Genomic DNA, 115,343 nt, shown 5'->3' with positions numbered 1-115,343 from the left:
CTGCGTGCCTCTTATTATTTAATGGGTGCAATGCTTGGAAGATTTAAAAAGGCAGTCATTGGACTGCCAGGTGGCTGTTATCTTGGACCGCGCCCGATTGATCAACATATCAAAGGATTTGAAGCATTAGGCGCGAAAGTAACGAATGAACAAGGGGCAATTTATTTGCGCGCAGATGAATTGCGCGGTGCTCGAATCTACTTAGATGTTGTCAGTGTTGGGGCAACGATTAATATTATGTTAGCTGCTGTGCGAGCAAAAGGGCGAACAATCATTGAAAACGCCGCAAAAGAGCCTGAAATTATCGATGTTTCTACACTGCTCACAAATATGGGAGCGAAAATTAAAGGGGCTGGCACAGATGTCATTAGAATTGATGGGGTGGAGACATTAACAGGCTGTCGACATACCATTATTCCTGATCGGATTGAAGCTGGAACATATATGATTTTGGGGGCGGCTGTCGGAGAAGGTGTGCTCATTGATAATGTGATCCCGTTCCACTTAGAATCACTGATTGCCAAGCTAAGGGAAATGGGTGTACCGATTGAAACTGGCGATGAACAAGTGTTTATTGGCAAAGGCAATCAATTAAATGCGGTTGATATAAAAACGCTCGTCTACCCGGGCTTTCCAACCGATTTACAGCAACCATTCACCGCGCTTTTATCACAGGCAAAAGGAACCTCGCTTGTTACCGATACGATCTATTCCGCCCGCTTTAAGCATATCGATGAACTGCGGAGAATGAATGCAGATATAAAAGTTGAAGGAAGCTCAGCTATTATTAATGGCCCTGCAAAGCTTCAAGGGGCGAAGGTAAAAGCTTCTGACTTGAGAGCAGGTGCTGCTCTCGTCATCGCTGGATTAATGGCTGAAGGAATCACGGAAGTATCCGGATTAGAACATATCGACCGCGGGTATAGCGGATTAGTTGAAAAATTAAACGGTCTTGGGGCAACGATTTGGCGTGAAAAAATGAGTGAAGAAGAAATGGAACAGCTAAAAAGTTCGTAATTTCGATACACATCTACGAAAATCACATCCATTGAATAGAATTAGACTTTCCTGTATTTTTTATAGAAACACAATCAGGGGGAAAGTCCAATGGAAAGAAGTTTATCAATGGAACTTGTCAGGGGACTGAGGCAGCCGCATTATCGTCTGCACGCTGGATGGGGCGTGGAAAAAAAGGAAGAGGCGGATGATGCGGCTACTTCTGCCATGCGCGCCGTATTTGATACGATTCCGATGAAAGGAACGGTCGTTATTGGTGAAGGTGAAATGGATGAAGCACCGATTTTGTACATCGGGGAGAAGCTTGGAACCGGCTATGGTCCGCGTGTTGATGTTGCTGTCAATCCACTAGAAGGAACGAATATTGTGGCATCAGGAGGCTGGAATGCGTTAACGGTTTTAGCAATTGCTGATCATGGAAACCTTTTGCATGCGTCTGATATGTATATGGATTAAAAGGTGTCCAATTTATTGGGACATACGCAACAACTCATTCGCTCGTTATGGGAGCAAAATCTGGAACGGTTCGATTTATTGAAGGAACACATAGCCTTCATAAAAAGCCCAATTTAGTAATCAAATAATGTTTGAGAGGACTACTTGATAAAATAAACCTTTAATCAGCTAGGGCTCTTAGATGTCTGTGTCGTATAGATGTGAACGGGCTGTTGGTTCTTTATCAAATTAATTGAGGTGGAGGATCAACGCCCCTCTTTACAAGTATCACCTTTTACATATAAACTAATATGGGGATGAAGCCCCTCAAAGATCTTCAACCGCTTCTTACTCTCCAAGTGAACGAATCCTCCTTTTAGAAAAAATAAATCAAAATAATGAAGTGTGGTGTCGTAATGGCTGATTTAACAATATCATTGCTGGAAGATATGAAACTAAAAGAACTGTATGAGCTTGCACGCGAATATAAAGTTTCCTATTACAGCAAACTAACAAAAAAAGAACTTATTTTTGCCATTTTAAAGGCAAGAGCTGAAAGAGAAGGCTTTTTCTTTATGGAAGGCGTTCTCGAAATCATCCAATCGGAAGGTTTCGGTTTTTTAAGACCGATCAATTATACGGCTAGCTCTGAAGATATATATATTTCAGCTTCACAAATTCGCCGCTTTGATTTGCGAAATGGCGATAAAGTATCTGGAAAGGTTCGTCCGCCAAAAGAAAACGAACGTTATTTTGGTCTTCTTCACGTAGAGGCTGTAAATGGCGATGATCCAGAAACAGCGAAAGAACGCGTTCATTTCCCAGCATTGACGCCGCTATATCCTGATCGTCAAATTACGCTTGAAACGACGACAACAAATGTTTCAACGAGAATTATTGACTTAGTATCCCCAGTCGGATTTGGTCAACGTGGACTCATTGTTGCTCCTCCAAAGGCGGGGAAAACGATGCTGCTAAAAGCAATTGCGAATTCCATCACGACGAATCACCCAGAGGCTGAACTGATTGTGCTGTTAATCGATGAACGCCCAGAAGAAGTGACGGATATTGAACGTTCTGTTAACGCCGAAGTCGTCAGCTCAACTTTCGATGAAGTACCTGAAAATCATATTAAAGTAGCGGAGCTTGTGTTGGAGCGTGCGATGCGTCTTGTTGAACATAAACGTGACGTTGTCATTTTAATGGACAGCATCACTCGTCTTGCGCGTGCATACAATTTAGTTATTCCGCCAAGTGGTCGAACACTCTCTGGAGGGATTGACCCGGCAGCCTTCCACCGTCCAAAACGCTTTTTCGGTGCAGCCCGAAATATTGAAGAAGGCGGTAGTTTAACGATTTTAGCAACGGCCCTCGTTGACACGGGTTCACGGATGGATGATGTCATTTATGAGGAATTTAAAGGAACTGGAAACTTGGAGCTTCACTTAGATCGTGCCCTCGCTGAAAGAAGAATATTCCCTGCCATTGATATTCGCCGCTCAGGAACACGTAAAGAAGAACTTCTCGTACCGAAAAAACAGCTTGAGAAATTGTGGAAAATTAGGAAAGTCATGTCTGACAACCCTGATTTTGCAGAAAAATTCATGCGTAAACTAAAGCAGACGAAGACAAATGAGGAATTTATTAATTCGCTCGAAACAGAAGCGACGAGAAAAAATTAATCGACAAGCATTGCATTTCCAACATGTACTTGCTATAATAAAAACTGTGTTTTTTGAAATGAATGCGCCTGTCGCATCGTTATATATAACTCTGTTTCAGCAAATGATTCAGGGCATAAGGAGATGAAAAGGAATGAAAGCAGGAATTCATCCAGAATATAAAAAAGTTACAGTGAAATGTGCATGCGGTAACGAATTTGAAACTGGTTCTGTAAAAGAAAACGTGCGCGTTGAGATTTGCTCAGAATGCCACCCGTTCTACACAGGTCGCCAAAAATTCGCAACTGCCGATGGTCGTGTGGACCGCTTTAATAAGAAATACGGTCTTAAGTAATCAAGTTAAAAAACAGGCAAACTCGCTTGCCTGTTTTTTTATTGCCAAAAAGCATAAAATCTGGGAATGCTAATGTCAATACCTCGATTTTTGAACTTGATTTTGAATTATTTGGGTAATTTTTATGATAATTGGGTAATGAATCAAATGGGAAGGGAGCGGGCCATCGTGATGGACATCGTGAAACATACAGGTTGGATTGAAGTGATTTGCGGGAGTATGTTCTCGGGAAAATCGGAGGAATTGATTCGTCGGGTAAGACGTACACAGTTTGCTAAACAAAGCATTATGGTTTTTAAACCTAAAATAGATGATCGTTATAGTGTAACGGAGGTTGTATCACATAATGGTACTTCCGTTCTTGCCCATCCGCTTGCTACTTCTGCGGAAATTTTACAAAACGTTCATGCAAACATTGATGTTGTTGCAATTGACGAAGCTCAATTTTTCGATGAAGGGATCATCGATGTCGCTCAACAATTGGCGGATAGTGGTCATCGGGTCATCATTGCTGGACTTGACCAAGACTTCAAAGGTGAGCCATTTGGTCCAATGCCAAATTTAATGTCAGTGGCAGAACAAGTAACGAAGCTTCATGCTGTTTGTGCTGTTTGTGGATCGCCAGCAAGCCGGACACAACGACTCATTAATGGAAAACCTGCATGCTATGATGATCCAATCATTTTAGTTGGAGCTGCAGAAGCTTATGAAGCGAGATGCCGTCATCATCATGAAGTGCCGGCAGGAGTGAATATTGAGCTATATCAGACAATAAAAAATTAGTTACATATCCCATCAGCCTCATTTATAAGTTGAGAGCTGATTTTTTTTATGATTTTTCTTTGCATTGATTTACGTGAACGTTATACTATATAAATATGCAAATAAGTAGAGGTGAATGGGCATGTTCGATAAATTACAATCAGTGGAGGAACGTTACGAAAAGCTAAATGAGCTTTTGAGCGATCCTGAAATTGTAAATGATCCAGCGAAACTGCGAGATTATTCAAAGGAACAATCTCAAATTGCGGAAACGGTAGAAGTATATCGAGAATATAAAGAAGTTCAATCTCAATATAATGATGCGAAAGAAATGCTTGACGATAAACTAGATGCAGATATGCGGGAAATGGTGAAGGAAGAAATCGGAGAGCTTGAAGAGCAAATTGAAAATCTAGAAGCGCGCTTGAAGATTTTGCTCGTGCCAAAAGATCCGAATGATGAGAAAAACGTCATTATGGAAATTCGCGGTGCAGCTGGCGGCGACGAAGCGGCGTTGTTTGCCGGCGATTTATACCGGATGTATAGTCGCTATGCCGAGACGCAAGGATGGAAAATAGACGTCATTGAAGCTCATTCAACAGGCATTGGCGGATATAAAGAAATTATTTTTATGATTAACGGAAATGGCGCGTTTTCTAAATTAAAATATGAAAATGGAGCCCATCGTGTTCAGCGCGTTCCAGAAACAGAATCTGGCGGGCGAATTCATACATCAACAGCAACGGTAGCAGTTCTTCCAGAAGCAGAGGAAGTCGAAATTGAATTACATGATAATGATATTCGTGTGGACACTTTCGCATCAAGTGGCCCAGGTGGTCAAAGTGTGAATACGACGATGTCAGCTGTTCGTCTTACCCATATTCCAACAGGTGTCGTTGTATCATGTCAGGATGAAAAATCGCAAATTAAAAATAAAGAAAAAGCGATGAAAGTATTGCGTGCCCGTGTATACGATAAATTTCAGCAAGAAGCACAAGCTGAATATGATGCGAACCGAAAGTCTGCCGTTGGTACAGGCGACCGTTCTGAACGTATTCGCACGTATAACTTTCCACAAAATCGGGTGACAGATCATCGAATCGGTCTAACGATCCAAAAGCTCGATCAAATTTTAGAAGGTAAGCTTGACGAATTTATTGATGCGTTAATTATTGAAGACCAATCAAGCAAGCTTGAGAGTGTGGAAGAATAACATGGTCGAACAAAAAATATTCGAGGCCCTGCGTTGGGCTTCTTCTTTTTTACAAGAGCGTGGACGGGAAGCGCATAGTGCAGAGTTGTTATTACGAGCGATCTTACAAATGAGTCGAGCACAGTTTTTTGCTGAGCAAAGAATGGTATTATCGAATGAACAGTGGATAGCTTTCCAACGATCAGTTAAAGAACATGCGGCAGGGAAACCGGTTCAGCATATTATCGGTTATGAAGAGTTTTTTGGGAGACGCTTTCTTGTTAATGAACATGTACTTATTCCGCGTCCGGAGACAGAGGAATTAATCGTTGCGATTGTCGAAAGAATAAACGAGCATTTTGGAACGGCTGTTGGTCTGAAGGCAGCAGATATTGGCACGGGCAGCGGGGCGATTGCTGTTACTTTAAAGCTGGAATGTCCGACGCTTGAAGTAGCTGCGTCCGATCTGTCGGAAAAGGCACTTAAAGTAGCAAAAGAAAATGCGAAGGCTTTGCAAGCTGATGTTGAATTTCGTTACGGTGATTTACTTGCACCTTTTCAAGGGGAGAGGCTCGATGTGATCATCTCAAATCCACCTTATATTCCTGATAATGAAGCGGAGCTATTATCAGATGTTGTCGTTGAGCATGAGCCGCATTCTGCTCTATTTGGTGGCGATGATGGGCTTGATTTTTATCGCCGTTTTGCAAATGAGCTTCCGCAGATGATTGCCAAAAAGGCGCTAATTGGATTTGAAATTGGAGCTGGGCAAGGAGACGCAGTTGCCGATTTAATGCGTGAAGCTTTTCCGGATGGGAAGACGGAAATTTTATATGATATAAATGGAAAAGATCGGGTCGTTATTACCCAAATATAACATTTGAATGTATAAGTTTTAAATATTCTGACCATAATGCCTCGTATAAGGGAGGCGTATGGAAATGGATTATATGAATAAACGATTCTATCAAAAAAATATCGCTTTGTTATATATTATCGTCTTAACGCTTGGAACGATTGTTAGCTTCGTCATTCCAAGGCAAGAAACGGTTGCAGCTGATGCAATCGTTACAATCCCTGAGGAAGCAATCCGCTTGCGAATTCTTGCGAATAGTGACAATGAAAAAGACCAGGCGGTAAAAAGAAAGATTCGTGACGCAGTCAATGAAGAAATTACGAATTGGGTGCAAAGTTTAACATCGCTCGATGATGCTCGGACGGTGATTACTTCTCATTTAGATGAAATTGAACAGATTACTCAACGTGAGCTAGAAGCAATGGGGTTGGACTATTCGTTTAAAGTGGAATTTGGTGATGTTCAATTTCCTACAAAATTGTACGGTGAATTTTTATACCCAGCTGGAACATATGAGGCAGTGTTAATTACACTTGGCGAAGGCGGCGGGGCAAACTGGTGGTGTGTCTTATTTCCGCCTCTTTGTTTTCTCGACTTTTCGAACGGTCTTGCGGTCGGTCCGGGATTTGAGGAAGACCTTGAGCAAGATGCCGAAAATGAAGAGATCGATCAATCCCAGTCTGACTCTTATTCATCAATGGATTCTGAACAAGTTGTTGAGAATGAAGAGATGGATGATGTTGTGAATAAATTGGGGAAAAGTGAACAAGTAGCAATACCTCATGAGCCTGAAATTGAAGGAAAAGACGAGCCGATTGCTTTTATTGCTGAAGAAGAGGATAAAGTAGAAGTAAAATGGTTCATAAGTGAAGTATTTAATTTTATGCGCTAACAATATTCACATTATCCACCGATGTTGTCCACAATATCAGATTACTTATCCACAAACTGTGCATAAGTGAGTGAATAATTCACATGCTTTGTGAAAAAGTAGAATGCGAAATTTGTAGAAATTAAGTGATAATCGGATTTTTATTTTGAAATAAGAAAGAGGCATGATCATGGAAACAATCTATTGGACTGTGGATAAGGGTGAGGATAACTTATCCACTTATCCACAGATTATCGAAGCAGCCGAACGATTACGAGAAAATGAAGTGGTTGCTTTTCCGACAGAAACCGTGTATGGATTGGGGGCGAACGCCCGATCGGATGAAGCGATTAAGAAAATTTATACCGCAAAGGGGAGGCCATCGGATAATCCATTAATTGTCCACATATCAACAACGGCTCAGTTGGAAGAATTAACTGAAAGCATTCCGCCAACTGCTAAACAATTAATGAAGGCGTTTTGGCCAGGACCACTTACAATTATTTTTCAAAAGAAAAAAGATTCGGTTTCAGAGCTCGTTACTGCGGGACTTGATACAGTAGCTGTACGTATGCCGGATCATCCAGTGGCACTTGCGTTGTTAACAGCGTGTGGACTGCCGATCGCTGCACCTTCCGCAAATGTATCGGGAAAGCCTAGTCCTACAATCGCAGAACATGTGAAGCATGATTTAGATGGAAAGATTGCTGGGATTGTCGATGGAGGGGCAACTGGGGTTGGTGTCGAATCGACGGTGATTGATTGTACACAACATATCCCCGTTATCCTCAGACCGGGAGGAGTTTCGATCGAGGAAATGGAAGCAGTTGTGGATAAAGTGACGATCGATCGCGCGCTTGTGGACAAAGAAGAAAAGCCGAAATCACCAGGGATGAAATATACGCATTATGCACCTGCTGCTCCACTTTATTTAGTGGATGGTGAACGGAAATGGATCCAACAACTCATCGATCAGAAACGAAAGGAAGGATTGAAGGTAGCGATTCTTGCGACAGAAGAATCAGCATCAACCTATACAGCTGACTTTATTGCAACGTGTGGGAGTCGCAAGGAGATCGAAACGATTGCACAGCAACTGTTCCAAACACTTCGAACATTTGATGAAAAGCATCCCGATCTTATATTTGCTGAAGTTTTTCCTAGAATAGGGATCGGTGCAGCTGTAATGAATCGTCTTGAAAAGGCGGCAGGCTATAAATGGTTAAAACAAGATCGTAAATAGGTACGTCTATCAACGGATCTTCTTGCATATATTTCCTAAAGGCATGTCCGAAGGGAAAGGGGGAAGATCCATTTTGCATCCAGAAATTATTACGTTGTTAATCATGGCCTTTGCAGTCGGAATGGACGCATTTTCGATTTCGCTTGGGATGGGTATTTATCAATTAAGGCTCCGGCAAATTTTCTACATAGGACTCATCGTTGGCTTTTTTCATGTGGTCATGCCTTTGTTAGGCATATTTGCTGGATACTTATTATCAGGTACATTCGGAAGAATTACCGACTATATTGGCGGTTGTTTGCTCATTATAATTGGTGTGCAGATGATCATTTCTGTTTTTCAGGCAAAGAAGGAAAGGGCATCTTTCACAGTCCCTGTCGGTAAAGGGTTAATCATCTTTTCATTTATCGTAAGCCTCGATAGTTTTTCAGCGGGGTTGAGCCTAGGGATTTTTGGAGTACGGGCTGCTGCTGCGGTCATCTGTTTTGGTCTCGTTGCCTCTATTTTAACGTGGGGGGCATTGATTATTGGGCGAAGAGTAGAAAACCTACTCGGGGCATATGGTGAATTGCTTGGCGGTATTATATTATTCTTGTTTGGGATAAAATTATTACTTCCACTATAAGAAAGGGGCGGGTGCTCGTACTTAGAACAGCTGCTGGAACCGAATGAAGGGCAAAACTAATTTTCTCACATTCTGTGGCAACGCAAATATCAACTGATTGGAAGGTGCCGCATGAAAATAGTCCTACTAAAAATCATTTTAAATACTTATTCGTGTAAAAAAAGGCAGCATTCCTTTGAAAGCTGTCTTTTTTTGTTGCTGAAGAAGTGATAGAATAAGCGCATGTGGATAACTTTAACAATAAAAAATCGAAATGCCCCCTTCGGACTTTTGACCTAGAGAGGGATGTATTATAATGAGTGAAAGGAGGGAATCCAACATTGAATATTCTTTTTATATGTACGGGTAATACATGTCGCAGCCCAATGGCTGAAGCGATATACAATCATCTTACATCCGACAGTGCGCAAGCAAAATCGGCTGGCGTATTTGCGATGGAAGGAGCCGATGCTGCAAGCCATTCGATTGCCGTATTAGAGGAAAATGGAATAGTGATCAATCATACATCAAAAAACGTAAATGAAACGGACTTAACGTGGGCAGATCTTATTTTAACGATGACAAATGCTCATAAAGATATGTTGATCGGTCAATTTCCGATAGCGGCTCATAAAGTGTTTACATTAAAAGAATATGCCAATCATACAAACGATGGAGATGTTGATGTTTTTGACCCTTATGGGGGCGACATTAATGTGTATAGGGAAACATTTCATGAGCTATATCAATTAATTAAGCGAATCGCAGAGGAGAAGGTTGGTTGACGATGAAAAAACGAAAATATAAATTCGGATTACAAAAAAAGCTCGTTTTATTTACTGTATTACTCGCTTTTATTACATACTCTACAAGTGCGTTTTTTCTATATTTCCTTTATCCATATGTTGAAGAGTTTATGAGTCAGCAAGTGTTTATGCTTGTAACACTTTTATTAGGCATTATGTGGTCGGGGATTTTGGCTTATTTTGCAGCGATCGTCATTACGAGACCGTTGCAGCGATTGGAAATGGCGGCAATAAGAGCAAGTGAAGGCGATATTGGGCAAGACGTAGACATCAAAAATGTGGATGATGAAATGAATTCACTTGGACGGGCGTTTAACCAAATGCTTGCCAATTTACGTGAAATGATCAGTCATATTGATGATAACTTTGATCAAACGAATGAAAAGGTTATTGCTATTTCTGAAAAGTCTAAGCGTGCAACGGAAGAATCGGAAAGCGCTTCATACACAATGGGCGAAATTTCTGCGGGCGCCGAAAGTTCGGCTGCGGCGATTCAAGCAACAGCGGAATCGGTAGAAGATATTAGTAAGATTGCAATGGATGTTCAAGAAAAAGCGAAAGTATCTGAAGATATTTCGGTTGCGATGGTCGATGAACTGGTGGAAAGCAAGAAAGTCGTTGAGTCACTCGTCGTTGGAATTGAACGATTGGCGGAGGAAAATCGTACATCATTAAAAACCGTACGAAAGCTAGAAGATCATGCACGAGAAGTGGAGAAGATTATTCAGCTTGTTGGAGATATTGCCAATCAAACCAATTTACTCGCATTAAATGCCTCAATTGAAGCGGCACGAGCGGGCGAACATGGGAAAGGGTTTGCTGTTGTTGCTGAAGAAGTAAGGAAGCTTGCGGATGAGAGTGCATCGGCTGTACAAGGTATTTCGGATTTGCTTCAAAACATTCAATCTGGTGTGACAAATGTAGTTGAACAAATTACTGAACAAGTTCATTCAGCGAATGAGGAAGCGTTAAAAGGGACAAAAACAAATGAGGTCATTGAAGAAATGACAACAACGATACATCAAGTTGCGGCATCTGTAAAAGACATATCGGCATTGGTTGATCGCCAAATGGAAAGTGTACATCACACTTCTATTCAATCACAAGAAGTAGCTGCGATTGCTGAAGAAACATCGGCAGGAGCAGAAGAAGTGGCGACGAAGGCAAAAGAGCAATCCGTCGATATGATGGAAATTGATGCACTTTGTGAACAATTACGAAAACAAGCCAGCATATTAAAAGACACAATCTCACGATTCCATATATAATGAACATAGATAATTAAGCAAGTTGATTTCGACTTGCTTCTTAAATTTATTGAGGAGGTAATAATGATGAGAGTAGCATTAGCTTCAGACCATGGAGGCATTCATATACGAGAGGAAATTAGAGCGTTGTTGGACGAGCTGAAAATTGAATACGTTGATTTTGGCTGTGATTGTGAAACATCTGTTGATTACCCTGACTACGCTCTTCCAGTAGCGGAAAAAGTGGCAAAAGGTGAATTTGATCGCGGGATTTTAATTTGTGGAACAGGAATTGGGATGAGTATTGCTGCGAATAAAGTAAAGGGAATTCGCTGTGCGCTTGTTCATGACACATTTAGTGCAAGAATGACGAGAATGCATAATGATACCAACGTCATTGCAATGGGAGAACGTGTTATCGGGGCAGGACTGGCACGTGACATTGTCCAATTATGGTTGGAAACAGAATTTGAAGGCGGCAGACATGCGACGAGAATTGGCAAAGTAGGTCAATATGAAGAGGCACAATCAGAATAATTTGCTGTAATTCATAAAAGGATGTGTAAATCCGGTGCAAATGGAGAAATGGCGTGAACAAATGCTGGAAATTGTTCATGGGTGTAAACAACAATTGCAACTGAAAGAGGGAAGTGTCCTTGTAGTCGGCTGTTCCACTTCAGAGGTAGCTGGGGAAAAAATAGGTACAGCAGGGACAGTTGAAATTGCAGAGATGATTTTTTCTGAGTTAAAAAAATATGCAGATGAATCTGCCATTCATCTTGCTTTTCAGGGCTGTGAACATATTAATCGGGCTCTTGTCGTTGAAAGATCCGTAGCTGAGCGCCGGAATTGGGAGGAAGTTTCGGTTATTCCCGCAAGAAATGCTGGTGGAGCAATGGCAACGTTCGCTTTTAGCCAATTTCAAGATCCGGTTGTTGTTGAATTTATTCAAGCGAATGCAGGCATTGATATTGGCGACACATTTATTGGGATGCATATTAAGCATGTCGCAGTTCCAGTGCGCATTGGCCAAAAACAGCTTGGTGGCGCACATGTAACGATTGCTGCTTCTCGTCCAAAGTTAATCGGAGGAGAAAGAGCGAGATACGCATAGTTAAAAGCAGAAACTGAACAATTTTATTGTATTTTAATGTTAATGTTCGATTTTTGACCAAATTTATGCCGAAAAGCGTTGGCAAAGGCGAATGAAAGTGGTAGAATGAAAAGGAAATTTTGATTCATATTAAAATCGAACGAACATAAATGAGGGGGAGCGCAATGAGTAAAATTGCACAACAAGATTCACAAGTGTATGAAGCGATTCAAAATGAATTGAAGCGTCAACGTACGAAAATTGAATTGATTGCATCTGAGAACTTTGTCAGCGAGGCTGTAATGGAAGCACAAGGCTCAGTATTGACAAATAAATATGCAGAGGGATATCCGGGAAGACGCTATTATGGTGGTTGTGAATATGTGGACGTTGCTGAAGATTTAGCACGTGACCGGGCGAAGGAAATTTTCGGTGCGGACCATGCAAATGTGCAGCCTCATTCCGGTGCCCAAGCAAATATGGCCGTTTACTTCACTGTTCTTGAACAAGGGGATACGGTATTAGGTATGAATTTATCACACGGTGGACATTTAACGCACGGAAGTCCTGTGAACTTTAGTGGAGTTCAATACAATTTTGTTGAATACGGTGTAGACAAGGAAACACATCGAATTAATTACGAAGATGTACGTGCAAAAGCAATTGAGCATAAGCCGAAATTAATCGTTGCTGGTGCAAGCGCGTATCCACGTGAAATTGATTTTAAAAAGTTCCGTGAAATCGCTGATGAAGTTGGCGCGTATTTAATGGTGGATATGGCTCATATTGCAGGTCTTGTTGCAGTTGGACTTCATCCAAATCCAGTTCCATACTCAGATTTCGTTACAACGACAACACATAAAACCTTACGCGGTCCACGTGGCGGAATGGTTTTATGTAAAGAAGAATTTGCGAAGAAAATTGATAGCGCCGTTTTCCCTGGATTACAAGGCGGTCCACTTATGCATGTAATCGCTGGAAAAGCTGTTGCATTTAAAGAAGCTTTAACAGATGAGTACAAAACATATATCGAAAACGTGATCAGCAATGCAAGACGTCTAGGTGAATCATTGAAAAAAGAAGGCCTTGACATCGTTTCTGATGGAACGGACAATCACTTATTACTACTAGATTTACGTCCGCTCGGTTTAACTGGAAAAGTAGCAGAAAAAGTTCTTGATGATGTTGGCGTAACGGTGAATAAAAATACGATCCCATACGATCCAGAAGGTCCTTTTACAACAAGCGGAATTCGTATCGGTACACCAGCTGTTACATCAAGAGGCTTCGGTCTAGAAGAAATGGATGAAATTGCATCGATTATTGGTTTTGTACTAAAAAATCACGAAGACGAAGCGAAATTGGAAGAAGCACGCAATCGCGTTGAATCATTAACAGCGAAATTCCCACTTTATGAATAATCGACATGATAAAAACCGTTCGCTCTTTATTAAGAGTTGGACGGTTTTCCTTTTGAAAGAATGGAAGTTGTGCAATTACGCAAAAAGATACGCAATTCATGACCAAACTTACGCAATTCACGCTCAAACTGACGCAATTGCGGAAAAAAACTCAAGCAATCCACTCCCGAAGTCGTGAATTATACAAAAAGCTCATACAACTTCAATCCAAAGTCGGTAATTACGAAATAAAATCATGTATCACACACTTGAAGTCGTGCAATTCATGTTCCTATCGAAGATCGTTGGATTTTCCTTGCTGAACGATTTACTTTTATGTAGAATAATCAAGACAAGCCGATGAGTCAGAAGTCGGCATGACCCATATAAAAGGAGCGATATCACATGGCTAAAGTATATGTGTTCGACCATCCTCTCATACAACATAAAATCACGTATATTCGGGATAAAAACACAGGAACAAAAGAATTCCGCGAACTTGTCGATGAAGTTGCCGCTTTAATGATGTTCGAAATTACACGGGAGATGCCACTGCAAGAAATTGAGGTGGAAACCCCTGTAAGTACGGCCAAGTCTAAAGTATTAGCAGGTAAAAAATTAGGAATTATTCCTATTCTGCGAGCGGGCATTGGCATGGTTGATGGGATTTTAAATTTGATTCCGGCCGCAAAAGTTGGTCATATCGGTTTATATCGAGACCCAGAAACATTACAGCCGGTGGAATATTACACAAAATTACCACCTGGAGTGGAAGAGAGGGAATTAATTGTCGTAGACCCGATGCTAGCAACAGGCGGATCAGCAGTTGCTGCGATCGATGCATTGAAAAAGCGCGGAGCTACACATATTAAATTCATGTGCCTGATCGCTGCTCCAGAAGGTGTGGAAGCAATGAAAGAAGCTCACCCTGATGTAGACATTTATATTGCTGGTCTTGATGAAAAACTAAATGAGCATGGCTACATCGTACCAGGACTTGGAGATGCGGGTGACCGTTTATTCGGAACGAAGTAATTTTTTAGAAAAAAGACGAGGGACAAACTTCGTCTTTTTTTTGTTGCGAAAAATCGACAGATACACCCGCGTTCGTTGTCTTCTGAATTTAAAATTTGATGATTTTGTGAACAAAGCGGTGAACCGTTAAAACCTTTACATTATTTAGTCCCGAAAGCAATTGACTTTAAATATGTGCTATTGTATGCTAACAAAGGGTATGGGTAACAAAAATTCTACTATATATTATTAGATGATCAGCTTGAGCGCTCACAGGCTTTTTATATACAAAATAGCTAGAAAACGTCTTTTATACCCATCATACTAACGAACTTCTTTCCGCAATACCACAAAGTTCGACATTTCTTTTCAGGAGATAAAGGACATGCCGGAGCTCCAACAACTATTCTACAAACATTGCAAATACATACTGTATTTATTATCGATTTATTTTTTAGGTTGGGGATTTACTGACCATAAAACGATTTTTATGGGATTAATCCTCGGTACATCTGTTAGTCTTTACAATCATTGGCTATTGATGAGAAAGACGCTTCGTTTTAGTGAAGCGGTTGCTACGGGGAAAAAGGTGTATTCCCTCGGCACATTGATGAGGATGGCCGCTGTAATCATAGCACTGTATGTGGCGATGAAATTTCCGGATGTTTTTCACCTGATAAGCGTAATTATTGGAGTAGTGACTGCGTACGTAGTCATTATGATAGATTTTGCAATACAATCAATATTCAAAAGCCGTAAATAGTCTGGAAGAGAGAGGTGAACTTACTTGGAACATGGAGCACCAATAGCGAAATTTGCAGGGCTATATTTCAACTTATCGAATGTCTTGATGATTACCGTTGCGGCGATTGTCGTATTCATCATAGCAGTCATTTCTACACGCAAATTGGCAATGAAACCTACCGGGATGCAAAACTTTATGGAGTGGGTTATGGACTTCGTCAAAGGCATCATTAAGAGTAATATGGACTGGAAAACTGGCGGTAATTTCCATTTGCTAGGAATCACGTTAATTATGTTTATTTTCGTATCCAATTTGCTCGGATTACCATTTGCACTCATTGTCCGCGATGAATTATGGTGGAAATCGCCAACAGCCGATCCGGTTGTTACATTGACTCTTTCAGTCATGGTTATCGTCTTATCCCACTACTATGGGGTGAAAATGAAAGGTGCAAAAGAATATACACGCGATTACGTGAGACCAGTAGCATTTATGCTCCCGTTTACCATTATTGGAGAACTTGCTAACGGACTTAGCCTTGGGCTACGTCTTTATGGAAACATTTATGCCGGTGAAGTTTTAATAGCACTATTGGCATCACTAGCAGCAACTGGCGCAATAGGCGCAATCGGTGGATTTATTCCGCTTATTGTATGGCAAGGATTTAGTATATTTATAGGTGCCCTTCAGGCATTTGTATTTACAATGTTAACGATGGTTTATATCTCCAATAAAGTGAGTACGGACCATTAATATATAACCGTTCGCGTTTGAGCGGAAATCATATCATTTATTTTAAAAACCAAGGAGGAAATTTATCATGTACGCACTCGCAGCAGCAATCGCTATCGGATTATCCGCTCTAGGAGCAGGTATTGGTAACGGAATGATCGTTTCAAAAACAGTTGAAGGTATGGCACGTCAGCCAGAAGCACGTGGTATGCTTCAAACAACAATGTTCATCGGTGTAGGTATCGTTGAGGCGATTCCTATCATGGGTGCGGTTATCGCGTTCATGCTTCAAGGTAGATAATAAGAATAGCGCAAGGAGCCCATTTAGCGACATACTTCCTTTCGGCATCTGACTTATCATAAGAAAGATATCTGAAGCGTGCAAGTCGTTGGGTGCCTAGAGCTAGACAATAATAAGATATTCGTACAGTTAAAGCCACTGACGAGAAAATGGCGAAGCTCACTTAGCTGAGAAACTTCGCCATTCCTTTATGTAATACAGGTTGTTGAATAAAGTTCGATGAAGGAAGTATAACAAACTCTTCTTCTTATTATCCATCTTTTTGATCTGATTAATACAGGTTAAGGAGCAACAGCTAACTTCGCCACACATGTGGTCATGCTGTTGTGAACCGCAAGCGCGCGGACCTGATTTTTGAAAGGAGTGAAGCAAACGTGCTTACAAAGGTATTTGTACTTGGAGCAACTGAGTCTGCCCCATTGTTTAACGGTGGCGATATTTTATACACAATTGCAGCATTTCTTGTGCTCATGTATTTATTGAAAAAAGTTGCATGGGGACCATTAATGGGAATCATGATTAAACGTGAAGAGCATATTGCAAATGAAATTGAAGCTGCGGAAAAAAGCCGCATTGAATCCAATAAATTGCTAGAAGAACAAAGAGCATTATTAAAAGAAGCACGTCAAGAAGCTCAAGCAATGATTGAAAGCTCGAAAGAACATGGTGAAGCACAGCGCGAGGAAATCATTCAAACAGCGCGTCAAGAAGCTGAGCGTATCAAGGAATCAGCACTACTTGAAATCAACCAACAAAAAGAGCAAGCAATTGGTGCATTACGTGAGCAGGTTGCTTCCTTATCTGTCTTGATTGCTTCCAAAGTAATTGAAAAAGAATTGAATGAGGAAGATCAACAACAATTGATCAATGAATACATTCAAAGGGCGGGAGAATAGCGATGAGCCAAAGTATAGTCGCAGAACGCTACGCTTTAGCCCTTTTTGAATTGGCTAAAGAGCAAAACACGATTTCAAACTTGGAAGATGAGCTGCGCGTTGTTAAAAAAGTCATTGTTGAAAATCCGTCTTTTATTACATTGCTAGCTTCTCCAAAGTTGTCAATCAACGAAAAAAAGAACGTGTTAAAAACGGTCTTTTCGAATGTTTCAACATCTGTTCTTCATACATTAGAGCTTCTGCTTGATCGTCATCGTCAAGATGAGATAGAAGCTGTTGCAGATGCATTTATGAACCTAGCCAATAAAGAGAGCGGGATCGCACTTGCGAAAGTATATTCAGCCCGTCCTTTAACAGCAGACGAAACGAATGAGATTTCCGCGTCTTTTGCGGCTAAAGTCGGTAGACGTTCTTTAAATATTGAAAACATCGTCGATTCAAACTTGCTTGGCGGATTAAAAATCCGTATTGGAAATCGAATTTTTGACGGTAGCTTGCGTGGCAAACTTGACCGTCTTGAACGTACATTAACTAACTAAGGAAGACTTGAAAAATGAGGGGTGAAATTCATGAGCATTAAAGCTGAAGAAATCAGTGCGCTGATAAAAAAGCAAATTGAAAATTACCAAGCTGAAATGGAAGTTAATGATGTTGGTACAGTTATTCAAGTTGGGGACGGAATTGCACGTGCCTATGGGCTGGACAATGTCATGGCTGGAGAGCTTCTCGAATTCTCCAACGGTGTAATGGGAATGGCGCAAAACCTTGAAGAAAGTAACGTAGGTATCGTTATTCTTGGACCGTATACTGATATTAAAGAAGGCGATGAAGTACGCCGTACTGGACGAATCATGGAAGTTCCAGTTGGTGAAGAATTGATTGGCCGTGTCGTGAATCCACTTGGGCAACCAGTTGATGGATTAGGTCCAATTAATACGACAAAATCACGTCCAATCGAAAGTCCAGCACCAGGTGTTATGGACCGTAAATCTGTTCATGAACCATTACAAACGGGAATGAAAGCGATCGACGCATTGATTCCGATTGGTCGTGGACAACGTGAATTAGTGATCGGTGACCGTCAAACAGGTAAAACGACTGTTGCTATTGATGCGATTTTGAACCAACGTGATCAAGACATGATTTGTGTGTATGTTGCGATTGGACAAAAAGAATCAACAGTTCGTGGTGTTGTTGAAACATTACGTAAACACGGTGCACTTGACTACACAATCGTTGTTACAGCATCTGCATCACAACCGGCACCACTCTTGTTCCTTGCACCATATACAGGTGTAACAATGGGTGAGGAGTTTATGTATAACGGCAAGCACGTACTCGTTGTTTATGATGACTTGTCAAAACAAGCAGCAGCATACCGTGAACTTTCCTTGCTACTTCGCCGTCCGCCAGGTCGTGAAGCATATCCAGGGGATGTTTTCTACTTACACTCACGTCTGTTAGAGCGTGCAGCCAAGCTAAGTGACGCAAAAGGTGGCGGATCACTAACTGCACTTCCATTCGTTGAAACACAAGCGGGAGATATTTCTGCTTACATTCCAACGAACGTTATCTCGATTACAGATGGACAAATTTTCTTGCAATCTGATCTATTCTTCTCTGGTGTGCGTCCGGCAATCAACGCGGGTCTTTCTGTATCACGTGTTGGTGGGTCTGCACAAATTAGTGCAATGAAGAAAGTTGCGGGTACATTGCGTCTAGACCTTGCTTCATATCGTGAGCTTGAGTCATTCGCTCAGTTCGGATCAGATCTTGATGAAGCTACACAAGCGAAATTAAATCGTGGTGCACGTACAGTTGAAGTGTTGAAACAAGATTTGAACAAACCGATTAAAGTCGAAAAACAAGTCATGATTTTATATGCATTAACGAGAGGATTCCTAGATGATATTCCAGTAAGTGACATCCTTCGTTTTGAAGAATCATTATACTCTTGGCTTGACCATAATCGTGCGGAGTTGCTTGAAGAAATTCGTTCAACAGGAAAACTACCAGCTGACGAAAAAATGGCTGACGCACTAAACACATTCAAACGTACTTTTGCGAAGTCTGAATAAACATAAATGGCGGAAACGGTAAGCGCCGTTTCCCGTTATATTCACTAATAGGAATGACGGGTAACACCGTTAAGGTGCAGCAGCTAAATCGATTGAAGGAGCAAAGGCTAAATTCGCCGCGTCATGGAGCAACGCCTTTGTGACTTGCATCGTGCAAACCTTCTGTTGCAATGCTGTTGTGACCTAAATCCTGTGGGCCTCAAAATAAAAGGTGGTGAAATAAGTGGCATCCTTACGTGAAATAGAAACGCGAATTAACTCGACAAAGAAAACGAGCCAAATTACAAAAGCAATGCAAATGGTTGCAGCAGCCAAATTGAACCGTGCTGAAACAAATGCAAAATCATTTGTTCCATATATGGAGAAAATTCATGAAGTCGCTGCAAGTATCGCTGCTGGCAGTACGGATGTACAGCATCCGATGCTCGTTTCACGACCAATAAAAAGAACGGGATATTTAGTCATTACTGGTGATCGAGGTTTATGTGGACCATATAACGCGAACGTCTTGCGTATGGTTTATAATAAAATTCGTGAAAGTCATCAGTCTAATGACGAATATGCAATCATTGCAATCGGAAAGATGGGACGTAACTTCTTCATTAAACGCAACATGAACGTCGTCCTTGAAATCAATGGATTGCCTGATCAGCCGTCATTTACGGATATTAAGGAAATTACGAGCAAGGCAGTCAGTATGTTCTCAGACGGAACGTTTGATCAATTGTATATGTATTATAATCACTTTGTCAGCGCAATGACTCAAGAGGTGACAGAGAAAAAGGTTCTACCACTATCAAATATTGAAAGCACGACGAAATTAATGTCGTATGAGTATGAGCCATCTGCACAAGAAATTCTTGAAGTGTTACTGCCGCAATACGCGGAAAGTTTAATTTATGGCGCTTTACTCGATGCAAAAGCAAGTGAGCATGCAGCGACAATGACTGCAATGAAGAGTGCCACAGATAATGCCAATGATTTGATTGATGGTTTAACATTATCATTTAACCGTGCGCGCCAGGCGATGATCACTCAGGAGATTACTGAGATTATCGGTGGAGTTGCTGCATTAGAATAGGAAAAGCAGAAACGCCTTGATCGGCCTCAACAAGCACAGTTGATAGGATCGTAAGTTAAGATCGCCACATCCTGTGGATTGAAGCAGTTCTTCAGCAACCATTGGGAATGGGCTAGTGAATTTGAGTGGCTAGGCGTTAAAGCTAGACAATAAACGAACGAACATAACCCAGCTAGGAGGGGAAATCATGAACAAAGGACAGGTTCTACAAGTAATGGGTCCGGTTGTTGACGTGAAATTTTCGAACGGCCAGCTCCCTGAAATTTATAACGCACTTAAAGTAACATCTGCTAATGGGCAGATCGACTTGACACTAGAAGTAGCTTTACACCTCGGTGACGATACTGTCCGTACAATCGCGATGGCGTCTACGGATGGCGTACAGCGTGGACTGGATGTTCTTGATACAGGTGCGCCAATTTCTGTACCTGTTGGTGACATCACACTTGGACGTGTATTTAACGTATTAGGTGAAAATATCGACCTTGATGAAAAGCTTGACGATAATGTACGCCGTGATTCAATTCACCGTGAGGCGCCAAAATTTGATCAGCTTTCCACAGAGGTTGAAATTTTGGAAACAGGAATTAAAGTTGTTGACTTACTAGCTCCTTATATTAAGGGTGGTAAGATCGGTCTCTTCGGTGGTGCCGGTGTTGGTAAAACGGTACTTATCCAAGAATTGATCAACAACATCGCTCAAGAGCACGGTGGTATCTCCGTTTTCGCCGGTGTTGGAGAGCGTACACGTGAAGGAAATGACCTTTACTATGAGATGAAAGATTCCGGAGTTATTAGCAAAACAGCGATGGTATTCGGACAAATGAACGAGCCGCCAGGTGCACGTATGCGTGTTGCTTTGACGGGATTAACAATGGCTGAATATTTCCGTGATGAGCAAGGACAGGACGTTCTGTTCTTTATCGATAATATTTTCCGCTTTACACAAGCAGGTTCTGAAGTATCTGCCCTACTTGGCCGTATGCCATCTGCGGTTGGTTATCAGCCAACACTCGCAACAGAAATGGGTCAGCTTCAAGAGCGAATTACATCAACAAACGTTGGTTCAGTAACATCAATCCAAGCGATTTATGTTCCTGCCGATGACTATACAGACCCGGCTCCAGCGACAACATTTGCTCACTTAGATGCAACGACAAACCTTGAGCGTAAGCTTTCAGAAATGGGAATTTACCCTGCGGTTGACCCACTTGCATCTACATCAAGAGCACTTTCACCAGAAATCGTTGGTCAAGAGCATTATGATGTAGCTCGTCGAGTGCAACAAACATTGCAACGTTACCGTGAATTACAAGATATCATTGCAATCCTAGGTATGGATGAGCTTTCTGATGAAGATAAACTTACGGTTCAACGTGCTCGTCGTATTCAGTTCTTCCTGTCACAAAACTTCCACGTTGCGGAACAGTTTACAGGTCAAGCTGGATCATACGTACCAGTACAAGAAACGGTTAAAGGCTTCAAAGAATTACTTGAAGGTAAATACGATCATTTACCTGAGGATGCTTTCCGTCTTGTTGGAACAATTGAAGATGCAATCAAAAAAGCACAAGACATGGGAGTAGAAGTATAATTAGGGACCAGGAGGGGTTAAGATGAAGACTTTGCATGTAAGTATTGTCACTCCCGATGGCCCGGTATTTGACTCTCATGTAGAGATGCTAAGCACAAAAGCTGAATCAGGCGAACTTGGCATACTGCCGGGCCACGTCCCGATGGTCGCACCATTGCAAATTGGTGCAGTCCGTCTTACTAAAGGCAGTGAAGTCGAATACGTTGCTGTCAGTGGTGGATTTTTAGAAGTCCAACCGGAAAAAGTAACCATTCTTGCCCAATCTGCTGAACGTGCTGAAAGCATTGATTTAGCTCGTGCTCAAGAAGCGAAAAAGCGAGCGGAAGCACATTTGCAGGGAAAACAGGATGACAGTGACTTTAAGCGAGCTGAACTTGCACTTAAACGTGCAATGAACCGTATTAACGTAGCTGAACATAGATAATGATTGACAGGAAGGCTGACTCACCATATTGTGCCTCGCTTCCTTTTATTGAAACAAGGCACAGGAGGTCAGCCTTTATCTTTGCAGAAAAATCGGAGGTCTGTTGCATGGCGGAAGAGCTAGGACAGCAAGCATTACTTAGCATCATCTCGCATTTGTTTTTTATTGCAATTTCCTTTTATGGATTGCAAGCTTTGCATTTTGACAAATTGCTTAGAAAAAACCGTGTTTTTCAAGCAAGACTCCTCTATATCCTTCTCACAATTGCACTAGGGACAACAATTAGTAATTTTTTTCTTGATTATTTAAACTGGGCACGTCAACTTACATTATTATTTTGACGAAAAATGACGAAAAATATAAAAATGTGACTTTCGTCCTGTTTTCAAGAAATTATCTTTTGTTTATGATGAAAGTTGCAGTGTGAAAAAATCGGCATACGAATAACGTCTAAAACTGACGAATTTCCTTTTGTATTACTTCCCTCAGGAGTGGAAACACTTTGAATAGGGGGAGAGAATATGATGAAAAAATACCGATTTACATGGGTACAGCTTCTACTTATCAGCAGTTTTGTTGTTATTTTTCTAGGGAATAGCAGTAGTAATGCTAAACATGAAAAGGATATAGATACATTAATTTCTCATATAGAACAGCAAAATGGTACGAAGATTGAATGGTCTCTATATGCAAGAGAACCTGTCTATCTCCGAACAACGCGAGAATGGTTGAGAAAAAAGGAGTGGCTGGAAAAGCAATTTCCACATATGAATTGGTTCATGTCGAATGATGCCGGAATAGATGTCTTCGTGGGGCAACAAAACCACGGACTTTTCAGCGAGACGATCAAATTCATTTCAACCGATCAAAATAGACAGAATTCCTCATACGTCGTGTATGAGGTCGGTGGAACGAGCTGGGATCAGACTGTGTCCAACCATACCGAAGATAAAGTGGGAAGACTTTTTGATAAAGAGCCCGTTATTTTCTCTTGTATTAAAGGCGAATTCAATGAGGATTTCGAGACATTTATCCATCATTCTCTTGATGGATTGCTTCAGGCCTTCCAAGCGGAGGAAATTGAAGCGTTGAAAGAGAGCGATTTTTACTCGATTTCTGCAAAATCCTCACAATTGAACGAACCGATATCTTTTACTGAAAATGGAATGAATATGCAAATTGGCTTACGAAAAACTGGATCGGGGTCGAGAACATCCTTTGTAATCGGCACACCCATCTTAACGATTGAATATTAATATTAAGAAAATGGACGCGGAGGGGAATACTTTTGGAAAAAATCATCGTCCGCGGCGGAAAAAGGCTTAGCGGCACTGTCAAGGTTGAAGGGGCAAAAAATGCCGTACTGCCTGTGATCGCTGCATCATTGTTGGCAAGTGAGGGAAAAAGCATCATTCGAGACGTACCAACGCTCTCAGATGTTTATACAATCGGTGAAGTGCTACGCCATTTAAACGCCGGCGTACAGTTTAATCATAAATCAATTACGATTGATGCATCAAATGAGTTAAATATTGAAGCGCCATTTGAATATGTGCGCAAAATGAGGGCCTCTGTTCTAGTGATGGGACCTTTACTTGCACGTCAAGGAAAAGCCCGTGTAGCATTGCCAGGAGGCTGTGCAATCGGCTCACGTCCGATTGATTTACACTTAAAAGGCTTTGAAGCAATGGGTGCAAAAGTAAAAGTAGAAAATGGATTTATTGAAGCAACAGCATCTCACTTAACGGGAGCAAAAATCTACTTGGATTTCCCAAGTGTTGGTGCTACACAAAATATTATGATGGCCGCTGTATTAGCGGACGGGTTAACCGTGATCGAAAACTGTGCGAAAGAACCTGAAATCGTCGACCTTGCTAATTATTTAAATGCGATGGGGGCAAAGGTAAAGGGTGCTGGTACGGGAACGATTCGCATTGAAGGTGTCAATAAATTATACGGAGCAGACCATACGATTATTCCAGATCGAATTGAAGCTGGAACATTTATGATTGCTGCGGCAATTACGCAAGGAAATGTTCTCGTTCAAGGAGCAGTTCCAGAGCATTTATCATCAGTCATTGCAAAATTAGAAGAAATGAACGTAACGATCATTGAAGAAGAGGACGGATTACGTGTTATTGGCCCGGAAAAACTAAAAGCGGCTGATATTAAAACGATGCCGCACCCGGGTTTCCCAACAGACATGCAGTCACAAATGATGGCTTTATTAGTCAACGCTGAAGGCACAAGTGTTATCACGGAAACGGTCTTTGAAAATCGCTACATGCATGCTGAAGAATTTCGTCGGATGAACTCAGATATTAAAATTGAAGGTCGCTCAGTCATCATTACAGGCCCATGTGATCTGCAAGGCGCTGAAGTCGCTGCAACGGATCTAAGGGCTGGAGCAGCATTAATCATCGCTGGCTTAAGAGCAGAAGGATATACACGTGTAACTGAATTAAAACATCTTGACCGTGGCTATCTTGACTTCCACCTAAAGCTGCAAGCATTGGGCGCAGATATCGAACGTGTAACAGAAGAAACAGAAGAAATCGCTATGGAAAAACTTGAATCGCAATAATATATACTTAAAAAGACCCGCATTTTTTTGCGGGTTTTTTTGATAAGGAAAAAAGAAATGAAGTGCATATTGTAGAATACTGTCGAAGTAGATACGACTTTATGATTTTAAAACGATACTTAATGTAGCTTTTTTTAATGAAATGAACTTTGAATAAATGCTTGTCCCAAACCATATAGTTGTATAAAGGCATTTGCCTTAAATTTAAAATGGAGGCATCAGGCATGAATCAACTGAAAACAATCGCAATTATATTCGCAGTTCTAATAATCCTCACTTTTACACTCCCATCCTTGGTCGTAATGCCTAATTCCGGTGAAAAGACGACGGGTAAACTAAAGGAACAAAAAGAGTCGATTCCTCAAACCGTTCAATTGGAGGATTCGGGAACGGAAGTAGCTGTTTTTAGAACAGCAACAAACGAGGTTGAAACTCTACCGTTAGAAGAATATGTCGTTGGCGTAGTCGCTTCTGAAATGCCGTCAAGCTTTGAACCGGAGGCATTGAAAGCACAAGCATTAACGGCAAGAACATTTATAATGAATCATCTCGTGAATGGAGATAAAACAAATATTCCTGAAGGTGCTGACGTAACCGATACACAAAATTATCAAGTTTATCGAAGTAAGGAAGACGCATTAAAGGAATGGGGAGCGGACTATAACTGGGATAAAATTGTTGAAGCGGTTAAAGCGACGGAAGGAGAAATTTTAACCTATAACGGAAAGCCGATCGCAGCCCAATTTTTTTCTACAAGCAATGGTTACACGGAGAATGCCGAAGATTATTGGCAAAATCAAATACCTTACTTAAAGAGTGTCGCTAGCCCTTGGGATAATCAGGCACCAAATTTCGAAGTGGAAAAAACGATAAGCACGAAGCAATTTGAAGAAAAATTAGGTGTGAAACTAGATGCTGATGGAGATATCGGAACAGTGATTGCCCGCACACCAGGAAAAAAAGTAGCCGAAGTAAAAATCGGTGATAAAACCTTCACAGGCAGAGAAATAAGAGAAAAATTAGAACTACGATCAACCGACTTTAGCTGGGTCCATAAAGGTGATAGTATTATCATCACAACGAAAGGATTTGGTCATGGCGTCGGAATGAGTCAATACGGAGCAAATGGGATGGCGAAAGAAGGAAAAGACTATCAAGAAATTGTAAGCCATTATTATCAAGATGTAGCAATCTCAAATGTAACTGACTTTATTGACAAAAAACTGGCTTCCAAATAAAAAAGATAAGCGCCGGATCTATGAATACATAGAATTTGGCGCTTTTTGTATTAATAACGCTGAATAGACACTGTTTAGTTTTCTGATTATCTAGCTATGCTAATCTTACGACCCATACGCCGGGATATACAAGCCGGTTGCCGAGATATACAAGCCAGTTGCTGAGATATAAACGCCGGTTGCCGAGATATACAAGCCGGTCGCCGGGATATACACGCCGGTTGCCAAGATATACAATCCAGACGCTGGGACGAGCCAGATGCAAAGTCCAATCCACCTACTTTGCTTGAAGAATCAAGATTTCTCTATTATTTATGAATAAAAAAGTTGGGTTTGTCGAAAACTAACAAGTAATTTTTTTATTACCGAGTATATTATTCTGGAAATCTGTTCAGAATGATGACAGAGGTGATGAAAATGAGAGAGGAAGAAAAGAATCAGTCTTCTCAAATCAACAAGTTTTTCAAAAAACGGTGGGTATTTCCGGCAATTTATTTAGTTAGTGCTGCGTTGCTTATCTCGCTGATTATGTGGTTTCAATCAAGCGGCAACGACACTGCTAAGCCAGATGCAGTAGATAAAGATCAAACAGCTGGTATCAATAAGGAAGAGCCTGTCATTGAGGTGAACAAAGCGTTTGAGAATTTTGAGATGCCGGTTCAAAACGCGGATGATGTTCGAATTGTCACATACTTTTTTGACCCAACAGCCTCAATGGAAGAGCAAGAACAAGCACTTATCGTCAATGACAATCAATACCGCCCAAGCTTGGGACTCGATATTGCTGACAAAGATGGTAAGGAATTCAAAGTAGTTGCTGCACTTAGTGGTAAGGTTGCTACGGTAAGACAAGATGCATTGCTTGGCAATGTCATTGAAATTGAACATGAAAAAGGCATTATGACTGTTTATCAATCTGTTAAGGACATGAAGGTAAAAGTTGGAGACACGGTGAAACAAGGGGATGAGCTTGCCACTTCAAGTACAAGCGAGTTTAACCAAGCGGCGGAAAATCATGTTCACTTTGAAATTCGTAAAGATCATGAAGCGGTCAATCCATTAGCATATTTTGGAGAGCCAGTTGCTGCATTATTTGAAGCCGACGAAAAGGCTGACGCAGATAGTCATGATCATGATGCGGAAGATGTATCCGAAAGCGAAACAAATGAGGAAATCCTACCAAACTAATTGGAAAATTTTGTGCTGACAGGACCGAAATGGCCTGTCTTTTTTCATGTAAATAATGAAAATCTCGACATATTTCTCGGGAAATAAATCCTTTATTGATCTTAATCAATCATTTCCCAATAACATAGAAAGAAAGTACGCATATATTGGGCTTTGTACAAATAAGTATATACAAACTGTATTAAAAAGAGAGTGTTTGAGGTGAGGAATCGTTTATCAAGACTCTATAATCAGTTGTGTATTTGTTCATACTTAAAATAGGTTAATATATGGTGCTTCACGTATCGATGCTAAGGACGTTGCCGATGAACAATGGGACCAACCATACAATGTTTATAAAAAAGACGAGTCTCATTTCACACTCCTCACATCCAATTTGAGGAGGGCGAGCGGTGTGCACGATTACATCAAAGAGCGAACAATCAAGATTGGTAGGTATATCGTGGAGACGAGGAAAACAGTTCGCGTCATAGCGAAGGAGTTTGGCGTATCCAAAAGTACGGTTCATAAAGATTTAACGGAGAGATTGCCGGAAATTAATCCAGATTTGGCGAACGAAGTGAAGAGCATTTTAGATTACCATAAATCAATCAGGCATTTGCGAGGAGGAGAGGCGACGAAACAAAAGTATAAACGAGAAGAAATGAAAAGCGGAATAGGGAAATAATCGATTAGAAGGGGAGCCAGATGGCTTTTCTTCTTTTTCGTATTCCATTTTATAACTCATATATGGTAAAATAAACAATTAGGGAAATTAAACAAACTAGAACTTTTTACATAGATAAATGAATAAGCTAAAGGAAGGGATTTTGTCATGTTTGCGAAAGATATAGGGATCGATTTAGGAACGGCGAATGTGTTAATTCATGTGAAAGGACAAGGGATTGTATTAAATGAGCCATCTGTTGTAGCGATTGATAAAAATACGAATCGAGTGCTTGCTGTTGGTGAAGAAGCTAGAAAAATGGTTGGGAGAACGCCGGGAAATATTGTTGCGATTCGGCCGTTAAAAGATGGCGTCATTGCCGATTTTGATGTGACAGAAGCGATGTTAAAGCATTTTATAAATAAATTGAACGTAAAAGGGTTTTTATCGAAACCACGCATTTTAATTTGCTGTCCAACGAACATTACAAGCGTTGAACAAAAAGCGATTCGAGAAGCAGCAGAAAAAAGTGGCGGGAAGAAAATTTACCTCGAAGAAGAACCGAAGGTCGCGGCAATTGGTGCAGGGATGGATATTTTCGAACCGAGCGGCAACATGGTCGTTGATATCGGTGGCGGAACAACAGATGTTGCTGTGTTATCAATGGGAGATATTGTAACATCGGCTTCCATTAAGATGGCTGGAGACAATTTTGATAATGAAATATTAAGCTATGTCAAAAAACAATATAAATTGTTAATTGGTGAAAGAACATCGGAAGATATTAAAATCAACATCGGAACAGTCTTCCCTAATGGCCGCAATGAAGAAATGGACATTCGTGGACGCGATATGGTATCTGGCTTGCCGCGGACGATTACGGTCAATTCGAAGGAAATTGAAGAGGCCCTACGTGAGTCGATTCATGTAATTGTACAAGCCGCGAAAAATGTTCTAGAAAAAACACCACCAGAGCTTTCGGCGGATATTATTGATCGTGGCGTCATTTTAACAGGCGGAGGAGCTCTTCTACATGGAATTGACCAACTACTAGCTGATGAGTTAAAAGTACCTGTCTTAGTAGCGGAGCATCCAATGGATGCCGTAGCAACTGGAACAGGAATTATGCTTGAAAATATGGATCGAATTGCAAGAAGGAATTTTGTCTAAACGGATCATAACAGTGGGGGAGCGATAGTATATGTTACGAGGCTTTTATACAGCTGCATCTGGAATGTACGCTCAACAGCGGAAAACGGATATGCTGACCAATAATTTAGCGAATGTAAATACTCCGGGATTTAAGGAAGATCAAGCAGCGATTCGAGCTTTTCCAGAAATGTTGCTGCAGAGAGTCGAAAAAGATCAACAAGGCAATCCTTCCTCAGAACAAATTGGAACGATTCATACTGGGGTGTATATGCAGGAAAGCATCCCTCGCTTTATTCAAGGAGATATGAGACAGACGGAAAAACAAACCGATCTGGCTTTAACTGATCTAGCTGGTGGCACTGTCTTTTTTGCAGTAGAAAATGGCGATCAAGTAAGATATACAAGAAATGGGAGCTTTACGATTGATGCGAATGGCTTACTAACAACCGATGCGGGTTGGCCAGTGCTTGATGTAAATGGCAATCGGATTACGTTAGCGAGTGAGCAGTTTACCGTTGATCATTATGGTAATATCGAAGAAAACGGAGCATTCGTTGCACAGTTGGGCATAGCGGCAACAGAAAATCCTCAAGCACTTATTCGCGAAGAAGATGGGCTATTTAGAACGGAGGATGGTGCTCCGTTGCCAAACGCTGATCAAGCGACTGATTTTCGCATCACGCAAGGATTTATTGAGGCATCAACGGTGGATGCAAGTAAAGCGATGACGGAACTGATGACCGCTTATCGAGCCTTTGAAGCGAATCAGAAAATTTTACAAGCATACGATCGAAGCATGGAAAAGGCCGTTAACGAAGTCGGAAGAGTGAACGGCTAATGATCAAAGTAAGGAGCTAAATCAATGACCAGAGCGATGACAACTGCGATGAATACGATGGGGCAGCTGCAAAAACAACTGGATATCATTAGCAATAATATTGCTAATGTGGACACGAATGGGTTTAAAAAAAGAGATGTGTCCTTTTCTGAGCTCGTTTATCAACATGTGAACAATCAGCCCGATCCAGAAAAAGAAACTGGCCGGCTTTCACCGCTTGGCATCCGTCAAGGGGTTGGAGCAAAAATAGCGAAGTCAGCAATGATTTTACAGCAAGGACCAATCAAAAGTACCGATCGACCGCTTGATATTGCTTTCACAGAAGAAAATCAATTTTTGAAAGTGCAAGTTCAGGAAAATAACGAAATAAAGCTTCGTTTTACACGTAATGGTTCCTTATACGTTACGCCGAGCGGAAACAATGAAGTGACGCTCGTGACAAGTGAAGGGTATCCTGTTCTTGATGAAAATGACGATCCGATTGTCTTTTCAAATGAGTATAACGAGTTTATCATTTCCAACCAAGGCACGCTTCAAGTACAAGGAGAAGGGATTCAGCCTGTCAGTTTTCAACTTGGAGTCGTTACCGTCCATAAGCCGCAATTTCTAGAGCAAAAAGGGGAAACATTGCTCGGTTTGCCAGAAAATATTGATGCGAACCCAGCGCTTATTTATACGAATATTGTTGGAACGAATCGAAATCAAATTGCGATGCAGCAAGGGGCATTAGAAGGTTCAAATGTGGATTTATCGAAAGAAATGAGCGATATGCTTGTTGTGCAGCGATCCATTCAATTTCAATCTAGGGCCATTTCTTTATCAGATCAGATGATGGGGCTTATTAACGGCATCCGGTAAATATGTTATGATAAGGTCATAGTTTTTACATCCTATTTTTAGGATCAAAGGAGTATATCGTATGATGGCTAAACAGATCAGCCAAGAACAAGTTCAAACGAGAAAAGAAATGAAGAAAAAGAAGCGTGAGAAGACAAGTCGTGAATCCAAAGCCCAAACAACGAAAAGGATTCGAATTCGTTTAATCCCGATTTGGCTTCGTGTGCTCATCGTTGGAATTCTCATTGCATTAAGCCTTGCTACTGGATTAATGGTCGGTTATGGTGTGATTGGCGATGGTAATCCAACAGATGTTTTTCAAAAATCGACATGGACACATATTATTGATTTAGTGATCAAAAACTAACAAGGGGTCATTGTACTCCTTATATACATATTATGGAAGGGTGTTATAATGCTAGATATACAACAAATTAAAGAAATTATCCCGCATCGCTATCCATTTTTACTTGTTGATAAAATCATCGAAGTTGAAGACGGTCAAAGAGCGGTCGGACTTAAAAATGTAACTGCGAATGAAGAATTTTTCAACGGACATTTTCCCGATTATCCTGTCATGCCAGGTGTTTTGATTGTAGAAGCTTTGGCGCAGGTTGGCGCTGTTGCTATGCTAAAACAAGAAGAAAACCGTGGTCGTTTAGCTTTTTTTGCAGGCATTGATAATTGCCGCTTTAAACGGCAAGTGAAGCCAGGAGATCAATTGAAACTCGAAGTGGAAATCATTCGGGTGAAAGGACCGATCGGTAAAGGAAAAGCTGTTGCAACCGTTGATGGAGAGCTTGTTTGTGAAACAGAAATTACATTCGCACTTAAATGAGGTACTGGATAAAAAAGTCCAGTATCTTTTTTTGCCTTCCTTTGGGACAAACTACTACTAATTGCGCGAGTTCTCGATGTAATTGCGCCAAATTTCCAATTAATTGCGCGAGTTTCCGCCGGAATTGCGTGCCTTCCTTAATAATTGCATAACTTTCCAAAATGCCGATACAAATGTAAATCCAAATAGTTCTGTTCTTGAAGTATTTTTTTCAAATTATGGGAAAGCTAACAGCAGACCGAGCAAGGTCCAGAAAAAGGAACATGAAAAAATTTGAAAGGAGCTAACAAAATGAACGGAAAACTTACGAAATTAATTGGAGCCGGTGCTCTAGCGTCCTTATTACTTGTTGGATGTGCAACGAATAAACAGGAGCCGCCTCCGCCAGCACCAACAACGCCAGCACCACCTGCAACAGAGAACAATGAGGTAATTGAAAAAGATGTCGATGTAAATGATCATAAAATAGAAGAAAAAACAGAAGTAAATGATCAAAACGGCGTTACACATGAAGAAACCGATGTTGATATGAATAAAAACCGCAATAAATAACTTTAGCAGATCAAGAACCCGTCAAAGATTAGACGGGTTTTTTCATACGCTTTTTAAATTCAATCATAAGTGCTTCGCCAGTAAATCCTTCGCTAATAAGTCCCTCGAGGATGTGCTCGGAATATTCATTTCGTAATTTGCTAAGCTTACCATCAAATAGCACACTAATCCGTTCACCGACTGGACGAATCTTATGTATTTTTGCGGTAAATGGTGCAGGATCATTCGCTGCGTGAGTAATCACGACGCGAATTTCAAAAGGACGATCTTCTTCCCACTTTTTTTGAAACAAAGGTGCGAGGGACTGGTCAATAAACGCTTCGATGATCCAGTCTCCATGATCATTTTCTTTATTAATGATTAATCCATCCGTTAGAGGAATATTGATCGGCTTCATATCTTCAAACGTTTGTAAGGCAACAATTTTAAATGTTTTCAAATCCTCACTCCTCCCACTCTCCCTAAAGTATAACATTTTTAAAAAAGAGTTGAAATTTAATTTCTCGAGGGCAAAAACGTCAGAAATTGAAAAAATGTTATAAAAAATGACGAAACCGCTCGAAGTTTCCTTAGTGAAAACGTATTTTGTCGATTTTACGCTTAAAACAACTTCCTATATGATGGGCATACACCTTTGAAAAGGAGTTGAAAAGATGATTAACCAGGTGACATTGGTCGGCAGAATGACGAAAAATCCTGAATTACGTTACACGATGGAAGGGAAAGCGGTATTAAATATTACGCTTGCCTTAAATCGCCACTATCGAAATGCAAAGGGGGAGATTGAAGCTGATTTTGTATTATGCACATTGTGGAATAAAATAGCTGAAAATACAGCGAAATATTGTAACAAAGGCTCCATTGTCGGTGTCACGGGGAAAATTCAAACGCGGAATTACGAGGATCAGGCTGGAAAAAAAGTATATATTACGGAAGTGATTGCTGACTCTGTCAAATTTATGGGTGGCCGGCCTGTGGATGGAACCTCAATACCCGTAACAACTGAAAGGAGGTGAAGGTTCATCGGTGATTCGATTGAAATTTTAATTGGCGACCTCATTTTCAAGCTTGGCAAGGCGAATCAACAAATCTTCGCATTGAGCCAACGAATCACAAAGCTTGAAGAACAGCTGCAAAATCAGCCTAACCATTCAATTTCTCAAACATACAGAAAAAAAAGAATCGCGCAGTAAACAACATTCCTCACACACTGCGCGTCCAAATACCATCCTCGCTTCACCCACCCCATAGGAAAAAGAGGCTTGTTAAACAACATAGCCTCTCTTTTTTACTTATTCAAACTCACTTTATTTACTTGCGAACTTCGTTTAATTGGCCAATGAAGGTTTTGACGGCAGGTAAATCAAAATGGTAATCGGTCACACCTGTAAAAAAGGAAATGCCTTCTGCTACAAGCTCCCCCAAACGTTCCTCATCTGCCTGACAAAGTGACTCCCAGCGTAAATGGCTAGGGAGCCAGCTGTTCGGGTAAAGCAATGCATCCTCAAGCAAGCCATCGACTTCCTTTTCACAAATGCCTCTAACGAGAAAATCGATCCGTATTTCGGCTTGCTCTTGAATGAATCGTTCATTCCTTTCTTTCCATAACCGAAGGAAATCAAAAACTTGCTCCACTATTACCAGCTCCGATCATCCGAGTGCGATCAAATCGCGTAAGTCTTGATTGGAAAGCTCCGTTACCCACTGGTCACTGCGAATAATTTCCTCATTAAGTGCTTGTTTTTTCTCAAGCATTAAATCAATTTTTTCTTCAAGGGTTCCCGTTGTAATCAGCTTATGGACATGGACAAATCGCTCTTGACCGATGCGATATGCACGGTCTGTCGCCTGATTTTCAACAGCAGGATTCCACCAGCGATCATAATGAATGACATGGTTGGCAGCAGTCAAATTTAGCCCTGTTCCCCCTGCTTTTAAGGAAAGGAGGAAAAACGGGAATTCTCCTGCCTGAAACCTTTCTACGTATTCATCACGCTGTTTTTTGGGCATGCTTCCGTTTAAAAAAGGAACAGAAACATCGTAGCGATTTTGCAGAACGGTACGGATCATTTCCCCCATCCCAATATATTGGGTAAAAATAATGCACCCTTCGCGATTGTCCATAATCGTATCAGCAAGCTCAACTAATGTCGCCATTTTATTTGAACGCTGCTCAACTTCCGAAGGGATTTCCTCCTTTAAATAGAGAGAGGGATGATTGCACAGCTGCTTTAATTTATTCAGCATTTGTAAAATTAATCCTTTGCGTTCAAAAAATGATAATGTTTCAATCTTGCTGAATGTATCTTGGACGAGATCTTCATATAAAGCTGCTTGCTCTGCTGTTAAAGAACAATATTCTTTTTGCTCAAGCTTATCAGGCAAGTTCAATTCTACATCCGGATCTTTTTTCGTTCTTCTTAATAAGAAAGGTTTAATCATTTGTTGGAGCTCACGAATTTTTCTTTCATCGCCATCTTTTTCAATCGGGGCGACAAAGCGTTTCTGGAACTGTCCGAACGCACCTAAGTAGCCATGATTGATAAAATCAAAAATCGACCATAATTCAGCAAGCCGATTTTCCATCGGGGTTCCGGTTAAGGCAATATGATGGCCGCCTTTTAATTTTCGGATCGCCCGTGATTGTTTCGTCTCTGCATTTTTAATATTTTGTGCTTCATCAAGGGCGATCGTACTCCATTCGATCGAGGAAAATTCATCGAAATCAAGATGTGAGAGTCCATAGCTCGTTAAAACGACATCCACATCCTTCATTTCCGTACTGAATGCCTCGCCTTTCACTCTCGTTGCTCCGTAATGAAGGGCGACTTGTAAATCAGGGGCAAAACGCTCCAATTCCCGCTGCCAGTTTCCTAATACAGATGTTGGACAAATGATGAGAGCAGGTGCCTTGTCAAGCTTAGCGTGCTTTACATGAAGTAAATAGGCAATTAATTGGATTGTTTTTCCCAATCCCATATCATCGGCCAAACAAGCCCCAAATCCGTATTGGCGTAAAAACGTTAACCAGTTAAGTCCGAGCTGCTGATAAGGACGTAAATCACCAAGTAATTGCTTCGGCGCTTTGGTTGCTGGGATTTCCGTAATGCCACGGAGTTGACGCATCATCTTTTTCAGTGACTGGTTCAATTCAATTTTCACCTGGGCAAATGCACGTGGGTCAAAGAGCTCTTGATCATTTGGAATCGGCTCTTCATCCGCTTCAAGCGAAAAAAGATCTTGAACACGCAAGCCTTCTTTTTTCGCTTGCTTCATTAATGCTTGAATATGGGCAATCATTTTTGGATCAAGCTTCACCCAACGCCCTTGGATTTTAACGAGGCGACGTTGTTCGTTGACGAGCGTCTGAAATTCTTCTTCCGATAATTCGGCTCCGTTCATCGATAAACGCCAGTCGAAATCTAACATCGCATTTAATCCAACGAAAGATGGGCGATAATTCGTCCCTGTTTGCTTCACTCTTGCCTTCATCACTAAATTCGCTTCTCGCATTGCTTCCCACCAGGAAGGAAGCAGGATCTCTATACCGAGTGCAATTAGCTTGCTGCTTGCATCCGTTAAAAACTCCCATGCCGATGCTTCGTCGAGTTCAGTTGATAACCATGGAAAGAGACGCTGCCAACGCTCCTGCTCCAGTTCAATCATTGAGAAATACGAAGACCAGCGTTTAGGCAAACGATCGAGTGAATAGATTTTCTCTTGCTTTTTGCGATCACGTAAAATGGTTTCCAATGTCCAATGCTCATCATCATCGTCTGGTTCAGTTAAACGTAGACCAATGGTGAATGGAAGGGGAGAATCAACCGTTTCCGTCCATTCACTCCACCGAGTTTCATCAAAATATTGTTCAAGCTCTGCCGCTGTAAGAGGGCTCTCCTTTAGTTGTTCTAGCTTGGTTGCAAGTGTTTCGCCTTCCATGCCTTGTTGCAAATGTTTCAATACAGCATGATGATAAAATTGGGCAACAAATTCATTCATCGGTGTTTGGAAAAAGCTTTGCTCCCAAAATGGTGGCGGAAACTCATCCCATACCATTTGTGGAACTTTCCAATAAAAAGCATCTTCAGAGTCATCTGTAAACTGCGGGAGCCATTTCCCCTCTTGAATCGCTTCAAGCATGATCGGCGCAACAGCTAGAATCGCATCACCAGGCTCACACCAATGCCAATCGATAAGTGAACTAAAGCGTTCATGCCCAAGTAGCGTTAATAATGAATAACTATCGATTTCAATCCCATCATCACCATTCACCTGTTTTGTTTCGATAAAAGAACCGTAAAAGCTTTCCTCATGCCAAACAAACAGCTGTTGTTTCCAATGAGCTGGGGAAATCGGATGTGACTCATCATCAAGAACAGAGATGAAAAACGCACCATGTTCTAAAGGTGCGATATGGATATGGACCGATTTAAGATTCATCATGAATTAACTTTCCTTTCTTGCATTCTTCCTGAAAGGCTCGCAAACGTTTTGTTCTTCTACATAGTTCAGAAAAATATCGCTCCCAATGTGGAAGCATTTTTTCCTTTTTATAGAGTTTTTGCAACCTTTTTAAATAACGTACCGCACGTTTATATGAATCGCGGCTTCGATTATTAATAAGGGAAGTAATCGTTTCATGATAGAGCGGGTGTAATGCACCGGGATCATGCTTAGCAACGATACTAACCGTATGGGAATCAATGTATTCAAGCGTATTTTCCGTGTACAGTTGAAGTTCTGCCCATTTTCGATAATCTTGCTTATCGAGCAAGTAGGCAATGTATTGAAAGCGACTATGCGGCAGCAGCTGGATATAAGCTTTTTCCAGCAAGTTCGAGTCTAGTTTCAAAGCCGTTTCATTGTCTAACACTTGAAAAAGTGCGCGCGTAAATTGTGCTTGCTCATAATTACGAGTTAACGTTGATATATACGTCGTAATCATCGTAAGAAAAACAGGCAAAAATCGAGCGAGCCGCTTTGTTTGTCGTTCAGCTTGCAATAATTTCAACCAATTTAATGCATAGGGAGCAGCATCAAAGTCTAATTCCTTTATCTTTTCAATCGCCCAATCATCTTCTTCAAGTAAAATAGCGATATGAATCGCAGCTGTCATACAGTTTTCATATTCAGCTCCGAATGATTGGAGCTTTTTTAATTCAGCGCTGCGATCTCGTTTTGTTTTAAAAAGAATCGTCCATATATTCATATACATTTCCATAAATTCAAATGGAAACAGCGTGTCGATTAATAATAAGTTCGTGCTTTCATTACGTAAATAATGAAAATATTTATCAAATGCAAAAGGAGAAGCGATTGTCGTTAATTTTGCCAATGCTTCATCTGCCTCTTCAATCATATATTGCATAAATGAAATGAGGTGACGGCGTTTATTTGGTTCATCACATACTTCATTCATTATTTGTAAAGATTCATACGCAGCAAATAATTGGAATAGAGGTTTCCATTCGCGTTCGACTGGGGCGAACCCAAGCAGACGCATATAACGGTTCCGAGCCCATTCATCAAGCTGATAGTAATTTTTCGCAGAAACATTCTGATACGCATCCCGGATTCTTTGCAACCATTGCTCAGGGCTAGATGGCGATTCCTGTACCGATGGCTGGATCAAATCTGATCCACGCTTTAATGTGGAAAGGACATCTGTTACTTGCCAGCGATTTTTCCATTCCTGCATCCAAGCAAACGTGCTTTTCATTTTGTTGAATACTGTGAAAAACAAAGCAATTTTATGCTTGCAAATTCCCTCAATCGGGCATGAACAGTTTCCCTCCGCAATATTCTCAAAATAAAGCTCGACCACAACAGGACTCACATCACGTACTCTTGCTTCAACTTTTCCAGTGGAAAAGGTCACATTGTACACGAGCTGCTGGCGAAAAAGAATCATCCCTTTTTGCACAAGTTTCTGATGCGCATCCGTCCGTGGATCAAGAATGCTCTGGAGTTCTTCGCTATATAATTGGATATGCTGCTGCAATTGTTTGTTATACATGTAAAAAACCTCCAAAACATTATTATACCCTTTTTTCCGAATGATTGTCACTATAACGAAAAAATGATGATATTAGGCGAATGGTGAATGAAGTGAAAGGGGAAATGACGAAATAATTGGGGAACGCAAGAGGGGCTGTTTAAAAGGTAATATAAGGGTTGGTAAACATCGTATGCTCGATTGACCGTATTAAAGATTTTTTGCAGACAGGGGCTAATCGTGTGAGTTCCAATTTTCCATGTTGAGGAAGTTTTGCTGGTAAGGGTCACTCGGACGAGTTTCGAATTCCCATGTTGGGGGGATCTTTTGCGGGGAAGGGTCATTCGAATGGGTTTCGATTCCCCTAGCTGGGGACCTTTTGCTGGTAAGGGACAATCGATCGTGTTTCGATTGTCCTTATTGAAGACTTTCCGCAGGAGAAGGTCAATCGAATGAAGTTCGATTGACCATAATGACATAATTATGCTAACAAGGGGAAATGGATAACAACATGAGCATAAAAAGAAGGGACCATATAAAAGTTTGACTTTTACATAGTCCCATTCTTCAAATCTATTAATCAATCATTTGATTAATAGAATTTTTTATATCCATCAAATTTGCTCTTCCAATAGGAATTGCTTAAGCTTGCGATTTCAACGCCATCTGATCCGGCATGGATGAATTGGCCATCGCCGACATAAATGCCCATATGAGAAATTCCGCTTTTATATGTATTAGCAAAGAATACGAGATCGCCAATTTCTGGCTTATTTACATAGTAAGAGCGACTATAATATCCTTCTGAGCTTAAGCGGCTAACTTTTTGTCCAGCTGTATTGAAGACATAATAAATAAATCCGCTGCAATCAAAGCCTGATAGAGTTGAACCACCCCAAGCATATGGTGTCCCAACTGCATTTTTAGCAATTTGGATGACTGAAGCCACATCTTGTGAAATAACTGGTGCTTCTGGTTTGGCTGCTTCCGGTTTCGGTGCGGTTACTGTTGGCGCCGTAACATTCGTATTTCCGTTCACTTTTAATGTTTGTCCAATTAAAATTAAATCAGAAGAAAGATTGTTCCAGCTCTTTAAGTTTGCTACGGTCGTGCCATACTTTTGGGCAATTCGACTTAATGTATCACCAGCCACGACTTTGTATGTACTTGTCGCTTCGTTATTTTGAGTTGGAGCAGTCGGAGCAGCTGGCGCATTTGCAACGGGTGGATTCGGTGCTGCAGTCGCGTTACCCGCAGAAACTTTTAATACGAGACCTGGGTGAATCAAATCGGATTTCAATCCATTCCACTCATAAAGCTGTGCAACGGTCACCTTATGTTTAGATGCAATTTTACTTAGGTTATCGCCAGATACTACGGTATATGTATTTGCAGCTGGAGTTGCTGATTGCTGAGAATTTTGCACCGGTGCTGGATCCGGTTTATTTTCAGTAGTCGATTGATTAACAAATAAAACTTGTTTTGGATAAATTAAATCGCTAGAAAGATTGTTTAATGATTTTAACTGAGCAACGCTCGTTTGATACTTTGTCGCAATTTTCCATAGGGAATCTCCGCTTTGGACTTCGTGTGTAGAAGCAGACGCTACCCCCGCAAAAGACGTGGCAATAATGACGGCCGATGCTGCTCCAACCAATTTTTTACGCATAAAAAAATACCCCCCTAAAAATTCCGCTCTTTTTAGCAAATTTTATCATAAACAATCAAGCTTGCATGAAAAATTTACAAAATGTAACACGAGTTTAATAATTAACCCTTATTTTACCAATTATTTGCAGAAAACTGCGAAAGAGGGAATGCGCTTTCTTTCCGAAGAGAAATCACCTAAAATAAAGATAACAAAGAGAAGGGGAGTGCGCGTGATGGGCAAATCTAAAAAACGTTTTGAAACCGAAGTGATTCATTCAGGGTATGAATCGATGAATCATCTGGGAAGCCTTGTTCCACCACTCTATCAAACCGCAACATATACCTTTCCATCCGCAGAGGAAGGTGAGCGGCGATTTTCCGGAGAAGCGGACGGATATATTTATTCAAGGCTTGGAAATCCAACGGTTGCCGTATTAGAGGAGAGGATGGCAAAGCTTGAAGATGGGGAAGCTGCGATCGCCTTCGGCTCAGGGATGGCGGCGGTTAATGCAACGCTTGTTCATTTGACGGAAGCAGGGGATCATCTTCTATGCTCGGAAGGAATTTACGGCTGCACATTTGGCTTACTGCAGCTGTTGGAAAAGAAATATGGAATTACTCATAGCCTGATTCAAATGGATGATGAAGAAGCGATTAGAAAAGCCATCCGTAAAAATACGAGTGCCATTTATGTGGAGACGCCAATTAATCCAACGATGAAGCTTGTTGATCTGGAAATGATTGTAACGGTCGCACGCGAATTCAATCTACCTGTCGTTGTTGATAATACTTTTTGTTCCCCTTATTTACAGCGCCCCCTTGCATTAGGTTGTGATTATGTCATTCATAGTGCAACGAAATACATTAGCGGCCACGGCGATGTCATTGCGGGGATGGTCATTGGCCGCGAAAATGAGCTAAATGAAATGAGAATGACGACGTTAAAAGACATCGGTGGCATTATTTCTCCGTTTGATGCATGGTTGCTTCTGCGCGGATTAAAAACATTGGCAGTGAGGCTTGATCGCCATTGCGATAATGCAGAAAAAATCGCTGAGAAATTAAAAGGTCATTCAAATGTCAGCAAAATATATTATCCCGGTGATCCAGGCTTTCCTCAATATGAGTTAGCAAGTCGACAAATGAAGCGGCCAGGTGGGATGATTAGTTTTGAAGTGAAAGGAACGAAAGAAACGGCGCAACAGCTATTAAATCGCTGCCGGTTTGTAAAAATAGCCGTAAGTTTAGGCGATTGTGAAACGCTTATACAGCATCCGGCGACAATGACCCACGCGGTTGTCCCGGAGGAAGAGCGGCAGAAAATGGGCATAACTGATACATTGATTCGTTTATCAATTGGTTTAGAAGCATGGGAAGATATTTGGGAGGATTTAGAACAGGCACTTGGTTGAAAAATATTTGTCATGAGCGGAACAGACAATTATAATAAAAAGGGAAATTCCTTAAGTTGGAAGAGGTGGCGCTTTGCAAAATAAAGTACTGATTCACGCGACAATTTATACAGGAGAGTCGGAAGAACCAATCCAAGATGGGTTTATCCGTTTTTCCGAACAGATTTCTGAAATTGGTGAAATGAAGAATTACAAAGCAGAAGCGAATGAAAAGATAATCGATGCAAAGGGGCAGATCGTAATTCCCGGAATGATCGATGTTCACATTCATGGGGGCTTCAGTGTTGACGCTATGGATGCCGATCCAGAGAAGCTCCTTTTCTTAAGTGAAAATCTATTAAGCGAAGGTGTTACTTCCTTTTTTGCGACAACGATGACACAGGAGCATCGGAAAATTGAGTCGGCACTTGCCGCTGCAAAAGTGGCAAAGGAGAGAGGGGCATCGATTGAGGGCGTGCATTTGGAAGGGCCGTTTATTTCAGAAAAGCGCGCAGGTGCACAGCCGCATGAGTACATTGTTGACCCGGATATCGATCAGTTTTTAAATTGGTATGAAGCTTCAGGCGAAATGATTAAGCTTGTTACATACGCGCCGGAGCGTCCCGGAGCAGAAGAGTTTGAACAAATCATGCTTGAACGTGGGATCGTTCCATCCGTCGGCCATTCGGATGCTGTGAGGGAAGAGCTTTTACGAAGTAAAGCATCGCATGCAACCCATTTATACAATGGCATGCGCGGACTTCATCATCGAGAAGCCGGTGTAGCTGGACATGTATTATTAACGGATGGCATTCAAGTAGAAATCATTGCAGATGGGATCCACATTGTACCGGATATGATTGATTTGGCCTATCGTTTAAAAGGAGCGCAAGGAATTACGCTCATTTCAGACGCAATGCGTGCAAAGGGCATGCCAGATGGGGAGTATGAACTTGGTGGGCAAAAGGTGTGGATGAAAGACAATCAAGCACGTCTTGAAAACGGCTCGCTCGCTGGCAGTGTGCTGAAAATGGATGAGGCATTCCGCAATATGATTGACTTTACAGGCTGCTCAATTAGTGAAGCCGTACAAATGACATCCGGCAACCAAGCGCGGGAATTCGGCCTTACTCATAAGGGGGCACTTGCTCCTGGAAAAGATGCCGATTTTGTTATTATGAATAAAAAATTAGAAGTAGAAGGAACATATCGACTAGGTGTCGATCATGTGAAAGGGGAGAAATAAAATGAAAGTAATCGTAGTGAAAAATAAGGAAGAAGCTGCGGAAAAGGCATTTGAAATCATACAAGTAGGTCTAGAAAACGGGAATATTAAAACACTAGGTCTTGCAACAGGAAGTACACCAGAAAAATTATACGAAAAAATGCGAGAAGAACGTTTATCTGCTCCAGAAGTAACGACGGTCAACTTAGATGAATATGTTGGACTTGAAGCTAGCGATCCACAAAGCTACGATTACTTCATGAAGAAACACCTTTTCAATGAAGTAAAGTTCAAGCAATCTTACTTACCGAACGGAATGGCAGAGGATTTGGATGCAGAATGTGAACGATACGAAGCGATTCTAACGAAACATCCGGTAGATTTACAAGTGTTAGGAATCGGCGTGAACGGTCATATTGGCTTCAATGAGCCTGGTACATCTTTTGATTCAACTACGTCTATTGTAAAACTAGCTGAATCGACGATTGAATCGAATAAAAGGTTCTTTGAAAAAGCCGAGGATGTACCGACACATGCCGTTTCAATGGGAATCGCGACGATCATGAAAGCGAAAGAAATCATTTTAATGGCATTTGGTGAAGAGAAAGCCGATGCGATGAAACAAATGATCGAGGGGCCTATTACAGAAGACTGCCCGGCATCTGTTTTACAAAACCATGCAAATACAACAATCATTATTGACGAAGCTGCTGCAAGTAAGCTCGCTTAATCAAAAACAACGCCTAGTCGAGATCGGTTAGGCGTTGTTTTTATTTGGTTAAAACGAAAAGGAAATCAATCCACGAAATATTCTTCTATGGATCTTCCGCGATAAAAACATTCCACTTACTATATTTAAGGACGATAAGAGATAGTGAACCTAAGCGAATGTTGTCGTTTAAAAAGCAGTTTGGAGATGTCCTTTAATCTGAATCGGCAAAAGCCTGCCACTTCTGCACGTGGAAGGATACATGCCATAATGTCTCCAGCGAATATTACAGTTTTTTGAGTGAGCTCGAATGAATCATCCCTCAATACTCTTCTACTTCCAAAACTTATTTATTTTGTATAAACTTTTTCAAGTGAGGGAGCAATTCTGCGAGATTTTCTTGCGTTTTTTCATCCGAATATGTAAGTGAAGAAAGAAATTTAAATAAGGACTCATGCCGGTTCAACATATCGATAATTCGTTGCATTTCCGTGTTATGCGAATGCTCGCGCAGCATCATCGGGGTATAATCCTCTCCATAGTCCGAGCCTAAGAGCATGTTCAGAAAGTAATCGGGTGGAATGGAATATGCCTTTTGAAAATGCGGCAACGCCTCTGTCGGAATTTGCCGTTTCCCGGATTCATATTGGGAAAGCGCGGGTTGGGTAATATGTAGTCGTTGACTTGCCTCTTCCTGACTTAAATGTAATACGTCACTACGGTACTCTCGAAGCTTCTTATAAAATGACATTGTACTTCCCTCGCACTCTTTTTCGTATAAGATAGCGGCAAATATCGAGGAAAGCTGTTAATTATAACATATTGTTATTACTAGTTCCATTAAAGTTAAAACGGGCTGGATTATTCATAAACAAACATTTACAAATTTAGGTATATTTAACTATAATAGCTTCATAGTTAGGAGGGGGAAAATGAGTGTTTCTATCGAAATAGAAAGAATAATGTCGTATGGTCGCTTAGGTAGTAAAGAATACTCCCTAATTTGTCACGGTATTTTACAAAAGGATCGGACGATTGCTCTACATCCTATTTTTAATTTTCATGACGCATTGAGGAAAAACCTTCCCTTTAGCCGTCTAACATCCGAAGTTTTATCAGCTCCATTGAGTGAAACGATGGAAATTATTATAAAGGTCAGATTTATGAATGTTACGTGGAGGCAATGCGTACGGGTAGATTTAATAAACTGGGAGTTTGTTGTTATTCCATATTCGGAAAACTCGTTACCCTTGCCAATCGAAATAATTATGATGCTGCTTGCATCATTTGCCATTAAAAAAGGAAGACGATCAAAGAATCTCGTCCTCCTTACATTAGAGAGTGGACAAACATCCTTTCCTTAATGATGTCTGTTCATCGCTGCAAGACGCCAATAAGGATGTAAGATGCAATTTTTTTAGGGTTTGTTTTTTTCCAAGAGTGCTTTGAAAATTCCTCTAACTTAAAAGGGGTAATAAAGGGAGCACCATCATCCATCTTATATGGATCACGCACGTAAAATTCGCCTGGCTCAGCACCAGCTTGCACCTCTTGCTGATTTCCGACCTCTAAGCCAGGAGTAATTTCTCGCTTGGCAACCTGCCCCTCTTGCAATACAAATAGAAATGCATCCTCACCATTTTTGAAAAGACTTTTGCGCTTAACGATCGGGACGTCAATCGCTTCATCCGTAATAATATTCGTATCAACATGGTAGCCAATGTATAGATCCTCTTCATGATCATCCAGCTCGGCGTAAAAACGATACTCGCTTGCTACGTCAACGGCCGGGGCAGCGATCGGTAGGTCATCCCGTTTGCTAATGACACCCGTAATCTGTTCAGTAAATAAATCTGAAGTGACATCAACGCGCATGCCTGTCTCAACATTTTTCATCTGTGACTCCGTTAATCTACCTTCTACGGCTGTTTGCTCCGAAGCAATCGTTATAAGAGGATTGCTTAACTCATGAGAGATCGTCTCGACGATTCCTTCATATGGGCTTAATATCGCTAAACCGCTCTGACCGTCTTCAATCACCTGTCGCTGTTCTGAATAGGAAGCAATTTCTAGCTCGACTCGATCCTTTTCAAGTTCCATTTCAGCACTCCGTTGCTCTAGTGAAAGGGTAAGCTCCCTCATCGATACAGTATCAAGCTGGTCCAAATAATCTTGTGCAAATGATTCGAGCTCTGTTTCGGCAAATGAGTTGCCCGTGTTTAACGTCGGTAAAGAATATTGTAATTCCTCGAGCTCTTCAATAAACTCTTCAATTCTTTGTACCTCATCTTCTAACCGGATGATTTCGGTATCAAGTAATACAAGCTGCTTATCCAGCTGTCCACCTGCATACTCAAATAAAGGAGTGCCTACTTCAACAAATGTGCCTTGCTCTACTAAAAAATGACTGAATTCCATATTCTTATCAATAAAAACAGCATTGGTTTCTGTCGAGACGATCACTCCCTCCGCAGCTAAAGACTCCACGACATCCCCATGAACGATGCGCTCCCATTTCGTAATATAATTAAGCCGATCAGCTTTACTATCTTTCTTTTCCAGTAAAAAGATATTGAGTGCGACCAAACTTATGATCATTACCCATCCAAGTCGTCGCATCCATTTTTTCGTCAAGAACATCCACCTCATTTTCTATCGTAGCAGGATATGAAATTGAATCGATGCAAGCGCAGTGATAAGCAACGATGAAATAATATGAAGCGATACAACCATCGCAATAACGACTGCACGCGGTTTTAAGGTCAAGACCCGCAATCCACGATATTGAATCAAGACGACCCAACCTTTTAAAAAAGACAAACATCCAAAAAAATAAATGATAAATGACTTGTCCGTCATAAATTGCGCAATGACTCCAAGTGATAATGGCGAAGAATACCAAGGAAGATGCATGATCGCCAGCGGCAAAAACGTCAATTGTTCCACAAATAAAATGGGCACAACAAACGCTTGCATAACAACGAGCTTCTTATAAGCCACATCAGACATCGTCCAAAACCAAAGTGCGGAAAAGAAAACAGCGAATCCCGTATAAACGAGTCCTAACAATAATCGTCCAACAATAAAATAAGCTTTTATCCCTGCGAATTCTGCCTCAGTAAGCTTTGTCAATTGCGGCGACAGCCCATGCGAGCCGATCCCGACCCAGCCATTCAAGCTAAAAACGAATCCGCCAAAAAGAAAAAGCCAACAAAGCCGCCAACGTAACCCGTAAATTTCTTCCGCTTTCGCTAATTGAAAAAAACTCCGCTCAGTATGTACTAACCCTTTTAAAATACTAGTTATGTAGATCAATATGTACTCACCTACTTTTTTGTTCGCAACTTTATTCTAACGTAACACCTCGTTAAATGTTACTTGATTACTCTACATATCGTTCGACACAATTCATTTAAATTCTACAAATCTAAGCCTATTAGACTAAAACTTTCGGAACTGGCTCGTCGTTAATGGACAATTTATGATGGAAATGTCAGACAATTAAGTATTCTTTTGCCGAGGAGGAAAATCATGTTGAAAAGAACCGCATTATTGTTATTGGTCTTTCTTTTGGCGTTTGGAAATTTAACGTTTGCTATGGGAGAAACAATGCCTAAAGAAGTCCAGAAAAAGAAACGATCCGTATCTGAACAAATGAAGGAAACGGAAGATCAAAACAAGGAGCAGCGGGTAATTGTCGAATTAAAAGAAGAGGCACCAATTGAATTTGCGACAAAGAAACGTGTAGCATTCAAAAAGCTCGCAAAAGAACAAAAAAAGCAATTGGAAAAGCAAGCGAAAGCACAGCAAAAGTCCGTTAAAGATAAAATTAATGGAAAGAAAATTAAAGCAAAATATCTAGAGGAATTTACGACCGTCATTAACGGATTCAGTCTTGAATTGAAACAAGCTGATATTGAATTGATTAAAAATATGCCTGAGGTTAAATCGGTACATATTGTCAATGAGTATGAACGACCAAAGGTTGAGCCGGAAATGAAATATAGCCATGAGCTTGTTCAAGCGCAAGAAGCATGGCGTGATTATGGATATAAAGGGGAAGGGATGGTTGTTGGCATAATCGATTCAGGCATCGATTATACCCATCGCGACATGATTTTAACAGATTCGTCCACCGCTACATTAACAGAAAATAGTGTGAATGAATCCATTCGGGACCATGGTTTACCAGGAAAGTTTTATACAGAAAAAGTTCCGTATGGCTATAACTATATGGATGAAAATGGGGAAGTACGAGACCTATTTGCGGGGGCTTCGATGCATGGCATGCATGTTGGGGGAACGGTCGGAGCCAATGGTGATGTTAATAATGGAGGGATTCAAGGAATCGCACCAGAAACCCAGCTTTTAGCATTAAAAGTATTCGGAAATGACCCGGAAATGCAATCGACGTTTGGAGATGTATATGTAAAGGCGATCGATGATGCGATCAAGCTTGGTGCCGATGTATTAAACTTGAGTCTCGGCTCACCAGCAAGTTTTGTTGATGCAAGTGCACCAGAGCAAGAGGCGGTAAAGCGTGCAGTTGATAACGGGGTACTCGTTTCAATTTCATCTGGAAATGCCGCAATGTTTGCTGATGGATATTATTATCCGTTAGCTTCGAATCCCGATTACGGAGTGAATGGGGCCCCTGGGGTTGCATACGATTCTTTACAAGTCGCTTCATTTGAAAATACGTATATGGAAGTGGACGCACTCCAATATACAATCGATGAGGTTATCGGGAGTGCACCATTTTTATCCGCTGGAAAAACGCATCCAAACGACTATGTGAAACAGACATTTGAAGTCGTTGATGCAGGATTAGGAAATCCCGCAGACTTTTCTGGGAAAGATGTGAAAGGAAAATATGCGCTCGTTCAGCGCGGGGAAATCGGCTTTGTTGATAAAGCATTAAATGCTCAAGCAGCTGGCGCTGATGGCGTCATTATTTACAATAATACGGACGGGATTGTTAATATGGCATCGGAAGAAGAAATTGAAATCCCACAATTATTTATGATGAAGAGTGATGGGGATCAGCTTGCTCAAGCGTTACAAAACGGACAAGCAGTTTCCCTTACATTCTCGGGAGAAAAAGCGACAATTGATAATCCAGATGCGGGAAAAATGAGTGCCTTCTCCTCTTGGGGATTGACACCAAATTTAGATTTTAAACCGGAAATTACTGCCCCAGGCGGACAAATTCTTTCTACTTTGAATAATAATGAATACGGCTTAATGAGCGGAACATCAATGGCCGCTCCACATGTATCTGGAGGCGGTGCACTCGTATTACAACGTGTTGATGAAGCGTTTAGTTTTGAACATGCAGATCGTGTGTTACAAGCGAAGAACATGATGATGAATACAGCGAAACGGATCGATTTTGATGGTGAAAACGTGTCACCAAGACGACAAGGTGCGGGGATCATGCAACTTCATGCGGCATTATCAACGCCGGTAATTGTGACGGAGGAAAAAACGAAGGAAGCGAAAGTGGCATTAAAGCAAATAATGGGTAATCAAGTTACATTTAAACTGATCGCAGAAAATATGTCAGATCAACCTGTTAACTATAATGTTGAAGTAAATGTACAAACAGATACATTCGTCCAAAACGGCTCAGATCTATTAGTTGCCCCAAATCTATTTGGTGCACTTGATTTAGCTGGCATGGCGGTTGCTAAAGTAAATGGCAAAGAAGTAAATACTGTGGAAGTTCCGGCAAACGGTAAGGCCACAATTGATGTAACGATTGATGTAAGCTCCATCGATGCAACACTATTGAACTATTTCACAAACGGATATTGGCTTGAAGGATTCGTAACATTGACGGATCCAATGGACACAAATCCGCCGCTATCGATTCCATATGTTGGCTTCAAAGGAGACTGGGACAAAGCGCCTATTTTTGATAAGCCGATGTGGGAGGCAGATTCATACTATGGATTAACTGGTGTTGTAACTAGTGCTGGAAATGATGATTACAGCTTCCTAGGTGAAGATCTAGCAACAGGTGCAATTGACCCTGAGAAAATTGCCTTTTCACCGAATGGAGATGGTGTACAGGATGACGCATTGATGATCTTATCCTTTTTACGAAATGCAAAGGAAGTAAAATTCAATGTGCTTGATGCCAATAAAAAACCAGTTCGCACATTAATCACCGAATCAGAGGTTAAAAAGAATTACTATGATAGCGGTCGTGCACCAATGTATTCTCTAAGCTCAACACGGGTATGGGATGGTAAAATCAATGGGAAAATCGCTCCACAAGGGCAATATTATTTGCAAGTAGAAGCAATCATTGACTATGCAGGGGCAAAATGGCAGTCGCTCTCCATTCCTGTGTTGTTGGATACGACGGCACCGGAAATAGAAGCAAGTTTTAATGCTGAGACACAAAAAGTAACGGTTCAAGCGGCAGACGAAGCGAACGGAAGCGGTCTTGCCTATTGGGACGTGCATATTGATGGCAAATCGATCTTAGACCAACCATATGCAGCTGGAGAAACAGAACACCAGCTTACAAAACGTTTAAGCCCAGAACAAACATTAACGGTGATTGCCGTTGACTACGCAGGAAACGTAGCAGAAGCGGAAGCAAATGAAGGGAAAGATACAACCGCCCCAGACCTTCACGTGCTCACACCTGAATTCCTTAGTGTGTCAGCAACGAAAAAGGTTACTTTCTCAGGCTATGTAAAGGATAAATCGGGTGTTAAGTCTGTTACTGTCGATGGGAAAAAAGCGAAGCTCAGCTATAATCCTGAAAAAGACCAATATGATTTTTCGATAACGATCAATCATAAAAAAGACGGCTATTACTTTTATCATATTAAAGCAACAGACAATGCCGGAAACGAAACAGAAATTGGGCGCCGATTCTTTATTGATACAGAAAAACCAAAGCTAAAAGTAAAAGCAAAAAATAATGTAGAAACCGATACGATCACCGTCTCCTCCGAAATTCGAGACAACTTTGATCAGATCCGTTTATATGTGAATGATAGCGAGGTATTTAAAAACGAACTATCCGAACCGTACGACATGAAGGGCTTTAAACAAACAGTAGAAGATATCGAACTACAATTGGAAGACGGCGACAACACTTTTATTTTTAAAGCGATTGACCTTGGTGGCAATGTGACTGAGGAGAAGGTGAAGATTAAGAAAAAGGGGAAAAAGAAGTAATAATAATTTTCGCACCATTCAGGTGCGAAAATTTTTTTGCTTTGTTATATATCATATTCATACAAACCCTTATAATTTGATTATGCTAATTGTAATAAATTACGATTATACAACTAATTAAGGATGAGAGAAAATGCCCTCATAATTATCTACATATGAATAGAATTCTTAGTTATTTATTTCTTCAATAAATTTTCCGCAGTAAAGAGAAACTAATTCATTTATTTTTCGTCTAACATTAAAAGATGCGACCATAGAGATAGTCCTACATTAATATCAAATCAACTAATAAAAAATATTTTTATCCACTAATAGGAAAAGAAGGGGTGTAATGGAATTTTATTTTTGCAGTTTCTACAAATACTATCATTAAGTATTTTTCCCGAATTCGACAATATTCATAAAAAAACCGTATATTTTATGACCGGAGTGCTGTGGATATGTTATAATATTTTCTGTACAAATTACAACAGTTACGCTCAACTGTCATTGTTGAGTTAGGAGGGGTAATATGAATTATAGGACAAGGATGTTTTCGCTTGTCTGTGTCGATTCAGCCATTGTTTTGGTATCGATATATATGTCCCATTTTTTATTAAATCCTTTTTCTTCATATATAGTAAATGATTTAATAATTACTACTTCAATCACGTTATTATTAACCCATCATCTCTTTTCTTATATTTTCGGGCTTTACCGGAGAGTATGGAGATATGCAAGCATGGAGGAGCTGGTTGGGGTTTTTTGTGTGGTAACATCGGCGATTATTATTACGGCGATTGTTCAAAAAATTGCTTTTGGTGAAATATATGCCCGTGGATTGGCATTGACCTTTATGCTTCATATTTTAATTTTAGGAAGTGTCCGGTTTTGGTGGCGTTTTTTACAAAGTGTCTTGATCGAAATTAAAAACATTAAAGTTCAACCAAAAGCCAAAAGGACATTAATTGTTGGTGCTGGTTCGACTGGTCGAATGCTTTTACGACAACTTAAAGAGCACCCGCTATCTGGATTGCGCCCAGTTGCATTTTTGGACGATAATTCTAGTGTTCAACAACTACAAATTGGAGGCTTGCCAGTTGCGGGGACAATTAAGGATATTTCAAAAGTAATAAAGCGATACAATGTCGAACATGTTGTAATAGCGATACCTTCCTTAAATAAGCAAAGATTGAATGAAATTATTACCGAGACAAAGAAAAAAGTGGACGATCTGCAAATTTTGCCAACGATTGGTGATTTGGCAAGTGGTAAAGTTTCAATTAGCGAAATCCGAGATGTATCTATCGAAGATTTATTAGGAAGAGAACCCGTTGAATTAGATGTTGAAGGTATTGCAACTAAAATTAAGGGGCAAACGATACTAGTTACTGGTGCAGGTGGATCAATAGGATCCGAATTGTGTAGGCAATTATGTCAATTTAATCCTAGACAAGTGATATTGCTTGGGCATGGAGAAAACAGTGTTTACAACATTGAGATGGAGCTAAAATCAAAATATAAAAATGAAATTGATTTCTTCACTGAAATTGCAGACGTACAAGACCGTGATAAAATGTTTAGCATCATGTTTCAATATAAACCAGCATTTGTTTTTCACGCTGCCGCACATAAACATGTTCCACTTATGGAAAGAAATCCTGAAGAGGCAGTTAAAAATAATATTTATGGCACGAAGAATGTTGCCGAGGCAGCAGATGCAGCACATGTAAATACATTTGTACTCGTTTCAACAGATAAAGCCGTGAACCCAACTAGCGTAATGGGAGCTACAAAACGGGTGGCCGAAATAATTGTACAGAACTTGGATAAAATTAGTAACACTAGGTTTGTCGCAGTTAGATTTGGAAATGTGCTAGGTAGTAGAGGAAGTGTTGTCCCATTATTTAGAAAACAAATTGCAAACGGCGGTCCGGTAACAGTAACAGATCCGGAGATGACGCGCTATTTTATGACGATCCCGGAAGCAGCTCGTTTGGTCATACAGGCGGGTGCTTTAGCAAGAGGTGGAGAAATCTTCGTCCTTGATATGGGAGAACCAGTGAAAATTGTCGATTTGGCGAAAAACTTAATCAAGCTGTCTGGATTTACTGAGGACGAAATAAAAATTGAATATACCGGGATGCGGCCAGGCGAAAAGATGTATGAAGAAATACTAAATGAAGATGAAGTAAATCCTGTTCAAGTATTTCCAAAAATATATATAGGGAAAGCGACTGAGGAAAAAACAGAAGATGTACTTCTTAGAATTGGTAACAGTATTCATAATCAAGAAGCACTCAGGGATACCCTGTTAAAATTAACGAATAAAAAAAACTCTACCGAGCCTAATTATCAAGAAATAAAAAAAATATTGACAGCTGCTCATTGATACGAAAGAACGTAAGGCTGGTTTTCCATCAGGGGTCAGCATTACGTTCTTTTCTTAATAAAGGAGCAATATTGTTTAGGAGTGATCAACAATGAAGAAAATCAACTTTGCAATCGTAGGTTGTGGGCATATAGCAAAAAAACATGCTGAAGGAATTAAACAAACATCAGGTGCGACATTATTAGCGGTATGTGACACAATTAAAGAAAATATGGAATACTATGTTGAAGAGTATGGTGCTACGCCTTATGAAAACTATGAAGAAATGTTAAAAAATCCCGAAATTGATGTAATAAATATTTGTACACCAAGCGGTTCACATGCCCCTTTAACTATCAAGGCTGCTAAAGCACGTAAACACGTGATCGTTGAAAAGCCAATAGCATTAACATTAAAGGACGCTAATGCAATGATCGATACATGCAAGGAAAATAATGTGAAACTATCTGTATTACATCCAAATAGATTCCGTCCTGCAATGATTGAGCTGAAGAAAGCAATGTCTGAGGAAAGGTTTGGCAAGTTAAGTCATGCAAATGCAACTGTTCGTTGGAATCGAAATCAAGCATATTTTGATCAAGCGCCATGGCGAGGAACGAAATCTTTAGATGGTGGAGTATTAATGAATCAAGCTATACATAATCTTGATTTACTAGTATGGTTAATGGGTGATATTGAAGAAATTTACAGTATGTCAGCTACAAGACTACGCAATATTGAAGCAGAGGATGTCTCGACAGGGCTAGTAAGATTTAAAAGTGGCGCATTAGGTGTGATCGAAGCTGCGACAACAATCTATCCTAAAAATTTCGAGGAATCGTTAAGTATATTTGGTGAGGAAGCCTCCGTGAAAATTGGGGGAGCAACTGCCAATTTTATCGAACATTGGGTTATGGAATCAATGTCTGAAGAAGACGTGAAGTCTTTGAAAGAATCAATTAAGGATAATCCCTACGGTAAGCCAGGACATCAATGTATAATTGAGGATATGATTCAAGCAATTATTAATGATCGCGATCCCGTTGTTACAGGTGAAGAAGGCATCAAAGCCCTTCAATTAGTTACGGGTCTGTATCAATCCGCTGAAAAAGGCACCCCTTTAAAAGTAGAGGAAATAGAATAAAAATGATTAAAGGATGAATAACAATGGATAAAATTGCGACTGGAAATAATGTGGTAATTGGAAGTGACGTAGTGTTTGGTGAAAATGTAAGCATTGGTCACAATGTAATTATTTATGATGGTGTTAATATTGGCAGCAACGTAATGATCCAAGATAATGTTGTCATCGGCAAACAACCAGCAAGAGCAAAAAATTCCATTTTACCAGAGGTGAAAAAATTACCACCTACTATTATTGGTAGTGGAGTAACAGTAGGAACAAATTCAATCATTTATGCTAATGCAGAAATTAGCGATGATGTGTTCGTTGCTGATTTAGCGACAATTAGAGAACGAGTTTCAATTGGCGAGAAAACAATTGTCGGACGGGGAGTAGCCGTTGAAAATGATTGTAAAGTCGGCAGTTATTGTAAGTTAGAAACAAACTGTTATATTACAGCGTATTCGATACTCGAGGACAATGTGTTTATTGCTCCTTATGTAGTAACGACAAATGATAATTATATGGCAAGATCCAAAGAACGTTTAAAACATTTTAAAGGTGTTACAGTTAAAAAAGGTGGTCGAATTGGTGCGAATGCTACAATTCTTCCTGGAAAGACAATTTACGAGGATGGAGCGGTAGCGGCGGCTAGTGTAGTCAGTAAAGATGTTCAAGCTGGTGAATTAGTAGTCGGTTCTCCTGCTCGGAAGCTGAGGGAAGTACCTGAAGAGCAATTGTTAAAAAATCAATAAATGGTGGTAAAAATGAATATATTATTAATTAATCACTATGCAGGGTCGAATATTCATGGAATGGAATATAGACCATATTATTTAGCGAAAGAATGGGTTAAGCAGGGGCATCAAGTGACAATTATAGGGGCATCACACTCACATATTAGAACTGTTCAACCGACTTTGAAGGAAAAGTGGACGGAAGAAATGTTGGATGGTATCCGTTACATCTGGATAAAGACTCCTAAATATGAAGGAAATGGTGTCAAAAGAGTTATTAATATGGTTTCTTTTGTTAAGGAATTACAGTTTAACTCCAATAAAATTGTAAAGAATATATCACCGGATATTGTTATTGCATCATCAACGTATCCATTAGATATATATCCAGCTGCTTCAATTGCTAAGAAGGCGAAAGCGAAGCTTATATTTGAAGTACATGATCTGTGGCCGTTATCCCCTATGTTACTTGGAAATATGTCACGTTACCATCCATTTATTATGTTAATGCAAAAAGGAGAAAATGATTCCTATCGTAAGGCAGATACAGTTATATCGTTTCTTCCAAAAGCATTGGATCATATGGTTGAACATGGTATGAAACCTGAGAAGTTTAATTATTTACCCAATGGCATTGATGTGTCACAGTGGGAGCGATCGAAGGAAAAAATTCCTGAGGCACACCAAAGTGTAATCGACAAATTAAAATCTGAGAATAAATTTCTTATCGGTTATGCGGGAACTCATGGTATTGCTAACGCCCTAGAGTATGTAATCGAAGCCTGTGAACTTTTAAGAGATGAGCCCATCACATTTGTATTCGTTGGGAAGGGTCCTGAGAAAGACAAATTAATTGAACAGGCAAAAGAAAAAAATATTACCAATCTAGAGTTCTTGCCCGTAATTAATAAAGAGGCAATACCTGATTTTTTAAGCAAAATGGATTGTCTTTATATAGGATGGAGAAGAAGTCCACTTTACCAATATGGAGTTAGTCCAAATAAATTACTTGATTACATGATGTCAGCTAAACCAATTCTTCACGGTATCGAAGCGGGGAATGATTTAGTTGCCGAAGCGAATTGTGGGATTTCTTTTCCCCCTCAAGATCCACAGGAACTTGCATTAGCAATTAAAAAAATGAGAAATACAACAAAAGAAGAAAGAGAACAGTTTGGTATTAACGGAAGAGATTTTGTAAAAGCTAACCACGATTATGAAGTACTCGCAAAAAAGTTTTTGAATATAATGAGTGAATAAACATTTACAACCTTTAGTGGATTACTTTTTCGAGGTGAACAAGGTGGAAAATATTCCATATGCAGTACCATATATTGATGATGAAGAAATAAAGGAATTAATTGATACAGTTCGTTCAGGTTGGCTTAGTAAAGGCCCTAAAACAGTAGAATTTGAAAATAAATTTAAAAAATATGTAGATGCAGAACATGCAATTGGATTAAATTCATGTACGGCAGGTCTTCATATTTCCTTGATTGCTGCTGGAATTGGGGAAGGAGATGAAGTAATTACAACTCCGTATACTTTTGTGGCAAGTTCAAACACAATTATTCATGCTGGTGCAACACCAGTATTCGTTGACATTGATCCTATTACTATGAATATCGATGTTAATAAAATAGAAGAAAAAATCACACAAAAAACGAAAGCGATCTTGCCTGTCCATTTTGCTGGATACCCTTGTGATATGGATCCGATTATGGAAATAGCGCAAAAATACAATCTAACTGTAATTGAGGATGCGGCACATGCCGTCTATACACAATATAAAGGAAAAATGATTGGAAGCATCGGTGATTATACATGCTTTAGTTTCTATGCCACTAAAAACTTAGTTACGGGTGAAGGTGGTATGGTTACAACTGGTAACGAAGAATCAGCAGATAAATTGAGGGTTATGAGTCTTCACGGTATGAGTAAAAATGCGTGGAATCGCTATGCCGAAAAAGGCTCCTGGTACTATGAAGTTGAGTACCCTGGGTTTAAATATAATATGACTGATATTCAAGCTTCAATGGGACTTGTACAGTTAGAGAAAATGCAAAAAATGCAACAAATTAGGGAAGATTACGCTGAAATGTATAATAAAGCATTTAGCGGGATCAAAGGTTTAACGATCCCTTTTAGCGATGAAGTTAATCGACATGCTTGGCATTTATATGTGTTAAGAGTGGATTCAAAGAAATTTTCCATTGATCGAAGTGAATTTATAGAGAAATTAACGGAAAAAGGAATAGGCACAAGTGTTCATTTCATTCCAGTTCCTATGCATCCTTATTATAAAAGACAAGGATATAATATCGAAGATTATCCCAATGCCTTAGCTGCATATGAGGGAGCAATTTCGCTACCTTTATATCCAAAAATGGATAAAGGGCAAGTAAACCGTGTAATACAAGCGGTTTGTGAAATAGCCGAAACTTATAAAAGATAGGTAAGGCGGGTGGGGAAGATGGAAGCACAAAAGATGGAAGGTAAAAAAGGTGTTTTATTAAACGATATCGTTAAAAGGGCGATGGATCTTTTGTTTACAACAATAGGGTTAATTATCATCGCCCCCATTTTACTCTTAATTAGTATTCTAATTAAAATTGATTCAAGAGGACCTGTTTTTTTTAAGCAAGTCAGGGTGGGAAAAAACGAAAGACCATTCAAAATATTAAAATTCAGAACAATGGTCGTTGATGCAGAAAAATTGGGAAAGCAAATCACAGTGGGAAAAGATCAGCGTATAACAAAAATAGGGCACTTTTTAAGAAAGTCTAAACTTGATGAACTTCCACAACTTATCAATGTATTCAAAGGGGATATGAGTTTAGTTGGACCCCGTCCAGAGGTGCCAAAATATACAGCTTTCTATACTAAAGAACAGAAAAAAATCTTCAACATACGACCGGGAATTACAGATTACGCTTCGATAAAGTATCGAAATGAAAATGAAATTTTAGCACTAAGTAATGATCCAGAGAGGACGTATATTGAAGAAATCATGAATGATAAATTAAAGTATAATATGGAATACATGGAAAAAAGGTCAATATTAACAGATATTAAAATTATTTTATTGACGATAAAAGCAATAATAAAGTAGAGATTATTATGCTCATTTTATCACAACAAGGTTCAATAAATTGGAAATCGTCGTTTATAAAGGGCTGACTAATAATGAAAAAAATAATTGTATATTATCCATTTCCTTTAAAAGATGGGTCAAGCGGTTCTGGAGTGAGACCAATTAAGTTACTTGAAGCATTTAGTGAATTTGCACGTAGAAGTAATTTAGAGTGCATTGAGATTTTTGGTACTTCTAAGGAAAGAAAAGAAAAATTAAAAAGATTATATCAAATGGTAAATCCAAAAGATATTCTTTTTTGCTATATGGAAAATCAAACAATACCGATATGGTTATCAGACCCTAGCCATATTCCCATGCGTCCCTTACTTGATTATCAGTTTATGAGGTATCTAAAGAAAAATCACATCCCTTTGGGGATATTTTATCGGGACATATATTGGAAGTTTACAGATATGTATAAAGTTAAAAATAAACTAGTAACCAAAATAATGATTTCTTTATTCCACTATGAGTTTAAAATGTTTGAACACTTTGCTAAGAAAATCTTTTTACCTAGTATTGAAATGAATAAATATCTGAAGTTATCTCAAGATAAAGTGGATATATCTCCTCCAGGTGGAGTAGATAAGGTTAATATGTTAAAACTTAATCATGATCAAAATGTAACTGCGATTTATGTCGGGGGTATTCATCCGAGGTACGGAATTTATGAAGTGCTTGAAGCATTATCAAATTTGAATGAGAGTAAAACTCTGATAGAGCTAATCCTTGTTTGTAGAAAAAATGAGTTGCAAGAAAATCTTTATTTAATGACTCCGTTTCTTAAAAGGCCATGGTTAAAAATACACCACGAGCATGGAGAAAAATTAGATGCACTTTATGGTAAGGCTGATTTTGGAATTGTAACTTTACAAAAAAATGTATATAATGACTTTGCAGTACCAGTAAAATTGTTTGAATATATGTCATATGGTCTTCCGGTTGTCTCTTCTAATTGCACTGCGTTACAATCAATTGTAAAAAAGGATAAAATTGGCTATGTAACGGAAGATAATGTGACTTCTATTGAACAAGGTCTTATGGAAATTATGAATGATAAAATGAGAGAACTCTATCGAGAAAATGTCATTCATGTACTTCATAGTAAGCATTTGTGGTTGAAAAGGGTAGAAAGTATATATCATTCTCTTGTCGAACCGGCAGATGACTATAATAGAAATAAGGAGAAATAATAATATGAATGTACCTATGCTTGATTTATCGGAGCAATACAAATCAATGAAGGATGAAATCCTTACAGCACTTGATGAAGTTATGTCTTCCTCAAGATTTATTCTTGGAGATCATGTGAAAAAGATTGAAAATGATATTGCTGCTTCAGTTAATGCACAATTTGGAATTGGGGTAGGCAATGGTAGCGATGCACTACATATATCATTGCAGGCCTGTGGTGTAAAGGAAGGAGATGAGGTTATTACAACTCCCTTTACCTTTTTCGCAACGGGTGGCTCTATTTCGAGATTAGGTGCAAAGCCTGTATTTGTAGATATTGATCCTGTAACTTTTAATATCGACCCATTTAAAATTGAGCAGGCAATTACGAGTAAAACTAAAGCAATTATGCCAGTGCATTTATACGGACAAGCCACCGATATGGACCCAATTATTAAGATCGCAAAAAATCACAATTTATATATTGTGGAAGATGCTGCCCAAGCGATCGGTGCTAAGTATAAAGGGAAGCATGTTGGGGAAATCGGAGACGCTACAACATTTAGCTTTTTTCCTACAAAAAATCTAGGTGCCTACGGAGATGGCGGGATGATAGTTACAAACAACGAAGAATTAGCTGAAAAAATGCGAATCATCCGAGTTCATGGAAGTAAGCCAAAATATTATCATCATGTTCTAGGTTATAATAGCAGACTTGATGAAATACAAGCGGCTATTTTGAATGTAAAACTACCCCATCTTAATAAATGGAGCGAGCGAAGACGTGAAATAGCAAATAGATACACAGAACTATTAAATGAAAAGATAGGCGAACATGCCGTTACACCAGTAGAAGTAACCGACAGATATCATGTATATCATCAATACACTCTTAGAGTGGAAAAAAGGGATGAGTTGCAACAGTTCTTGAAAGAGAGTGGAGTTGCTACAATGGTTTATTATCCCGTTCCACTTCACCTACAACCAGTGTTTAAGGATTTAGGTTATCAGGAAGGTGACATGCCAGAAGCTGAAAAGGCCTGTAAAGAAGCTTTATCTTTACCAATTTTCCCCGAATTTTCGATTGAACAGCAAGATTATGTAATAGAAAAAATCGTGCAGTTCTTTAAAAATAATTAGAAGGGCAATACTATATGGCATCGGAAAAATACATTTTATACGATTATTTAACTTTTATATGGAAGAAAAAATGGTTTGTATTATTATTTACCATTATTTGTGGAGGAGCTGGTATCTTTTTCAGCCTGAGTCAAACTCATATATATGAGTCAGAAGCGGTTATTTTTGTCGGAAATGCGGGAAATGATGAACTTACAAAACCAGAGAATATAATCTTTTATAAAGAAGAACTTGAAGGACCATACGAGGATCAATTTTCTGTTACGATTCCACGTGATTTTCAAGTTATTCTAAAACTTAAGGGAATTGACGAACAAAAGGTGTTTTCACAATTAAATAAAGTTGCTGAAAGCTATGTGAGTGATCTAAATGATACCTTTAATAAAAAAAGGTCTAGGTTGGAAGATTATTATATGACATTAGAAGCAAAGGTAGAAAGCTTACAAAAGGTGATTGATCATTATAATGATCAATTATTGAATTCAAAAGTCCCTGATAGTCAGATAGCGGATTACACAGGATTAGTAATTGAGTATGAGTCTCAACGTGAAAGTTACCAAGAACGAATTAATAATTTAGGGCAACAATTGGATGATATGGAAGGGCCGAAATTATCGGGAATCAACACAACTTCCTCTGGTAGCAAGTTGTTTAGAAATCTTTTTCTAGCAATGGCCTTTGGTTTTCAATGTGGTTTAGTGATCCTCGTCTTTTGGAAATATATGCTTAATGCTCGAAAAGCTAGCGAATAATGCGTTAACAAAGAGAGGTATAAATAATGAGTGTTTTTAATGATTTATTGAAGAAAATTGAAACGAAAACAGCGAAAATTGGTGTGGTTGGTTTAGGATATGTTGGATTGCCTTTGGCGGTTGAAAAGGCTAAGGCTGGATACCATGTTATTGGCTTTGATATTCAAGAAGCTAGAGTTGACCTTGTAAACGCCGGTCAAAATTATATTGGTGATATATTAGACGAAGATTTAAATGAAATGATTAGTTGTGGTCGACTAGAAGCAACATCTGATTACGCAAAAATAAGTGAAGTGGATGCTGTTGCAATTTGTGTACCGACACCATTGGATAAATATATGCAGCCGGATACCTCTTATGTTAAAAGCTCTGCAAAAGAGATTGCAAAATATGCTCATGAAGGAATGCTTGTTGTTTTAGAATCAACAACCTATCCAGGAACAACCGAGGAAATTATTAGGCCAGTATTGGAAAATCATGGCCTAGTGGTTGGCGAAAATGTATTTGTAGCTTATTCTCCGGAACGAGTTGACCCGGGCAATAAATTCTTTAATACAAAAAACACGCCAAAAGTTGTTGGGGGGATTACTCAAAATTGTACAAAGGTTGCATCTGCTTTATATAGAGAAGTTTTAGATGGAGAGGTGCACGAAGTTTCAAGTCCAGCTGTTGCCGAAATGGAAAAAATATTTGAAAACACATTTCGACATATTAATATTGCACTTGCAAATGAAATGGCTATACTATGCGATAAAATGAATATTGATGTATGGGAAGTCATAGATGCTGCAAAGACAAAGCCTTATGGTTTTATGGCCTTCTATCCGGGCCCGGGACTCGGTGGACATTGTATACCAATTGATCCTTTTTATTTGACATGGAAAGCAAGGGAATATAATTATCATACCCGGTTAATAGAATTGGCTGGTGAAATCAATAATTCAATGCCCGAATTTGTTGTGCATAGATCCCTTGAAATCTTAAATGAATTTGCAAAATCGTTGAAAGGGTCGAAAGTAGCTGTACTTGGGGTTGCTTATAAAAAAGATATTGATGATGTTCGGGAGTCACCATCACTTTCAATTATCAGCATGCTTAGGGAAAGAGGAGCAGATGTTGTAGCTATTGACCCACATGTAAAAAGCTTCAAATTAGACAATGAAATTATTGAGACAATATCCCTCAGTGAAGCAGCTATTATTGATGCAGATTTAACCCTTATTCTAACTGATCACAGTGCTTTTGATTATGAATTAATTGCAAGATCAAGCAAAGCGATCTTTGATACAAGAAATGTAATGAGAGATATAAAACAAACGGGTTTATATTATAAACTATAAATAAAAACTATGCACATCTAATAACTATAAATATAGGCATTTGTCCTTATATTTATAGTTCTCTTTATTTATGAACGTCGGTTTACAGGAGAAAAATATATGAGCGATTCCAAGTTTACAAAAGATACGATATTAACGTTAAGTAGACAAGTAACTGGGATTTTACTAGGGCTTTTATTAACGGTAATCATTGCTAGAGAACTCGGTACGGAAGGTAATGGAATGTATGCCTTGATCGTATTATTGCCAACAATGCTAATGGCATTCCTTAATATGGGTGTTGGATCTGCAACGGTCTATTATATCGGTAGGAATAAATATCGGGTGGAAACAATTATAAAAACAAATACAATTACCGCATTAATTTTAAGTTTAGTTTCTATTGTTTGCGGGCTTATTTTCCTACTCCTTTTTTATCAAAATTCCTCATTTAATGAGATACCCATAGCGTATTTGTATGGTATACTTTTTACTGTACCAGTGTTAATCATCAATGAATTTTATATTGTTGTTTTTCAAGGGAAGAATGACTTTAAAGCTTTTAATAGTTTGGCATTGTCAAGACAAATTGTATCCTTGGTATCCTTGGTAATTTTTATTTACCTTTTTCAAATTGGTTTAATTGGGGCTGTATTTTCATTTATCATTGGATCTATTACCCAATTAATGATAACTGTATATTACTTTAGATCTAGAATGCAGATTAATTTTTCAGTGGGGAAATTTTCAAAAGAATATTTTATAGATTCCTTAAAGTTTGGAATAAAGGCTCATTTCAGCAACATGCTTTCATTTATTAATTATCGTGCTGATACAATTGTGATTTCTTACTTTTCTACAAATGCTGCCGTAGGACTATATAATATTGCAGTTAATGTCGCGGAAAGGCTTTGGATTGTATCGCAGTCTATTTCCTCTGTTTTATTCCCAAGAGTGGCTGCATTAAATGAAGAAGATGAAAAAAATCAATTAACATCCCTTGTCACTAGAACAGTCCTATGGTTTTCTATCATAAGTGGAGTTGTATTCTATTTAATAGCGGAGTTGTTTATTGGGCTGCTCTTCGGTCAGGATTATCAAGAAAGCGCAGTTGTATTGAAAGTGCTACTTCCGGGGATCATACTATTCTCGATGGACAGAATTATGTCAAATGATCTTGCTGGCAGAGGTAAACCGGAGTTAAATATGTATACATCAATATTCACAGTAGTGGGTAATCTAGTATTAAATATCATTTTAGTGCCTCGTTACGGTATTTATGGAGCTGCATTTTCAACTTCACTCACTTATTCACTAAGTACGATCATTAAAATGTTTATTTTCAAATCGCTCACTGGTATATCGTTGTATAAATTAATTCTAGTTCAAAGAGAAGATTATCAAATTTATAAAAAATTATTGAACGCTTTTAGACGAGGAAGATGAATCATGAAAATAATGATTATTCCATCATGGTATCCAACTGAAGACAATCCACTTAACGGAATCTTTTTTAAAGAGCAGGCGCAAGCACTGTTAAGCGATGGAATTGACGTGACAATCACATATCCTGAAATCCATACTTTACGTTCCACTTCTATGTTAAAGCTGAAAAAGGGAATAAGCGTTGATAAGGAAGATGGATTAATCACATATAGATATAGAGCTGTGAATTATTTTCCTGGTAGAATACCTTTTGTAACTGCTTGTAAATATTACTTACTTTTAAAATCTCTTGTTAAGAAGGCAATTAAAGAACATGGAATACCCGATATAATACACGCACATTCTACCCATTGGGGTGGATGGGCAGCTGCAAAAATTTCACGGAAATATGGCATTCCACTAATCATTACAGAGCATTCCAGCAAGTTCGTGAGAGATTTATTAAAGCCTTATGAAAAAAAAGAAGCGAAAAAAACTTTTGAAATAGCTAAGAAGGTTATAGCAGTTGGACCAAGTCTCGAAAAGGAACTTTTACAATATACTCCATCTAGTAAGTTAATTAGAATACCTAATATTGTTGATTTAAGCGGGTTTCAAATTGATAGAAGCAATGAAAAGAAGGAGAGAAAGTTCCGTTTTTTATCTATAGCCTTTTTAAATAAAAACAAAGGAATAGATTTGTTGATAAGGGCTTTTGAAAAAGTATTTAAACATCAAGAGGTTGAATTAATAATTGGTGGCGAAGGTCCCGAAATGGATAAGTTAACAAAGCTTACAGATGATTTAGGGCTTTCGGAACAAATTCACTTCTTGGGTCTATTAGATAGGGATGAAGTAAAAAAACAAATGGGAATGTGTGACTCTTTTGTTTCGGCCAGTGAATATGAAACTTTTGGAGTTGTTTTAATAGAAGCTCTTGCTTGCGGTAAACCTATAATATCAACTAAAAGCGGAGGACCAGACGAAATTGTTACTGATGAAAATGGAATACTTGTTCCGACAGGCGATATAACAGCATTATCAGTAGCAATGCAAAAAATGATAAATAGCTATTCCACTTATAGTGCCGAGAGGATTCGGGAACAATGTAAAGAACGTTTTGGTGAAGAAGCTATTATTCGTAAAATAAGAAGTATTTACGAACAAGAATTAAGAGGTAATGAAAAATGATAAACAAGGCTTTCATTTATGTCATTCTGTTTTTATTGATATTTATGGACCCATTTATTTTCAATTTTGCAGTGGGACCTATTCATTTAACTTTATTAAGATTGATTATATTTTTAATTTCTATTCCGATTCTTTACCAATATATTGTAAAACGCAATTTTAATAATTTAGCTGCAATTAAGTCTCCGATTATTTTTTTTGCTATTTGGTTTATATATGGATTTGCCTCACTTGCATGGGCGACAGATAAAATAGTTGCAGTGAAGGAGCTTTATTACTTTTTTATTTTCCTTTTATTAATTCTAATACTGATTAATCTTTTAGATGATGAAAAAATGATAAAAGTAATGGATAGAAGCTTTTGGGGAATTGGCGTTATAACAATATTTATTTGTCTTATGGAGATTTTTACCGGATTTCACTTGGGGACATCTAGATATGTTATTGAAGTAATGCGCACGGAGGAAATACACTATATTGCAACAGCATTTTTTTATAATGAGAATGATCTATCCTTATTTCTTGTAATGATAGCACCATTTTACTATCTTAAAATTTTTGGCGAACGAAAGCTTTATTTAAAAATAATAAATGCTTTCGTTATGTCGTTATTATTTTATGTTATTATTATTAATGGTTCAAGGGTTGCAATACTAGCTATATTTATTCAAACAGCAGCATTATTATATATTAAATTTAAGCCGACCTTTTATAGGATAATAAGGTCAAGTATATTATTTTTACCTGTATTTATTGTTTTTATTTTCTTAAATATCGATAAGATTACGCCTTTAATAGCTATTTATAATGGATATGGTTCGAATTTTGTTCGATTAAATCTATATTTAAACGGACTATATTCTGTCTATCAATCGTTTATGCTTGGAGTGGGGCCAGGAAACTTTGAAAAAAATATTTTTCCAATGTTCATTACAAATGGCATTGTCAACCCACATAATTGGTGGATTGAATTGTTGACAAATTATGGTTTTTTAGTTTTCAGTGGGTATCTACTTTTTTTCATTTATCATCTAAAAAAGTTGTTTAAAATTTATAAAGAAAAAAATATTTATTCTAATGTTGCAATTATTTTGTTTATCAGCCAAATTGGTTTCATATTTGCAAGTATAGGTCCAAGTAGATTATTTTATTATTGGCCAATGTGGGTAAATTACGCAATTATTTTGGCCATTATCAATCTGAATGAGCGCAAAAATAACGAACTTTTCGATGCTATTTATGAGGGGGATTTAAATCATCTGAAGAAGGAGAGTGTTGAATTATGAAAATTTGTTATTTAGCCCCCGCAAATTCTATTCATACTATCAAATGGCTAAATGCTTTTATAGAAAAAAACTATGAAGTTCATTTGTTGACAATGCACCCTCCTGATCACGATAAGCTACATCCTAATATACACTTGCATAAGCTTAGATATAATGCTCCTTTTGGGTATTATTTAAATGCACTTCAAGCAAAATTTTTATTAAAGAAAATAAATCCGGATATATTTCATGTACATTATGCCAGTGGTTATGGGACTTTGGGCAGGTTTATTAATTTTCGTCCAATGCTTTTGTCTGTGTGGGGAAGTGATGTCTTTGAATTTCCCTTTCAAAGTAAATCTAAAAGAAACGTTCTAAAAAAGAATTTAGAAAGTGCGGATCAGGTTCTTTCAACTAGTTATTCTATGAAAGATCAAACGAAATCTTTTTTTATTCCTAAAAGGGAAATTCAGGTTACTCCATTTGGAGTAGATACCGAGAAGTTTAAACCTGCCGAAATAGTAAAGGTAGAACAAACTATTACTATCGGTATTATTAAGCTATTGGAGCCTGTATATGGAATAAAATATTTAATTGATGCATTTGCCTTAATAATCGATGAACTATTACAGGGTCAATCAGACACAACCCCTAAATTAAAATTACTAATTGTCGGTCATGGAAGCCAACGGGCAGAACTGGAATCTAGGGCAAGGTATAAGGGGATTCATGAATATGTCGATTTTTATGGAGCAGTTCCTAATGACAATGTTCCATCTATATTGAATAAAATAGATATTTTTTGTGTTCCAAGTCTTAGTGAAAGCTTTGGAGTTGCAGTTATTGAGGCATCGGCCTGTGGTGTTCCTGTGGTAGTTTCGGATGTTGGGGGATTGCCAGAAGTTGTTGAGAATAATATTACAGGATTCATTGTTGAGCCGAAAAATGTTAATCAATTGGCAGAAAAACTCCTTAAATTAATTCAGAATCCATCAATGAGGGAAATTATGGGTAAATCAGGTAGAGAATTTGTATTAGAGAAGTACAATTGGCAAGATAATGTTAATAGTATGGAGAAAATATATACTGAAATGGTAGCAAATCAATCTTATCTTTAGTAATCTACGTACGGGCCACTAAGATGGTCCTTTTTTGGAGTGGGAATTTGAGATGAATTTATTAAAAAAACTATGATTCTCCATAATTAGCCTAAATTCTCCTAAATTCTCCTATTTTCTTATTGATAAGGAGCTAATAAGAAGTATAATAGTGTATGGAAGGAGGAGGTAAATGTATACGCACTTAAAAACTGCTAAAATAAAATTATGGATAATTTTAGCGGTAGCTTTTGCTTTTTTGTTTTATAATATACCTCAAACATTTGCACAAACTACGGATGCTACAAAGGCATACTTGTTGGATGAAGACATTATTTTATATAATGAAAATTCACAACCAGTAGCCACATTAAAAAAGAATAATATCTTTTTTATGACGGAAACTGAACAGGGTAAGCATTATTTGATCCAGTATGGTGACCGCTTATTGCACACCTCGGATTCGATTCAGGTTACAAATGTGGATGATAGCAGTATAGAAAACAATATTAATACTGGTATAAGTTATTCGGATCCAGTAACTTTTGAAAAAGCAACGTCTGTTTTTAGTGTCAATAATCCTGATTTGGAAGTTGCTATAATTGAACCTGGGCAAATACTTTCAATCTATCAAGAACAAAAGGATGCTTATCAATTTTTCCTTGGTAACAGATTGGTGCAAATTCCAAAAGATGCTGCAATAGTGAAGGAAGATTATGATTTGTCGGAAGAACAGATAGACTCTGAAGAGAAAAATGAATTGGACGAAAATGAGGCAGAGGATCCTATTCATCAAGAGAATAAGGTAGAGGAACTTCAGGAAGAAGATGAGAACGGAGTTGTGACTGAAGAAAGCCCCGATCCTGACAATAACGTTGTCAATGGTCAAGTAGTTGAAGAAGATACAAAGGTATCAAATAGCGAACCAATTTCAATTACTGCTAACTCGACTTTAAATAAGAGTGCTATCCTTTCTGAACCTAAATTTAATCATTTTTTTAAAGCTATTGGTATCAATACTCCTGTTTATATAAATAGGGGGGGAGAGACTGTACAGGTAGGGAATCTCGTAAGTGGTCAGGAATATGTAATTATTAGTCAAATAGATGGTTTCCTTCGAATTAATTATGGAAATGGATTTGGCTATGTTCGAACATCAGCGAATATTGTACCTAGCGATGGATCTTCCATTAAAAACAAGAATAACGGACTTGTAAATAAAGGTAGAACGATTCAAGCAAAACAAAATGTTGTTATTTATGACAATACTTCTGGATCATTAGTTCCTTTTGGTGAACTAGCTTTAGAAGAAACTTATCCAACCGTTATGCAAACATCCAAAGATTGGTTTCAAGTCCTTTTTGGAGGGCGTATTGGATATGTATATAAACCGCATTTAATTGTTCAAGTTGATAACTCAGATGCCTTTTTCCAACCATATTATTCTAATACCCCTATTTACATTAATCAAGCAGGGAAAACAGTAAAGGTTGGAGATTTAAAACAAAATCAAGAGTTTTCGATTGTCGGTCAAGATTCTAGCTTCGTTAAAATCCAATACGGCAACGGAATTGCCTACGTTAGAAAATCACACATATCGGCAAGTGATGGAAAGTCTATTAAAAATCATAGTACAGCTCCATATGTAAATAATGGAAGAGTCGTAAGAGCAAAAATAGACATGCCAGTATATGATAACACCTCAGGAAGCCTGGTTGAATTTGGAAGAATCGATAAGGATCAAGAGTATATAACTGTGATGGAAACCTCTACTTATTGGATTCAAGTAAACTTGGGTGGTCGTATTGGATACATATATAAACCACACGCAAAAATTGAGTTTTCTAGCGCAGATAAATATTTTAGACCCTTAGGCGAAAATGTCGATATTATTCTCAATGAGCAAGGTAAAAATATAGTTGTGGGAAAACTTTCAAATGAACAAGAATTTCCGATATTGAGTCAAATTGATGGATTCGTAAGAATTCAATATGGAAATGGGTTTGCATATGTACGTACAGATTCTATTTATCCAAGCAATGGGGGAACGATTAAAAATATCAACCCTGGGAGGAAAAATTCTAAAGATCAATTTCGAACTGCGCGAATTGTTCCAATTTATGACAATACTTCGGGCTCTTTAGTAGAATTTGCAGCCTTAGAACCAGGACAGTCGTATCACATAATTCGTCAAACTTCTGCAGACTGGTATGAAGTATCCGTAGGAAATCGAATTGGTTATGTATATAGACCCTGGGTTGAAATGGGACCTATTATTAAAGAAACGTTGTATGGATTAACATTCCAGGAAATGTTAAATATACAACTTAACCAAAGCCCACAAACGGATGCCAAATACAGAGCATTTGTGAGCGCGAATTATATTGATAGTAATAATATCGTAATTGCAAACTCATTAAATGTAAGGGGCGGTGCGTCAGCTACTTATTGGGCACTTGGAAAACTTTCGTATGGCCAAAAGGTAGAAATTATTGGAACCGTTAATTCAAGTGACAGAAACGACCCTGTTTGGTATGAAATTCGATATACTCCAACATGGAAGAATGCAAGTCCTGATGATGTTGCCTATTATTTAAATCCGAATAATTTCGATCAGGATAATTTCCAATTTCTTGTTCTTTCTGAAACTGCAAAATTAGATGCTACGGAAGTAAACAATAAAATTTTAGCAGATAAAGGTATTTTAAAAGGTAAAGCTTCAGTATTTATTGAAGCGGCTATGATGTATGGCGTTAACGAAATCTATTTAATGTCACATGCATTTTTAGAAACGGGAAATGGTAAATCCGAATTAGCAAATGGTGTTATATATAATGGACAAGTAGTTTACAACATGTATGGTGTGGGAGCATACGATAACTGTGCCAAAGATTGCGGCGCTAAATTTGCGTATGATAATCAATGGTTTACTCCTGAAGCGGCGATCTTTGGAGCCGCAAAGTTCGTTTCAACTAACTATCTTTCTAATACTGTATTCAAACAAGATACATTATATAAAATGCGTTGGAATCCAGTACAGCCTTGGCATCAATATGCCACAGACATTGGCTGGGCTAGTAAACAAGTTAAAAACATTCAAAGAATTTACGATCTATTGGATACTTATACTTTGACGTTTGATATACCAGTGTACAAGTAAGAAAATAAGGCTATGCCAAAATGATATTTAAAAACATTTTTGGCAATAGCCTTTTTTTTGTTAAATAAATTTTCCTGGAAATAACAATTGTTTTTACAAAAAATAAAGAGTATCCATTAATAGGATATTGATTATCTATAAAAAGGAGTGATACCGTTTGAAAACTTCAACCAGAAACACAGGGATTGATATTGTAATGTTATTTGTAATGATTTTTGTACTGTCAATGCCTTATTTTCTTAACACGCAATTTTATTCTACTTCGCTAATAGGGGAAAATGTATTTACAAACTTTTATTAGATTGTTGTTTATTATATGTGTCCCAACAGCTATTGCTTTGACATAGGTCCTAAACCATGGCTTCAGAACGTTAATCAAAAGGAACTTGTCTTTGATAACTTTTAATAAGTTTCGAATGTATTATCCCCTTATGCTACAATAATAAAATAATACAGGGGAGGGCGTGCCATATTTGGGAAGGAAATTATGGTTAGATATTGCAAAGGGAATAGGGATCATTTCAGTAGTTATAGGTCACGCTGGGATTGAATCGTTATCAAGGTATCTTTTTTGGTTTCATATGCCTTTATTCTTTTTAATCAGTGGATATCTATATAAAAAGACAGACAAATTTGTTCTACGAAAAACAAGATCATTATTGATACCTTACATCTCTTTTTTTGTGTTATTGTCATTTCTTCAATATTTTATTTTTGGTATACCAGATTTTGAGATTCACTTTGATTATTTTCTTAAAGGGGGGAAATACCTAAAAGGGGTATATGGTGTATTTTGGTTTATTACAAGTTTGTATGTATTAACAGTTTTGTTTCATACCTTTTATTCATTGAGCAATAAAATCGTGTTATTTTTTGTCGCAATTATTTTTTATTTTCTATCGTATTTTGATTCAACATATATTAAAGATTCAGCAGTAATATGGAATATCAATACAATACTTTTTACTTTTATCTTTTATTTTCTAGGCCACTGCTATAAGCTATACGAAGATAAAGTGAATCTTTTAATGAAGAAGGTTGTGATATATACGACTATTCTCTTAATAGTGTTTGTTACATTAAATGTTTATGGTCGATTTGAATATAGTTTAGACATAAAAAATCAATTATACAACCACTTATTTTTAGATATAGTGATACCTGTAATGTTCATTTTATGTGTATTTTGGGTATCGAAAAAATTAGAACAAGTAAAAGTTATTAATAGAGTGGTAGCGAAAATAGGAGAATCCTCATTAACAATAATGTATTTACACATTTTGTTTTTAACGGTGTTTAAAGAATATACACACCTAAATGTTTGGTTAGCAGTGCTATTTACTATCATTTTATCCTATATGTCCCATCAATTATTTAAAGCTTCTGGATTAACATCAAAAACACTTCTAGGGATATACGAAAGGAAAATAGAATCAAAAATGGAGATATCCCCTTGAGGTCCCATTTTTTAAAGCTGATATTAGCTCTTAGGACACTAATATAAAGATTTTGAACCCTTCTTATTTTGAGAAGGGCTTATTTATTAAAAAATTGGAATCAACTTAAAAAAACAAATCATTTGATGCCAATATTAATTATATTTGATTAAATTCTTCAATAATTTTTTTGAAAAATATCAAAATGAAAAAGAAACAAATGTAATATAAATGAAATATTTTTCAGAAAAATGGAATCTTTACCAGTTATTTCCCGTCTAATTAGATATAAGCAAAAAAGGGGAGAGGTAATAATGAAAAAGAAGTGGTATTTAATCATTTTTATGGCACTTTTTTTATTAGCGGTAGGGGCATTTCATTATGACGGAACTCAAAGTAAAAAAACAGCTACGCAAGAATCGAGCGACACTTTAGTTGGGGATCAGCACGAAGAGTTAATTTCTGAAGCTGGAGTTCCTATATTAGATGATTCTGAACTAGAAGATGAAGAAGAAAATTCCAGGGAAGTAACACTAGAAATTGAGACAGGTGAAAAGACGAAAGAAGAGACAAATACTAAAAGTGACAATGTACTGAAACAAGAAAAAGTAATTGTAGAGGAATATACTAATCAGAATGAAGAAGAGATAATTATTAATGGTAAGATATATACTCTTACTATGGATGAAGAAAAGTATTCAAATCTGCTCCATTTAATAATCCCTGCAAAAAATAATGGTGCAAAACTATACGGAATTTATAAAGAAGACTTTATTATTGTAAAAGACGGAAAGCCTATCGCATATATTTTTCTAGGTGAAAAACGGGTTTTAGTCAATCATGCTGACATGGTAAAAGAAATGTTTACACAAGAAAATTATAATATAGGTATTAAAGATAATATTGATTTTGTGATAAAAACAGGTGCAACTGTTAGCGTGGAGTGGGAGCATTATATTGGTTACCATATAAGTATAAAAGGCGATTGGTTAACTGTACATCACGATTGATTGAGGTATTATAAAAGCCCGGCGTTGACCGGGCTTGATTCGATTTTGAATTTATGTACTAACTGACTAATAGAATTGAAAACATAAGTCCTAAGTAACACCATTTATTACATTTGTTACAGTTAGAATCCAAATAATAGGTATGACCGCTTTCATTAAGTCATACAGTATTGAGGTAATACCATGTCCCAGCATCTTGTATCCATCCAGTTCGCATTGCACCTTCTGGGTATTTATCAGTTTTATCCGTAGTCAAATAATACCATTTACCTCCATTGTATCTCCAACCAATTTTCATGGCCCACAGGGGATGCTCAACAGTAAAAATATCATTAAAAAAATACCAAGTACCATTATTTTTTAGCCAACTTTTATGTAATTGGTTATCTAATTTGTAAACCCATTTATTACTTGTATTAATCCAACTTCCTGTTAAATAAAAGGGTTTAAACCTATTTTTCCAACAGGTAATAGCCTGAACGGTCTTCATAGTGAATATGTTGACCTGAAGAATCTCCAGTACTCCCCATCTTCGGCTTAATAATGAAGAAAAGCAGCCTATACATATTCGCTTTCACATAAAGTTTTATTAGTTGTGAGTTGTGTATTCCAACGTTTGAGAAGGATAACTTAATCACTCAGTGCACCACAAAAGTGGTTGAGTAGCAACGATAAGTTATCAAAGCTTACTTCTACGATAAACTTCAATTTAACCTGATAATATCCTAAATTTTGTGCCAGATAAATAGGGGAGTGAGTATTTAATAGTGAATAAATACTTGGATATGAAATGGTACAATAGAAATAAATGGTTCATCCTACTAGCAAAAACGGATAAATATCCCTAAAAAAGTGTGTGATATTGATGGTAATAAAAGTTGGAAATACTCTTTATTCTATTAACACTCGTCATTATAGTTGCTATAATGTGCTTTTGAGTTGTTATATTAACAATTTAGTCACAAACTAAGGAGAGAGTGCATATCAGTATGTATTAAAACACGTTATTATTCCCCAACAACTAACAATAGTGGCTTTTCTTTTATCAAATAGTTGCCAATTGTTATTAATAATACATTGAATTTTTTTAAGGGCAAGGTATTATTAAAAATAGAAATACTTTACTCTGATTATGTAAAAAAATGGCGGAAATTCACGACATTTTAATAATATCCAAATTGGACTATGTTATAATAAATATATAACATGAAGGGTGATAAATTCTTTATAGATACTTGATTCTTCCAGTGACATTGTAGTCATTTTTATTGTATTATAAAAAGATAGTATGTTTAATATCTTTTTCGATAATGAAAATTGGGTTAGATTTCTTAAATATTATAATTTAGAAAGAGGAAGCTATATGGAACAATCCAGAATTTCCAAAAGAAAAAAAAGAAAAGGTCTTAAAAAACTTATTTTCTTTTTGTTAATTGTAGTAGTATTAGTGCCTTTATGCTATGTTGGCTATTTATTCACGACAATTAAAACTGCCGCGGATAAGTCATATGTTGAATTGGAACGAAAAAAATCAGAGTATAGGGTTGAAGATGTTAAATTAGGTAAAGATCCAGTGTCCATTTTATTAGTTGGTGTTGAAGATTATTTAGGTGACAACGGTCGTGCGGACGCATTGATGCTAATAACCCTTAATCCTGAAACCAAGGAAATCGCCTTGCTAAGTATTCCAAGAGATACAAGAACTTATATTGAGGTAAAAAATAAAAAAGATAAAATTAATCACGCATATGCATTTGGTGGATTAGATTCTACTATTCAAGCTGTTGAGGATCTATTAGAAATACCGGTAGATTATTATGTCGAAACCAATATCAGTGGGTTTCAAGACGTGGTAAACGAACTTGGTGGAATTTCAGTAGATGTTCCATTCGATTTTAAACAGGTCGGAATGGACGGAAAGATGATTTATTTTACAGAGGGAAAAATGAATCTAAATGGACGCGAGGCAATGGCATTTGTTCAAATGAGAAAAGAAGATCCACGGGGTGACTTTGGGCGTCAGGATAGACAACAAGAGGCTCTTAAAGCGATTGCTGACAAAGCACTTTCTATTAATTCTATAACCAAAGCTGATAATCTTGTAAATGCGGTTAGTGATAATACAAAAACAAATATACCGTTAACCGAGTTATTTGGATTAAGGAACTTTTATAGTGAAATTAAAAATCAAGAAATAAATAGACTTGAGTTAAAGGGTGAAGACAGCAAAATTGATGGTATTTATTATTATCAACCATATGAAGACTCAATTAACGAAGTGAGCCTTGCTTTGAAAGATGTATTAGAAATTAGCAACATAGCTTCTGATACTATAACTGGAAATTAATAAAATGTACGATTCCCGCACATTATTTTATCTAAAAGCAAGTATGTCTGGATAAAATAATGTGTTTTTTTACGATTAGATTTACCAGTTTTCTATGAATATAAACACTTATGTTCACATGAGAAAGAATTATAGCACTAAATATAAAAAAGTGAGGTTGGCTAAGAATGATTGATACTTTTACAAGAAATATACCTTTTTCACCCCCAGATATCAAAGACGCGGAGATTGAAGAAGTAGTAAAGGCATTAAGATCCGGTTGGATCACAACGGGTCCTAGAACAAAAGAGTTTGAAAGAAAGATATCCGAATATGTTGGCACTAATAAAGCAGCTTGTCTTAATTCTGCAACTGCCGCTATGGAGCTTACCCTTCGTATTTTAGGTGTAGGACCTGGAGATGAGGTTATTACTTCAGCCTATACATATACAGCATCTGCCTCAATCATAGATCATGTAGGTGCGAAAATTATCCTTGTTGATACTGCTCCTGATTCTTTTGAGATGGATTATTCAAAACTGGCTGATGCAATTACAGAAAAAACGAAGGTTATTATTCCTGTTGATATAGCAGGGAAAATATGTGATTATGATTCAATATATAAAGTCGTAGAAAGCAAGAAACACCTATTTAAAGCCAGTAATGAACTTCAGGAGTTATTTAATAGAGTGATTGTTATGACAGACGCAGCTCATGCTTTTGGAGCTAAAAGAAAAGGGTTCAAATGTGGACAAATTGCAGATTTTACATGTTTCTCTTTTCATGCGGTAAAGAATTTGACAACAGCTGAAGGTGGTGCAGTTGTTTGGCGTGATGATCTTGGATTAGATGATGAATGGCTTTATAATCAATTCATGTTATACAGTTTACACGGCCAATCTAAGGATGCATTGGCTAAAACACAAGTTGGTGCATGGGAATATGACATTGTTTATCCAGCCTATAAGTGCAATATGACCGATATTACTGCTGGACTTGGATTAATACAGTTAGAACGATATGAAAGTCTGATGAAAAGACGAAAAGAAATTATTGAAATGTATGATAAAGCACTTTTGCCATTAGGTATAAAGAGCATCCAACATTATGGTGATGACTTTGCTTCTTCAGGGCATCTTTATTTAGCTAGGATACCTGAGATTGAAGAAATGGAGAGAAATGAAATAATTATAAAGATGGCAGAGCTTGGGGTTGCATGTAATGTTCATTATAAGCCATTGCCTATGTTTACGGCCTATCGGAATTTGGGGTTTGATATTGAAGATTACCCTAATGCTTTTGATGTGTATAAAAATGAAATTACATTACCACTTCATACCCTGTTAAAGGATGAAGATGTGGAGTACGTAATAAACTGTCTAGAAAATATACTTAGGTAGTAAGGAAATTAAGTTCGAATTAAAAGATTCTCAAGAGAGAAACAAAATGAACTAATAGATATTAATATGGCAATTCAACAAAAAAGTCAATTGCGATTAAAAGAGGATTTGATTTTTTATAACTCTGATAGATTTGATTCCTTACCAATTAGTTATATTGTTAACGCGAAGATTATTGGATAATACAAGAAGCTGTCCGTAAAGTCATTGTGAATTGACTTTACGGACAGCCTTTTTGTTTTAAAAATGTGGCAAAAAAGCATTCAGTCATATCAAGATTTTTAAAAATCAATAGTCTTCTCACCCCCTTAATAAATATAAAATTTTCTGTCGATGCATAGAGTTGTCACTTTTTCGGTAATTATATTCTGGGAAATTTAACTTTACATGTTGATAAATAATAGTATAATAGCCTTTATTAGTAGAAATGCGGATATTTTGTCACTTTTCTAAAAGGTCATATGGCGATTGGTTAAAATTTTTTTAAAAAAATACCTTTACTCAGAGTATTCGGATACACAGTTATATGGGAGTGAGCATTATGGAAGATCAAAAGGAAAAGGAACTTTTAGCAAGAGCTTTGAAGGATCTGTATCATAAAGGGCATGACGAAAACATCACTCTCCAGCAGTTGATTAAGGATGCGAGAGTTATGCTGAGGCCATTATTAACTAAAGAAAATTAAACGATTCAATTATTTGATAGGTAGCGTCGAAAATAATTTTTTTTGTATAGTAAACGATCATTTTATTTAGGGACCTCCATAAAAAATGGAGATTACCTAAATAAATGGTCGTTTTTTGAATAACGCTCCTGATTATCCTCATAATCATCTCTTCAGATTATTGGGAAAAATCAGTTGATTAAACGCTTACAATGGCGAAATGATTATGTCTGTTATGTGAACAATGTACTATGATGGGCGGGACGGATTGTAAGAGACTACATAACTGAATACACCTTTCCGTTGCTTTTGTTTTGAATGGCAAATGCTCAAGGAGGTGGACTGATTTCCTAAGTCGCTGGATCATATTTAAAAGCTAATGTGGTCGGGGGAAGAACGAAAAAAGGAGGAAAATGATTGAAAAAACAAGCATTAAGTTTTAGTTGGAAAATCCTATTGTCAGTATTGTTAATAATGCAAACGTTGTTACCAGGAATCGCGATGGCGAATGAGCTAGTGGGAAGCGATGTTACGTATTTAGTCAATGATGATTTTGAAAGCGGTGACATTTCGGGATATATGATCTCACCGGATCCCGCAACGGAAAGTTTGGCGGTTCGGGTAGCAGATGCTCCACGCGATGGACAAGCAAATAAGGCGTTAGAATTATTTGATGAGGATAAAAGTAATAGCAATGCGTATGCGCAGGTAAAACGCTCATTTCCAGAACAAACAGGAACGGTTACTGTTGAAATGGATTTTATGCAGCCAGAAAAGGGGAATTCTGCAAAAGTTATGCGTTTGCGCAATGGTTCTGATAAAAACACGGCGGTATTAATTGAGACAATTAACAATAATATAGTTTACCGTCCGGCAAGTGGTGAAGACAGTGTTCTGGGCAATCACGAGGCTGGTGTTTGGTACCATATCAAAGTTGTTGCCAACTCGGAAACGCAAACAGCAAGTGTATATTTCAACGGAGAATTAAAAGTGGAAAACGCACCGTTTAATTCTTCGAGTGCGAAAAATATCGGCCTTTTCGAATCATATACACCCGGGGGCAATGATCGTACACAATGGATTGACAACTTGAAAATTTACACAGGCGGAGTTGCTACTGAACCTGGAGATCAGGAAGGAACAGATCCAGGTGACAATGAAACAGAAGAGCCAGGAGAAGGAACAGAACCAGGCGAACCGGGGGATACGGAAAATCCGGGTGACAAGGAAGAACCAGGGGATACTGATGAGCCCGGAGATACCGAAAATCCAATTGGTACAACTGGCTTAGATGGAACCGCAGGTATGATCGGATTTGCAACATTAAATGGGGGAACAACCGGCGGTGAAGGGGATAACGCGGTCGTATTTACGGTAAGAACAGGTACAGAGCTTCAAGAATTACTTAATAAAAAGAAAAAAGAGTACGCAAATGTACCGATGAAAATTTACGTCAATGGAAAAATTACTCCGGAAAACTCTCCGGGATTAAGTAAAATTGATGTAAAGGAAATAAAGGATGTTTCGATTCTTGGAATCGGAAAAAATGCTGAGTTCCACGGGATCGGAATTAAAGTGTGGAAATCAAGCAATATTATTATTCGAAATCTAATCATTCACGAAGTAAGAACTGGCGATAAAGATGCGATTTCGATTGAAGGGCCATCAAACAATATTTGGGTTGATCATAATGAACTGTACAATGATCTAAATGTAGGAAAGGATTATTATGATGGGCTTTTTGATGCAAAGGCAGACTCCGAGTTTATTACATTCTCATATAACTATGTCCATGATGCATGGAAAACGGGTCTAGTTGGATCGTCGGATAATGATAATTTTGATCGGAAAATTACGTATCATGGTAACTATTTTGAGAAAGTAAACTCACGTGTTCCAGCTTATCGTTATGGAACAGCCCATATTTTTAATAACTATTATAAGGATGTTTTGGAGACGGCGATCAACTCACGCATGGGCGCAGTCATCAAAATTGAAAATAATGTGTTTGAAAATGTCTCAGATCCAATTTCAAGCCAATACAGCTCACAAATTGGCTATTGGGATGTGTCCGATAACTTGTTTATCAATAGCACTGGCAGCATGCCGACAGAGTCGACGGGTACTTTTAATCCGCCATATGATTACACCACGATTCCAGTTGAAAATGTGAAAGACCATGTATTGGCGAACGCAGGTGTAGGCATTTTAACAGGTGACGGCAGCAATATTGGAACGCCAGATGGAGAAGAAAATGAAACTCCAACCCAACCGGAAAAACCACTAATACCAGAAAACGAAATTACGACGATTTCCAGTGATTGGTATGGGACGGTTTTTGGTGATGTAGGCGGACAAGATAAAATTACGAAGGACAATTTTGAAATTACCGAACATGGTGATGGTACGGTTACAGTCAAAAGCGCCGGCAACCGTGGGAAGATTTCAAGTTCTTCAGACGGAATTGCCTATTATTTCAAGCAAGTTGCGGCTGATGCCAACTTTGAATTCTCAGCAAAAGCAAAAGTCGAAAAATTTGATGCCAATAACCAAGTTTCCTTTGGAATTATGCTGAGGGACGATGTACATGCATATGTGCATGGTGCCGATTATGGCACGGGAGACTATGTGGCAGTTGGTGCACTAGATCAAAAAATGAAGGCGTTCACAAGATTAGATGGTAAACAGAATAAAGATTTGGAATTTGATGGGGCAATCAATGCACCAGCAAGCGGAGAAGTGTACGATCTTAAAGTGAAGAAATCTGGCAATCTTGTAACTGTGCAAATCGGTGATGAGATTCAAACAATCGAAAATTTCACAGGAAAAATCAATTATGCGGGTCTTTTCACAGCTCGAAATGCCGAGATTACGTATAGCGATATTATGCTTAATATTGAAGGAGAAGTGGAAATAGGAGATTGGGAGTTTAGCGCGTTTGGAGGCAACACATCTGATGCGAGAAACCCAGAACCAACAGTTAACGAAGATGGTTCAATTAGAATGAGTGCAACAGGTGGAAAAGTTGCCGGCGGCGATGAAGGAATTTCCTTCTATTCAAAAGAAGTCCCTGCTGATGCAAATTTTGAAATTACAGCAAAGGCAAAAGTAAATAGTTTCAACCAAACAGCGAGTATTAGTACACCAAACCAAAAATCTTTTGGTCTGATGTTAAGAGATCAAGTTGCAGCACATGGTGCATCTGCAACATTTACATCTGATTATGTAGCGGTTGGTGCGCTTGACACGGTTATGAGAGGATTTTACAAGCAAGATGAACAAACGAAGCTCGATCCAATTGCTGGAATCAATGCTCCAACAGCTGGTGAAGAGTATGATTTATCGATTAAAAAATCTGGTGACACGTATGTGTTAACAGTCAACGGTGTGGAAGAAATTGTTACATTGGATAGTCTGTTCAGTGACACAATCTACGCAGGCTTGTATGTAGCACGAGATGCGGACATTACGTTTAGCGAGTTTGATATTAAAGTAGATTCGCGAGTTGTAAAAGCGCTCGAAATTGATACAAGCGGGATGAAAACCGATTATTTAGTTAACCAAGAGCTTGATCTGGCTGGCTTAGACGTGACGGCTGTTTATTCTGATGACACGAAAGCAACACTTGGACAAACCGATTATATTGTTACTGGTTTTGATAGCAGTGTGGCGGGAGTAAACTCGATTACGATCAACTATAACGGAGCTACGGCAACAATCGACTTAACGATCAATCCGTTAACAGTAGAAGATTTAACGATTAAATATTACCCGGCAAAAACAACCTATTATATCGGGGACAAATTTGATCCGGAAGGGTTTGTTATTGAAGCGACGTATGATAATGGTGAAACTGTTGAATTGAGCGAAGATCTGTATGAATTTACAGTAGATGAACGATTTACAACAGCTGGTACGAAAGAAATCATCGTTACATCAACGGAAACACCGAGTCAAAAAGCTTCGTTCAATGTGACTGTAAGCGAAGCACAATTAACTGAGCTGGAAATTAGAAAACAACCGGCGAAAACATTGTACTATTTGGATGATGAATTAGACCTGGATGGCATGGTCATCTATGCGAAGTATGATGATGGTGCGCAAGTAAGATTGATGAAGGATGAGTATACTGTTTCTGAACTGGACACAACAACCCCTGGTGAGAAAACAGTCACACTCACACATAAAAATAAGACAGCAACTCTACATCTTACAGTAAAAATCAAAGAATTAACCGGAATCACTGTATTAAGTTATCCAAAGACAACATATACAGTCGGGGATGTTTTCCAAAAAACAGGGCTTGTCGTTGCTAAAAAATACGATAATGGTGATACGGACAAGTTGGTGGAAAATGATTACTCATTGAATGTGCCTAGTTTCAAAAAGGCGGGAACATATGATGTAGCAATCATTCCAGCGGATACGTCAATTGAGCCAATTGTATTAAAAGTAACTGTGACGGAAGCAGTTCAATATGAGTGGAAATCGATTCGTTTCGGTCAATCTTCTTCGAATGCGAATAATACGATTACGGTGAAGGACAATGGAACCGTTGAAATCGTCGCGCTTGAAGGCGGCGGAAAAGTTACAGGGGATCATGACGGAATTTCGTTCTATTACACGGAAATCGATGCAACGGAAGATAATTTTGAGCTTTCGGCTACAATCGATGTGAAGGCATATGCGAAAAATCCGCATGATGGCCAAGAATCATTTGGAATTATGGCGCGTGATGCGATTGGAACTGCTGGTGATTCAAGTGTGTTTGCTTCAAATATTGCAGCAATCGGCGGATTCAGCGGCGGGACTCGTGAAGAAAATGGGACACAGCTTTTCGTAAGAACAGGGGTTGAATCGCCTGATGGAGCGGGAAGCAAAGGAATTCAAAAAATCATGCTTGAAAATAAGAAGCCATCTGGTAGCTACAAGTTAACGCTTAAGAAAACAAACAGCGGTTTCGTTGGAAGTGTAAACGATGGCAAAGAAGAAATTTTATTCGAGCCAGATATTTTGAATGTACAAGATGATAAGATTTACGTCGGCTTTTATACGGCGAGACTTGCGACAATTGAAGTGAGTGATATTGAATTTACGGTGACGAAAGCTGCAACGGATGCGCCGAAAGTGGATCCGCCGCAAATAGCTATTGAGCCGGCAGTTGAATTCGTTTCACTTGATAAAGCGTCATTAGAAGAATACGGCTTGAGAATTCAGGCGAATGTAAATGGAACAGTAACTGTGAAGCAGGGCGATCAAGTCATTGCGACGGACTTGGCTGTTGAAGTTGGAAAAGCGGCGTATATTTCAACGACCATTAAGTCGGGGTTGACGAATTTCAGCGCGACATTCCTGCCTGATGATACACAATATTTAACGTCTTACGATAAAATTGTCCGCAATTTTACGGTGGAAATGAGATCGTATGAAGGCGATATTTATGTAGCGCCGGAAGGAACGAATGGTGGAACTGGTACAGTTGCAAGTCCACTTGATCTTGACACTGCGATTGAATTTGTGAAGCCAGGACAAAAAATCATCGTCCAAGATGGTGTATACAAGCGTAATTCCATGATTGATATTAAAAAATACAATGATGGAACAGCAGATGCAAAGAAATACCTCGTTGCAGCAGATGGTGCGCAACCTGTCATTGATTTTGATAAGAAGTCAGAAGGGGTTGTCTTGAGCGGCTATCACTGGCATATAAAAGGATTGGACTTCGCGCGTTCGGCCGGAAATACGAAGGGCTTTACGATCGGCGGAAGCTTCAATACGGTCGAGAATTCAAGATTTTACGAAAATGGCGACACAGGCTTACAAATTAGCCGTACAGATGTTGATGAGGAAGATAAGACAAAATGGCCTTCGTATAACTTGATATTGAACAGTACGTCATTCGATAACCGCGACCCATCCGATAATAATGCTGACGGTTTTGCGGCAAAATTAACGTCTGGATATGGAAATGTGTTCAGAGGAACAATTGCGCATAATAATATTGATGATGGCTGGGATTTATATACAAAAGCAGGTACTGGTGCGATTGGGGCAGTTGTGATCGAAGACAGTATCGCTTATAATAACGGATTTTTAACCGATGGAACGGTTGGATCTGGTGATAAAAATGGCTTTAAGCTTGGTGGCGAAGGAATCCATGTTCCACATGTAATCCGCAATAGCATTGCTTTTGGCAACGGAGCATATGGATTTACGAGCAATAGTAATCCAGGTGTTATTGCTGAAAATAATATTGGATTTAATAATACAGGCGGAAACTTGAGCTTTACAACGTATGGACAAATTCAGACTGATTTTAAAATCGATGGATTTGTTTCGTATCAGAAGGATTATAAAGCGAAGGATTCGTATCCAGCAGGGCTTGCATCTGATCGCAACTTCATGTTCGATGGCACGAAATCAGTGAATCTGTCGGGCGTTGTGTTGACGGATGCGAACTTCGAAAGCTTGGATCCAGTTGTTCCGTATGAGCGTGACGCGGATGGAAATATCATTTGGGGTTCGTTTTTGAAGTTAATTGGGTTCGAGGCTGAGATTGATCTTTCTGAGCTTGAACAATTAATTGATGCGACTAAAGCGATTGAAAATAATGGAAAGTATACAGAGAGTTCTTTTGCTGAATTGCAACAAGCAATTGTGGCAGCGGAGAAAGCTTTGGAGACAATTGAAACGGAAGCTGCGTTGAATGAGGCGCTTGAGGATTTACAGGCTGCGATCGATGGATTAGTAGAAGTTGATCTAGATCCAGATACGGCGGTAATTGATTCACTTGACGATTTTACATTAAATGAAAACGGTGTGTATGGATACAAAACAGCAGCCAAATCGATTTCAATTTCGAAAGAAGTACTGAATGAAATGGTGAGCGGCGGGTCCATTCAATTGGAAAATGAAAGCGTGAAGGTGATGATTCCAGTATCGCTACTCCAAATTGGAAAAGATATTACCTTTACATTTGGGGAAGTTCTAGAAACATATGCTGGTGCTGTGAGTGAACTATTTGACTTCACGTTAATGGCCGATGGGGAACCTATCACTGATTTTGCTGAACCAATCACACTTATTTTCACTGTTGATGCTGACAAGGTAAATGAGTGGGAACAGCTGCGTGTCGTTTACATCGATGAAAATGGTAAATGGAAAGAACTAATCGAACCAGAATCCATTTCAAAAGAGAGCAATGAAGTGGTTGCAAAAGTTACACATTTCAGTATTTACGGTGTGTTCGAAATTGATCCGGAACAGGCACTGGATATTTCCGAATTAGAAGCATTAATTGCTGCTGCAAAGGCGATTCAAAATAATGGAAAATACACAGATAGTTCTTATCAGGCATTGCAAGATGCTATTTCAGCTGCTGAATCTGCGCTTGAAAAGATCGATTCAGAATCAGCGTTGAATGCGGAAATTGCGAACTTGCAAGCCGCGATTGATGGTCTTGAAGAAGTAAAGCCGACTCCTCCAATTGGGGATGAAGATGATGACGATCAAGGAAAAGTAGACGATAAGGACAAGGATGACACCGGGAAAAATAAAGATCAAAACGGAGATAAGAGCGGAGAACAAAATAAGAATAGAGATCAAACAATAGAAAAGAACAAAGGTACAACTGATGGATCAAAATTACCTAACACAGCGACAACAACGTACAACATGCTATTAGTAGGAGCGATCCTATTATTGTTAGGTGCAACATCGTTGTTTATAGTTAAAAAGAGAAGAAGCTGATGATTAGCAAAACAAAAGCCATGATTTCTTGAAATCATGGCTTTTGGCTTAGAAATCTGTTGTATGGCTTAGAAATCTGTTGTATGGCTTAGAAATCTGTTGTATGGCTTAGAAATCTGTTGTATGGCTTAGAAATCTGTTGTATGGCTTAGAAATCTGTTGTATGGCTTAGAAATCCATTCTTATGGCTTAGAATCTAGCCTCTGGCTTACGATTCCCTAAGTAAGCAGCAGTTTTCGCACGTTCGATTCCTTATTTCGTCAATTAAGTACAAAAATCTAGAATATAGAGGATTTCCATTATTCATATCGAATGTGTAACTCAAGAGGTGATAAATTTGAAATATAAAACAAGAGAAAAGTCGAAAGAACTTGAAAAGCTCGAAATTTTATTGCAACGGGATCCGGTGAATGACCCGAGCAGACCAAGGATTGAGCAACAATTTGCAAAATTGTCAGCGGGATTCCGAGGAGAACAATCCCTTGATTACTACATCGACCAACTTCCCCTCCCGGCAAAAGAATATGTAATTTTTCCAGGTCTGCGCTTACCACATTCAGAGAACTCCTATTTTCAAATCGACTTACTTATTTTAACATTACGATATTACCTTATGTTTGAAGCAAAAAATATTAGTGGAACGATTTTCATTGAACCGAATCAGATGACCCAAACACTTCCCGATAAAGTAAAGTCTTACCAAAACCCAATTCAACAAGTGGAAAATCAACAATTTCATCTGGAAAATCTAATGGAAAAACACTCCCTATTCTTACCCGGCGCCTCATTTGTTGTCATGACTAATACATCCTCAATTATCAAATCCAATCCTAGTTATCCCGCCGCTGCTAAAAAAGTCATCCGCCCTGATACGATTAGAACAAAAACCGAGGCTATTTCAAAATATTATCAGCAAAATATGATTGATAGGAAAGAGCTTCTTAAATTTGCTCGTATTTTATCAAAGCTTGATACACCAGATGACCCCGATGTTTTAAGCAAATACGATGTGGATGAAGCTTCGCTATTAAAAGGGATTCAATGCATTTGTTGTCAATCTTTTACGGTAAGAAAACATCGGAGGTATTGGATATGTGTGAAGTGTGGGGCGCCGAATGAAGATGCCCATAAGAATGCATTGATCGATTATTATCATCTTTATGGTCCAGCCATTACTAAAAAGAAGTGTAAGGAATTCCTTCAGCTCGAGTCAGACTCTATCACTTCAAAATTACTCCGATCATTTGACTTTCCAACTACTGGTGAAAGAAAAAATCGAGTTTACCACCTTTCCTTAGAAAAATTACAATTACTTTAATAATCTAGATGCATAGCCAAAAGCCATGATTTCTTGAAATCTTCACAACGGCTTAGAAATCTCCCCCGCAACATACAAATCCCCCTCTCCAATCCCCGCATCTAACTAATAATTCATAAAGTCTGTCTACTTAGAGTTAAGAACATTAATATTCATTCAACGCCGTGTAAAGATTCAGTTAATTTAGACCTCCACTTAAAAATATGTGTTTTAATGTGGGTAGACATCCAAAGGAGGTTAAGTATGGGGAAGATTGATTTGATTGATATTTCAAAATCATATGATAAGCAGAGTCATGTGTTAGATGGGATTGATTTATCGATTAATGAAGGGGAGTTTTTTGTTCTCGTGGGACCTTCTGGGTCAGGAAAAAGTACTTTATTAAGAATGATCGCTGGGTTAGAGGAGATTAGCGGCGGGACGTTGCAGATGGATAGCCGCGTCGTAAATCATCTTCCGCCCAAGGATCGGAATTTATCGATGGTTTTTCAAAATTATGCATTATATCCACATCTAACTGTGGAGCAGAATATACTTTTTGGTTTGCATGCCAAGAAGGTTGATAAGAAGGAGCAGCAAAAGCGTTTAATGGAAGCAGCGGCCATGATGGGATTAAGTGAATTATTAAAACGTAAGCCAAAGGAGCTTTCGGGAGGACAGAGGCAGCGGGTTGCGTTGGCAAGAGCGGTTGTGAGCGAAGCACCCCTTTGCTTGATGGATGAGCCGCTTTCCAATTTAGACGCGAAGCTGCGAGCGAATATGAGAATGGAGATCCGGCGCCTGCAAAAACGGCTTGGGCTGACGATGGTGTATGTGACCCATGACCAAGTTGAGGCGATGACGATGGGCGATCGCATTATGGTTTTAAATGATGGGAAAGTTCAACAAGTTGGTGCGCCGATCACCTTGTACAATGAACCGGCTAATCTGTTTGTCGCCTCTTTTATTGGATCACCAAAGATGAATATGGGGAAAGCATTCATCTCAAATGGGCAAATGGTCATTGAAAATACACTTACTCTACCAATAGATCCGGCTACTCTTCCACAAATACCGAAGAATAAACCGTTTATCGTTGGCATCAGAGCTGAACATATCACGTATGGAACGGGTGAAAATCAAACGCATGAAGTAGAGATCATCAATGTCGAGCAGTTAGGGAATGAAACATTGGTCACTTTTGAAGTGGGCAAAGAACTGTGGACAGCGAAATGGCTTGGTCAGTGGATGGTTCGTGTGTGGGAAAAAGTTCCCGTGCAAATTACGGCGGAATCGTTTAACTTTTTTGATGCGGAGTCGGGTTTATTAATGAAGGCAAAACGTGTTGAAGAGGTAATTGCTATATGAGTATGGATCAAGCAGCCATCCAAACGAATGTCCATGCAGTGGACATTTACCAAGTAAAGAAAAATCAGCGGATCAAATCCTTAGTAAAAGGATTATTGTTTCTAATGCCTTCGATTGTTTTATTTAGTGTGTTTATGTTCTATCCGATGATCCGAACAATCTATTTAAGCTTTTTCTTAACAAAAGCAAATGGCGACACGACTGTGTTCGTCGGATTGGATAACTATATTAATATTTTCACCTCACCTATTTTTTTGCAAAGTATTAAATCAACCTTTTTATTCGTTCTATATACCGTTCCACTTACAATTGTCGTTAGTCTGTTTTTAGCGGTTATTGCTAATGAAAATTTAAAAGGAATCGGATTTTTTCGAACGATCTATGCATCAACGATGGGAATATCGGTCGCGGCTGCATCCGTATTTTGGTTATATTTATTCCATCCAACGATCGGATTCCTTAATCAAATTTTAAAAACATTTGGTTTGGAAAATATAGGCTGGTTAACCGATCCGAAATGGGCATTATTCGCGGTTGCCGTTACGACGATTTGGATGAATATTGGTTTTACGTTTTTGATTTTATTAGGTGGACTTCAGTCGATTGATACGTCTCTTTATAATAGTGCTGACATTGATGGAGCGGGATATTTTTATAAACTAAGACGAATTACAATTCCGATGCTGTCCCCAACATTATTTTTTGTCATTACGGTCACGATCATTAACGCCTTTCAAACCTTTGGGCAAATTGATATTTTGACACAGGGCGGCCCTCAAAATACAACAAACTTAATTGTTTATTCGATTTATCGGGAAGCTTTTACAAATTATAAATTTGGCTTAGCAAGTGCCCAGGCCATTATTTTGTTTATCATCATTTTAGTTGTGACGGTATTGCAATTTAAGGTTGGGGAAAAGAAGGTGCATTATCAATGACGATGCCAATTGGGAAAAAAATCACCTTGTATACGTTGCTTATCGTGACAAGCTTGATGGTCTTTGCACCCACGATTATTGCTTTTATGATGAGCTTCATGTCAAACCAAGACATTATGACTGGGAGTCTGCCAAAAGTATTGTCATTCGATAATTACGTTAAGGCGTTTAGTCAATCCAATTTATTTCACTACTTATTTAATAGCTTGATAGTTTCAATTGTCATTATGCTAGGGCAACTAACCCTTTCTAGTTTAGCGGCTTATGCCTTCGTATTTTTAGAGTTTAAAGGCAGAGATTTCTTGTTTTATATTTTTATCGCAACGATGATGGTTCCTTTCGAGGCATCTGTTATTCCAAACTTTCACACGATCCGCGATCTAGGCTGGATTGATACATACCCAGGATTAACGGTTCCATTTTTTGCGATCGCATTTGGCACATTTTTATTAAGGCAAACGTTCAAACAAATACCGAATGAATTGAAGGAAGCAAGCGAAATTGCTGGAGTCGGGGATTTTAAATTTTATTTAACCGTTGTATTGCCAGTAGCGAAGACAAGCTTAGTGACATTAGGGGTATACGGGTTTTTAACCTCTTGGAATATGTATCTATGGCCGCTGCTATCAACAACAAATGATAAAGTGCGCACCGTTCAAATTGGCTTAAAGCAATTACAGACACAAGAGCAATTAAACGATTGGGGCGTCATCATGGCGGGCGCGATTATCGTTGTTATCCCAACACTTTTATTATTATTTTTCGGCCAAAACAAATTACAAAAAGGCTTAACTGAAGGTGCTTTAAAATAAGATTGAAAAGGGGAAAAATCAACATGAAAAAGATCTATGGTTTACCGTTACTCATGCTTGTGTTCGTATTGTTAATGGCGGCATGCAGTTCAGGAGAAGCTTCACCACAGGTAGCAAGCGGGGAAGAACCTCAATCAAATGAGAAAAAGGAAGAAAGTGAAGAAAAACAAGTTGTCACATTCTGGCATGCAATGGGTGGAACAGGACAGGAAGCATTAAATGCAATTGTTGATAGCTATAACAAATCGCAAGATAAGGTTCAAGTAAATGCAGAATATCAAGGTACATACGATGAAGCCTTGACGAAGTTTCACAGTGTCGCTGGGACAGATAGTGCGCCAACGATGATTCAAGTTTTTGAAATCGGCACAATGTCTATGATTAATAGCGGATATATTACGCCGATCCAAGAATTTATTGATGCAGAAGGATATGATATGGGGCATCTCGAAGAAAACATCGTGAATTACTATAAAATTGATGACCAATTTTATTCAATGCCATTTAACTCATCTACACCAGTCATGTATTACAATAAAGATGCATTCAAAGCGGCGGGCATAGATCCAGAGGCACCACCACAAACATTTGAAGAAATTGAAGCAACGGGTAAAGCAATTATGAAAGCTAACCCTGACATGAAAGGTTTTGCTTTACAAGCGTATGGATGGTTATTCGAACAGCTATTAGCGAACCAAGGCGCATTATTAATGAACAATGACAATGGTCGTACAGATATGCCGACAGAAATTGGCTTCACAGATGAACAAGGGAAATCGATTTTTAATTGGGTAAAACGAATGATTGATGATGGTACATTTGCTAATTATGGTACAAATGGAGATAACATGGTTGCGGGCTTTTTAGCTGGAGATGTATCGATGTTCTTGCAATCATCTGCAAGTTCAAGAGGTGTCATTGATAATGCGCCATTTGAAGTAGGAGTTGCATACTTGCCACATCCTGAAAGTGTAGAACGACAAGGGGTAGTCATTGGTGGTGCGAGCTTATGGATGGTCGATGGAAAATCAGCCGAAGAGCAACAAGCGGCATGGGATTTCATGAAATATGTTCAATCACCTGATGTACAAGCAAATTGGCATGTAGGAACAGGATATTTTGCGATCAATCCAGCAGCTTACGAAGAACAAGCTGTTAAAGATGCACATGCAAAAATGCCGCAATTACAAGTAACGGTCGATCAACTGCAAGCAACGAAATCCTCTTATGCAACACAAGGTGCGGTTATGGATATGATTCCAGAAGAACGGAAAATTATTGAAACGGCACTGGAAACTATTTATAACGGTGGAGATGTAGATGAAGCGTATGAGACAGCCGTCAAACAACTAAATAGCGCAATCGAACAAGCGAATGCGGCAAGAGGAAAATAAACAAGTTCATTGCTAACTAGGTATCACCACTTGATTGAGCGGGCAAGTTCATCTTAGAGATTCACCCCCAACTCTTTAGGACTTGCCTCGCCTATACATTCTGAAATGAAAAATAAATGTGAGGAAGTGATGAGATGATGGAAACGAAAATTTATGGACACCGAGGCTGCATGGGTGTTTATCCCGAAAACACATTACTTGGCTTCATGCATGCGATTGATCAAGGGGTTGATGGTCTTGAAATCGATGTTCATATGACAGGAGATGGGGAAATCGTCGTTATACATGATGTGAATCTTGATCGAACGACAGATGGAACGGGATATATTAAAGACTTAACCTTAGCAGAGATCAAGCAGTTTAGCGCAGGTGGTAATTTTTCGCATCTTCCTCACTATGAATCGAGTTGGAACGTGGAGCGCGTACCGACATTGCAAGAAGTACTGGAATTACTCGCACCATATGACATTGAACTAAACATTGAGTTGAAGACGTATATCGTCAATTATGAAGGCATTGAAGAAAAAGTATTAGAAGTAGTAAAACAATATGGAAACAATCGAAAAGTCATCTATTCGTCTTTTCATTTACCAACCTTGCTGCGTATTAAAAGCATTGATCGTTCTGCCCATATTGCGATGTTATTAAATGATCAAATTACTCATCCAAATGATTATATACAAACATTGGAGATGGAAGGTCTACATCTTGCAAAACGTCTCGCTCTAATAGGGAATCACCATTTGAAAGAAGTAAAGGGAAACATTCGGGTTTGGACTGTGAACGATCATGATGAAATAAATCAGCTTCTAGACTTAGGTGTAGATGCGATTATTTCTGACTATCCCGAAAGAGCACTGTTTATTAGAGACGCCCGAGGAACATACGTATGAAAACTATTCGCTGGTAAAAGCGAATGAATAGCCAAAAGCCATGATTTCTTGAATCATGGCTTTTGGCTTAGAAATCCTATCTATGGCTTAGAAATCCTATCTATGGCTTAGAAATCCTATCTATGGCTTAGAAATCCTATCTATGGCTTAGAAATCCTATCTATGGCTTAGAAATCCACATGACGGCCTACAAATCACCACCAAGGCGCACAATTTTCATTCTCCCAGAGCTAGAGTGAACGAATAATGCGTGATCGGTGCCTCAAAATGTTTTACTTCTTTCTTTTTAACGATTAATATTTAAACATTAATATTATTTCGACTTGATCAAGTTTAAAAGAAAGGTGTTTAAAAAAATGTTAGACAAAAATTCACCACTGCCGATCTATCTTCAACTGGAACAAGGTATAAAAGCGTTAATCGAAAATCAACAACTTAAGCCTGGAGATTTGATTCCATCTGAGCGAGAGTACGCTGAGAAATATCAAATTAGTAGAATGACCGTAAGACAGGCCATTAATAAACTTACAGCGGATGGCTACCTTCAACGTAAACGTGGGAAAGGAACTTTCGTTGCTTTAAAGAAGGTTGAGCAACATTTAGATTTTTTAACAAGTTTCTCGGAAGATATGCGTTTAAGAGGGATGGAGCCGGGTACTAAAGTAGTAGAATTTAAAGTAAAGAAAGCAGATGCTGTCATAGCTAAGAAGTTAGCATTAGAAATAGGCTCACCTGTTTATCAGATCAAACGTCTACGATTTGCTGACCAATTACCAATCGCATACCAAATATTTTATACATCTGTGGACCTTATTCCCGGATTAACGGAGGAAATTGCTGAACAATCGATTTATCAGTATGTAGAAAATACGCTTGGATTGAGGTTTGCATCAGCTGAACAAGAAGTGGAATCGACGATCGCTCGTAAAAGTGAAGCAAAAGCGCTTGATATAAAAGTTGGTGATCCAATCCTTCTAATTCAGCGAACAAGTTTTATGGAAAATGAAAAACCGCTGGAGTATGCGACTTCGTATTATCGCGGGGATCGCTATAAATTTAAAGTGAAAATTAATCGATCCTAAAAAATAATTTTTATAGAGTGGTATAGACAACTAGACCTAACATATGATAATATTTTTTTAAAGTTTAAAAATGAAGTCTGATTGGGTGTACTAACAAAACGGAGGCAAATTTCATAAAAGCGTATATTTATTGCTTGTACAGTTAAGCTAACATTGTTAATTGCTTCCTTTTCGTTACTACACTTAAAAGGGCTTACATATGGGAGGAATAGTAAAATGATGAAATACCTTCAAAGTATTGGTCGCTCATTGATGTTACCGGTTGCAGTATTGCCGGCCGCAGCAATTTTAATGGGGATTGGTTATTGGATGGACCCATCAGGTTGGGGAGAAAACAGCGCCGCGGCTGCATTTATCATTAAAGCCGGCGAGTCGATTATTAATAATATACCTATTTTATTTGCGGTCGGGATTGCGTTAGGGCTGTCAAAAAATCGGGATGGGGCTGCTGCATTAAGTGGTCTAGTCGCTTACCTAGTCATAACAACTCTACTTTCAACTGACACGGTTGCACTTTTACAAGGGATTGACCCTGAACAAGTAGATGCAGCATTTGGTAAAATTGAGAATGCTTTCATTGGAATCATATCTGGGATTATCGCATCAGTTATGTTTAATCGCTTTAGCCATATACAGCTGCCAGCGGCTTTAGCCTTTTTTAGCGGAAAACGAATGGTGCCGATCGTAACATCTGCTGTCATGATTGTTGTTTCTGCGATCTTCTATTTTGTATGGCCTTTCGTTTATACAGGTCTCGTTGCTTTCGGTGAAACGATTAGTACGCTTGGTGCAGTCGGGGCTGGTATATACGGATTCTTAAATAAACTTTTAATTCCAATTGGATTACACCACGCACTTAACTCAGTATTTTGGTTTGATGTTGCTGGAATAAATGATATCGGTAATTATTGGGCTGGAACAGGGGTAAAAGGAATTACAGGAATGTATCAAGCAGGATATTTCCCGATTATGATGTTCGGGCTACCAGCTGCGGGACTTGCGATGTATCACACAGCTAAAACAGCAAGAAAAAAACAAGTTGCGTCATTAATGCTAGCTGGTGGGTTCGCTTCCTTTTTCACGGGAGTGACAGAGCCAATTGAATTTGCCTTCATGTTCGCAGCGCCACTTTTATATGTCGTCCATGCTGTCTTAACAGGAATTTCAATGGCGATTGCGTCTATTTTCCATTGGACTGCCGGTTTTGGTTTTAGCGCGGGGCTAATTGACTTTATCTTAAGTTCCAGACTGCCGATGGCGAACAAGCCATTTATGTTATTAGCTCAAGGACTTGTATTTTTCGTTATTTACTATATTATCTTCAGATTTTTAATTACGAAACTTAATATTAAAACACCTGGTCGTGAAGATGAAGTTGACGAAGCAATAACATCGGAGGAAAGTACGAGCGAGAATAAATTTGCTAGTATGGCTGCAAAAATATATGACGGGCTTGGCGGCGATGACAATGTCGTTTCGATCGACAATTGTATTACTCGCTTACGTCTAGAAGTAAAAGATTCATCAGCGATTAATCAAGATCAAATTAAAGCGACGGGTGTTCCGGGAGTTGTTGTCACGGGGAAAAACAATGTCCAAGTCGTTGTCGGAACACAAGTTCAATTTGTCGCGGATGAGATGAAAAAAATACACAAATAAAAGGGGAGGATATTTTTGGTGAAAAGACTATTAGATTGTACGGCTTCAGAATTTCAAAAAATGAACGGTCAAGATTTAAAGCAATCAATTCGCGCTTGTGAAGGAAGGGTAATGCTTTCGGAGACGATGACTTCCGTCTCCCCCTTATATCCTAGTGTGACAAACGCGGAGCTGGCTGCTTCATTCGGTGCCGATCTGCTTTTATTCAATCTATTTGATGTGTTCAATCCAATGGTTGAAGGATATGAATGCGAAGAAAAAGAATTGGTCATTCAAAAGATTAAAGAGTTAACAGGGCGTCCCGTTGGAATAAATCTAGAACCTGTTGATTTAAATGCCGAGCAAATTGAAAAGCTTGATAGTGTCTCAAAAGGTAGAGTGGCAACAGAAGAATCATTAAAAGAAGCAAAAAAATTAGGCTTTGATTTTATTTGTTTAACAGGGAACCCGAAGACTGGTGTAACCAATGATGAAACGGTCGTTGCGATTAAAAAAGCGCGTGAAGTTTTAGGTGAAGAAGGATTAATTATTGCTGGAAAAATGCATGGTGCAGGCGTTGCGAATGAAACAGGGAGCGGTATTATTTCAGAGGCTGATTTAACCCGTTTTATTGAAGCAGGTGCCGATATTATATTAATGCCGGCTCCTGGGACAATCCCTGGAATGACGCTGGATATGATTGAAAAATATGTCCGCTTCGTTCATTCAAAAGGGGCATTGGCGATGCTCACTATCGGTACAAGTCAAGAAGGAGCCGATGAAGCAACTATACGGCAAATCGCCCTTAATAGTAAAATGGCTGGTGCAGATATATATCATATCGGCGATACCGGATTTTATGGGATTGCCGTTCCAGAAAATATTATGACGTATTCGATCGCGATTAGAGGAAGACGCCATACGTATGTAAGAATGGCAGCATCTGTAAATCGATAAAAAATGCGGGAGGATCCTTCCTCCCGTTCATTATTTAGGAGGATGGGGAAAAGTGAAAATCGAAATCATTGCTACGACTGTACAGGAAGCGAAAGTAGCTGAAGCAAATGGTGCAGACCGCATTGAATTAATAACTGGAATCGCAGAAGGCGGGCTTACACCAAGTTACGGATTAATTAAGGAAGTCGTAAATGCGGTTAAGCTCCCGGTGAACGTGATGATTCGCCCTCATAGTTATTCCTTTTCTTATAGTGAAGAAGATATCAACACGATGATCGAAGATATCCAGATCGTACGGGAACTGGGCGCGAATGGAGTTGTTCTCGGTACATTAAAGGAAGATCGCACAATCGATGTTAACTCTTTAGAAAAACTATTACCAGTTGCCGGCAATTTAGACGTCACTTTTCACCGAGCATTTGATGAAGTGGATGATCAGGAAGAAGCGTTGGAAATTATATTACGTTATCCACAAATCAACAGAATTTTAACATCTGGTGGAAAAGCAAATGTAACAGAAGCTGTGGATAGGATTAAAAATCTGGTCGCATTAACTGTTGATAAGCCATTACATATCCTTGCTGGCAGTGGATTAACTGTGGACAATGTGGATGATTTTGTTAGTGAAACCGGAGTTGTGGAAATCCACTTTGGTTCAGGGGTCAGGATGGAAGGAAAATCATTACGCCCTGTGGATCCGGAAAAAGTGCGAGAAATCGTTAGAAGGTTTCAATAGATAAGTGAACTAGAGCTTCAGCAAGTAATTTTAAGCGGAACTTCAATCTAGAAGGGCTCCGATCAGTCAAGTGTTCGACTGATCGGAGCTTTTTTTTCGTATTAAAATCATCTATTCGACAAAATTCGAGTCATATCTCGTACATATATGACATGAATGACATAGGTTTATCTTTTATTAAGGCAAGTTAACAATTCGTTTAAGGGGAGGTTAATAATCGCTTTATTCACATCTTTTTCAAATGAACTATCTTATACTGACCTTTGTATGGGTTGGAAAAAAATACTTATCATTAAAAATTACGAGGAGGAATGAAAATGTTATTTAATCGTTTGGGGCAATTATCGAATCGTGTGCCTACGACGGCCAGCGCTGGCTAAAACGATCTTCAAGAGAAAGCCTGTGAATGATGAAATAAATATGGAGGAACAGAATCCTGCAATAAGCATGAGGAGATAACCCGCGGAATAAAAGAAAAGGACAAGCACACGTCAAATTTTGATCAATGCAACAATCATTTATAAGCGCATTTATATTCGCACAGATCTCTTAATCATGAAACAACAATTAGTGCATCAATGGATAGAATCAATCCTCGATTAGAACAAATCCTTTTCACTGCAAGGAAAAATTGAGACAAAGTTCAAAATTAGTTGAGGAGGAATATTAATGGAAACATTACTCTATCTAATTACATATCCCACGGTAGCTATTGCAATTACATATCTGATTAAGATTACTTTCGACCTTTTCATTAAATAAGCATCAGGATAGCTAATATTTGTTTGCGTAAAACTGACAAACAACTTGGCAACTAAAGGAGGAATAAAATGACGGTATTAAGTGTTGTATTAATTAGCTTTCTTCTTATTTTCGCTTATGGAGTCTGGGAGCAGAGAAAGCATCAGAAAAATATTGATTCGATTCCTATTAGAGTGAATGTCAATGGAATTCGTGGAAAATCAACAGTTACAAGATTAATAACAGGTGTCATCAAGGAAGCTGGATATAAGACTGTTGGCAAAACGACTGGAACTTCTGCCCGGTTAATCTATTGGCATACAAGGGACGAGGAACCAATTATAAGACGCCGTGAAGGACCAAATATCGGAGAGCAAAGACGGGTTGTTGATAAAGCTGCAAAGCTTGGGACTGAAGCACTGGTTAGCGAATGTATGGCAGTAAACCCTGATTATCAAATTACATTTCAGAAAAAGATGGTTCAAGCCAATATAGGTGTGATTGTAAATGTTCTAGAAGATCACATGGATGTAATGGGACCGACATTAGATGAAGTGGCCGAAGCCTTTTTAGCGACGATTCCTTATAACGGTCATTTAATTACGATTGATGGACCTTATTTGGATTACTTTCAGTCAGTAGCACAAAAACGAAACACAAAAGTTATTGTGGCTGATAACTCAAAGATTACCGATGAATATTTAAGAAAATTTGATTATATGGTATTTCCGGACAATGCTTCGCTTGCTCTGGCAGTGGCTGAGGCGTTAAATATTCCGGAAGAAGTAGCATTTCAAGGGATGTTAAATGCCCATCCAGATCCTGGTGCAATGAGGATAACCAAAATCGGTGATATGAAGGCACCTTCCTTCTTAGTAAACGGTTTTGCTGCAAATGATGCTTCTTCTACGTTACGGATTTGGGAGAGGGTAGAGGAAATCGGCTATCCTACGGACTCACCGATTGTCATTATGAATTGCCGCCAAGATCGTGTAGATCGGACGGAACAATTCGCAAGGGATGTCCTGCCATATATTGAAACAGATATTTTAGTTGTTATCGGAGAAACAACGAGCCCTATTATTGATGCTTATCATGAAGGACTTATACGAGCGAATCACATATGGGATCTGGAAGGATCCAGCACGGAAGACATAATACATAAGTTAACACCTGAATTACATCATCGCGTCGTTTATGGGGTTGGAAATATCCATGGTGCTGCCGAACCATTAATCGAAGCGTTAATGAATTATAAACAAGTTGAGAAGGTCAGCTAGGAGGAAAGGGAATGTTTGGTTCGGATTTATATGTGGCACTCGTTTTAGGAGTGATTCTAAGCTTGATTTTTGCAGAAAAGACGGGAATTGTACCGGCGGGACTAGTGGTACCGGGGTATTTAGGGCTCATCTTTGATCAGCCAGTTTTTTTAATGATGGTGTTATTGATCAGTTTATTAACCTACGTCATTGTAAGGTTCGGAATATCACGGTTTGTGATTCTTTACGGGCGTCGAAAGTTTGCGACGATGCTTGTCGTAGGTATTTCATTAAAACTGGTCTTTGATTATTTTTATCCAATTATGCCCTTTGATATTTATGAGTTTCGGGGAATTGGAGTGATCGTTCCGGGGTTAATAGCGAATACGGTTGAAAGACAAGGGTTGGCGGTCACATTTAGTAGTACCCTTATGATCAGTGCAGCTACATTCGGATTACTGTTTTTATATAATTTTTTATTCTAGGGTGATTTTATGGGGAAGCAATTAGATTTTAAGGAGAAGTTATTGCGATTTGCTAAAAAGACAAAGAAAAAGACAGATAAGCATGTATGGTTAGCCATTTTAGTCCTTACTGTTTTCATCTACGGATCGGGATGGGTAAATAAACCAAGCGAAGCTAAGATGATTGAACAAACGGATGATATTTTAGTAACGGCAACGATGGTTGGTGATATGATGTTTGGCCGCCATGTTGAAGAAGTTAAGAATCGGTATAGTCAAGAGCATTTATTTCGTTATGTAAAACCTTACTTCGAAAATGCCGATTATTCTACCGGAAACTTTGAGCATCCAGTGGTACATAGTGACGAGTATGAAAAGCAAGAAAAATTTATACACTTACAAACAGATGCGAAATCCGTAGAAACGTTGAAGAAAATGAACTTTTCCGTATTAAATTTAGCTAATAACCATGCAATGGATTATTTGGAAAATGGATTAAATGATTCGATTACGACGTTTAATCAATATGATTTAAGTTTTGTAGGGGCGGGAAAAAATCTTGAGGAAGCTAGCAACATTATATACAAACAGGTGAATGGTATTAACATTGCCACCCTCGGTTTTACCGATGCCTATGTGCCGAAATCAGGAGCAACTGAAAAAAAACCTGGCGTTCTAAAAGTAAAGCCTGAAATTTTTATTCCACTTATAGAAGAGGCAAAGGAAAAAGCAGATTTAGTCGTTGTCCACGTCCATTGGGGACAGGAATATGATACGGAGGCTTCACCACGGCAAAAAGGATTGGCTAAAGCGATTGCTGATTCGGGAGCGGATATCATTATCGGTCATCATCCCCATGTTTTACAACCAGTTGAGATTTACAATGATACCATTATTTTTTATAGTTTAGGTAATTTTATTTTTGATCAAGGTTGGTCTACTGCGAGGGAAACGGCTCTTGTTCAGTATCATTTAAATAAAAATGGTGTGGCCCAGTTTGAAATTACGCCTTTACTTATTAAAGAGGCGACGCCAACTCCGTTAGGGAGCTTGGATGGGTATTATAAACGAAAAATCTTTAATCGATTAACAAAAGACTCATCGATCTTATTTAGTGAAGAAGACAACAAGCTTACCTTTAGCGTAAATCACTCACATGTACTAAATAAGGAACCCGCTAAATGAAACGAAACTGGATTTACATGTTTCTGGCTCTTATTGTGACACTCGCGATTGGCTATTATTTTGTACAACCATTTGATACTCAAGAAAATAGCCCGATTTATAAGAAGTTAAATGTATTTGAATCAAGTAAAGGTGGCAACGAAGGTTATGGGGTAAGTGCCTCAAACTCTTTAGCTGTAAAAATAGGGATGGACATTCTTGCTCATAATGGTAATGCGGTAGATGCGGCGATTGCTATTTCTTACGTGCTCGGAGTTGTTGAGCCATATGGATCGGGGTTGGGCGGTGGTGGAGGGATGCTTATCCTCCCCGGTGATAAGGATAAAAGCCCAACCTTTATCGATTATCGGGAAATGAGTCCAACTTCTAGCTCACGTAAGAAAGGTGCGATTGGCATTCCTGGGTTTGTGAAGGGAATGGAATTCGCCCATGAAAAATATGGGGTAAAGAACTTGGCTGAGCTTATTGATCCTTCGATTGAATTAGCAGAAAAGGGATTTCGGATCCAAAAATCATTAACAGATCGATTAGCAGGTGCACAAAGCCGGCTGTCGGTTAATAAACTTCCCCAATTCTTTCCAGAAGGAAGCCCAATCCAGCCAGACGAATGGCTAAAACAGCCTGAGCTAGCAGAGACGTTAAAGCTAATTAAAGCAAAAGGTTCGGACGTCTTTTATCGCGGTGAGATCGCAGAAGCTCTCGCCCATGAAGTTTCGGGAATTACTGTATCAGACCTAAAAAATTATTCGGTATTTGAAAAAGAGCCGGTTTATGGTGAATTTTCCGGATTTGAAGTGATCTCTGCCCCACCTCCATTTTCTGGAATCACTTTGATTCAATCTTTGCAAATGGCTGAGATGTTAAGTGTCAAAGGGACCAAGGGAAACACTTCTGATTATATACATTTAACTGGGGAGATATCTAAACGTGCGTATAAGGATCGAATACAGCATATAGGTGATCCTGAATTTGTCAAAATACCAATAAAAAAGTTAACGAAAAAGGAATATTCAGAAGGCCTTTCTAAAGATATATCTTTAGATGAATTGTCCAATCATTACGAGATGGATGATCATAATGAAGAACATACAAGTACGACTCACTTTGTCGTAACTGATAAAGAGGGGACTGTCGTTTCAGTTACAAACACATTAAGTAACTTTTTTGGAACAGGAAAAAATGTAGGAGGATTCTTCCTTAATAATAATCTTGAAAATTTTAATGAGACAAGCGGTTCCCCTAATAAATACGAACCAGGGAAACGGTCAAGAACTTTTACCACCCCTACAATCCTACGGAATGATGAGCAAATTATCGGAGTCGGGACACCGGGTGGCAGAAGAATCCCGATGATGTTGACTGAAGTTCTCGTGCGTCATCTTCTCTTTGATGAACCATTGCAGGAAGCCATTGATGCCCCTAGATTTTATGTAGAGGATAATCATATTCAAACGGAAATTCGATATCCAAAGGGCGTTCAAAATGAATTGAAAAAAATGGGATATAAAATGGGCATGAATAGTTATCCAATATATTATGGGGGAATTCAAGCGCTTGTTATCGACAAAAAGGAAAATGTAATCTACGGGGGAACAGATTCTCGAAGGGAAGGAACATGGAAGGTTAAATAATATATAAGAGGAGAGTAACATTGAAATGATAAGAAATTTTATTAAAATTATATCGCCATTCGTTATTATTGCTGGCTTCTTTTTTATCATGTCTAATCTTAAACATGTAGAGATTTTAACTTTTGCGGAAGAGAAGAGCATTGAAGAATATCAAAATATGATGAAACAAGCAGAAGTATTAGGGGAAGACGTAGAGGAAAAACAGACGGTGAGCGAGCAGGATATTACTCCATTAGTACAGGCAGTCAGTCAGACGGGAGCGGTAGCAAAGGGAGCAAGTGGTGAGTACGTTAAAATTATTCAACGGACACTAGGTATAGAGGAAGATGGAATATTTGATGAGCAAACGGAGCAGGCGGTAAAAGACTTCCAATTGCGCATTGGGCAAGAAGTGGACGGTATGGTAGGAATTCAAACTATGGAAGGATTAATAGAACAACTAAATATTCGATAGAAACATGAAACGTATCTAATAGCCTATGGGCGTAGATACGTTTTTTTTATATAATGTAACGAAACTGTAATCAAAAAGTAAACTTTTTGTTAAAATAAACTAGATTTTTATAGGGAATGGGTAATTATAGGAGGGCGAATCATGTCTGATACGTATAAAAATTTTAAGGAGCTTAGTGCTGTTGAAAACAATGAATCAGATTATTTACTATCCTATAAAGTAAGAACGTCAAATATATTATTTTTTACTCCTCATGGTGGAGGGATTGAACCAGGCTGTTCAGAGTTAACAATTGGTAGTGCTGGTGAAAACTTCTCATACTATGTTTTTGAAGGACACAAATTATCGGGGAATCATGTACTACATATTACTTCAACCCGCTTTGATGAGCCGAATTTATTAAAAATATTACCGTTGCATGATTATGTCGTTTCTTATCATGGTTACAGTGATTCGAATAAAGCAAATACTAAAATCGGAGGATTAGATGATGAACGAAAAGAGGGGTGTTTAAAAGCGTTAATTGAAGCTAATTTTAGCGCTGAGATTGTACCACCTGGTGAACCGTTGAATGGTTTGCATCCAAATAACGTGACAAACAAAGGGATAAGCGGAAAAGGTTTGCAACTAGAAATAAGTACTTTGCAGCGATCTCTCATGTTCGGAATAAATACAGCAACTCGAAGAAAATCAACCCAAAATGAGATCTTTAGACGTTATGTAAAGGCAATTCTAAGTTGTTTACCATCCGACTAACAAAGATAAGAGATTCATAGAGAAAGGAGTGGGACATAAATGAAAAAGACATGTTTTCTTTTCCTAACAATCATTGTTATATTAGGAATATTTAATGGGGAAAAGGAAGTAAAGGCAAACTCAGTGGAGCATCCTATATTAATAGAAGCGAATAAATATGTAGGTGTTCCGTATGTATACGGGGGAGAAGATCCAAAAGGATTTGATAGTTCTGGGTTTGTCCAATATGTATTAAAGCAATCATATAATATTACAATGCCAAGGACGGTAAAGAAGCAATATGAAGTAGAAATAGGAACTTCCGTGGATAGAGACTCGTTAGAGCCGGGGGATTTGGTCTTTTTCGGTAACGGCGCTGACGATGTATCCCATGTATCAATTTATAATGGAAATGACGAGCTTATACATGCTACCGTTTCCCAAGGAGTCAGTATTACTAGTTTAGAAAAAAGTACTTATTGGAGTTCGAGATATGTTGGTGCTAAACGAATATCAAATGAGATAGATAATATCATCGTAAAAGAAGCGTTAAAATATGAAGGCTCCCCATATTTATACGGAGGAGTGACCCCAGAAGGATTTGATAGCTCAGGGTTTGTCCAATATGTAATCAACCAAACGTTAGATTTTATGCTTCCGCGAACAGCAAGGAGCCAATATGTTATGGGGGAAGAGGTATCGAGGGATTCCTTGCAGCCAGGCGATTTGATCTTTTTCGGAAGTGACGCAGACATAACCCATGTAGCGATCTATAAAGGAAATGACCAACTTATCCATGCAACAGTCTCGCAAGGTGTGAGCATTACTAGTTTTGAAGGAAGTGCGTACTGGAGTAATAAATTCGTGGGAGCAAAACGTATCAATGGTTCTCCTATTATTGACGCCAATCATCCAATTATAAAAGAAGCACTAAAATATATAGGGACACCTTATTTATTTGGCGGTGAGAATCCGGAAGAAGGATTTGATTGTTCAGCCTTCGTCCGTTATGTATATTTACACTCGCTAAAAATTTATTTACCAAGGTCTACTGATCAACAATGGCAAGTGGGAGAAATAGTGAGTAAGGAAAATATTCAACCTGGTGATGTGATCTTTTTCAGCGACACTTATAGAGAAGGAATCTCCCATAATGGAATCTACATTGGTGACAACCAGTTTATCCATGCTACAAGAGGTGACCAAGTTACTATTTCTTATATAAATAGTGAATATTGGGAGGAGAAATTTACTGGCATCCGAAGGTTTACAGGATTAACATTGCCAAAAGAAAACCCAATTGTTGCTGAAGCGACCAAATTTATAGGAGAAATCCCGTATGTTAAAGGTGGAACGACTCCAGAAGAAGGATTTGATGTATCTGGTTTTGTTCAATATGTATTTAAAGAGGCGGCTAATGTTGATATTCCGAGATATGGAGAACAGCAATGGCAAATTGGAGAGAATGTAGCTAGAAATGATATTCAGCCTGGAGATCTAGTATTTTTCAAATTATCAACGATAAACTCAGCAATATATATTGGGAATGATCAAGTTGTTCATGTAACGCTATCAGATGGAGTAAGAGTGACAAATATTAGAACAAATTCCTATTGGAGCAATGCGTATATAGGAGCTAAGAGAGTGGAAGGTCTGCCAGCCCAATAAAATGGTGAAATAAACTAGCATCTAGAGCCACAATCATTACTTCAGACTAAATATTTGAAGAGAGAGCAAAAAAACGCTGAAATTCATCTTTCGAAGATGAACTTCGGCGTTTTCTTTTATCATCAGAGAAAGTATTTAATATGACCAGGTCGCCTTACGATCGGTCAACGTTGGCTCGCCTTGCATGCCTAGCTTTAAGAGCTAGATCTATTATTAATACTGTTTTCTCCATAATCTCCCTATTTTCCCTTAATACAGTTGAAAAACGAATGCACTCGACAAAATTCGGACAACATTTGGAGAATCTGTCGAACGAAAAGTTAACTTTCGTTAATATTCAGTAAAGAAAATGTATAGTACAGTATGTTTAAATAAATTTGTGGAAAAAATAAAATGGTGGTAATTAAGACCTGGTAAATAGACTTTTACATTAATAAACATGATGGTAAAAAGGAGCTAAGGCTGTCGGGAAAAGTACGTAAAATAAACTTCTTGTGTTTCTGGAGCAAAAGCTCTAAATGAACTTTTTGTAGGTATTTCAATCGGAATGGTTGGCTAAAATAGACAATTTTATAGATCTAAAGGTACGGTTGTTGAAAGCGTTCTAGGTATATTGTATTATTAAATCCCCTAATTAAGGAATGGGGTGCTGTAAGGCAAGAGAGGTTAGCGAGCATTTGATTTGTTAAATAAGAAGTTCGGAGCGGATTACGTGTATCCCCTCTAGGAAATTCAGAATTGATTGTCTCTGATAAAAGTATTCAAAGCGAAGTTCCCGAAAAGAATAAAGAGAAGAAAAACACTTAGGTTGTTTTAACATGAGTTAAATAAGGATGTTGATTTTTAATGTTCGAAAATATCGAAGAAGAAAAAACGCATGGGCTGAAAGGAAGAAGGTTAACAGAAGAACATAAACGTAAATTATCAGAAGCGAAATTAGGTAAGAAGCGACCGGATTATACGAGAGCAAAGATTAAACGGACGATGCTAGGAAATGTAAAGGAATTTAGGAAAAAGGAACATCAGCTTGTAGATAAAACTGGAAGAAGTCGTTCCCACTTAACGGGAGCGGACGTGAAAGAGATTCGTGATCGTTATAGCAACGAGCAAGCAACATCGATCCGACAACTAGCGGCCGAATATGGAGTAAGCAGGCATACGATTCATACGATTGTTACGTATAAGTATTGGAAATGACGAAAAAATAATTGTTGCGGTTTAGAAACCAAGAAGAAGTCTTTTAAGCGAGACTTCTTCTTGGTTTTTTTGTTTTAGAGATCTTTATTCTTAATTTTAAATGAAAGAAATAAATCAATAAATATTTTATTTTTCTCGCTTATACTAGACTTTTGGCATGGTTCTTTTTGATTATAAACTAACTTTGGTTGGGTTGATTCCCGCAATTTTGAATATTACGATTAAGGGGAAGTGATATACAGCCTATGAAAATAATGGAATGAAAAATAAAAAAAGAGATAGTATGTCGCGAAAAGTCGATATGTATATATTGTCAAGTTGACTAGAGTGTGATTGTTAAAAGCTGTATCAACTATTACTGAATTAACTTTTTGTTACGAGCTACCTAAATATCTGGGCTTGAACGTTATTGTAACAAAAAGGAGAAAATAATCAAGATAATGAGGGAATTGATGTTATGGGGAAACCGCTGAATAACCTAAAGATAAGTCATCACGAATCATCATATCCTGGATGCCTATCACCACGGGAGATCCAAGTACTTAAGGGGATTTATGAAGGACTGAGCAATCAAGAAATTGCTGACCAGTTATTTCTAGCCGTAGGGACGGTTAAGGGGTATACCCATCAAATTTACACAAAGATTGGTGTGAAAAATCGAGTGCAAGCTGCAAAGAAGGCAAAAAAAGTAATTGATAATAGAAACAAAGGCTAAGAACACGTTACATGTACTTATATTTATCCATATTAGTACTTTTTAATGTGTGACCTCGAATTCGTAAACTAACTTTGGTCAGGGTGATTATTAATTTAAATTATTTGATTGGTATGAAATGGATCAATCAATAAACTAATTTATACCTCTACTAGAAATGACTCCTTTCCAACGGTTTACTTACTTGTAATCAAAAATCTCGGATCCGAAAAAAAACTTCAAGTATATAAATACGAGGAGGGAAAATAGTGACTAACAATAAAAAAAGTAATGGTCACCCAAGAGAATTGTTCAGTGAAGATTTTTACTGGGAGCCTTCCGGAGAATGGAGAGAACTTCTTAAAGAAATAATGGATTCTAATATATCTAAAGATGAATTTAGAGAATTTCTAGCAATAAGTCAAAATGTTGAGTCCTTAAGAAAGGGGCATTGAGCATCTGCTTATATTCAAGGCAAAGACCTTTCGGCAAATTGCGGTGTTTGTTTTGTTGATAGAGCAGGAAGAACGGCCCCTGAGAGATTGACGAATAGTGAAAGAATAAGTAAGCCGGTTGCCGTTCCTCTTATTAATCATTCCACTGCGAATTTAGAAAGGGGTTTTTTTGGTGGCTATAAAAAATATAAATAATATCAAAGCCAATGAAATTTTAGGCGAGGATATTATTATTAATGATGTATTAGTTGCAACAAAAGGGACACCCATATCAGAGCAATTAATTATGTTTTTAAAAAATCGCGATATTAACGATATTAATATTTTATCAGAAAAGGTGAGTTCCATTCAAAATAACGTGAAGACGAGTGTACAAGGGCCAAAATTGCCGTTTTCGTCACGAGAAATAGAGACTACTTTTTGGCAAACTCTATCCCTACTAAATAATGTTCAACGTTATGGGGGGATTTTGAAACGAGAAGAAGATATCGAATATTTAATTAAGATATTCGATAATATGCACACAAAAAATAATTTTATAAATATCATTTATGCACTTAAATATTGGAGTCTTGATGTTTTTGTTCATTCCTTTGATACTTTTATTTTAGGAACAATGCTGGCAAAGAAACATGAAATACCGAACATTGAATCCGTCGCATTAGGATATCTATTTCATGATATTGGAAAATTGAAAGTTTACCGAGAGCTTTTAGATAAAAAAACAAAACTAACTTATATAGAATTTGAAATGATAAAACAACATACAATCGAAGGGGAAACGATATTACAATCTTTTAATCAAGGACATATTGCTCATTTCGCCAGATCTCACCATGAGCGAATAAATGGTTCAGGATATCCAGATCGCTTAACAAAAGAAGAGTTATCAACGGATTTAAGAATCTTGCACATTGTTGATGTATATTCAGCATTAACACTAAAACGCCCATATCGCGACGCAATTTCTTCTCGAGAAGCTTTACAAATAATGCTTAGAGATCAACATCTGTACGATAGAGATTTATTATTTAGTTTCATAGAAAGTTTAAAACCTTAACTTGAAACAGAAAAAGCCGACCACATCTAGTAGTAGTGGGATGAAAACCGAATTGCATTTCAAATCAGAGGGAGTTTAAACGCCTTGTACCTGACTCAATGTTTTCGATAAAAAGGATTTGCTAATTCAAGTTAAACTTCTGTAATAAAGGAGAGATTTGGAGATTCAACCTAATTATTAGAAGGAAACTGACTAAGTGGAGATACATATGATCGGGGATCATTTTCATGATCATAGTACTGTTCCTTATAATATAAGGAAAGAATCAATCATTTATTCAGGCGGCAACGATGTTGCCGCTTGAATAAGTACGCTTAATCATAGATAAAATAGTCTTTCAAATAGGTAAACCATAGCTCATGACCTTTTTCATTTGGAGCACTTTGCTTCGGCTCAACTATATAGTCTTTGATCTCTTCAGTCATGTAATCGGGCCAAACTTCCCAATGGTCGATGTATGGCAGATTTTGCTCATTAGCAAAAAGATGTAAATCATTGACTTGTCCCGGATAAATTTGGGCGTTAAAAATGGGGTGTGGTGGCTGTAAAATGACAACTGATTCTTTCACAGTTTCAAGAAAGGTCATAATGTTCTCATGATTCTTCTCGACGGAAACATTCCCGTTATCATTTAACGTGAAAGGCTCAAAAAGAACGAGATCGGGAGAACTTTCAGCAACCAACTGATCGCCTCCATCCATAATAAACTGGTCAGATGTTTGATCAGCAAATTCAAATATTGAAACATTAATCAGATCTTTACTAAATGTTTCTTCAAACTCATTTTTTAACCTCGTTGCCCATCCATCTTCACCACCTAAAGCTTGGGAACCGACGATGGCAATATGATAAGGTGTCCCAGCTTCGAGCGATGCTGATAATGATTGGCGGGCTGATTCTGGCCAATTTTCCGTCTTTTCTAAAAGTGATGGGTCAATCTGCTTCGCGCTTGTTTCGGCCTTTGGCGATTGATTGCTAGTAGAATCTTTTTCAGAAAATGAAGAGACAGTTGTTTGATCTTTCCAATATGTATAACTAAAAACGAGAAAAATCGCACAGACGATAGCTGCAATTGTCGCGATAAAAGCTTTCAATTGTTATCCTCCTAAGACATAGTTCTAAAATCCTGATTTTTACAAAAAAGTTAATAATCTATACACTATCTATACAACGATCTATGAAAATGGTACAATCATACCTGAAAAACCCCAACATACTATGCTATAATAATACAAAATGTTCAGAAAGTCGACAGGCGGCTAGGGAGGATAAAATGGAAGAAACGATTAGCTTGAAAGAGCTTATGCAAACATTACGAAAGCGGATGAATTTAATTGTGTTGATCACATTGGCAGCGGTCGTTATTAGTGGAGCTGTCAGTTTTTTTGTTATAACCCCGATCTACCAATCTTCAACCCAATTGCTCGTGAACCAATCAAAAAATGAGCAGCAAGTCTACAATCCAGCAGAAATTCAAACGAATTTGCAATTGATTAATACGTATAATGTCATTATGAAAAGCTCATTCATTTTAGAGAAGGTCATTGAAGATCTTGATCTAGATATGTCCGTAGATAGTCTGGATAGTAAAATTGCGGTGCAAAGTGCCAAGGATTCCCAAGTGGTAAACGTCACGGTTCAAGACCCGAATCCGCATCAAGCAGCAGACATTGCTAATAAAGTAGCAGAAGTGTTCCAAACCGAAATTGTTCATTTAATGAATATCGATAATGTGAACATTTTGGCAAAAGCTGAGGTTGGAGAAAATGTTTCACCAGTTAAGCCGCAGCCATTATTAAACATCGCAATTGCTTTTGTTGTGGGGGCGATGGCTGGCGTCGGTTTAGCATTCCTTCTTGAGTATCTTGATAATACGATAAAAACAGAGCAGGATGTAGAGAAAATATTAGAGTTACCTGTTTTAGGCGCAATTGCTACATTTGATGAGCAAAAAGATCACCGTTCAAGTAGAGAAAATAGAAAAACGAGAGTACGAGGTGAGACCGTTGGCTCTTAAAAAACGAGGAAACGCATTACAAAGTACAAAACGAAAATTGATCGCGATGTTAAACCCAAAATCACCGGTTTCCGAGCAGTATCGGACGATTAGAACAAATATCCAATTTTCAGCAGTCGATCAAGAAATCAGTTCGATTATGGTTACATCTTCAGGTCCAGGAGAAGGAAAATCAACGACAACAGCTAACTTAGCAATCGTCTTCGCCCAACAAGGAAAGAAGGTGTTGCTCGTCGATGCTGATTTAAGAAAGCCAACCGTTCATTATACATTTAGTATGAATAATGCATACGGATTAACGAACGTATTAACGAGACAACGTAATATACAAGAGTCAGTGAAAGTGTCGAATGTGGAAGGACTAGACATACTCACTTCAGGACCAATACCGCCGAATCCGGCTGAGCTATTAAGCTCGCGAGCGATGAAGCAATTTTTTAATGACGTGAAAGACTTCTACGATTTCGTTATTTTTGATACACCACCAGTATTAGCTGTCACAGATGCGCAAGTGTTGGCGAATCAATGTGATGGAACCATTCTCGTTATTTCAAGTGGGAAAACAGAAGTAGAAGCGGCTCAAAAGACGAAGGAATTATTGAACGCGGCACAAGCGAAAGTATTAGGTGTAGTGTTAAACCGTAAAAAGATGGAAAGCAATGATTATTACTATTATTACGGAACAAACTAGTCTATACAATTTCTATAAAATATGTTATAGTCCGATAGCACTATTTAATTGTTAAAAAAAGGGAGGGTCACCAATGATAGATATTCACTGTCATATTTTGCCTGATGTAGATGATGGTTCTAGTAGTTTTACGGAAAGTTTACAAATGGCCCGTCTTGCGGAAAAAGAAGGAATTCGGACAATCATTGCGACCCCCCATCATCAGAATGGTCGTTACACTAACAAAAAAGATGTGATTTTGCAAAAGACAGCAGAATTAAATGACTTTTTACAATCGGAAAACGTACAAGTTGAAATTTTACCTGGTCAAGAAACACGAATTTACGGCGAATTCATCGAGGACTATGAGGCTGGTGAAATCGTCACACTTGGTAATCAATCGACGTACATATTCATCGAACTTCCATCCAATCATGTCCCACGTTATACTGATCAGCTGTGCTATGACATACAAGTACAAGGGTTAACGCCTGTTATTGTTCACCCTGAGCGAAATGCAGAGTTGATTGAACAACCTCATAAATTATACAAACTAGTAAAAAACGGTGTGGCAACGCAAATTACTGCAGCGAGCTTCACTGGCTATTTTGGAAAGAAGATTCAAAAATTTGCTTTTGATCTGATCGAAGCGAATCTCACGCACTTTATGGCTTCGGATGCGCATAATACAACAAAGCGCAGTTTTAAAATGGAAGAGGCTTTTGATCTATTAGAAAAAAAATATGGGACAGATACTCTCTATTATTTTATGGATAATGCGGAATTGATCTTAGAAGGTAAAGACATTGATCGAGACGTTCCAAGGGAAATTAAAAGGAAGAAATTTTTAGGCATATTTTAACGAAATATCCATAACGAAGTGATGTTTGACGGGGATGTCTCCTATCCGTTACGATCGGAGGCACTCGGCCGTGCTGTGGGCAAAATTGCTTTGCCTTAGATACGATTGTTATCAATGGTACAGCGTGAGGGCGGGTTAAATGCCCAATATTTTTAAAGTGTGAAACTAGATGTCTAATGAAAATGCATTATTCAGGTGCATTTTCATTAGGCATTTAATTATCACTATTAATAAGATAAAAGTATAAAATGCAACATTATGAAAGGATGGGGATTTTCATTGAAAAAAGTCCGTAAGGCGATAATACCCGCAGCAGGGTTGGGAACAAGATTCCTTCCGGCAACAAAGGCTATGCCGAAAGAAATGTTACCGATTGTAGATAAGCCAACGATTCAATACATAGTGGAAGAAGCGGTAGCATCAGGTATAGAAGATATTATCATTGTTACCGGAAAAGGAAAGCGGGCGATCGAAGACCATTTTGATCATGCTTTTGAGCTTGAACAAAACTTAATCGAAAAAGAAAAATATGATCTTTTGGAAGAGGTTCGCTATCCTTCAAATTTAGCAAACATTCATTATATTAGACAGAAGGAACCTAAAGGGTTAGGGCATGCTGTCTGGTGTGCGCGTAATTTTATCGGAAATGAACCATTTGCGGTTCTTTTAGGTGATGATATTGTTCAGAGTGATACACCTTGTTTACGCCAATTAATTAATCAATTTGATGAGACATTTTCTTCTATTATAGGGGTCCAACAAGTTGCAGATAATGAAACGCATCGTTATGGAATTGTTGAACCTACTACTCAGGAAGGTCACTTACATCAAGTGAGAAACTTTATTGAAAAGCCTGAGCCAGGGACAGCACCATCTAATCTAGCAATTATGGGTCGATACATATTAACTCCGGAGATTTTTATGTTCCTTGAAAAGCAAGAAACCGGAGCAGGCGGGGAGATTCAACTAACAGATGCGATTCAGCAATTAAATAAAATCCAAAGAGTATTTGCATATGATTTTGAAGGAAAACGGTATGATGTAGGCGAAAAACTAGGATTTGTGCAAACAACATTAGAGATGGCATTGCAAAATGAAGAAATTAGATCAGATCTTTTAAATATCATGGAGCGATTATTATTAGATAAAAAAGTATTGAATTAAAGGTGGGAATGTTTTGGCGAAAATGAGTCCAATTGTAGAAACAAGATCAAGACCTTATCGATCTATAAAGGTGCAAGATAAACCATACTATGTATTTACCAAAAGATTTATAGATATTCTAGGTGCATTAACAGGAATCATACTTTTATTTTGGCTTTTTTTATTAGTTGCGTATTTAATAAAAAGAGAAGATCCTAGAGGACCAATTTTTTTTAAACAAGTACGAATTGGAAAAGATGGGAAGGAATTTTATATGTATAAATTCCGATCAATGGTTTCTAACGCGGAAGATCTATTAGACTCCCTACTCCAACATAACGAAGTATCGGGTGCAATGTTTAAAATGAAAGATGACCCACGAATTACAAAAATAGGAAAGTTTATTCGTAAAACAAGTATTGATGAGTTACCTCAGTTATGGAATGTGTTAAAGGGAGAAATGAGCTTGGTTGGCCCGAGACCACCTCTGCCAAGGGAAGTAATGGAATATACAAACTACGATAAACAGCGATTATTGGTTACTCCGGGGTGTACAGGGCTTTGGCAGGTCAGTGGGAGAAATAGTGTTGGTTTTGAAGAAATGGTAGAAATGGATTTGGAATATATACGCAATCGAAATATGATCTTTGATGTTAAAATTATTTTACAAACAGTGTTAGTGTTATTTGGTTCAAAGAATGCTTATTAATATTAATCATCCTTTATGTAGAACAAATTAAAATAAACTTTTTATAAAAAAGTAGGTTAAATAATGTCTGATCAGAAGAGATTAATTGGGAATTTTTCAGCAATGGGCTTTTTGCAAATTATGAATAATGCTTTACCTTTTGTTACTTTGCCATATCTTGTTCGGGTTCTTAATCCGGAAGGCTATGGTGTATTTTTATTTTCACAAGCGTTTATCGCATATTTTATTATGTTTACAGATTTTGGCTTTGAACTTTCAGCAACTCGTGAAGTATCTTTAAATAGAAATGATAAAATGAAACTATCTGAGATAGTCAGTTCAGTATTAATAATTAAATTCACTTTAGCGGTGGTCTCATTTGTAATATTAATGAGCGCACTTCTTTTTGTTCCAAGTTTAAGAGAATATTGGCAGATACATATATTAACCTTTTTAATGGTGTTTGGAAACATTTTGCTGTCATTCTTTTTTTATCAAGGAATAGAAAAAATGAAATTCATTGCGTTTATTAATGCGGGAGTAAAACTTTTTTTTACCATATTAATATTTATTATGGTGAAAAATAACGATGATCTTTATTTAGTTCCCACTATTAATTCTATTGGATATATCATTGCTGGTATGATATCAATTTATCTAATTAAACGTATGGGAATAGAGTTACAAATTCCAAAAAGGGAAACACTTATTCAGCATTTTAGAAACAGCCTTCAGTTCTTTTGGTCGAGAGTTTCCGTATCTTTATATACTACAAGCAACACGTTTGTAATTGGATTAATATTAGGACCTACTGCTGCTGGGATATTTGGCGCTGCTGAAAAACTATTAAATGGGCTTAGTTCTTTATATGGTCCACTTAGTAGCGTTCTGTATCCGTATCTTACGTACAGTAAAAATATTCAGTTATATAAAAAGTTTTTATATTCTATTGTAGTTTTGAATACATTAATGAGCATCATCCTATTTTGGCAAAGCGAACTTATCATTAAAATCATTTTTGGTCCAAACTATATAGATAGCGTTTATATTCTTAAAATTATGTCCTTAGCGGTTATTTTTGTGGTACCAGGTATTATGATGGGATATCCCTTATTTAGTGCTTTTAATAAAACGAGTTTTGTTAATAAAACAGTAATATATCCGTCTATCATGCATATTTTGATTTTGCTAATAATAATACCAGTAATAACTATTGACAAAATTGCGTGGCTATTAGTCTTTACACATGTTACAGTGTTTTTGGGTAGGGCTATAGGTGCTTACAGATATAAGTTGTTGAAATAGATATATAATATAGGTTGTAATCTATATTTATATAGGAGGATGTAATAAATGAAAAGAATAATTACATATGGAACTTTTGATCTTCTTCATTACGGTCATATTAATTTATTAAAACGTGCCAAAGAAAATGGCGATTATTTGATCGTTGCACTGTCAACGGATGAATTTAATGAAGTAAAAGGTAAAAAGAGCTACTTTAACTATGAGGAAAGAAAAAAACTATTAAATGCTATAAGATATGTTGATCTTGTAATACCTGAGCAAAGTTGGGAACAAAAAATAGAAGATATTCGGGAATATCATATAGACTGTTTTGTTATAGGAAACGATTGGGAAGGAAAGTTTGACTTTTTGAAGTCGTGTTGTGAAGTTATTTACCTGGACAGAACTCCAGAGATATCTACCACTAAAATTAAAAATGATTTGGGGATTTTTTAAATAAGGGTGGCAATAATATGAAACGAATAAAGTTATCAAAAGGAAGATACGGCTTACTATTGGGAATAATGATGTATCCTTTATATTTAATAACATGTATTATTCCCAAAAAACAAAATTTACTTGTATTAGGCTCTACCCGCGGGCATGAAATTAGTGATAATGCCAAATATTTATTTTTATATTTAAAAGAAAAAGAGAGGGGAAGTATTGATTATTTTTTTCTAACTAAAAATAGGGATATTTACAAAAAGGCATTATTAAAAAATGAACAACGCATTCTATATATATATACTGTCAAAGGAATCTATACTCTAATTAGGGCTAAGCATATACTATTAACTCATGCTCTAGAAGATTTAATACCATTTTTATTAGGCGGAAAGTATATACACCAATTATGGCATGGCTCTCCATTGAAAAAAATAGGGTTCGATGCAGACAACTGGGAGAAGTCTAAGTTAAAGGATACCGTAAAGAAAACTATTTACACAATTTTCCCTTATACAAACTATATGTATTGCAATAAATTATATGTGTCCAGTGATAGTCTTAAAAATGTAATGTCTTCCGCTTTTAATTTAAATAAAAGTGACATTATAAGTTTAGGGCAACCTAGAAATGACTTTTTACTTAACAAAAAAATATTACCCAATAGT

The 115,343-nt window shown here is 38.2% G+C and carries 103 protein-coding genes and 1 pseudogene (2 of these 104 only partly in view); 94 read left to right on the top strand and 10 right to left on the bottom strand.

The window, feature by feature from the left end; all coding sequences use genetic code 11:
* The 37 genes from KHA95_RS01910 to KHA95_RS01730 form a co-directional block, all read left to right on the top strand.
* Window positions 1-1,017 carry the 3' portion of a UDP-N-acetylglucosamine 1-carboxyvinyltransferase gene (locus tag KHA95_RS01910; RefSeq protein ID WP_213135772.1) on the top strand. The gene continues 270 nt to the left of window position 1, outside the view, so the window shows 1,017 of its 1,287 coding nt (coding positions 271-1,287); the start codon falls outside the window, past its left edge; it ends in the stop codon at window positions 1,015-1,017.
* 90 nt (window positions 1,018-1,107) lie between these two features.
* On the top strand, window positions 1,108-1,473 hold the full coding sequence (locus KHA95_RS01905) for a fructose-bisphosphatase class II (protein WP_249316447.1): 366 nt from the start codon (window positions 1,108-1,110) through the stop codon (window positions 1,471-1,473).
* Window positions 1,474-1,868: 395 nt separating this feature from the next.
* Window positions 1,869-3,134 carry a transcription termination factor Rho gene (rho, locus tag KHA95_RS01900; RefSeq protein ID WP_213135771.1) on the top strand — a complete coding sequence of 422 codons (1,266 nt, stop codon included), beginning with the start codon at window positions 1,869-1,871 and terminating at the stop codon, window positions 3,132-3,134.
* A gap of 133 nt (window positions 3,135-3,267) precedes the next feature.
* Window positions 3,268-3,468 (top strand): 50S ribosomal protein L31, encoded by a 201-nt coding sequence (gene rpmE, locus KHA95_RS01895; RefSeq protein ID WP_213135770.1) that lies wholly within the window; start codon window positions 3,268-3,270, stop codon window positions 3,466-3,468.
* A 171-nt stretch (window positions 3,469-3,639) separates the two neighbouring features.
* A complete protein-coding gene (locus KHA95_RS01890; RefSeq protein ID WP_213136130.1) occupies window positions 3,640-4,251 on the top strand; it encodes a thymidine kinase in 612 nt (203 codons plus the stop codon).
* A 121-nt stretch (window positions 4,252-4,372) separates the two neighbouring features.
* Window positions 4,373-5,443 carry a peptide chain release factor 1 gene (prfA, locus tag KHA95_RS01885; protein WP_213135769.1) on the top strand — a complete coding sequence of 357 codons (1,071 nt, stop codon included), beginning with the start codon at window positions 4,373-4,375 and terminating at the stop codon, window positions 5,441-5,443.
* A 1-nt stretch (window position 5,444) separates the two neighbouring features.
* Window positions 5,445-6,299: a peptide chain release factor N(5)-glutamine methyltransferase gene (gene prmC / locus KHA95_RS01880; RefSeq protein ID WP_213135768.1), complete on the top strand. Its 855-nt coding sequence runs from the start codon at window positions 5,445-5,447 to the stop codon at window positions 6,297-6,299.
* Between the two features lie 64 nt (window positions 6,300-6,363).
* Window positions 6,364-7,170 carry a stage II sporulation protein R gene (gene spoIIR, locus KHA95_RS01875; RefSeq protein WP_249316445.1) on the top strand — a complete coding sequence of 269 codons (807 nt, stop codon included), beginning with the start codon at window positions 6,364-6,366 and terminating at the stop codon, window positions 7,168-7,170.
* Window positions 7,171-7,339: 169 nt separating this feature from the next.
* Window positions 7,340-8,392: an L-threonylcarbamoyladenylate synthase gene (locus KHA95_RS01870; RefSeq protein WP_213135767.1), complete on the top strand. Its 1,053-nt coding sequence runs from the start codon at window positions 7,340-7,342 to the stop codon at window positions 8,390-8,392.
* Between the two features lie 43 nt (window positions 8,393-8,435).
* Complete coding sequence (locus KHA95_RS01865) at window positions 8,436-9,017, top strand: manganese efflux pump MntP (protein ID WP_213135766.1); 582 nt, start codon at window positions 8,436-8,438, stop codon at window positions 9,015-9,017.
* A gap of 320 nt (window positions 9,018-9,337) precedes the next feature.
* A complete protein-coding gene (locus KHA95_RS01860; protein WP_213135765.1) occupies window positions 9,338-9,781 on the top strand; it encodes a low molecular weight protein arginine phosphatase in 444 nt (147 codons plus the stop codon).
* Between the two features lie 2 nt (window positions 9,782-9,783).
* Window positions 9,784-11,070 (top strand): methyl-accepting chemotaxis protein, encoded by a 1,287-nt coding sequence (locus KHA95_RS01855; protein WP_213135764.1) that lies wholly within the window; start codon window positions 9,784-9,786, stop codon window positions 11,068-11,070.
* A 66-nt stretch (window positions 11,071-11,136) separates the two neighbouring features.
* Window positions 11,137-11,586: a ribose 5-phosphate isomerase B gene (gene rpiB, locus KHA95_RS01850; RefSeq protein ID WP_213135763.1), complete on the top strand. Its 450-nt coding sequence runs from the start codon at window positions 11,137-11,139 to the stop codon at window positions 11,584-11,586.
* A 40-nt stretch (window positions 11,587-11,626) separates the two neighbouring features.
* Entirely contained in the window at window positions 11,627-12,163 is a 537-nt protein-coding gene (locus tag KHA95_RS01845; RefSeq protein ID WP_213136128.1) for a TIGR01440 family protein, read from the top strand.
* Between the two features lie 164 nt (window positions 12,164-12,327).
* Window positions 12,328-13,563, top strand: a complete 1,236-nt coding sequence (gene glyA / locus KHA95_RS01840; RefSeq protein WP_213135762.1) for a serine hydroxymethyltransferase — start codon at window positions 12,328-12,330, stop codon at window positions 13,561-13,563.
* Between the two features lie 384 nt (window positions 13,564-13,947).
* A complete protein-coding gene (gene upp, locus KHA95_RS01835; RefSeq protein WP_213135761.1) occupies window positions 13,948-14,577 on the top strand; it encodes a uracil phosphoribosyltransferase in 630 nt (209 codons plus the stop codon).
* Window positions 14,578-14,941: 364 nt separating this feature from the next.
* Window positions 14,942-15,319: an ATP synthase subunit I gene (locus tag KHA95_RS01830; protein WP_213135760.1), complete on the top strand. Its 378-nt coding sequence runs from the start codon at window positions 14,942-14,944 to the stop codon at window positions 15,317-15,319.
* A gap of 24 nt (window positions 15,320-15,343) precedes the next feature.
* Window positions 15,344-16,054 carry a F0F1 ATP synthase subunit A gene (gene atpB, locus KHA95_RS01825; protein ID WP_213135759.1) on the top strand — a complete coding sequence of 237 codons (711 nt, stop codon included), beginning with the start codon at window positions 15,344-15,346 and terminating at the stop codon, window positions 16,052-16,054.
* 67 nt (window positions 16,055-16,121) lie between these two features.
* Window positions 16,122-16,334, top strand: a complete 213-nt coding sequence (gene atpE, locus KHA95_RS01820) for a F0F1 ATP synthase subunit C (protein WP_213135758.1) — start codon at window positions 16,122-16,124, stop codon at window positions 16,332-16,334.
* 374 nt (window positions 16,335-16,708) lie between these two features.
* Window positions 16,709-17,230, top strand: a complete 522-nt coding sequence (gene atpF, locus KHA95_RS01815) for a F0F1 ATP synthase subunit B (protein ID WP_213135757.1) — start codon at window positions 16,709-16,711, stop codon at window positions 17,228-17,230.
* A gap of 2 nt (window positions 17,231-17,232) precedes the next feature.
* On the top strand, window positions 17,233-17,769 hold the full coding sequence (locus KHA95_RS01810; RefSeq protein ID WP_213135756.1) for a F0F1 ATP synthase subunit delta: 537 nt from the start codon (window positions 17,233-17,235) through the stop codon (window positions 17,767-17,769).
* Window positions 17,770-17,799: 30 nt separating this feature from the next.
* Window positions 17,800-19,308 (top strand): F0F1 ATP synthase subunit alpha, encoded by a 1,509-nt coding sequence (gene atpA, locus KHA95_RS01805; protein ID WP_213135755.1) that lies wholly within the window; start codon window positions 17,800-17,802, stop codon window positions 19,306-19,308.
* Window positions 19,309-19,531: 223 nt separating this feature from the next.
* Window positions 19,532-20,389: a F0F1 ATP synthase subunit gamma gene (locus KHA95_RS01800; protein ID WP_213135754.1), complete on the top strand. Its 858-nt coding sequence runs from the start codon at window positions 19,532-19,534 to the stop codon at window positions 20,387-20,389.
* A gap of 187 nt (window positions 20,390-20,576) precedes the next feature.
* Window positions 20,577-21,983, top strand: coding sequence for a F0F1 ATP synthase subunit beta (gene atpD, locus KHA95_RS01795; RefSeq protein WP_213135753.1), 1,407 nt, complete (start codon window positions 20,577-20,579; stop codon window positions 21,981-21,983).
* A gap of 22 nt (window positions 21,984-22,005) precedes the next feature.
* The gene (locus KHA95_RS01790; RefSeq protein WP_213135752.1) at window positions 22,006-22,407 is read left to right on the top strand and encodes a F0F1 ATP synthase subunit epsilon; all 402 of its coding nucleotides are present in this window, start codon (window positions 22,006-22,008) and stop codon (window positions 22,405-22,407) included.
* Window positions 22,408-22,514: 107 nt separating this feature from the next.
* The gene (locus tag KHA95_RS01785; RefSeq protein WP_213135751.1) at window positions 22,515-22,748 is read left to right on the top strand and encodes a DUF1146 family protein; all 234 of its coding nucleotides are present in this window, start codon (window positions 22,515-22,517) and stop codon (window positions 22,746-22,748) included.
* 180 nt (window positions 22,749-22,928) lie between these two features.
* On the top strand, window positions 22,929-23,663 hold the full coding sequence (locus KHA95_RS01780) for a YwmB family TATA-box binding protein (protein ID WP_213135750.1): 735 nt from the start codon (window positions 22,929-22,931) through the stop codon (window positions 23,661-23,663).
* 32 nt (window positions 23,664-23,695) lie between these two features.
* Window positions 23,696-24,991, top strand: coding sequence for a UDP-N-acetylglucosamine 1-carboxyvinyltransferase (gene murA / locus KHA95_RS01775; protein ID WP_213135749.1), 1,296 nt, complete (start codon window positions 23,696-23,698; stop codon window positions 24,989-24,991).
* 224 nt (window positions 24,992-25,215) lie between these two features.
* A complete protein-coding gene (gene spoIID / locus KHA95_RS01770; RefSeq protein WP_213135748.1) occupies window positions 25,216-26,229 on the top strand; it encodes a stage II sporulation protein D in 1,014 nt (337 codons plus the stop codon).
* A 417-nt stretch (window positions 26,230-26,646) separates the two neighbouring features.
* On the top strand, window positions 26,647-27,417 hold the full coding sequence (gene spoIIQ, locus KHA95_RS01765) for a stage II sporulation protein SpoIIQ (RefSeq protein ID WP_213135747.1): 771 nt from the start codon (window positions 26,647-26,649) through the stop codon (window positions 27,415-27,417).
* Between the two features lie 394 nt (window positions 27,418-27,811).
* On the top strand, window positions 27,812-28,084 hold the full coding sequence (gene spoIIID, locus KHA95_RS01760) for a sporulation transcriptional regulator SpoIIID (RefSeq protein ID WP_213135746.1): 273 nt from the start codon (window positions 27,812-27,814) through the stop codon (window positions 28,082-28,084).
* A gap of 147 nt (window positions 28,085-28,231) precedes the next feature.
* Complete coding sequence (gene mreB, locus KHA95_RS01755) at window positions 28,232-29,233, top strand: rod shape-determining protein (RefSeq protein ID WP_213135745.1); 1,002 nt, start codon at window positions 28,232-28,234, stop codon at window positions 29,231-29,233.
* Window positions 29,234-29,264: 31 nt separating this feature from the next.
* Window positions 29,265-30,053, top strand: coding sequence for a flagellar hook-basal body protein (locus KHA95_RS01750; protein WP_213135744.1), 789 nt, complete (start codon window positions 29,265-29,267; stop codon window positions 30,051-30,053).
* 24 nt (window positions 30,054-30,077) lie between these two features.
* Window positions 30,078-30,911, top strand: a complete 834-nt coding sequence (locus KHA95_RS01745) for a flagellar hook-basal body protein (RefSeq protein WP_213135743.1) — start codon at window positions 30,078-30,080, stop codon at window positions 30,909-30,911.
* 61 nt (window positions 30,912-30,972) lie between these two features.
* Window positions 30,973-31,257: a DNA-directed RNA polymerase subunit beta gene (locus KHA95_RS01740; RefSeq protein WP_213135742.1), complete on the top strand. Its 285-nt coding sequence runs from the start codon at window positions 30,973-30,975 to the stop codon at window positions 31,255-31,257.
* A 48-nt stretch (window positions 31,258-31,305) separates the two neighbouring features.
* The gene (gene fabZ, locus KHA95_RS01735; RefSeq protein ID WP_213135741.1) at window positions 31,306-31,728 is read left to right on the top strand and encodes a 3-hydroxyacyl-ACP dehydratase FabZ; all 423 of its coding nucleotides are present in this window, start codon (window positions 31,306-31,308) and stop codon (window positions 31,726-31,728) included.
* A gap of 291 nt (window positions 31,729-32,019) precedes the next feature.
* Window positions 32,020-32,280, top strand: coding sequence for a hypothetical protein (locus KHA95_RS01730; RefSeq protein WP_213135740.1), 261 nt, complete (start codon window positions 32,020-32,022; stop codon window positions 32,278-32,280).
* A 28-nt stretch (window positions 32,281-32,308) separates the two neighbouring features.
* On the opposite strand, the gene KHA95_RS01725 is transcribed toward KHA95_RS01730, so the two are convergent.
* On the bottom strand, window positions 32,309-32,719 hold the full coding sequence (locus KHA95_RS01725) for a YwpF-like family protein (RefSeq protein WP_213135739.1): 411 nt from the start codon (window positions 32,717-32,719) through the stop codon (window positions 32,309-32,311).
* 214 nt (window positions 32,720-32,933) lie between these two features.
* Between KHA95_RS01725 and ssb the strand changes: the two genes are divergently transcribed.
* Window positions 32,934-33,296 carry a single-stranded DNA-binding protein gene (gene ssb / locus KHA95_RS01720; protein ID WP_213135738.1) on the top strand — a complete coding sequence of 121 codons (363 nt, stop codon included), beginning with the start codon at window positions 32,934-32,936 and terminating at the stop codon, window positions 33,294-33,296.
* 295 nt (window positions 33,297-33,591) lie between these two features.
* Here the strand turns inward: ssb and KHA95_RS01715 are convergent, their stop codons facing one another.
* From KHA95_RS01715 to KHA95_RS01700, 4 genes are all read right to left on the bottom strand, one after another.
* A complete protein-coding gene (locus tag KHA95_RS01715; RefSeq protein ID WP_213135737.1) occupies window positions 33,592-33,915 on the bottom strand; it encodes a hypothetical protein in 324 nt (107 codons plus the stop codon).
* Between the two features lie 15 nt (window positions 33,916-33,930).
* Window positions 33,931-36,723 (bottom strand): DEAD/DEAH box helicase, encoded by a 2,793-nt coding sequence (locus KHA95_RS01710; RefSeq protein ID WP_213135736.1) that lies wholly within the window; start codon window positions 36,721-36,723, stop codon window positions 33,931-33,933.
* Complete coding sequence (locus tag KHA95_RS01705; RefSeq protein WP_213135735.1) at window positions 36,710-38,296, bottom strand: SWIM zinc finger family protein; 1,587 nt, start codon at window positions 38,294-38,296, stop codon at window positions 36,710-36,712. Before KHA95_RS01705 ends, KHA95_RS01710 begins: the two co-directional genes overlap by 14 nt.
* A 571-nt stretch (window positions 38,297-38,867) precedes the next feature.
* Window positions 38,868-39,944 (bottom strand): C40 family peptidase, encoded by a 1,077-nt coding sequence (locus KHA95_RS01700; RefSeq protein WP_213135734.1) that lies wholly within the window; start codon window positions 39,942-39,944, stop codon window positions 38,868-38,870.
* Between the two features lie 214 nt (window positions 39,945-40,158).
* Between KHA95_RS01700 and megL the strand changes: the two genes are divergently transcribed.
* From megL to nagB, 3 genes are all read left to right on the top strand, one after another.
* The gene (gene megL, locus KHA95_RS01695; protein ID WP_213135733.1) at window positions 40,159-41,337 is read left to right on the top strand and encodes a methionine gamma-lyase; all 1,179 of its coding nucleotides are present in this window, start codon (window positions 40,159-40,161) and stop codon (window positions 41,335-41,337) included.
* Between the two features lie 73 nt (window positions 41,338-41,410).
* Window positions 41,411-42,562, top strand: coding sequence for an N-acetylglucosamine-6-phosphate deacetylase (nagA, locus tag KHA95_RS01690; RefSeq protein WP_213135732.1), 1,152 nt, complete (start codon window positions 41,411-41,413; stop codon window positions 42,560-42,562).
* A gap of 1 nt (window position 42,563) precedes the next feature.
* Entirely contained in the window at window positions 42,564-43,271 is a 708-nt protein-coding gene (nagB, locus tag KHA95_RS01685; protein WP_213135731.1) for a glucosamine-6-phosphate deaminase, read from the top strand.
* A gap of 325 nt (window positions 43,272-43,596) precedes the next feature.
* On the opposite strand, the gene KHA95_RS01680 is transcribed toward nagB, so the two are convergent.
* On the bottom strand, window positions 43,597-44,001 hold the full coding sequence (locus KHA95_RS01680; protein WP_213135730.1) for a helix-turn-helix domain-containing protein: 405 nt from the start codon (window positions 43,999-44,001) through the stop codon (window positions 43,597-43,599).
* Between the two features lie 181 nt (window positions 44,002-44,182).
* Here KHA95_RS01680 and KHA95_RS01675 point away from each other — a divergent pair, with 181 nt between their 5' ends.
* Window positions 44,183-44,614 carry a hypothetical protein gene (locus tag KHA95_RS01675; protein ID WP_213135729.1) on the top strand — a complete coding sequence of 144 codons (432 nt, stop codon included), beginning with the start codon at window positions 44,183-44,185 and terminating at the stop codon, window positions 44,612-44,614.
* Window positions 44,615-44,624: 10 nt separating this feature from the next.
* Here KHA95_RS01675 and KHA95_RS01670 read toward each other — a convergent pair whose 3' ends face one another.
* Both KHA95_RS01670 and KHA95_RS01665 read right to left on the bottom strand, forming a co-directional pair.
* The gene (locus KHA95_RS01670) at window positions 44,625-45,884 is read right to left on the bottom strand and encodes an efflux RND transporter periplasmic adaptor subunit (RefSeq protein ID WP_213135728.1); all 1,260 of its coding nucleotides are present in this window, start codon (window positions 45,882-45,884) and stop codon (window positions 44,625-44,627) included.
* An 18-nt stretch (window positions 45,885-45,902) separates the two neighbouring features.
* The gene (locus KHA95_RS01665; RefSeq protein WP_213135727.1) at window positions 45,903-46,565 is read right to left on the bottom strand and encodes a hypothetical protein; all 663 of its coding nucleotides are present in this window, start codon (window positions 46,563-46,565) and stop codon (window positions 45,903-45,905) included.
* A gap of 216 nt (window positions 46,566-46,781) precedes the next feature.
* Between KHA95_RS01665 and KHA95_RS01660 the strand changes: the two genes are divergently transcribed.
* From KHA95_RS01660 to KHA95_RS01575, 18 genes are all read left to right on the top strand, one after another.
* Window positions 46,782-50,450, top strand: coding sequence for a S8 family serine peptidase (locus KHA95_RS01660; protein WP_213135726.1), 3,669 nt, complete (start codon window positions 46,782-46,784; stop codon window positions 50,448-50,450).
* A 511-nt stretch (window positions 50,451-50,961) separates the two neighbouring features.
* Window positions 50,962-52,821, top strand: a complete 1,860-nt coding sequence (locus tag KHA95_RS01655) for a polysaccharide biosynthesis protein (RefSeq protein ID WP_213135725.1) — start codon at window positions 50,962-50,964, stop codon at window positions 52,819-52,821.
* A gap of 91 nt (window positions 52,822-52,912) precedes the next feature.
* Window positions 52,913-53,944 carry a Gfo/Idh/MocA family protein gene (locus KHA95_RS01650; RefSeq protein WP_213135724.1) on the top strand — a complete coding sequence of 344 codons (1,032 nt, stop codon included), beginning with the start codon at window positions 52,913-52,915 and terminating at the stop codon, window positions 53,942-53,944.
* Window positions 53,945-53,967: 23 nt separating this feature from the next.
* Complete coding sequence (locus KHA95_RS01645; RefSeq protein ID WP_213135723.1) at window positions 53,968-54,678, top strand: DapH/DapD/GlmU-related protein; 711 nt, start codon at window positions 53,968-53,970, stop codon at window positions 54,676-54,678.
* A 12-nt stretch (window positions 54,679-54,690) separates the two neighbouring features.
* Entirely contained in the window at window positions 54,691-55,920 is a 1,230-nt protein-coding gene (locus KHA95_RS01640; protein ID WP_213135722.1) for a glycosyltransferase family 4 protein, read from the top strand.
* Between the two features lie 34 nt (window positions 55,921-55,954).
* A complete protein-coding gene (locus KHA95_RS01635) occupies window positions 55,955-57,115 on the top strand; it encodes a DegT/DnrJ/EryC1/StrS family aminotransferase (protein WP_213136127.1) in 1,161 nt (386 codons plus the stop codon).
* An 18-nt stretch (window positions 57,116-57,133) separates the two neighbouring features.
* Window positions 57,134-57,772, top strand: a complete 639-nt coding sequence (locus KHA95_RS01630) for a sugar transferase (RefSeq protein ID WP_249316441.1) — start codon at window positions 57,134-57,136, stop codon at window positions 57,770-57,772.
* A 74-nt stretch (window positions 57,773-57,846) separates the two neighbouring features.
* Window positions 57,847-58,989: a glycosyltransferase gene (locus KHA95_RS01625; RefSeq protein ID WP_213135721.1), complete on the top strand. Its 1,143-nt coding sequence runs from the start codon at window positions 57,847-57,849 to the stop codon at window positions 58,987-58,989.
* A 4-nt stretch (window positions 58,990-58,993) separates the two neighbouring features.
* Window positions 58,994-60,109, top strand: a complete 1,116-nt coding sequence (locus KHA95_RS01620; protein ID WP_213135720.1) for a DegT/DnrJ/EryC1/StrS family aminotransferase — start codon at window positions 58,994-58,996, stop codon at window positions 60,107-60,109.
* 14 nt (window positions 60,110-60,123) lie between these two features.
* A complete protein-coding gene (locus KHA95_RS01615; protein WP_213135719.1) occupies window positions 60,124-60,861 on the top strand; it encodes a Wzz/FepE/Etk N-terminal domain-containing protein in 738 nt (245 codons plus the stop codon).
* Between the two features lie 26 nt (window positions 60,862-60,887).
* A complete protein-coding gene (locus KHA95_RS01610) occupies window positions 60,888-62,201 on the top strand; it encodes a nucleotide sugar dehydrogenase (RefSeq protein ID WP_213135718.1) in 1,314 nt (437 codons plus the stop codon).
* Between the two features lie 99 nt (window positions 62,202-62,300).
* Complete coding sequence (locus tag KHA95_RS01605; RefSeq protein ID WP_213135717.1) at window positions 62,301-63,626, top strand: flippase; 1,326 nt, start codon at window positions 62,301-62,303, stop codon at window positions 63,624-63,626.
* Window positions 63,627-63,629: 3 nt separating this feature from the next.
* Window positions 63,630-64,796 (top strand): glycosyltransferase, encoded by a 1,167-nt coding sequence (locus KHA95_RS01600; protein ID WP_213135716.1) that lies wholly within the window; start codon window positions 63,630-63,632, stop codon window positions 64,794-64,796.
* On the top strand, window positions 64,793-66,082 hold the full coding sequence (locus KHA95_RS01595) for an O-antigen ligase family protein (protein ID WP_213135715.1): 1,290 nt from the start codon (window positions 64,793-64,795) through the stop codon (window positions 66,080-66,082). The genes KHA95_RS01600 and KHA95_RS01595 overlap by 4 nt, the downstream gene beginning before the upstream one ends.
* Window positions 66,079-67,179 (top strand): glycosyltransferase, encoded by a 1,101-nt coding sequence (locus KHA95_RS01590; protein WP_213135714.1) that lies wholly within the window; start codon window positions 66,079-66,081, stop codon window positions 67,177-67,179. The genes KHA95_RS01595 and KHA95_RS01590 overlap by 4 nt, the downstream gene beginning before the upstream one ends.
* Before the next feature lie 172 nt (window positions 67,180-67,351).
* Window positions 67,352-70,318, top strand: a complete 2,967-nt coding sequence (locus KHA95_RS01585) for an N-acetylglucosaminidase (RefSeq protein WP_213135713.1) — start codon at window positions 67,352-67,354, stop codon at window positions 70,316-70,318.
* Window positions 70,319-70,791: 473 nt separating this feature from the next.
* A complete protein-coding gene (locus tag KHA95_RS01580; RefSeq protein WP_213135712.1) occupies window positions 70,792-71,775 on the top strand; it encodes an acyltransferase family protein in 984 nt (327 codons plus the stop codon).
* 293 nt (window positions 71,776-72,068) lie between these two features.
* The gene (locus KHA95_RS01575; protein WP_213135711.1) at window positions 72,069-72,764 is read left to right on the top strand and encodes a hypothetical protein; all 696 of its coding nucleotides are present in this window, start codon (window positions 72,069-72,071) and stop codon (window positions 72,762-72,764) included.
* A gap of 160 nt (window positions 72,765-72,924) precedes the next feature.
* Here the strand turns inward: KHA95_RS01575 and KHA95_RS23070 are convergent, their stop codons facing one another.
* Window positions 72,925-73,254: a hypothetical protein gene (locus KHA95_RS23070; protein WP_213135710.1), complete on the bottom strand. Its 330-nt coding sequence runs from the start codon at window positions 73,252-73,254 to the stop codon at window positions 72,925-72,927.
* 873 nt (window positions 73,255-74,127) lie between these two features.
* On the opposite strand from KHA95_RS23070, the gene KHA95_RS01565 reads away from it, so the two are divergent.
* The 26 genes and pseudogenes from KHA95_RS01565 to KHA95_RS23225 all read left to right on the top strand — a co-directional run bounded on the left by KHA95_RS01565 (window position 74,128) and on the right by KHA95_RS23225 (window position 107,561).
* Window positions 74,128-75,111 carry an LCP family glycopolymer transferase gene (locus KHA95_RS01565; RefSeq protein WP_213135709.1) on the top strand — a complete coding sequence of 328 codons (984 nt, stop codon included), beginning with the start codon at window positions 74,128-74,130 and terminating at the stop codon, window positions 75,109-75,111.
* 167 nt (window positions 75,112-75,278) lie between these two features.
* A complete protein-coding gene (locus tag KHA95_RS01560) occupies window positions 75,279-76,490 on the top strand; it encodes a DegT/DnrJ/EryC1/StrS family aminotransferase (protein ID WP_213135708.1) in 1,212 nt (403 codons plus the stop codon).
* Window positions 76,491-77,031: 541 nt separating this feature from the next.
* Complete coding sequence (locus KHA95_RS01555) at window positions 77,032-77,175, top strand: hypothetical protein (RefSeq protein ID WP_213135707.1); 144 nt, start codon at window positions 77,032-77,034, stop codon at window positions 77,173-77,175.
* A gap of 1,287 nt (window positions 77,176-78,462) precedes the next feature.
* A pseudogene (locus KHA95_RS01550) lies at window positions 78,463-79,359 on the top strand (pectate lyase family protein); the annotation flags it as partial.
* Window positions 79,339-84,903, top strand: coding sequence for a bacterial Ig-like domain-containing protein (locus KHA95_RS01545; RefSeq protein ID WP_481748405.1), 5,565 nt, complete (start codon window positions 79,339-79,341; stop codon window positions 84,901-84,903). The pseudogene KHA95_RS01550 and the gene KHA95_RS01545, both read left to right, overlap by 21 nt.
* A gap of 337 nt (window positions 84,904-85,240) precedes the next feature.
* The gene (locus KHA95_RS01535; RefSeq protein ID WP_213135706.1) at window positions 85,241-86,221 is read left to right on the top strand and encodes a nuclease-related domain-containing protein; all 981 of its coding nucleotides are present in this window, start codon (window positions 85,241-85,243) and stop codon (window positions 86,219-86,221) included.
* A gap of 243 nt (window positions 86,222-86,464) precedes the next feature.
* Window positions 86,465-87,568, top strand: coding sequence for an ABC transporter ATP-binding protein (locus tag KHA95_RS01530; protein ID WP_213135705.1), 1,104 nt, complete (start codon window positions 86,465-86,467; stop codon window positions 87,566-87,568).
* Complete coding sequence (locus KHA95_RS01525; protein WP_481748393.1) at window positions 87,565-88,506, top strand: carbohydrate ABC transporter permease; 942 nt, start codon at window positions 87,565-87,567, stop codon at window positions 88,504-88,506. The genes KHA95_RS01530 and KHA95_RS01525 overlap by 4 nt, the downstream gene beginning before the upstream one ends.
* A complete protein-coding gene (locus KHA95_RS01520; RefSeq protein ID WP_213135704.1) occupies window positions 88,503-89,318 on the top strand; it encodes a carbohydrate ABC transporter permease in 816 nt (271 codons plus the stop codon). The genes KHA95_RS01525 and KHA95_RS01520 overlap by 4 nt, the downstream gene beginning before the upstream one ends.
* A gap of 23 nt (window positions 89,319-89,341) precedes the next feature.
* On the top strand, window positions 89,342-90,712 hold the full coding sequence (locus tag KHA95_RS01515; RefSeq protein WP_213135703.1) for an ABC transporter substrate-binding protein: 1,371 nt from the start codon (window positions 89,342-89,344) through the stop codon (window positions 90,710-90,712).
* 134 nt (window positions 90,713-90,846) lie between these two features.
* Window positions 90,847-91,605 (top strand): glycerophosphodiester phosphodiesterase, encoded by a 759-nt coding sequence (locus KHA95_RS01510; RefSeq protein WP_213135702.1) that lies wholly within the window; start codon window positions 90,847-90,849, stop codon window positions 91,603-91,605.
* 356 nt (window positions 91,606-91,961) lie between these two features.
* Entirely contained in the window at window positions 91,962-92,687 is a 726-nt protein-coding gene (locus KHA95_RS01505; RefSeq protein ID WP_213135701.1) for a GntR family transcriptional regulator, read from the top strand.
* Window positions 92,688-92,903: 216 nt separating this feature from the next.
* A complete protein-coding gene (nagE, locus tag KHA95_RS01500) occupies window positions 92,904-94,346 on the top strand; it encodes an N-acetylglucosamine-specific PTS transporter subunit IIBC (RefSeq protein ID WP_213135700.1) in 1,443 nt (480 codons plus the stop codon).
* An 18-nt stretch (window positions 94,347-94,364) separates the two neighbouring features.
* Window positions 94,365-95,282 (top strand): DUF7916 family protein, encoded by a 918-nt coding sequence (locus tag KHA95_RS01495; RefSeq protein WP_213135699.1) that lies wholly within the window; start codon window positions 94,365-94,367, stop codon window positions 95,280-95,282.
* Window positions 95,283-95,334: 52 nt separating this feature from the next.
* The gene (locus KHA95_RS01490; protein WP_213135698.1) at window positions 95,335-96,018 is read left to right on the top strand and encodes a copper homeostasis protein CutC; all 684 of its coding nucleotides are present in this window, start codon (window positions 95,335-95,337) and stop codon (window positions 96,016-96,018) included.
* A gap of 830 nt (window positions 96,019-96,848) precedes the next feature.
* On the top strand, window positions 96,849-98,039 hold the full coding sequence (pgsB, locus tag KHA95_RS01485) for a poly-gamma-glutamate synthase PgsB (RefSeq protein ID WP_213135697.1): 1,191 nt from the start codon (window positions 96,849-96,851) through the stop codon (window positions 98,037-98,039).
* Window positions 98,040-98,050: 11 nt separating this feature from the next.
* Complete coding sequence (gene pgsC, locus KHA95_RS01480; protein WP_213135696.1) at window positions 98,051-98,503, top strand: poly-gamma-glutamate biosynthesis protein PgsC; 453 nt, start codon at window positions 98,051-98,053, stop codon at window positions 98,501-98,503.
* A gap of 9 nt (window positions 98,504-98,512) precedes the next feature.
* Window positions 98,513-99,667 carry a CapA family protein gene (locus KHA95_RS01475; protein WP_213135695.1) on the top strand — a complete coding sequence of 385 codons (1,155 nt, stop codon included), beginning with the start codon at window positions 98,513-98,515 and terminating at the stop codon, window positions 99,665-99,667.
* Window positions 99,664-101,298: a gamma-glutamyltransferase gene (gene ggt / locus KHA95_RS01470; protein WP_213135694.1), complete on the top strand. Its 1,635-nt coding sequence runs from the start codon at window positions 99,664-99,666 to the stop codon at window positions 101,296-101,298. Before KHA95_RS01475 ends, ggt begins: the two co-directional genes overlap by 4 nt.
* A 25-nt stretch (window positions 101,299-101,323) precedes the next feature.
* Window positions 101,324-101,752: a peptidoglycan-binding domain-containing protein gene (locus tag KHA95_RS01465; protein ID WP_213135693.1), complete on the top strand. Its 429-nt coding sequence runs from the start codon at window positions 101,324-101,326 to the stop codon at window positions 101,750-101,752.
* A gap of 141 nt (window positions 101,753-101,893) precedes the next feature.
* Window positions 101,894-102,508 (top strand): poly-gamma-glutamate hydrolase family protein, encoded by a 615-nt coding sequence (locus KHA95_RS01460; RefSeq protein ID WP_213135692.1) that lies wholly within the window; start codon window positions 101,894-101,896, stop codon window positions 102,506-102,508.
* A 39-nt stretch (window positions 102,509-102,547) separates the two neighbouring features.
* The gene (locus KHA95_RS01455; RefSeq protein WP_213135691.1) at window positions 102,548-104,155 is read left to right on the top strand and encodes a C40 family peptidase; all 1,608 of its coding nucleotides are present in this window, start codon (window positions 102,548-102,550) and stop codon (window positions 104,153-104,155) included.
* An 846-nt stretch (window positions 104,156-105,001) separates the two neighbouring features.
* On the top strand, window positions 105,002-105,352 hold the full coding sequence (locus tag KHA95_RS01450) for an NUMOD3 domain-containing DNA-binding protein (RefSeq protein ID WP_213135690.1): 351 nt from the start codon (window positions 105,002-105,004) through the stop codon (window positions 105,350-105,352).
* A gap of 457 nt (window positions 105,353-105,809) precedes the next feature.
* Complete coding sequence (locus KHA95_RS01445) at window positions 105,810-106,067, top strand: response regulator transcription factor (protein ID WP_213135689.1); 258 nt, start codon at window positions 105,810-105,812, stop codon at window positions 106,065-106,067.
* Between the two features lie 248 nt (window positions 106,068-106,315).
* A complete protein-coding gene (locus tag KHA95_RS23065) occupies window positions 106,316-106,501 on the top strand; it encodes an anti-repressor SinI family protein (protein WP_213135688.1) in 186 nt (61 codons plus the stop codon).
* Window positions 106,502-106,673: 172 nt separating this feature from the next.
* Window positions 106,674-107,561 (top strand): HD-GYP domain-containing protein, encoded by an 888-nt coding sequence (locus KHA95_RS23225; RefSeq protein WP_213135687.1) that lies wholly within the window; start codon window positions 106,674-106,676, stop codon window positions 107,559-107,561.
* A gap of 314 nt (window positions 107,562-107,875) precedes the next feature.
* Here the strand turns inward: KHA95_RS23225 and KHA95_RS01430 are convergent, their stop codons facing one another.
* Window positions 107,876-108,655 (bottom strand): SGNH/GDSL hydrolase family protein, encoded by a 780-nt coding sequence (locus tag KHA95_RS01430; RefSeq protein WP_213135686.1) that lies wholly within the window; start codon window positions 108,653-108,655, stop codon window positions 107,876-107,878.
* A gap of 179 nt (window positions 108,656-108,834) precedes the next feature.
* Between KHA95_RS01430 and KHA95_RS01425 the strand changes: the two genes are divergently transcribed.
* The 8 genes from KHA95_RS01425 to KHA95_RS01390 form a co-directional block, all read left to right on the top strand.
* Complete coding sequence (locus KHA95_RS01425) at window positions 108,835-109,578, top strand: YveK family protein (RefSeq protein WP_213135685.1); 744 nt, start codon at window positions 108,835-108,837, stop codon at window positions 109,576-109,578.
* A 46-nt stretch (window positions 109,579-109,624) separates the two neighbouring features.
* Window positions 109,625-110,269, top strand: a complete 645-nt coding sequence (locus KHA95_RS01420) for a CpsD/CapB family tyrosine-protein kinase (RefSeq protein ID WP_249316532.1) — start codon at window positions 109,625-109,627, stop codon at window positions 110,267-110,269.
* A gap of 73 nt (window positions 110,270-110,342) precedes the next feature.
* The gene (locus tag KHA95_RS01415; protein WP_213135683.1) at window positions 110,343-111,110 is read left to right on the top strand and encodes a tyrosine-protein phosphatase; all 768 of its coding nucleotides are present in this window, start codon (window positions 110,343-110,345) and stop codon (window positions 111,108-111,110) included.
* A 279-nt stretch (window positions 111,111-111,389) separates the two neighbouring features.
* Window positions 111,390-112,274 carry a UTP--glucose-1-phosphate uridylyltransferase GalU gene (gene galU, locus KHA95_RS01410; RefSeq protein ID WP_213135682.1) on the top strand — a complete coding sequence of 295 codons (885 nt, stop codon included), beginning with the start codon at window positions 111,390-111,392 and terminating at the stop codon, window positions 112,272-112,274.
* 22 nt (window positions 112,275-112,296) lie between these two features.
* On the top strand, window positions 112,297-112,962 hold the full coding sequence (locus KHA95_RS01405) for a sugar transferase (RefSeq protein WP_213136124.1): 666 nt from the start codon (window positions 112,297-112,299) through the stop codon (window positions 112,960-112,962).
* A gap of 63 nt (window positions 112,963-113,025) precedes the next feature.
* Window positions 113,026-114,246, top strand: coding sequence for a flippase (locus KHA95_RS01400; RefSeq protein WP_213135681.1), 1,221 nt, complete (start codon window positions 113,026-113,028; stop codon window positions 114,244-114,246).
* Window positions 114,247-114,294: 48 nt separating this feature from the next.
* Window positions 114,295-114,684, top strand: coding sequence for a glycerol-3-phosphate cytidylyltransferase (tagD, locus tag KHA95_RS01395; RefSeq protein WP_213135680.1), 390 nt, complete (start codon window positions 114,295-114,297; stop codon window positions 114,682-114,684).
* Between the two features lie 17 nt (window positions 114,685-114,701).
* A protein-coding gene (locus tag KHA95_RS01390) for a CDP-glycerol glycerophosphotransferase family protein (RefSeq protein WP_213135679.1) crosses the window boundary here: on the top strand, window positions 114,702-115,343 show its 5' portion. 564 nt of this gene lie beyond the right edge of the window; the window shows 642 of its 1,206 coding nt (coding positions 1-642); its start codon is at window positions 114,702-114,704; its stop codon lies off the right edge, out of view.

It is taken from the genome of Bacillus sp. FJAT-50079, from assembly GCF_018343515.1.
Lineage (GTDB): Bacteria > Bacillota > Bacilli > Bacillales > Bacillaceae_C > Lederbergia.
Note: the sequence above shows the minus strand (reverse complement) of the source record. Positions and strands in the feature narration are given on the sequence as shown.

Excerpts from the sequence above, each read along its gene's own strand:
- KHA95_RS01700 (WP_213135734.1), bottom strand. The coding sequence starts at position 39,944 with ATGCGTAAAAAATTGGTTGGAGCAGCATCGGCCGTCATTATTGCCACG.
- pgsB (WP_213135697.1), top strand. The coding sequence starts at position 96,849 with ATGACGGTATTAAGTGTTGTATTAATTAGCTTTCTTCTTATTTTCGCT.
- spoIIR (WP_249316445.1), top strand. The coding sequence starts at position 6,364 with ATGGATTATATGAATAAACGATTCTATCAAAAAAATATCGCTTTGTTA.
- KHA95_RS01710 (WP_213135736.1), bottom strand. The coding sequence starts at position 36,723 with ATGATGAATCTTAAATCGGTCCATATCCATATCGCACCTTTAGAACAT.
- KHA95_RS01415 (WP_213135683.1), top strand. The coding sequence starts at position 110,343 with ATGATAGATATTCACTGTCATATTTTGCCTGATGTAGATGATGGTTCT.
- KHA95_RS01615 (WP_213135719.1), top strand. The coding sequence starts at position 60,124 with ATGGCATCGGAAAAATACATTTTATACGATTATTTAACTTTTATATGG.
- KHA95_RS01705 (WP_213135735.1), bottom strand. The coding sequence starts at position 38,296 with ATGTATAACAAACAATTGCAGCAGCATATCCAATTATATAGCGAAGAA.
- megL (WP_213135733.1), top strand. The coding sequence starts at position 40,159 with ATGGGCAAATCTAAAAAACGTTTTGAAACCGAAGTGATTCATTCAGGG.
- KHA95_RS01785 (WP_213135751.1), top strand. The coding sequence starts at position 22,515 with ATGGCGGAAGAGCTAGGACAGCAAGCATTACTTAGCATCATCTCGCAT.
- KHA95_RS01455 (WP_213135691.1), top strand. The coding sequence starts at position 102,548 with ATGAAAAAGACATGTTTTCTTTTCCTAACAATCATTGTTATATTAGGA.
- KHA95_RS01645 (WP_213135723.1), top strand. The coding sequence starts at position 53,968 with ATGGATAAAATTGCGACTGGAAATAATGTGGTAATTGGAAGTGACGTA.
- upp (WP_213135761.1), top strand. The coding sequence starts at position 13,948 with ATGGCTAAAGTATATGTGTTCGACCATCCTCTCATACAACATAAAATC.
- KHA95_RS01740 (WP_213135742.1), top strand. The coding sequence starts at position 30,973 with ATGATGGCTAAACAGATCAGCCAAGAACAAGTTCAAACGAGAAAAGAA.
- KHA95_RS01810 (WP_213135756.1), top strand. The coding sequence starts at position 17,233 with ATGAGCCAAAGTATAGTCGCAGAACGCTACGCTTTAGCCCTTTTTGAA.
- KHA95_RS01465 (WP_213135693.1), top strand. The coding sequence starts at position 101,324 with ATGATAAGAAATTTTATTAAAATTATATCGCCATTCGTTATTATTGCT.
- KHA95_RS01745 (WP_213135743.1), top strand. The coding sequence starts at position 30,078 with ATGACCAGAGCGATGACAACTGCGATGAATACGATGGGGCAGCTGCAA.
- KHA95_RS01790 (WP_213135752.1), top strand. The coding sequence starts at position 22,006 with ATGAAGACTTTGCATGTAAGTATTGTCACTCCCGATGGCCCGGTATTT.
- tagD (WP_213135680.1), top strand. The coding sequence starts at position 114,295 with ATGAAAAGAATAATTACATATGGAACTTTTGATCTTCTTCATTACGGT.
- atpA (WP_213135755.1), top strand. The coding sequence starts at position 17,800 with ATGAGCATTAAAGCTGAAGAAATCAGTGCGCTGATAAAAAAGCAAATT.
- spoIID (WP_213135748.1), top strand. The coding sequence starts at position 25,216 with ATGAATCAACTGAAAACAATCGCAATTATATTCGCAGTTCTAATAATC.
- KHA95_RS23070 (WP_213135710.1), bottom strand. The coding sequence starts at position 73,254 with ATGAAGACCGTTCAGGCTATTACCTGTTGGAAAAATAGGTTTAAACCC.
- KHA95_RS01520 (WP_213135704.1), top strand. The coding sequence starts at position 88,503 with ATGACGATGCCAATTGGGAAAAAAATCACCTTGTATACGTTGCTTATC.
- nagE (WP_213135700.1), top strand. The coding sequence starts at position 92,904 with ATGATGAAATACCTTCAAAGTATTGGTCGCTCATTGATGTTACCGGTT.
- fabZ (WP_213135741.1), top strand. The coding sequence starts at position 31,306 with ATGCTAGATATACAACAAATTAAAGAAATTATCCCGCATCGCTATCCA.
- ssb (WP_213135738.1), top strand. The coding sequence starts at position 32,934 with ATGATTAACCAGGTGACATTGGTCGGCAGAATGACGAAAAATCCTGAA.
- KHA95_RS01630 (WP_249316441.1), top strand. The coding sequence starts at position 57,134 with ATGGAAGCACAAAAGATGGAAGGTAAAAAAGGTGTTTTATTAAACGAT.
- KHA95_RS01870 (WP_213135767.1), top strand. The coding sequence starts at position 7,340 with ATGGAAACAATCTATTGGACTGTGGATAAGGGTGAGGATAACTTATCC.
- KHA95_RS01405 (WP_213136124.1), top strand. The coding sequence starts at position 112,297 with ATGAGTCCAATTGTAGAAACAAGATCAAGACCTTATCGATCTATAAAG.
- KHA95_RS01625 (WP_213135721.1), top strand. The coding sequence starts at position 57,847 with ATGAAAAAAATAATTGTATATTATCCATTTCCTTTAAAAGATGGGTCA.
- spoIIQ (WP_213135747.1), top strand. The coding sequence starts at position 26,647 with ATGAGAGAGGAAGAAAAGAATCAGTCTTCTCAAATCAACAAGTTTTTC.
- ggt (WP_213135694.1), top strand. The coding sequence starts at position 99,664 with ATGAAACGAAACTGGATTTACATGTTTCTGGCTCTTATTGTGACACTC.
- KHA95_RS01650 (WP_213135724.1), top strand. The coding sequence starts at position 52,913 with ATGAAGAAAATCAACTTTGCAATCGTAGGTTGTGGGCATATAGCAAAA.
- KHA95_RS01530 (WP_213135705.1), top strand. The coding sequence starts at position 86,465 with ATGGGGAAGATTGATTTGATTGATATTTCAAAATCATATGATAAGCAG.
- KHA95_RS01605 (WP_213135717.1), top strand. The coding sequence starts at position 62,301 with ATGAGCGATTCCAAGTTTACAAAAGATACGATATTAACGTTAAGTAGA.
- KHA95_RS01460 (WP_213135692.1), top strand. The coding sequence starts at position 101,894 with ATGTCTGATACGTATAAAAATTTTAAGGAGCTTAGTGCTGTTGAAAAC.
- prfA (WP_213135769.1), top strand. The coding sequence starts at position 4,373 with ATGTTCGATAAATTACAATCAGTGGAGGAACGTTACGAAAAGCTAAAT.
- KHA95_RS01675 (WP_213135729.1), top strand. The coding sequence starts at position 44,183 with ATGAGTGTTTCTATCGAAATAGAAAGAATAATGTCGTATGGTCGCTTA.
- KHA95_RS01420 (WP_249316532.1), top strand. The coding sequence starts at position 109,625 with ATGTTAAACCCAAAATCACCGGTTTCCGAGCAGTATCGGACGATTAGA.
- KHA95_RS01450 (WP_213135690.1), top strand. The coding sequence starts at position 105,002 with ATGTTCGAAAATATCGAAGAAGAAAAAACGCATGGGCTGAAAGGAAGA.
- KHA95_RS01855 (WP_213135764.1), top strand. The coding sequence starts at position 9,784 with ATGAAAAAACGAAAATATAAATTCGGATTACAAAAAAAGCTCGTTTTA.
- pgsC (WP_213135696.1), top strand. The coding sequence starts at position 98,051 with ATGTTTGGTTCGGATTTATATGTGGCACTCGTTTTAGGAGTGATTCTA.
- KHA95_RS01610 (WP_213135718.1), top strand. The coding sequence starts at position 60,888 with ATGAGTGTTTTTAATGATTTATTGAAGAAAATTGAAACGAAAACAGCG.
- KHA95_RS01515 (WP_213135703.1), top strand. The coding sequence starts at position 89,342 with ATGAAAAAGATCTATGGTTTACCGTTACTCATGCTTGTGTTCGTATTG.
- nagB (WP_213135731.1), top strand. The coding sequence starts at position 42,564 with ATGAAAGTAATCGTAGTGAAAAATAAGGAAGAAGCTGCGGAAAAGGCA.
- KHA95_RS01595 (WP_213135715.1), top strand. The coding sequence starts at position 64,793 with ATGATAAACAAGGCTTTCATTTATGTCATTCTGTTTTTATTGATATTT.
- KHA95_RS01525 (WP_481748393.1), top strand. The coding sequence starts at position 87,565 with ATGAGTATGGATCAAGCAGCCATCCAAACGAATGTCCATGCAGTGGAC.
- rpmE (WP_213135770.1), top strand. The coding sequence starts at position 3,268 with ATGAAAGCAGGAATTCATCCAGAATATAAAAAAGTTACAGTGAAATGT.
- KHA95_RS01620 (WP_213135720.1), top strand. The coding sequence starts at position 58,994 with ATGAATGTACCTATGCTTGATTTATCGGAGCAATACAAATCAATGAAG.
- KHA95_RS01830 (WP_213135760.1), top strand. The coding sequence starts at position 14,942 with ATGCCGGAGCTCCAACAACTATTCTACAAACATTGCAAATACATACTG.
- KHA95_RS01905 (WP_249316447.1), top strand. The coding sequence starts at position 1,108 with ATGGAAAGAAGTTTATCAATGGAACTTGTCAGGGGACTGAGGCAGCCG.
- atpD (WP_213135753.1), top strand. The coding sequence starts at position 20,577 with ATGAACAAAGGACAGGTTCTACAAGTAATGGGTCCGGTTGTTGACGTG.
- KHA95_RS01845 (WP_213136128.1), top strand. The coding sequence starts at position 11,627 with ATGGAGAAATGGCGTGAACAAATGCTGGAAATTGTTCATGGGTGTAAA.
- KHA95_RS01560 (WP_213135708.1), top strand. The coding sequence starts at position 75,279 with ATGATTGATACTTTTACAAGAAATATACCTTTTTCACCCCCAGATATC.
- KHA95_RS01780 (WP_213135750.1), top strand. The coding sequence starts at position 22,929 with ATGATGAAAAAATACCGATTTACATGGGTACAGCTTCTACTTATCAGC.
- KHA95_RS01510 (WP_213135702.1), top strand. The coding sequence starts at position 90,847 with ATGATGGAAACGAAAATTTATGGACACCGAGGCTGCATGGGTGTTTAT.
- KHA95_RS01660 (WP_213135726.1), top strand. The coding sequence starts at position 46,782 with ATGTTGAAAAGAACCGCATTATTGTTATTGGTCTTTCTTTTGGCGTTT.
- atpE (WP_213135758.1), top strand. The coding sequence starts at position 16,122 with ATGTACGCACTCGCAGCAGCAATCGCTATCGGATTATCCGCTCTAGGA.
- KHA95_RS01890 (WP_213136130.1), top strand. The coding sequence starts at position 3,640 with ATGGACATCGTGAAACATACAGGTTGGATTGAAGTGATTTGCGGGAGT.
- KHA95_RS01730 (WP_213135740.1), top strand. The coding sequence starts at position 32,020 with ATGAACGGAAAACTTACGAAATTAATTGGAGCCGGTGCTCTAGCGTCC.
- KHA95_RS01590 (WP_213135714.1), top strand. The coding sequence starts at position 66,079 with ATGAAAATTTGTTATTTAGCCCCCGCAAATTCTATTCATACTATCAAA.
- KHA95_RS01475 (WP_213135695.1), top strand. The coding sequence starts at position 98,513 with ATGGGGAAGCAATTAGATTTTAAGGAGAAGTTATTGCGATTTGCTAAA.
- prmC (WP_213135768.1), top strand. The coding sequence starts at position 5,445 with ATGGTCGAACAAAAAATATTCGAGGCCCTGCGTTGGGCTTCTTCTTTT.
- KHA95_RS01555 (WP_213135707.1), top strand. The coding sequence starts at position 77,032 with ATGGAAGATCAAAAGGAAAAGGAACTTTTAGCAAGAGCTTTGAAGGAT.
- KHA95_RS01425 (WP_213135685.1), top strand. The coding sequence starts at position 108,835 with ATGGAAGAAACGATTAGCTTGAAAGAGCTTATGCAAACATTACGAAAG.
- KHA95_RS01565 (WP_213135709.1), top strand. The coding sequence starts at position 74,128 with ATGGAACAATCCAGAATTTCCAAAAGAAAAAAAAGAAAAGGTCTTAAA.
- KHA95_RS01750 (WP_213135744.1), top strand. The coding sequence starts at position 29,265 with ATGTTACGAGGCTTTTATACAGCTGCATCTGGAATGTACGCTCAACAG.
- KHA95_RS01640 (WP_213135722.1), top strand. The coding sequence starts at position 54,691 with ATGAATATATTATTAATTAATCACTATGCAGGGTCGAATATTCATGGA.
- KHA95_RS01680 (WP_213135730.1), bottom strand. The coding sequence starts at position 44,001 with ATGTCATTTTATAAGAAGCTTCGAGAGTACCGTAGTGACGTATTACAT.
- KHA95_RS01585 (WP_213135713.1), top strand. The coding sequence starts at position 67,352 with ATGTATACGCACTTAAAAACTGCTAAAATAAAATTATGGATAATTTTA.
- KHA95_RS01655 (WP_213135725.1), top strand. The coding sequence starts at position 50,962 with ATGAATTATAGGACAAGGATGTTTTCGCTTGTCTGTGTCGATTCAGCC.
- glyA (WP_213135762.1), top strand. The coding sequence starts at position 12,328 with ATGAGTAAAATTGCACAACAAGATTCACAAGTGTATGAAGCGATTCAA.
- KHA95_RS01865 (WP_213135766.1), top strand. The coding sequence starts at position 8,436 with ATGTCCGAAGGGAAAGGGGGAAGATCCATTTTGCATCCAGAAATTATT.
- KHA95_RS01445 (WP_213135689.1), top strand. The coding sequence starts at position 105,810 with ATGGGGAAACCGCTGAATAACCTAAAGATAAGTCATCACGAATCATCA.
- rpiB (WP_213135763.1), top strand. The coding sequence starts at position 11,137 with ATGAGAGTAGCATTAGCTTCAGACCATGGAGGCATTCATATACGAGAG.
- KHA95_RS01505 (WP_213135701.1), top strand. The coding sequence starts at position 91,962 with ATGTTAGACAAAAATTCACCACTGCCGATCTATCTTCAACTGGAACAA.
- KHA95_RS01400 (WP_213135681.1), top strand. The coding sequence starts at position 113,026 with ATGTCTGATCAGAAGAGATTAATTGGGAATTTTTCAGCAATGGGCTTT.
- rho (WP_213135771.1), top strand. The coding sequence starts at position 1,869 with ATGGCTGATTTAACAATATCATTGCTGGAAGATATGAAACTAAAAGAA.
- KHA95_RS01600 (WP_213135716.1), top strand. The coding sequence starts at position 63,630 with ATGAAAATAATGATTATTCCATCATGGTATCCAACTGAAGACAATCCA.
- KHA95_RS01575 (WP_213135711.1), top strand. The coding sequence starts at position 72,069 with ATGAAAAAGAAGTGGTATTTAATCATTTTTATGGCACTTTTTTTATTA.
- mreB (WP_213135745.1), top strand. The coding sequence starts at position 28,232 with ATGTTTGCGAAAGATATAGGGATCGATTTAGGAACGGCGAATGTGTTA.